Origin of the sequence: Variovorax sp. 3319 (assembly GCF_031456585.1) — a bacterium.
Classification (GTDB): Bacteria; Pseudomonadota; Gammaproteobacteria; order Burkholderiales; family Burkholderiaceae_C; genus Variovorax; species Variovorax paradoxus_P.
In genome coordinates this window covers 110,918-224,567 of sequence record NZ_JAVDUZ010000011.1, presented here as the reverse complement: position 1 = coordinate 224,567, position 113,650 = coordinate 110,918, and the positions used below count along the sequence as shown (strand labels likewise).

Below are 113,650 nucleotides of genomic sequence, written 5' to 3'. Positions count from 1 at the left end.
CCGCACGGTCGTGCGCGGCGTAGCGCAGCCCGATGCTGGGCAGCGACCGCAGCAGCGTCTCCACGTCGCCCACGCCAACGCCGAACCCCATGCGCATGTGGGTGAGCTTGAGCGCGCGGTGCAGCCGCTCGTCGCGCGTGATGACACTGCCCATCAGCACGTCGCCGCCGCCGCTCGGGTACTTGGTGAGGGCATGCACTGAGATGTCCACGCCCTGCCCGCTGCCGTTGAAATCGAAGGGAGCGAATGCGAGGCCCGCGCCCCACGTGTTGTCCAGCGCCGTGACTACGCCGCGGGCGCGGCAAATGTTCACCAGGGCCGGCAGGTCGGGAAACTCCATCGTGACCGAGCCCGCCGCCTCCACCCACACCAGCCGCGTGCGATCCGATAGCTTGGCCTGCAGATCGGCCGGGTTCATGGCGTCGTACATGCGGTGCGTAATGCCGAAGTTGGCCAACTCGCCGGTGGCCAGCGCCTTGTTGGGGCCGTAGGCGTTGTCGGGAATCAGCACCTCGTCGCCGCTCTTCAGGAAAGCGAAGGCGACCAGCGAAATGGCAGCAAGCCCGCTCGGCACCAGCAGGCATTCGGTGCCGCCTTCGAGCGTGGCCAGGCGCTCTTCGAGGGTGAAGGTGGTCGGCGTGCCGTGCAGGCCGTAGGTGTAGCCGGCCTTGGTTTTCCAGTCGCGTGCGCGCATGGCGGCCACGTCGGCAAAAAACACGGTCGAGGCCTTGTAGATCCCCGGCTGCGGCGCGGCAAAGTTGGCCGGCGGGCGGTAGGGGTGGTGAATCAGGGTCGTGGAAGGCTTGCTCATGGCCCCGATGCTAGCGCGGCGTTCCGCCGCACAATGCGCCGAGGGGCAACAGCCGGTTTTTCACTTCACACGAAAGGCAGCTTCCATGGCCATCCACGAGCTTTTTCCGTACCTGTGCGTTGACGATGCCGGCGCGGCCATCGACTTCTATTGCAAGGTCTTCGAGGTGAAGGAGATCTTCCGGCTTACCGAACCAGGCGGTCGGATCGGGCATGCGGAACTCGACTTTCACAATGGCGCCATCCTGATGATTTCGGACGAGTTCGCCGAGTACAACATCCACAGCGCCAGGACGCTGGGCGGCACCGCCGTAACGCTGCACCTGCATGTAGACGATGCGGACGCCGTGGTGGCGCGCGCCGTGGCGGCTGGCGCCACGTTGGACATGCCGCCGCAAGACCAGTTCTATGGCGAGCGATCGGGCGTGTTCCGCGACCCGTTCGGGCACCGCTGGAACGTGGGCCACAGCATCGAGAAGCTGACGCCGGAAGAAATGCAGCGGCGCTATACCGCGATGTTCGATTCCGATGGGGCGTAGCCCCTGCCTCATTCGAAACCTACCCGCGTATCGGTGAACGCAGATGCTCGCGCTTGCGGGCTGCACCCACCTCCTTCGAGATGGACGAGACGACGGTCGCCCATTCCTCGGCCGAGAGAATCAACGCAGTTTGCGAATGCAGGAGCGTGTCTTCCTTGTCCAGGTGCGTGGACATGAACTGCCGGTGCTGCCGCAGCAGGGCGCCGGCCTTCCCCACCGCATCGGGGTCGCCTGATCGGGCGCGCTCGAGCAGCAGCTTCGCCTGCAAGATAAGGCCGTTGCAGCACTCGCTCTCCGCGTCGAGCTGGTCCAGGAGCTCGTCGGCTTCACGCGATCTGCCGCGAAGCATGTTGAGCATGACGACGCCTTTGGGGCGATGGGTGTTCTCTTCGAAGGCCTGCAGCCGCTCGATGATTTCGATGGCGGACGTTGCGCGCTGCCGAACGCTTGCATCGCCTTCTGCCTTCATCGCCTCGCGGAGGCAATCCAGCAACTCCCGGGTGCGAACGTGCTCGGCGCGCAGGACGGCCCACGCGCATTCGGCTGCCAACATGCTTTACTCCTTTGGAGCCGCGACCAGCCCCAAACTTGCCTGCGAACAATACCCTTTAGAGCTAATGTTCTACATCGCACCGGCTCGCGCTGCAAGCCATGCGAACGCATATGAGCGCTGCGCCTACATGCTGTCGGCCGGGAGTGCCAACGAGGCACCCCCCTGCGCAATCAGCTCAGACCGACCACTTCTCGAGCAGCTTTTCGGGTCCGAGGGAGTCGTAACCTTCGAAGGGCTGGTGGATCCAGGGATTGGTTGAGAGGTACTCGACCGAGTAATCGGGCGTGAAGGTCGACAGCGCCTTGGTCCAGAGTACGGCGCTGCGCAACTCGGTGATCGGCGCGTAGTTGTTGCGCAGCATGTCCATCACCGCATGCAGCGTGTGGCCTGAATCGGCCAGGTCGTCGACCAGCAGAACCTTGCCGGCAATCTCGCCCTTGGGCGTGGTGATGTAGCGGGCAATGTCGAGGTGGCCCTGCACCGTGCCGGCATCGGCGCGGTAGGAGCTGGTCGACATGATCGCCAAGGGCTTGTCGAAGATGCGCGAGAGCACGTCGCCAGGGCGCATGCCGCCGCGCGCAAGGCAAAGAATGGTGTCGAACTGCCAGCCCGACTGGTGCACCTTGATCGCGAGCTTCTCGATCAGGTTGTGGTACTCGTCGTAGCTGACGTAGAGATGCTTGCCGTCTTCGGTCAACATGGTCTGGTTCGTTCCTGTTCAGTCGGCGAGGTAGGGGTGGCGCATCATGATCGTGTGATCGCGATCGGGGCTGGTCGACACCATATGGATAGGCACGCCGGTGATCTGCTCGATGCGCTGCAGGTAGAGCCGCGCGTTGACGGGCAGCTTGTCGTACTGCGTGACGCCGACGGTGCTTTCGCTCCAGCCTTCGAGGGTTTCGTAGATGGGCGTGCAGCGTTCGATTTCGTCCGCACCCATCGGCAGGATGTCGGTGGTTTCGCCGTCGAGTTCGTAGCCGGTGCACAGCTCGAGCTTTTCCAGGCCGTCCAGCACGTCGAGCTTGGTGATGCACAGGCCCGACAGGCCGTTGACCTGTGCCGAGCGCTTGAGCAGCGCCGCGTCGAACCAGCCGCAACGGCGGCTGCGGCCGGTGGTAACGCCCTTTTCGGCGCCCACGGTGCTCATGTGATAGCCCGGCGTGCCGGGGGTTGCCCAGTCGAGCTCGGTCGGGAAAGGACCGCCGCCCACGCGCGTGCAGTAGGCCTTGGTGATGCCCAGGATGTAGTGCAGCATGCCCGGGCCCACGCCCGAACCGGCAGCGGCGTTGCCGGCCACGCAGTTGCTCGATGTGACGTACGGGTAGGTGCCGTGGTCAACGTCGAGCAGCGTGCCTTGCGCGCCTTCGAACAGCAGGTTTGCGCCGGCCTTGTGTGCATCGTTCAGTTCGCGCGACACGTCGGCCATCATGGGCTTGAGCAGCGCCGCGTGGCGCATGGCCTCGTCGAACACCAGATCGAAATCGATGGCGGGCGCGCCGAGCACCTGGGTCAGCACGTGGTTGTGCAGGTCGAGCAGCACGCGCAGCTTGGTGGCAAAGCGGTCGGGGTGCTTCAGGTCTTGCACGCGCAACGCACGGCGGGCAATCTTGTCTTCGTAGGCCGGGCCGATGCCGCGGCCGGTGGTGCCGATCTTCTCGACGCCGCCCTTTTCGCGGTAGGTTTCGCGCGCGATGTCGAGCGCGGCATGGAACGGCAGGATCAGCGGGCAGGCCTCGCTGATGCGCAGGCGCGAACGCACTTCGACGCCCGCCTTCTCGAGCCCCTCGATTTCCTCGAAGAGCTTGGCTGCCGACAGCACCACGCCGTTGCCGATGTAGCACTTGACGCCCGGCCGCATGATGCCGCTCGGGATCAGGTGCAACGCGGTTTTGACACCGTTGATGACCAGCGTGTGGCCCGCGTTGTGGCCGCCCTGGAAGCGGACCACGCCCTGGGCGCTTTCCGTCAGCCAGTCGACCAGCTTGCCTTTGCCTTCGTCGCCCCACTGGGTACCGACGACGACCACATTTCTTCCGGTGGTTACGCTCATGCTCGTTCCATTACTTCAAAAATTCAGATGGCTCGGACTTGCCACTGCCCTGCTTGCTCGACGAGCTCGCGGTCGCAATGGAATTCATCGATTTCGCTGCCATGGCCGGGCAGCACGCAGACCACGGTTTCCCCGGCCTTGCGCAGCCCGGCAATGGCCTGGCGCAGGCCGGCCGCGTCGCTCCAGGGCGCGCGGATGGCGGCGCGCAACGGCCGGGCCGGCAGCACGCCGACCAGTTCGCGCACGTCGAGGCTGAAGCCGACCGCCGGGCGATTGCGGCCGAACACGGCGCCGACTTCGTCATAGCGGCCGCCGCGCACCAGCGCATCGGCAGCACCGGGCACGTAGATGCCGAATCGCATGCCGCTGTAGTACGCATAGCCGCGCAGGTCGGCCAGGTCGAAGCTGATCTGCCGCGTCGAGTCGCCCTGCAGGCTGGCGGCAAGCTGCTTCAGCCCGGCCAGCGCCGTGCCCACGGCGGGCGTGCCCTTCAGGGCCTTGGCGGCCTCGTCGAGCACCGACTCGTCGCCATACAGCTGAACCAGCGCGCGCAGGCCGTCGCGTGAAGAAGCCGGGAAATTGCGCGTGAGAGCATGCAGTTCGCTCGCGTCCTTGGCGACCAGGGCCGCATGCACGCGGGCCAGCACCGAAGCATCGACCGGCACGCCGGCAAAGAGCGCCTGGATGATGCGCGCGTCCGCCAGGTCGACGATCAGGCCCTGGCCGACGCCTGCGGCCTGGAGGCAGTCGAGCGCCAGCAGCAGGATTTCGGTGTCGGCCTCGAGCCCGGCGTGGCCATAGATTTCGGCGCCGAACTGCAGCGGCTCGCGCGTGGCGTGCGGCCGGTCTGGGCGGGTGTGGAGCACCGGCCCGCAGTAGCACAGGCGCGCCACGCCCTCGCGATTCAGCAAATGGGCGTCGATGCGCGCCACCTGGGGGGTGGTGTCGGCGCGCAGGCCCATGCTGCGGCCGGAGAGCTGGTCGACGAGCTTGAAGGTTTGGAGATCGAGCGCCTCGCCGGTGCCCGACAGCAACGACTCGAGGTGCTCGAGCAGCGGCGGCATTACCAGCTCGTAGCCATAGCCACGGGCGGTATCGAGCAGCTGGCGTCGAAGTTCTTCGATGTGGCGCGCCTCGGAAGGCAGCACATCGGCAATGTGATCCGGGAGGACCCAGGCGGACATGGGGATCGGGGGCGTGGTTAAACCGGGATTCTACCGGGACCGAGCTACCCCAAAACCCAAAGAAGGAGCAAACCCAGCAAGATGCTGCAAAGTCCGAAGAAACGAAGCTGGCCGTCGCGCAGTTGCATGAGCTGGCCAAAGCCGCGCCGCCAACTGCCCGGCGATACGAAAGGCAGGATGCCCTCGATCACCAGGACGAGCGCCAGCGCGCTCCAGAATATCTCGGCGCTCACGACGACGAAGCCAGCCGCGGGATCAGCGGCGCGGCGCGTTGCCTGCTGGCGTGCCGGCGCTCTGCATGGCGCGGAAGAAGTCGGACGACGGATCGAGCACCATCACGTCGCTCTTCTTGTTGAAGCTCTGCTTGTAGGCCTCGAGGCTGCGATAGAACTGCGCAAACTGCGCGTCGCGGCCAAAGGCTTCGCTGTAGGCGGCGGCGGCCTGGGCATCGCCCTCGCCCTTGATCTTCTGGGCGTCGCGATAGGCGTTGGCCACGATCACTTCGCGCTGGCGGTCGGCGTCGGCGCGAATCTTTTCGCCTTCGGCATAGCCGGTGGAGCGCAACTCGTTGGCAACGCGCTTGCGCTCTGCCTCCATGCGACGGTAAACCGATTCGGTGATGGCTTCCACGTAGTCGACACGTGTGATACGCACGTCGATGACGTCCACGCCCCACGGCTTGGCGCCCTTCACCACTGCCAGCACTTCGCGCTGCACGTCCGACATGAGCGCCTCGCGGCGCACGGAGATCAGGTCGCGCACGGTGCGCTTGTTGATGTTTTCCTGGAAGGCATTGCGAACCACGCGGTTGAGCTGCGTGGCACCCGCGCTTTCGTCGAGACCGACGTTGCGGATGTAGGCCTGCGGATCGGTGATGCGCCAGCGCACATACCAGTCGATCACCACGCGCTGCTTCTCGGCCGTGAGCATGGGCTCGGTGTCGAGACTGGACAGCGTGAGCAGCCGCTTGTCGATGTAGGAGACGTTTTGCAGCGGCGGCGGCAGCTTGAAGTGCAAGCCCGGCTCGGTAATGACCTGCTTGATCTGCCCCAGGGCGTACACCACGCCGAACTGGCGCTGGTCGACGACGAAGAGGGTCGAGCTCAGCAGCACCAGCAGCACGAGGATCGACGAGGCGATGAATCCGATTCTGTTCATGTTCTTCTTAGCCTTTTCAACGCACGTCGCGGTCGCGCGAACGGCCGTCGCGGGCGCGGTTGTCGCCGGCGGTGGGCGCCACTGGAATCACCGATGACTGGGCGGGCGCAGTGCCGGCCACGCTGGGGCTGGCTGCATCGACGGGCGTTGCGGCCTGGTTGTTGCCGCTCATCTGCATGAGCTTGTCCAGCGGCAGGTACAGCAGGTTGGAGCCTTGCTTGGTATCGATCAGTACCTTGGTGGTGCTCGCGTAGATCTGCTGCATGGCGTCGGTGTACATGCGGTCACGGGTGACCTGCGGAGCCTTTTGGTACTCGGCCAGCACGGCGGCAAAGCGGCCTGCATCGCCCTGTGCCTGCGCAACGATGCGCGCCTTGTAGGCTTCGGACTCTTCCTTCAGGCGCGATGCGGTACCCGTTGCACGCGGCACCACGTCGTTGGCGTAGGCCTGGGCTTCGTTCTTGGCGCGCTCGCGTTCCTGGCCGGCCTTGAGCACGTCGTCGAACGCGGATTGCACCTGCTCGGGCGGTCGGACGCCGCCCTGCTGCAAGTTGATGTTGACGACTTCGACGCCGACCTTGTAGCGGTCGAGGATGGTTTGCATCAGCGTGCGCACGCGAGGCGCAATCTGGTCGCGCTCTTCGGCAAGCGCCGCATCCATCTTCATCTTGCCCACCACCTCGCGCACGGCGGTTTCAGCCACTTGCACCACGGTTTCGGTGGGCGACTTGCTCTCGTACAGGTAAGCGCGCGCATCGCTCAGGCGGTATTGCACGGCAAACTTGATCTCGACGATGTTCTCGTCTTCGGTCAGCATGGCCGATTCGCGCAGCCCGGTGGTACGCACGATGGCGTCGCGGCCCACGTCGGTGGAACGGATCTGCGTGACCACGACCACTTCATGGCGCTGGATGGGATACGGCAGGCGCCAGTTGAAACCCGCGCCCACGGTCGCCTTGTAGCGGCCGAACTGGGTCACCACGGCCTGCTGGCCTTCGTTCACGATGAAGAAGCCAGTACCCAGCCAGATGAGAACAGCCACGATGGCCACGAGCCCGAGGCCGAAACCGGCGTTTTTCATGTCGGGCCTGTAGCCGTTGCCGCCGCCATCGCTGCCGCCGGGGCGGTTGCTGCCGCCCTTGCCGCCAAAGAAGCCGCCGAGCTTACGGTTGAGGTCGCGCCAGAGTTCGTCGAGATCCGGCGGGCCCTGGTTAGGACCCTGCCCGCGCGGGCGGTTGCCGTTGTTCTGGTTGTTGTTGCCCGAGGGCGGTGGCGTCGGCGCGCCCGGTGGGTCTGCGTCGGGAGGTCGGTTGCCGGTCGGGCGGTCGCCGTTGGATGCGGGCTCATCGCCACGACCCCACCGGCCATCGTTCAGGTTGAACATGCCCAGAAACCCTCTCCACGCTGGCTTTGCATTCATTCGCTTCGTTCTCTTGTCAGTGGCGGGATTGTGCCCAATCAATTGGCGGTATCGTGCAATTCAGTGTCGGCCTCTGGGGTCATCGTATCGCCCACAGAACCCGACCGGCGGGCCAGCTCGGCTCGCAGCAGGGGCACGCCCTCGCCGCTCCGCGCGCTCAGGAAGATACGCGGAACCTGCACGCCGTCAATTTCCATCTCGTCCTGCAGATGCAGCGGATGCTGTGCAGTTTCAAGGGCGTCGAGCTTGTTGAACACCAGAAGCTGCGGAACAGTGTCGGCGCCGATGTCGCGAAGGACCGATTGCACCTCGGCCATCTGCTCGGGGAAATGCGGGTTGGAGGCATCCACCACGTGCAGCAGCAAGTCGGCATCGACCGCCTCTTGCAGGGTGGCCTTGAACGCGTCGACCAGGCCGTGGGGCAGGTCGCGAATGAAGCCGACGGTGTCCGAAATGGAGACTTGCCGTCGGGCGTCGCCCAGGTACAGGTTGCGTGTGGTGGTGTCGAGCGTTGCAAAAAGCTGGTCGGCCGCATAGGCGCGGGCCTTTACCAGTGCGTTGAACAGCGAAGACTTGCCTGCGTTGGTGTAGCCGACGAGCGAGATGTTGAAGGTGTCCCGGCGCTCGCGCTGGCGGCGTTGGGTTCCGCGCTGCTTCTGCACCTTGGCCAGGCGCTCCCGGGTACGCTTGATCGATTCGCCGATCATGCGTCGGTCGAGTTCGATCTGCTTCTCGCCGGGGCCGCCTCGCACACCGGCGCCGCCGGTCTGGCGCTCGAGGTGGGACCACCGGCGAACCAGGCGCGTGCTGAGGTACTGCAGCCGCGCAAGCTCAACCTGCAGCTTGCCCTCATGCGAGCGGGCGCGCTGCGCGAAAATTTCGAGAATGAGAAAGGTGCGGTCGTAGACCGCCACGTCGAGCTGGCGCTCGAGATTGCGCTGCTGCGCGGGGCTCAGCGATTGGTCGAAGATGACCTCGCTGGCTTGGTGCATTGCAGCCAATTCCTTGATTTCGTCAGCTTTGCCGCTGCCTACGAAGAGCGCCGCATCGGGCGCCTTGCGCTTGCAGACGAGGCGTGCGACAGGCGCGAGGCCCGCGGTCTGCGCAAGCAGGCCGAGTTCCTCGAGTTCGCTGTCGAAATGGGGCAGCCCGAAATCGACGCCAACGAGAACGGCGGCGCCTTCCTGGCGGGAGTTCAATTCAGACAAGCGGGATCAAATATGGAAAAAGCGCGGCGGTGGTTACCGCCGCGCTCCGCGCGATCAGGCTGCGGCGTCGTCGTTCTCGGCAGCCGAGAAGTTGACGGCACGACCCGGCACGATAGTGGAAATGGCGTGCTTGTAGACCATTTGTGTCACCGTGTTGCGAAGCAACACGACGTACTGGTCGAAAGACTCGATCTGGCCCTGCAGCTTGATACCGTTCACCAGATAAATGGAGACCGGCACATGCTCGCGACGCAGGGTGTTCAGAAACGGGTCTTGTAGAAGTTGCCCTTTATTGCTCACGATATTCTCCGTGTTCAAGAGTAGTTGTTGGAGAGATGACCTTAACACAGGGTTTCTGCGCCGCAGCAGGCGGGGTCAAAAGCCTTTGAAAAATAACGTCTCTCAAAACACGGAACTTCCGTTGCAGCCGCAGCTCATTGGCTGCCATCGGTAGCCAAGCCCGGTCAGTCGTCCTTGTCGGCGAAAGGATTCTGCGAGCTTTTGAACTGGATCCGCAAGGGCGTGCCCACCAGGTCGAATTCCTTGCGGAAGCGCCCTTCGAGAAAGCGCTTGTATGCCTCGGTGACGTGCTCCAGCGAATTGCCGTGGATGATGATCACCGGCGGATTCATGCCGCCCTGGTGCGCATAGCGCAGCTTGGGTCGGAACATGCCCGCGCGCTTGGGTGACTGGAACTGCACTGCCTCGAGCAGCAGCCGCGTCAGCACAGGCGTAGACATCTTGCGGGTGGCCGACTTGTGGGCCTGCGCGATCGCCTGCCACACGGGCCCGAGGCCCTGGCGTTTGATGGCCGAGATGAAATGCAGCGAGGCGAACTTGAGGAACGGCAGCCGGGTTTCGATCTGGCGCTGGATCTGCTCGCGCTGGTAGCTGTCGACCGCGTCCCACTTGTTGATGGCAATTACCACCGCCCGCCCGCTTTCGAGGATGTAGCCGGCAATGTGCGCGTCCTGGTCGGTCACGCCTTGCGTGGCATCGAGCAGCAGCAGCACGACATTCGCCGACTCGATGGCCTGCAGCGTCTTGACCACCGAGAACTTCTCGATGGCTTCGAATACCTTGCCCTTGCGGCGCAGGCCAGCCGTGTCGATCAGCTCGAAGCGCTGGCCGTTGCGCTCGAAAGGTACCGAAATGGCATCGCGCGTGGTACCGGGCATGTCGAATGCCACCAACCGCTCTTCGCCGAGCCAGGTATTGATGAGCGTCGACTTGCCCACGTTAGGCCGTCCGGCCACGGCAAGCTTGATGGGCTTGTTGACGTCGTCTTCGTCTGCTTCGTCGTCCGGGTCCGGAAGGTTCAGGGGCGCGAGTGCCAGTTCGACCAGATCGCGCATGCCCTGCCCGTGCGCCGCGGAAACACCGTGCACGTCGCCAAAGCCAAGCTCATAAAAGTCGACGAGCTTGGTGCCGTCATGCATGCCCTCGGCCTTGTTGGCCGCCAGCACGCATGGTTTGCCAAGCCTGCGCAGTTCGTTGGCAATGTCGTGGTCTTGCGCCGAAAGGCCTTCGCGCGCGTCAACCACGAAGATCACCACATCAGCCTCGGCCACGGCCTGCCGCGTCTGCTTGGCCATTTCCTTGTAGATGCCGCTACCGGCATCGGGCTCGAAGCCGCCGGTGTCGATCACGATGAACTCGTGCTTGCCCAGGCGGCCGTTGCCGTAGTGGCGGTCGCGCGTGAGCCCTGCAAAGTCGGCAACGATGGCGTCGCGCGTCTGTGTCAGGCGGTTGAAAAGGGTCGACTTGCCGACGTTGGGACGCCCGACCAGGGCCACGACCGGCTTCATGGCCGGCCTTTCATTGGCGCGGTTTTCATGGGCGGGCCTTCGAGAAAGTTATTCAGGGCGATAGCCAAACACACCGCCGTTGGCCGTTACGACCACAACTGTATTGCCGGCCATGACCGGGGTAACGCCAATGGCGGAGCCATCAGGCGTGACGCGATTGAGCAGCGCGCCGTCTTCACGCGAGACGAAGTGCAGCGTTCCGGTGCTTTCGCCGATGACCAGCGAACGCCCCACAGCCAGCGGGCCGGTGAGAACGCGGTTCTTGAAGCGGGTCGATTGCCATGCGCGCTCGCCGTCGGCACGGCGCCAAGCTGTGACGCTGCCGTCGGACTCGGTGCCGTACACAAAGTTTTCGTCGCCGCTCACGCCCTCGGCGCCCGATGCCGGCTTGGTCCACAACAGTTGGCCTCGCGCGGTGTCGACGCATCCGACATTGGCGTAGTAAGCGCGGGCGCAGACGGTGTCGCCGACGCGGCTCACGCTGCCAGTCAGGTCGACCAGGCGCTCCACGTCGTTGGTGCCGCGCGGTGCGGCAATTGGAGCCTCCCAGCGCGAGGTGCCATTGCCAGGATTCATGCCGACCAGACGCCCGCCAATGCCAGAAACCAGGGTGTCGCCCACCGCAATCAGCACGCCCGACTTTCTCAGCACGAGGTTTTCGGCGGTGCGCTGCTGCAGCCAAAGGCGACGGCCGCTTTGGCCGTCCCAGGCGCTGATGCTGCGGTCGGCCGTTTGCACAAAGACACGCCGGCCAGCCACCAGCGGCGCGGTAAAGGCCTGCGCAGACAGGCGCTGCTTCCACAGGACCTTGCCGCCCTCGATGGCAACCAGTTCGTTGTCGGTGGTGACGACCGCGGCCAGCGAACCGTCGCTGCCGACGCCTGCCGCAAGCTTGGCGCCGACGTTGCCGCGCCAGGTTTCGCGGCCGGCACGGGCATCGATGGCAACCACGGTGCCGTCGGCACCTGCCACGGTCACGATGTCGCCGCTAACATCGGCTGCGAGCGGGAAGCTTACGGCCGGAATGCGCACGCTCCAGGCCTGGCGCACGCCGAACAGGGCGGGGTTTGCGGGCAGTTCGGCAGGCTTGGGCTTGCTGGTGCCGGAGCAGGCGGCCAGCATGGCGACCAAGACAATGGCCGAACCCGCGCGCAGGACAGACGACTCAGGCATGAAACGCTTGGAATTCATATTGCGATCAGGATTTTTGGGGGGCTGCCGGCGTGACCGTGATCACAGGTGCCAGGCTCTTCGGATCGACGCCTGAGGCATTGAGCTTGAATTCGACCAGGCGACGATAGTCCGATGTCGGGCCAAGGCCGGTCCAGGCCTTTCGGTATTCGGCCTGCGCTTCGTTGCGCTTGCCCTGGGCCATGTAGATGTCGCCCTTGCGATCGGCCACGAGTGGCTCGAACTCCTTGGGCACGTCGCCAGAGAGTTGCTTGAGCGCTTCGTCGTACGACTTGCCGTCGAGCAGTTCGGCGGCCAGCCGGAGCTTGGCAACCGCCTTGTAGCCCGGATCGACGGCACTTTCGGCAACCCAGCCGAGGGCCGCGCGCGAACCATCGACATTGCCCTTTTCGTACAACGCCTTGGCCGCAAGAAGGCCGGCCTGCTGCGCATAGGCAGTCTTGGCAAAGCGCTCTTTCATGTCGCCCAGCACGCGCTGGATGCGCTCCACGTCGCCGGACTGCGCGCTGCGCTCGACCTCGTCGTAAAGCGCGGCGGCTTGCGCCGCCTTGTTGCGCTGGAAATATTGCCAGCCGTTCCAGGCCACGAAAGCACCGGCCACGAGCAATACCACCCAGGTGATCAGGGTGCCGTAGGTGTTCCAGAAATGCTTGAGCTGGTCGAGCTGTTCCTGTTCGTCGAGATCGAGATGGGTTGCCATGCGTGTCAGGTGTTGGGAGCCGGCGATTGTAGGGTGGCGGCCCAGGTGGCCACCTCGGCAAGACTGCGGGCGCTTTGCGCACCGCTGCCGTCGCGCAGAGACTTGAGAGTCACTTCGCCGCGCGCAAGTTCATCGGCGCCGAAGATCAGAGCGTAGGTGGCGCCGCTGGCATCGGCTTTCTTCATCTGCGCCTTGAAGCTGCTGAGGCCCTCGGCTGTGGCCGCATGCATCTGGACGCTGACACCCGACTCGCGCAACTGCTGCAGGGTACGCAACACCACAGGCATCGATGCAGCATCAGGTACCACGGCATAGGCATTGGGTGCGGGCGTGGAAACCTCGGCGCCCTGCTCCTTCAGCAGATCGAGCACGCGTTCGATGCCCATCGCCCATCCCACGGCCGGCGCCGGCTTGCCGCCGATTTGCGCAATCAGGTCGTCGTAGCGGCCGCCGGCGCACACCGTCCCCTGCGAACCAAGCCTGTCGGTCACGAACTCGAACACGCTGAGGTTGTAATAGTCGAGCCCGCGCACCAGACGCGGGTTGATCGTGAATGCGACGTCGTTAGCCTTGAGGATGGCTTGCAGCCCCTCGAAGTGCGCAAGCGATTCAGGCCCTAGAAAGTCGATCAGCTTCGGCGCCGATTCGACCACGTCCTTCATCGCCGGATTCTTGGTGTCCAGAATGCGCAGCGGATTGCTGTGCAGGCGGCGCTTGCCGTCCTCGTCGAGCTTGTCGGCGTGCTTCTCGAAGTGGGCAATGAGCTGGGCGCGGTGCAGCGCGCGCTCGGAGGGTTGGCCCAGGCTGTTGAGTTCGAGCCGCACGTCGGTCAAGCCAATGGCCTTCCACAGCGCGTTGGCCAGCAGTATCAGCTCCGCATCGACGTCGGGGCCTGCAAAGCCCAGGGCTTCCGCGCCGATTTGGTGGAACTGGCGGAACCGCCCGCGCTGCACGTTCTCGCGGCGGAACATCGGCCCGGTGTACCAGAGCCGCTTGGGGCCTTCGTACAGCATGTTGTGCTCGATCACCGCCCGCACCAGGCCGGCCGTGTTCTCGGGGCGCATCGTCAGATGTTCGAACTTGCCGTGCTTGTCCGCGCGATCTTCAAAGGAGTACATCTCCTTCTCGACGATGTCGGTGACCTCGCCGATGCCGCGCACGAACAGGGCCGTGCGCTCCAGGATCGGCGTGCGCACGTTGCGGTATGCAAAGCGGCCCATCAGGTCGCGCACGGTGGCCTCCAGCCACTCCCAGCGCGCCGATTCGGGCGGCAATATGTCGTTCATGCCTTTGACGGCATTCAGTTTTTCAGCCATGAGTCTGCGCAGGTGTCAGGCCAGGGCGGCGTGTTTGCCGCCAAAGCGCTTTTCGATGTAGTTTTCGACGAGCTGATGGAACTCGTTGGCGATATTGTCGCCGCGCAGGGTAAGCGCCTTTTCGCCATCGATGAAGACGGGTGCGGCGGGCGCTTCGCCGGTGCCGGGCAGGCTGATGCCGATGTCTGCGTGCTTGCTCTCGCCGGGGCCGTTCACGATGCAGCCCATGACGGCCACCTTCATCGTTTCGACCCCGGGGTATTTGGTGCGCCACACCGGCATCTGCATGCGCAGGTAGTCGTCGATCTGCTTGGCGAGTTCCTGGAAGGTGGTGCTCGTGGTGCGGCCGCAGCCCGGGCAGGCCGTGACGCTTGGCACGAACACCCGCAGGCCCAGCGCTTGCAGGATTTCGTTGGCAATCAGCACTTCTTGCGTGCGCGATTCGCCCGGCTGGGGTGTGAGCGACACGCGGATGGTGTCGCCGATGCCCTCTTGCAGCAGGATGGAAAGCGCCGTAGCCGAAGCCACCGTGCCCTTGGTGCCCATGCCCGCTTCGGTAAGCCCCAGGTGCAGCGGATATTCGCAGCGGCGGGCAAGTTCGCGGTACACCGAGATGAGGTCTTGCACACCGCTCACCTTGCACGAAAGGATGACCTGATTGCCGGCCATGCCCATCGACTCGGCCAGCTTGGCGGACTCGATGGCCGAGGTGATCAGCGCCTCGTACATCACCTGCTTCGCGTCCCAGGGTTCGGCACGCTGGCTGTTGATGTCCATGAGGCTGGCAAGCAACTCCTGATCGAGGCTGCCCCAGTTGACGCCGATGCGAACGGGCTTGTTCCACCGCATGGCCGCATCGATCATCTGGCCGAACTGACGGTCGCGCTTGTCGCCTTTGCCCACGTTGCCGGGGTTGATGCGGTATTTGCTCAGCGCCTCGGCGCAGGCTGGATAGTCGGTGAGCAGGCGGTGGCCGTTGTAGTGAAAGTCGCCGATCAGCGGTACATCGACACCCATGCGGTCGAGCTGCTCGCGGATGTAGGGCACCTGGGCCGCCGCCTCCGGCGTGTTGACGGTGATGCGGACCATTTCCGAACCCGCCGTGGCGAGTTCCTTCACCTGGATGGCCGTGCCGATGGCGTCGACCGTGTCGGTGTTGGTCATGGACTGCACCCGCACCGGCGCGTCGCCGCCGACCGTGACCGTGCGCGCGCCCCAGACCACTTGTGCCTGGCGCGAGCGGCGCGCCTTGGGCGCTGCCGATTCAATGGGTTGAGGAGTGCATTCGCTCAAGATGTCACCTCGAAACGCGCCACGCCGCCACCGCGCGTGACAGGCTTCAGATCGTAGGGCTTTCCGCGCACTTGTACATCGACTGCCGATGCGCGCCCAACCACTACAGACAGCGGCAGAGCGCCAGACAACCCGACGGTTTCGCCGGCCTGCACGATGCGGCGCAACAGTTGCTTGCCCCCTGCTTCGGTAACGGTAACCCAGCAGTCTTCGCGCGCGACAAGGACGAGCGGCTGGCCACCCGCAGCGGCAGGCGTCGAAGCAGTTGCCGCGGCGGTGCCGGCAGGCAAGGCTGTAGCGAGGGGCGCGCCCGGCGCCGCAGGTGCGGCAGGCGTTCCGGTTGCTGCGGTTGCTGCGGTTGCTGTAGTCGCTGCCGCAGGTGGCACGGGCGAAACCGGCGTGCTCTCGACAACGGATGCCCCGCCCGGACCCGATGCTGCCACGGGCGCTTCGGCGACCGAACCCGTGTCGGCGTCGCCGCGGGCGGTCCATCGCGAAACGGCAGAGCCGATCTGGTCGAAGGCAGATTGGGGAAGCCAGAACAGCACACCTGCGCCGACCAGCAACAGCGCGACGACGATCAGCAACGCGCGCGACGGGAGCGCGCTGGAGCGGCTGCCGTTCCATCGCGGCGTGCCGGAAACGATGTTGCTATTGAGCGTGCGATCGGCCGCCGCCAATGGTGCGCGCTGTGCACCCGGCAGCTTTGCCAGCACCGGAGCGGCATCGATGCGCAATGCGCGGCAGACGCTGCTTGCCAGGGCACGCGCAAAGACCGGGTCGGGCAGCGAATCGATATCGTCCGCCTCGAGCGCCATGAGCTTTTGCGGCGGCACCTTCAGGGCCGCAGCCACCATCTCGATATGCAGGCCATGAGCCTCGCGCGCCTCGCGAAGCATGTCGCCGGCCGTCTTGTGCGTGATGTCGCCTTCCTCGAGCGGCAGCGCCGCGGAAGTGCCGAACTCCGAAACCCGTTCAGTCATTGAAATTCCCGCGCTCGTACGCTGTTGCCTCCCGGGACTGCGGAAAGCGCCGTTGCAGTTGCCCTCCCAACTGCGCAACTGCCTCGCGGTTGTTGAGCCGTCGTTCGATCTTGATGCCGAGCCAAAGCGTCTCGGCACTGGCCGAGGGGCTGTTGTTGACGCGGCGAATGTAGAACTGCGCGCGCGACCATTCTTCGCGCTGCGCCAGCAGCGAGGCCAGGTTGAATCCGACCACCGGATTGCCGGCATCGATCTCGTAGGCCTGCATGAGGCTGCGCTCCGCTTCCAGGCGCTGCCCGGCCCTGAGTTCGCAGACGCCTTGCGTCATGAGCGTCTTGGAGCGGTCGGTGTAGCTGGGCACCGCGAGCGCAGCGGCAAACTGCTGGGCCGCGTCGCCGTAGCGGTTCTGCTGGCACAGCAGCCAGCCGTAGTTGTGCCGCACGTTGGCGTCGCGCGGGTTGATGGCAATCGCGCGGCGGAAGCTGTCTTCCGCCATGCCGGCATCTTCAAGCCGCATGTAGACAAGGCCTCGCAGGCTATAGGCATCCGCGTAGTTGGGATCGGCAACCAGCGCCTGCTTGATCTCGTCCAGCGCAACGGTATTCTGGCCGTGCTCGAAATAGCCTGCGGCGAGCTCCATGCGCAAACGGGCGCGGCGCTGGCGGCTGCTTTCGTCGGACTCGGTGACGATCTCGGCGCCCTTGGCCGAGCTGGTGTCGGCCAGGCTGGTGGTGGTGGTCCGCGTGTTGACGCAGCCCGCAAGCAGAAACGCCACGGCCACACCGGCAAAGCTTGCAGCCATCAGCCGCTGCGCGCTCGCGGCGGTCATCGAAAAGGCCATGCTCATTGAATCAGTGCTCCTGGGGGGCGGTCTTGCGAACCGGATGCAAAACAACGGGTCGCTCCGACACTACACGGCGCTGTGCCATGCGTTCGGCCGCGCGGGTGCGGTCCTTGACGTCGCCGGCCAGCTGTCCGCAGGCCGCATCGATGTCGTCGCCGCGCGTTTTTCGCACGGTGGTCACAAGGCCGGCCTCGCTCAGTGTCTTGGCAAACGCCAGCACACGCGGCTGCGGCGAACGCAGAAGGCCCGAGGCCGGAAACGGATTGAACGGAATCAGGTTGAACTTGCACGAGACGCCGTGGGTGCGAACAAGCTCCACCAGCTGCCGTGCATGCTCGGGCTGGTCGTTGACGCCGTCGAGCATGCAGTATTCGAATGTAATGAAATCGCGCGGTGCATGCACCAGGTAGCGCTTGCAGGCCTCGAGCAGTTCGGCGATGGGGTACTTGCGATTGAGCGGCACGAGATCGTCGCGCAGCGCATCGTTGGGTGCGTGCAAGGACACGGCCATGGCCACCGGGCAATCGGCACCGAGGCGGTCGATCATCGGCACCACGCCAGAGGTCGACACGGTCACGCGGCGGCGCGACAGCCCGTAGGCGTTGTCGTCGAGCATGGTGCGCAGCGCAGGCACCAGCGCCGAGTAATTCTGCAGCGGCTCGCCCATGCCCATCATCACCACATTGGAAATGACGCGCTCGTCGCGTTTCAGGTGCTTGCGCAGGAAGTGCTCGGCAAACCATAGCTGGGCGACGATTTCGCCCGTGCTCAGGTTGCGGCTGAAGCCCTGATGCCCCGTGGAGCAAAAGCGGCAACCCACTGCGCAGCCGGCTTGAGACGACACGCACAGCGTGCCGCGGTCGTCTTCAGGAATGAATACGGCTTCAACGGCATTGCCGTCGCCGACGTCGAACAGCCACTTGATCGTGCCGTCTTTGGATTCGTGCTGCGTGAGAACCGGCAGGGCCTCGACGCGAGCGGTGGTGGCGAGCTTCTCGCGCAACGACTTGGCCAGATCGGTCATCTGGGCGAAGTCGCTGGCGCCACGCTGGTGGATCCAGCGAAACAGCTGCGTGGCGCGGAATCGCTTCTCGCCGAGCTTTTCGCAGAACGCAGCCAGCCCCTCGAGATCGAATTCGAGCAGGTTGGCCGTGGTCATGAAATCAGCCGGGATAAGGCTTCAGCGCGCGTAGACGTTGAGGCCGGCGAAGAAGAAGGCCACTTCGTTCGCTGCCGTTTCGGGAGCGTCCGAACCGTGCACGGCGTTGGCGTCGATGCTGTCGGCAAAGTCGGCGCGAATGGTGCCGGGAGCGGCCTTCTTAGGGTCCGTGGCGCCCATCAGGTCGCGGTTCTTGGCGATGGCGTTTTCGCCTTCGAGCACTTGCACGAACACAGGGCCGGAGATCATGAACTCGACCAGGTCCTTGAAGAAAGGACGCTCTTTGTGGACCGAGTAGAACTGCTCGGCTTCGTTGCGCGAGAGATGCACCAGCTTGGCGGCGACAACCTTGAGGCCGGCAGCTTCGAAGCGGGAAACGATCTTGCCGATGACGTTCTTTGCGACGGCGTCGGGCTTGATGATGGAGAGGGTACGTTCGATAGCCATTGAAGTGCTTCCTGAGCTTTGATTTTGAAGTGTTTTGTCACAACTGCAACGAATATGTTGCGTCGTTCATCGACAAAGCCTCTGATTTTAACCGGCGCAGCCCCCGGGGTTGGTGAAAACCCCGCGAAAGGCTGCGCTGGACAGCAGGCTTTCAGCGCCCGCGGCGCCGGTTTCCGCCCGGACCGCCCTGCCCGCCAAAGCCGCCGCCTGCAGGACCACCGCCGCGACGGCCCGGGCCCTGGCGCTGCTCCTTGCGCTGGCGTGAAAAGCTGTCGGCGCCGATGTAGCCAAGCGAGGTCTTCATCGGATCGGGCTGGTTCGCGCCGCTTGGCGGACGCTCTTCGCCCTGTCGGTTGCCGCGGTTGCTATTGTTGTTGCCACGCCGCCCTTGCGGCGGCATGCCTGCATTGCCTCCGCCGCCCCGGTTGCCGCGCCCCCCGCGATCGCCGCGCGGCGGACGGCCGTCGCCCAGCGGATTGGGAATGGGCGGCTCGCGGCCGTCGTCGCGTGGTTCACGCATGTCGCGCGGCGGTTGTCCGCCACCGGCGTTGCGATTGCCGCGGCGCTTTTTGTTGCGTCCGTTGCGGCCGCCACCGGCACCATCTTGCCCACCCGGTCCGCGCTGCTGTTGCTGCGGACGCGGCGCACCGCCGCCGGAGGCCTGGAACAACGCGCTGATGTCGCGCTCGTCGAGTTCCATCCAGGCGCCGCGCTTCAATCCGCGTGGGAGCACCATGGCACCGTAGCGGATACGGATAAGGCGGCTGACCGCGTGCCCGACCGATTCGAACAGGCGCCGCACTTCGCGGTTGCGCCCCTCGGAGATGGTGACGCGATACCAGCAGTTGGAGCCTTCGCCGCCGCCCTCTTCGATGGTGCCGAACTGGGCCATGCCATCGTCGAGACGCACGCCTTCGAGCAGCTTTTTCTTTTCGTCGGCGCTGAGAGCGCCCAGCACCCGCACGGCGTATTCGCGCTCCAGGCCGAAGCGCGGGTGCATCAACTGGTTGGCCAGGTCGCCGGAGCTGCTGAACAGCAGCAGGCCTTCGGTATTCAAGTCGAGCCGGCCGACCGATTGCCACTTACCCTGCTGCAGGCGGGGCAGCTTGCGGAACACCGTAGGCCGGTTCTGCGGGTCGTCATGCGTGACCACCTCACCCACGGGCTTGTGGTAAGCGATAACGCGCGGCGGAGGCGGCGCGATGCGGTAGCGGATGGGCTTGCCGTTGATCTTGACCTGGTCGCCGTACTGAATGCGTTGGCCGATGTGGGCCGGCTCGTTGTTGACCGAGATGCGGCCCTGAAGAATGAGTGCTTCCATTTCGAGCCGCGAACCGAGGCCGGCCTGCGCCAGCACCTTGTGCAGCTTGGGCGAATCAGCTTCCGGAAGCAATACGCGCTTGAGCGGTGGAACTTCGGGGCTCTCTTCGTCGGCGTCGAACTGGCCTGAAATGACGTCCGCGAAACGGATCGGCTCGGGCGGCAGCGCATTGCGCTGCTCGCGCTCGGCGGCACGGCGCGCGCGGTCGAGGTCGTCCTCTTCCTCGTCGGGCTCTTCTTCCTCTTCTTCGTCGTCGTATTGGCTGCGAGCGCCCTCTTCCTCGCGGCGTTCCTCGCGTTCAGCAGGCGCGGCCGGAGCGTCAGCCTTCGCGGACACAGCGTCGGGTGCCGCGGGCACCGTGGCAGGGGCCGCCTGAACCGCGGGTTCGGGTTCGATTGCCGGTGCGGAATTCTCCGCCGGTACCGCCGCGGCTTCGCCTTCTGCAGCCGGGTCTACGATCTTCTTGCGGCGCGGAGCACGCTTTTTCTTGGGCGCCTCTCCCTCGCCGGCAGCTGAAGCGGACGCGCCTGCATCGGCATCCGAAGAAGGGCCGGACGCTTCCGTGATCGGCTCTTTTTTTTCGGATTCGGGCTGGACCGGCACGATTGCCGCGTCGTCGGTGTCGGAGGGGCTCATGAGGTTTTTCCGGGAGAAACAGCGTGGGGATCGGTCTCGTCGGGCGACGGGACTTCGGACTCGAGCGCAACAGGAGGCTCGGCTTCGTGTGGGGGTGGAACGTCTGCCGGCTCTTCGGCAGAGGCCGCGTCCTCAGCGAACTGCGCTGCGGCGGCTTCAGTCGCCTCGACGGCCGCAGCCGCTTCGGCCGGCTCAACTGCTTCGGTGTTCGCCTCGACGGGCTGCAACTCGTCTTGCACCGGGTTTTCCGTGGGCTCGGGGCTCCCGGCATCGGGCAGGGTCAATTCCGCTTCCAACGCCGCGTCTGCTGCGGCGGAGGCGTCGGCATCGGATTCGCTCGCGATGTCCATCGGCAGCCCCGGCTGGTTGCCGGAGGCTTGGTCGAGCGCGTCGACCAATGCCGCCTGCTGGGCCGGCGTCTCGATCAGCGGCAACTGGTCGAGGGACCCCAGGCCGAGATCGTCGAGAAACTGCCGCGTGGTGGCGTAAAGCGCTGGCCGGCCGACGGTTTCCCGGTGGCCGATCACCTCGACCCAGCCGCGGTCCTCCAGCTGCTTCAAGATGAGGGAATTGATGGTGACGCCGCGAATGTCTTCCATGTCGCCCCGCGTGACCGGCTGGCGATAGGCAATGATGGCCAGCGTTTCGAGGGCGGCCCGCGTGTAGCGCGGCGGTTTCTCGGGGTGCAGGCGATCGAGGTGGTCGCGCATTTCGGGCCGGCTTTGAAAACGCCAGCCGCTGGCGACGTTCACCAGCTCGAGGCCGCGTTGCGCCCAGTCTTCCTGCAGTTCAAGCAACAGCACCTTGATGGTGTCCACGCCCAGCTCGTCATCGAACAGCACGCGCATGTCGCGCACTGGCAGCGGCTGGCTCGAACAGATCAAGGCGGTTTCTAGAATGCGCTTGGCATCCGCCGTATTCATGGTTCGCGTTATCCGGGAAAAGGCGTCTGTTGGACGCTGGCTCACAAGGATGGAAGGAGTAGGCGCTGCCGGCACGCGGCGAATGCAACGCAAGGCCGGCATCGAGTGGCCGGCGCGGCCCTCGGGCCGTCAGGCGCGATTGTAATCCAGCCCCCAGGTCTGCAGCGCATGAACAAGATCGGCTGGCGGAAGGGAGCGAAACTCCAGCGGCGCCTGCGTGACGGGGTGCACAAACGCCAGCCTGAAGGCATGCAGCGCCTGCCGCTGCAGTCCGGCGGCGGGAGCGCCCCCATAGAGCGCATCGCCAACGAGCGGGTGCCCGATGGACGCCATGTGCACCCGGATCTGGTGGGTTCGGCCGGTTTCGAGCGTGCACCGCACGGCGCAGCCTTGCGGATTGCTGTCGAGGCGTTCGATGAGCGTACGTGCGGTCTTACCCGGATGCCGCTCCATATCGACCACCGCCATGCGCAAACGGTTGCGCGGATCGCGGCCAATCGGTGCGTCGACCTGGCGGGCGGGCGCACCGGCCCAAGGCTTGTGCCCCACCGCAAGGTACTGGCGCTTTACTTCGCGCGCGGCAATCAGCGCGACCATCGCGTCCATGGCGGCACGGGTTCGCGCCACGACCATCAGCCCACTGGTGTCGCGGTCGAGCCGGTGCACGATGCCTGCACGCGGCAGCAGCGACGCCTTGGGGTCAAGTGCCAGTAGCCCGTTCAGGAGCGTGCCGCTCCAGTGGCCCGGCGCCGGATGTACGACCAGGCCAGCTGGTTTGTCGATGATCCGCAGATGCTCGTCCTCATGCACCGTCACGATGTCCATCGACTCAGGCCGAAAAGCCTGGCTTTGCGGCGTGGGCCGCAGTTCGATGCGGCCGGCCTGCCCGGCCCGCACCGTGGCCGAAGCCTTCAGGACCGTGCGCCCTCCCAGCTCCACGGCCCCCGCCTCGATCAGTTGTTGCAGATAGTTGCGAGAAAATTCGGGCACCAGAGCGGCCAAAGCGCGGTCCAGCCGCTGGCCGTGCTCGGGCGCCCCTATGGCAAAGGGCCGTAGTTCGCTGGGTTCGACCGGGTCGGCGCTCTCGTCCGCCTCGGCTGTTTCAGGTACCAGGTCCAAGGGGTCGGTCGATATAATTGAAGGCAACTGTTTCACGAAAGCCGTATGTGATGTTTCGCGCCAAATTATCGGTCCCCTCCTGGATCGCGCTCAGCGCAGCAGCGCTGCTTGCAGCCGGCTGCTCCTCCACCCCCACCGCCGACAAGACGGCGAGTTGGAGCCCCAACCGCATTTACTCAGAGGCCAAGGACGAAGCCGGCTCCGGCGCGTACGACAAGGCCGTGCCTCTGTACGAGAAGCTCGAAGGCCGCGCTGCCGGCACGCCGCTCGCCCAGCAGGCCCAGCTTGAAAAGGCCTACGCGCAATACAAGGCCGGTGAAAAGGCCGCCGCCGTTTCCACGCTCGACCGCTTCATGAAGCTGCACCCGGCCAGTCCGGCGCTCGACTACGCGCTGTACCTCAAGGGCGTGATCAACTTCAACGACGACCTCGGCATGTTCGCGTTCCTGACACGGCAAGACCTGTCCGAGCGCGACCAGAAGGCGGCCAAGGAATCGTTCGAATCGTTCAAGGAGCTCGTGACGCGCTTTCCCGCATCGCGCTACGCCCCTGACGCGCGCCAGCGCATGAACTACATCGTGAACTCGCTCGCGCAGTACGAGGTGCACGTGGCACGCTACTACTACTCGCGCGGCGCCTACCTGGCGGCCATCAACCGGGCGCAGCTTGCGCTGTCCGACTACCGCGAAGTGCCCGCACTCGAAGAAGCGCTGTACATCATCGTGCGCTCCTACGACGCGCTCGGCATGAAGGACCTGCGCGACGACGCCCGACGCGTGTTGACCACCAACTACCCGCAAAGCGAGTATCTGGCCCGTGGCTTCAAGGGCAAGGACGATCCGTGGTGGAAGGTCTGGTAATGGATAGAGAACAAAGCCCTTCGGGGCTTTTTCTTCGTCTGCCAGGAGCAAGTGCCCGGCTGAGACGGCGTTGGGGCCCTTTCAGGCCGACAGTGAATTCTTCAAGTCGCTGATGGCGGCCTCGAAGTCGGCTTCGCTCTCCAGCCTTCGCATCGGCGGCAATGCGGACAGCAAGCGCCGGCCATAGCCCATGGCCACCAGGCGGGTGTCGCAGATCGCAAGCACCCCGCAATCCGTTTCGCGGCGAATCAGCCGCCCTGCCCCCTGCTTCAGCGCCACGGCCGCCTCGGGCAGCGAATAGTCGCTGAACGAACTGCGCCCTTGGGCTTCGAGCCGCTGCGACCGCGCTTCGACCAACGGATCGTTCGGAGGAGGAAACGGCAGCTTGTCGATCACCACCAGTTGCAACGCGTCGCCCGGTGCGTCGAAGCCCTCCCAGAACGATGCGGATGCAACCAGCACGCAACCGGCGCGGCCGCCTTCAGCACCCTCGCGGAAGCGGTCCATGAGCACGCGTTTTGGCAGTTCGCCCTGCACCAGTACGTCTGGCCGCACATCGGACTCCAGCCGTTCGAACTGCTGCTTCATCTCGTCGCCGATGGCGCGCAACGCACGCAGCGTGGTCGTCAACACCAACGTGCGGCCGCCGAGTTCGGCGGCGCCGCGCGCGGCAAGTTGCGCAACCCTTGCGCTGTGGGAGGCATCGTTGGGCTTTGGGAAGGCTCGCGGCACATAAAGTCCCGCTTGGGCGGCATAGTCGAAAGGGCTCTGCACGCGCAGCACTTCGGCATCGCCAAGGCCGCACGGCTCTGTGAACCAGCGCAGCGTGGGCTCGTCGCCCAGCGTTGCCGAAGTGAAGATCCAGGCCCGGCCACTGTCTTCCGGCGCCGGGCGGCTGACTTCCTGCTCTTCACCATAGGCATCGAGTTCAGGCTCGCGGTGGCCAATCTTGAGTACGCGCGTGCGCATTGCCTCGGCAATGTCGAGCGGCGACTCGACGAGACGCAGTTGCGTGCCCACATCGACCCAGCGCACGGATTCGACGTCGCAAGGCAGCGCGAACCGTGCCGCGCGATTGGCGAGCTGCTGCGCCCGCTCGTAAAGGCGCACGAAATCAGGCGATATCTCGCTGACGGTATCCAGCCCCTCAGCTGCCATTTCGAATGCGTGCTGGAATGCATCCAGTGCACCCTGCCAGATGTCCGGGTCGATTCCTTCCGGTGCAGGCCCTATCCAGCGCAGCTTGGTGCCAGGCCACTGCTTGCCGACCGCAAGACGCAACTCGCGCGCCGCTCGCTCGACAGCCGCGGCCAGCTGCTGCCAATCGACCAGTCCTCGCGCATGCTGCAAACCCGCACCAAGCAGATCGCGCGCGAAATCGAGCGCCTGGCCACTGCCGAGTTGCGCACCCAGAAACTGCACGCCGGTTTCGTTGAGCTGATGAGCCTCGTCGAACACGACCACGCTCACGGTGGGCAGCAGTTCCGCCATTCCGGTCTCGCGCACGGCGAGATCCGCAAAGAACAAGTGGTGGTTGATAACCACCACATCGGCCGCCAGCGCCTCACGCCGCGCAAGGTTGACGTGGCAAGGCTTGAACTGCGGACACTGCGCGCCCAGGCAGTTCTCGCGCGTGGAGGTGATCAGCGGAATAAGCGGCGAGCGCTCGTCAAGCCCGGGGAGTTCGGCCAGATCGCCGGTTCGGGTGGCCTTGGACCACTGTTCGATCTTGGCGAGCGTTCGCAGGCTGCCCCGCTCAGGCAGCGACGCATCGTGGCGAGCCAGGTCGAGCCGATGCAGGCACAAATAGCTTGCACGTCCCTTGAGCAGTGCTGTTCGCACCGGCAGTTCCAGAGCTTCTACCAGGCGCGGCAAATCGCGTCCGAAGAGCTGGTCTTGCAATGTCTTGGTGGCAGTCGACAGCAGCACGCGCTCGCCGCTCAGCAACGCCGGCACAAGATACGAGAAGGTTTTGCCAACGCCGGTGCCGGCCTCCACCACCAGCACGCCGCCGTCTTCGATGGTGCGTGCAACGGCTAGCGCCATTTCGGTTTGTCCGGAGCGTTCGCGAAACTGCTCGGCCGCGCGGGAAAGAGCACCACCGTGCGCGAAGGCGTCGCGCACCTTGTTCTCGAGTGTGTCGGTCACGCGGGTTCTCTCGGATCGAGCAGGTTTTCGAGCCGTACGATCTGGTCGCGCAGCCCGAGGCGGCGCTTTTTCAGGCGCCGCAGCAGCAGTTCGTCTTGCGGCAAAGCCTCGGCCAGGCGGTCGATGGTGGCATCAAGGTCGGCATGCTCGATGCGCAGCTCGATCAATTGGCGGGAAAGGGAATGGAGATTGGAGTCCAACGTTGGCGATGCGCGCTTATTCCGCGCGCACTCGTGTTCACTCGATAATACGTCCTGACACGAATTCACGAGAAGACACAAACGGAAAGCGCGCCATTGGCGCATTGCGCTCATGACCCCAGGCTTTCGACTTGCCGCCGCCACTGGCCTCCACAAGGGAGACCGACCCTACCAGCAGGACCAGGTGCTGATGATGAGCCATCCGCGCGTGCCCGGCTGCCTCCTGGGCGTGGTTGCCGACGGTATGGGCGGACGCAGCGGCGGGCGCAAGGCCTCCGACCAGGTGCTGATGACGGCGCGCCAGCTTTTCACCCGCTATCACCCCGATCGCGACAGCTCCACGGCGGTGCTGCGGCAGCTGCTCGAAGACGCACACACGGTCATCAAGCTCACCGCGCTGTCGAGCGAACAAGAGCCGCACAGCACCCTGGCGGCCTTTCTCATGAGCCCCAAGGGCGACTGCGCCTGGATCCATGCCGGCGACTCGCGCATCTATCATTTTCGGGACGGCGAACTCGTCACGCGCACGCGCGATCATTCCTATGTGCAGGTGCTCGTCGACCGCGGCGAAATCACCGAAGCCGAGGCCAATGTCCACCCCAAAGGCAACATTCTCCTCGGCTGCCTCGGCATGACGACGACCCCGCCGCCGGTCGAGCCCCACTACATTCCTGCCATGCAGCCCGGCGACCTGCTCATGGCATGCAGCGACGGGCTCTGGCACTACTTCAACCCCGAAGAACTCGCCAGCGTGCTGTATTCAGAGCAGCCGCGCGACGCGGTCGAAATTCTGGTGGGCGAGGCGCGGCGCCGAGCCCGCGGCACGGGCGACAACATCTCCATTGCGGTATTGAAGTTCGAAGCGCTTCCGGCAGAAGTTTGAGCGCCGGCAACGCTGCAAGACCTGGCCCAGAGCGGTGCTGGGCCTCCGGCGATTAACGCGCGGGAGATGACGCCGGTGCTGCTGGCGCCGCCGGGGGCAATGGCGCCCCGCGCGGCTTGCTGCGATCGGCGTTCTGCCGCTCACGGCTGGCCCTGCGCTCCGCCGCCTTCTGCTGCTTGCTTTCGAAGCGTTGAACTTCCGCCGGCGCTTCCGCCCGGCGCTGCGCAGCCTTGGCCTGCTCTTCAGCGTTTGCTCTTTGCTTGGCCTCCAGCTGGCGCCGGCGTTCGTCGGCCTCAGAAGCGGTGGCGGCACGGCTTGCCGCGTGGTCGGCAGCGCGCTGCTCGCGGTCTTTTTGTGCCTGGCGCGACTCGTCCTGCTTCTCGGGCGTGTCTTGCGGGCGCCGCGTGGCGGCCTTTTGATCGAGCTTCTCGAGTTCGGCCGCGCCGCGACGCTGCCGCTCGATGTCGTTGATGGCCGTTTCCTGGCGCTTGATGTGGTCGGTCCCGGTGCGGCGGCGCCTGCGGCTATCGCGCAGGCAATCTTCGACCGCGAACTTCTGGTAGCAAGCGGCGCGCTCCTTCTCGAAACGCGTCTCGATGGCAGCACGTTCGGCCGTCAGCCTGCTGCGTTCGGCTTCGAAATCGGAAATGCCGGCGGCTGCATTGGACTGTGCCCAGACCGGCAAGCTACCCAGGGTCATCAGCGCGGCGAAAACGATATTTTTCATGTCAGGCGAGTGTCGACGATCCGGCGCTCCAGCGAGAGAAATTCGCTCGATTGCATTTCGGTGAGCCTGGAAACCGTGCGCGGAAACTCATGCGCCAGCGGCCCCTCGGTATACAACGCCTCCGGCGGTACCTCAGCCGACATGATGAGCTTGACGCGGCGGTCGTACAAGACGTCGACGAGCCAGGTGAAACGGCGTGCCTCGGAAGCCATGCGCACCGGCATGTGCGGTACATCGGAGAGCAGCACCGTGTGGAACTGGCTGGCAATTTCGAGATAGTCGTTCTGCGAGCGCGGCCCGCCGCAGAGTGTCTTGAAGTCGAACCAGACCACGCCGCCCGCCTTGCGCCGTGCGCGGATCTCGCGCTGCTCGATGTGGAGAATCGGGTTTTCGTCGGCCGTTTCAGCCAGCTTGTCGAAAGCCTTGCGCATTTCCTTCTCGGCCGCCGCATCGTTGGGCGTGAGGTACATGCGCAATTGCTCGAGCGTGCGGCGCCGGTAGTCAGTACCGTTGTCCACGCTCAATACTTCGAGCTTCTCGTTCAGCAGCGCAATCGCAGGCAGGATGCGATCGCGATGCAACCCGCCGGGGTAAAGGTCGTCGGGCCTGAAATTGGAGGTGGTGACAAAGCCCACGCCGTTCTCGAACAGCGACACCAGCAGCCGATGAAGAATCATCGCGTCGGTGATGTCCGCGACGTGAAACTCGTCGAAGCAGATGAGCTTGTAGCGCTTCGAAATGCGCAACCCGAGTTCATCGAGCGGATTGACCGTTCCCTGCAGTTCACGCAGCTCGCGGTGCACCTCGCGCATGAACTCGTGAAAGTGCAGGCGAGTCTTGCGCCTGAGCGGCACAGCGTTGAAGAAGAGATCCATCAGGAAGCTCTTGCCCCGCCCGACGCCACCATACATGTAGACGCCGCGCGGAAGCTCGGGCCGGTTGATGAACTTCTTCAGCGCGTTGGAGCGCTGGGCCTTGTAGTCGGCCCACTCCCGCGCGCAGCGATCCAGCGCCTCGACGGCGCGCAGCTGCGCGGGGTCGCTCCGGAACCCGCGCACCGCGAGTTCCGCCTCGTAGGCCTCTTTAACGCTGGTCAAAGGATCAGAAGTTCAGCGTGCGCTTGTCCACGGCAAGTGCCGCTTCCTTCGTAGCTTCCGACAGCGACGGGTGCGCATGGCAGATGCGCGCGATGTCTTCGGCGCTGGCCTTGAACTCCATGGCCACCACGGCTTCGGAGATCAACTCGCTGGCCTGAGGGCCCACGATGTGCACGCCGAGGATTTCGTCCGTTGCCGCATCGGCCAGGAACTTGACCATACCCGTTGTGTCGCCCAACGCGCGTGCGCGGCCGTTTGCCAGGAACGGGAACGTGCCAGCCTTGTAGGCACGGCCCGCGGCCTTGAGTTGCTGCTCGGTCTGGCCGACCCATGCGATCTCGGGACTGGTGTAGATGACCCACGGAACCGTGTTGAAGTTGACGTGACCATGCTGCCCGGCAATGCGCTCTGCCACGGCAACGCCCTCCTCCTCGGCCTTGTGCGCGAGCATGGGGCCGCGAACCACGTCGCCGATGGCCCAGACGTTGGGCAGGCTGGTCTTGCAGTCGTCGTCCACGGCAATGGCGCCGCGCTCGTCGAGCTTCAGGCCCACGGCTTCGGCGTTAAGGCCGATGGTGTTGGGCACGCGGCCGATCGAGACGATCAGCTTGTCGACCTCGAGCGTCTGGGCTTCGCCCTTGGCGTTGGTCCAGGCAACGCTCACGCCCTTCTTCGACGACTTGATCTCGCCGACCTTGACGCCGAGTTCGATCTTGAGCTTCTGCTTGTCAAAAGCCTTCTTGGCTTCCTTGGCAATCTGCTCGTCCACCGCGCCGAGGAAAGTTGGCAGCGCTTCGAGCACCGTCACTTCGGCACCCAGGCGGCGCCACACCGAGCCCATTTCAAGGCCGATGACGCCCGAACCGATCAGCCCCAGCTTCTTCGGCACAGCGCCGATCCGCAGCGCGCCGTCATTCGAGAGAATGTTCTCTTCGTCGAAAGGCGTGCCGGGCAATGCACGGGCATTGGAGCCAGTGGCCACGATGATGTGCTTGCCGCTGATCGACTCTTCGGCAGCGCCCACCACCTTGATCTCATAGCCGGTTTCGTCGGTCTTCACGAACGAGCCGCGGCCATGGAAGAACGTGATCTTGTTCTTCTTGAACAGGTACAGGATGCCGTCGTTGTTCTGCTTGACGACCTGGTCCTTGCGGGCCAGCATCTTGTCGATGTCCAGGCCCAGGCCTTCGACCTTGATGCCATGGTCGGCAAAGTGGTGGCCGGCCTGCTCGAAGTGCTCCGAAGATTGCAGCAGCGCCTTCGACGGAATGCAGCCGACGTTGGTGCAGGTGCCGCCCGGTGCCGGGCCGCCCTTGCCGTTTTTCCACTCGTCGATACACGCGACATTGAAGCCGAGTTGCGCGGCGCGAATGGCGGCAATGTAGCCGCCAGGGCCGCCGCCGATGACGATGACGTCGAATTGTTTGTTTGCCATCTGATCTGTCTCCTCAGATGTCGAACAAGAGGCGCGACGGATCTTCCAGCGCTTCCTTCATGGCGACCAGGCCCAGCACGGCTTCACGGCCGTCGATGATGCGGTGGTCGTAGCTCATGGCAAGGTAGTTCATCGGGCGGACGACGATCTGGCCGTTCTCGACCACGGCGCGGTCCTTGGTGGCGTGCACGCCGAGAATCGCGGATTGGGGCGGGTTGATGATTGGCGTCGAGAGCATCGAGCCGAAGGTGCCGCCGTTCGAGATGGAGAACGTGCCGCCAGTCATCTCTTCGATGCCCAGCTTGCCGTCTTGCGCCTTCTTGCCGTATTCGGCGATCTTCTTCTCGATGTCGGCAAAGCTCATCTGGTCGGCGTTGCGCAGGATGGGCACCACCAGGCCGCGCGGCGAACCGACGGCAATACCGATGTCGAAGTAGCCGTGATACAGGATATCGTTGCCGTCGACCGAGGCGTTGATCACCGGGTACTTCTTCAGCGCGTGCACCGCGGCCTTCACGAAGAAGCTCATGAAGCCGAGCTTCACGCCGTGTTCCTTGGTGAAGCTGTCCTGGAAGCGCTTGCGCAGTTCCATTACCGGCGCCATGTTGACCTCGTTGAAGGTCGTCAGGATGGCGTTGGTGGCTTGCGATTGCAGCAGGCGTTCGGCAATGCGCGCGCGCAGGCGGCTCATCGGAACGCGCTGCTCGGGGCGGTCGCCCAGGTCTGCGGTGCCAGAGGGTGCGGAGACTTGCGGCAGCGCAGGCTTGGCGGCGGGTGCAGCCACGGTGGCGGCGGGCTTGGCGCCCGAAGCAACCGCGCCGAGCACGTCGCCCTTGGTAACGCGGCCGTCCTTGCCGGTGCCGGCCACGTCGCTGGTCTTCAGGTTGTTGTCGGCCAGCAGCTTGGCGGCGGCGGGCATGGCAACGTCGGCCTTCGAGCCGCCGGCGGCTGTGGCAGCCGCTGCGGGGGCAGGTGCTGCTGCGGCCGGAGCCGGGGCGGCAGCAGGTGCTGCCGCGGGTGCGGCAGCCGCGCCCTTGCCTTCGGTGTCGATCCTGGCGATGAGCTGATCGGCCACCACGGTGGCGCCATCGGGCTGAACGATTTCAGCCAGCACGCCGGCCGAAGGTGCGGGCACTTCGAGCACGACCTTGTCGGTCTCGATCTCGATCAGGATTTCATCGACGGCGACGGCTTCGCCTGCCTTCTTCTTCCAGGTGAGCATGGTGGCTTCGGCCACGGATTCGGAAAGCTGGGGGACTTTGACTTCTACGATAGACATTTGGAGTGAGCTCCGTTTTGTTCTTGAGGGTGTTCGTGTGAAAAAAGGCTCTTGATTACTTGGTCAGCACGAAGCCCTTGAGCTTGCCAAATGCGCCATCGACGAGCGCCTTCTGCTGTTCCTGGTGCAGGTGCGAGTAGCCCACTGCCGGCGATGCCGAAGCGGCACGGCCGGAATAGCCGAGCTTCTGGCCTTCCTGCATGTTTTCGTGGATGTAGTGCTGCACGAAGAACCAGGCACCCTGGTTCTGCGGCTCGTCCTGGCACCAGACCACGTCGACGAGGTTCGGGTACTTCTTGATCTCGGCGGCAAAGGCCTTGTGCGGGAACGGATAGAGCTGCTCGACGCGGATGATCGCCACGTCGTCGTTGCCCTGCTCTTCGCGCTTCTTGGACAGGTCGTAGTAGACCTTGCCCGAGCAGGCGATGAGGCGCTTGACCTTTTCTGCCTTCAGGCCCTTGCTGTCCGGAATGACCGTCTGGAAGCTGCCCTTGGTGAACTCGGACAGCGGCGACGTTGCATCCTTGTTGCGCAACAGCGACTTGGGCGTGAGGATGATGAGCGGCTTGCGCAGGTTGCGCACCATCTGGCGGCGCAGCACGTGGAAGATCTGGCTGGCCGTGGTCGGCTGCACCACTTGCATGTTGGTGTCTGCGCTCAACTGCATGAAGCGCTCGAGGCGTGCCGAGCTGTGCTCCGGGCCCTGGCCTTCGTAGCCGTGCGGCAGCATCATGGTCAGGCCGTTGACGCGGCCCCACTTCACTTCGCCCGAGGCGATGAACTGGTCGATCACCACTTGCGCGCCGTTCACGAAGTCGCCGAACTGGGCTTCCCAGATGACGAGCGTGTTGGGGTCGTTCGATGCGTAGCCGTATTCGAACGCGAGCACGGCTTCTTCCGAGAGGATGGAGTCGATGACGACGAACGGTGCCTGGTTTTCAGCCACGTTCTGCAGCGGCGTGTAGGTGCCTACGTCGAACTTTTCGCGGTTCTGGTCGTGCAGCACGGCGTGACGGTGCGTGAAGGTGCCACGGCCCGAGTCTTCGCCCGAGAGGCGAACCGGATAGCCGCTGGCCACCAGCGAGGCGAACGCCATGTGCTCGCCCATGCCCCAGTCGACGTTCACGTCGCCGCGGCCCATGGCGGCGCGGTCGTCCAGCACCTTCTTCACGAGCGGATGCACCGTGAAGCCGGCTGGCACTGTGGTGATCTTCTCGGCCAGGCGCTTCCACTCGCTGGACGGAATGGCCGTGTCGCCGGCGTCGGTCCACTTCTTGTTGAGGTAGGGGCTCCAGTCGACTGCGTACTTGCTCTTGAAGTTGGTGAGCACCGGATCGATGGTGTTCTTGCCTTCGTCGAAGGCAGCGCGCTGCGCCTTGACCATGTCGTCGCCGAGCGTGTCGCCCAGGCCTTGAGCGGCCAGCTTGTCGGCGTACAGCTTGCGCGTGCCGGGGTGCTGGGCGATCTTCTTGTACATGAGCGGCTGCGTGAGCGAAGGCGTGTCCTGCTCGTTGTGGCCGAGCTTGCGGAAGCAGACGATGTCCACAACCACGTCCTTCTGGAATTCCATGCGGAACTCGAGCGCGAGCTGGGTGGCGAGCACCACGGCTTCGGGATCGTCGCCGTTCACGTGCAGCACCGGCGCCTCGATCATCTTGACGATGTCCGAGCAGTACAGCGTCGAGCGGCTGTCGCGCGGGTCGCTGGTGGTAAAGCCGATCTGGTTGTTGATGACGATGTGAACCGTGCCGCCGGTGAAGTAGCCGCGCGTTTCTGCCAGCGCCAGCGTTTCCATCACGACGCCCTGGCCTGCAAAGGCCGCGTCGCCGTGCACGAGCACAGGCAGAACCTGCTTGCCCTGCGGGTCGGCGCGGCGGTCCATGCGGGAGCGCACGGAACCTTCGACCACGGGGTTCACGATTTCGAGGTGCGAAGGGTTGAACGCAAGGCTCAGGTGCACCGGGCCGCCGGGAGTGGTCACGTCCGAGCTGAAGCCCTGGTGGTACTTGACGTCGCCGCTTGGCAGGTCTTCAGGTGCGGTGTGGTCGAACTCGGCGAAAAGGTCGGCGGGCAGCTTGCCCAGCGAATTGACCAGCACGTTCAGGCGGCCGCGGTGGGCCATGCCGATGACGATTTCCTGCACGCCCTTGACGCCGGCCTGGTTGATGAGTTCGTCCATCGAGACGATGAAGCTCTCGCCACCTTCGAGCGAGAAGCGCTTCTGGCCCACGTACTTGGTGTGCAGGAAGCGCTCGAGGCCTTCAGCCGCAGTGAGGCGGTTCAGCACGTGCTTCTTCTGCTCGGCCGTCAGCTTGGGGTTGGTGCGGGCGCTTTCGAGCTTTTGCTGCCACCAGCGCTTGTGGTTCTGGTCGGTGGTGTACATGTACTCGGCGCCCATGGTGCCGCAGTACGTTTCACGCAAGGCATTGAGCAGGTCGCGAAGCGACATGGTCTCTTTGCCGAAGAACGTATTGCTGGTGTTGAACACCGTCTCGAGGTCGGCGTCGGTAAAGCCGTAGAACGAGGGCTCGAGCTCCGGAATGGCCGGGCGCTCGGCGCGCTTGAGGGGGTCCAGGTCGGCCCAACGGGCGCCGACGTTGCGGTAGGCGGCAATCAGTTGCTGGACGGCGGTGCGCTTGCGGCCGAGTTCGGAGTCTGCGCCGCTGGCCTGCACGACCCGGGTCGTGCCCTGCTTGGCACGCTCGGCAAAGGCGTTGATGACCGGCTGGTGCGGCACATCGCGGGTATTGGAGCCGTCGACGGCGGGTACGTTTTGCAGCGCATCGAAATACGAGCGCCAGTTGTCAGGCACGCTGCCAGGGTTGGCAAGGTAGTTTTCGTACATCTCTTCGACATAGGGCGCATTGCCGCCGAAGAGGTATGTGTTGCCTTGATAGGCGGTGTACGCCGATGGCGTAGAAGAATCGCTCATATTCCGCTGACCTTCGCTTCCCTGAAGGAAGCACTAGCTGGTTAAGAAACCTTCCGCGACACGGCTGAACCGGTTGGCGGATGCGACTGTGGCTGGGGAAGGGCCTGAGTACCTTGGCATTGTGCCACGTCAGACATATGACGGCTCGGCGCAACTTCGCAAGATTACCCTTGCTCATTCAGGCAGAAGAAAGTAGTTGTTTGATCTGTTGCAGCGTGGCCGGGTCGTCGATGGTGGTCAGGTCGCCTGGGTCGCGCTGCTCGCAAACGGCCTGGATGGCCCGCCGCAGCAGCTTGCCGCTGCGGGTCTTGGGCAGCCCGTTCACAAAGCGCACGCGCGCCGGCCGCGCCAGCGCGCCGAGCTGGTCTGCCACCACCTTCATGATTTCGCCCTCGAGCTTCAGCGCCGCGTCGGGATCGGAAACAGCCTGGCTGTCCCGCGGCACCACGAAAGCCATGGCCACCTGCCCCTTGAGCGCGTCGGCCACGCCAACCACCGCCACCTCGGCCACGCCGGCGTGCCCCGAAATGCTCTCCTCGATCTCGCGCGTGCCGAGGCGGTGCCCGGCCACGTTGATCACATCGTCGGTGCGGCCGAGGATGTAGAAGTAACCGTCTTCGTCGCGAATCCCCCAGTCGAAGGTCGAATAGACCATTTTGCCGGGTACGGTTTTCCAATAGGTGTCGACGAAGCGCTTGTCGTCTTTCCATACCGTCTGCATGAAGCCGGGCGGTGTGGGGCCTTCAATGACGACTACGCCCTTTTCGTTGGCGCCCGTCAGTTCCTCGCCGGTGGATTCGTGCAGGATCTTCACGCGGTAGCCGTACATCGGCACGCCGGGGCTTCCGAATTTGCTGGGCTTTTTCTCCACGCCATTGGCAATCGTGATGATCGGCCAACCCGATTCGGTCTGCCAGTAGTTGTCGATGATCGGCACGCCCAATCCGTCTGAAATCCACCGTGCAGTAGGCTCGTCGAGCGGTTCTCCCGCCAGGAACAACGCGCGCAGGCTCGACAAGTCGTATTTCTTGAGCAGCGCCGGGTCTTGCTTCCTGAGCACGCGCACGGCGGTCGGCGCGCTGAACATCACCGTTACCCTGTACTTCTCGACCAGGCGCCACCAGATGCCGCCGTCAGGCTGCTTGTCGATGCCTTGGGTGGGGAGGCCCTCGTACATGAGTGTGGCCATGCCGCCGATCAGCGGCCCGTAGACGATATAGCTGTGGCCCACCACCCATCCGATGTCGCTGGTCGAAAAATAGGTTTCGCCCGGGTGCCCGTCGAAGATGTGCTTCATGCTGGCGGCCAGCGCCACCGCGTACCCGCCGACATCGCGCTGCACGCCCTTCGGCTTGCCCGTGGTGCCGCTCGTATAGATGGTGTAGCTGATGTCCGTGGCGGCCAGCCAGGTGCACGGCACGTCAGTGCCGCGATGCTTCAGGCTCAACTCGGCAGCCAGATGGTCGCGGCCGGCAGTCAACACCATCGGCGCAAGGCCGCGGTCGGTCAGGAGCACGGCCGCCGGCTTGTGCCTTGAAATCCGGATGGCCTCGTCGAGCAGCGGCTTGTACGCGATGACCTTGCCGCCGCGCGAGCCGGCATCGGCACTTACCACCACCTTCGGCTCGGCGTCTTCAATGCGCGAAGCCAGCGAGCCGCTCGCAAAGCCGCCGAAAACCACGCAATGGATCGCACCGATCCGTGCACAGGCCAGCATTGCGAATGCAGCCTCCGGAATCATCGGCATATAGATGAGTACCCGGTCGCCCTTGCCTACCCCCAGCTCCATCAAGCTGGCCGCTGTGCGCTGCACCTCGGCATGCAGTTCACGAAAGCTGTAGGTTCTTTCGGTTCCGGTTTCGGTCGAAACGAAGATCAATGCAGGTTGATCGGCGCGTTCGCCCAAATGCCGGTCGACGGCGTTGTGGCACAGATTGGTGGTCCCACCCACGAACCACCGGACAAATGGCGGTTGGCTGGCGTCCAGCACCTGGGTCGGCGGCTCCTTCCAGTCGATCAGCCCGGCCTGCTCGGCCCAGAACGCCTCAGGCGCATCGACCGACCGGCGATAGAACTCTTGGTAGCGGCTCATCTGCAGTGTCTCCTTTGTATGGAAATCAGGCCTGGCGATCAGGATCACCTAAAACTGAATTCATAATTATGGAGATCGATCTTGCAGCAAGCTGACGCGCCGGACAATCAGGTTTCGCCCGCGCTGCTCCGGCTCCGGCCCCTGCGGGGGGTCGATAGCGGCCGCTACCGGACGATCTTCAGCAGCTCGGGGAATGCCGGGTGCTCGGCCGTGCGGAGCCACTCGAAGCCGACCATTTCCGTGGTCACCAGCTCGGCGCCCGCGCCGGCCAGCCTGTCGAAGGCCGCGTCGCGGTTGCGTTCGGTGCGCGAACTGCAGGCGTCGGTCACCACCCACACCTCGAATTCGTCTTCCAGGAGATCGAGCGCGGTCTGCAGCAGGCACACATGCGCCTCGCACCCGGCAACCACGATCGTGTTGCGCTCTTCAACAGCTGCGGCGGGCTTCTGCAGGTGCTTCGGCAAGCTGCGGGCATTGCCCTGCGGCGCCTTGGGCGGCACGCGCAGCCACTCGCCGAGGCCCTCCTCCATCCCGCTGAAATGCATCTTGGGCAAGGTTCGCTGGCACAACGCCCGAATGTCCGGCACGGTTTCGCCGAGCTTCGACGGGTTGTGCTCGGTACCCCAGACCGGCACCTCGAACAGCCGCGCCATCTTGCCCAGGCGCACGGCGTTCTGCGCCACGGCATCGGCCTCGAAGATCGCAGGCATCAGCTGCGCCTGGTAGTCGATCAGAACGAGTTGGGATTGCGAGGCATCGAGCAGCATGAACTGATTCTTTCAGATGGAAATTGATTGGGCTAGACCGTACCACTGAAAAGCCGTGCACCTAGACTACGTTGGATGCAGATCTTTTCACGACGCCTCCCGGCGCGGCTCCACCTCTTGATGCCAGCCTTGTGCGCAGCACTCCTGCTCGTCGGCTGCGGCGGGTTGCGCACGGCCGGGACACCGTTGGCAAGCACGCTAGAAAAGAGCACATGCACACCGAACGCCGATACGCTGCTGGTGCTGCTGCCCGGTGCCTATTCGCACCCGGACGAATTCACGCGCGAAGGCTTCGTGAAAGCGCTGAACGACAACCGGCTTGCAGTGGACGTGATGCTCGTCGATGCGCACCTTGGCTATTACAACAACAAGACCATCCTCGACCGCCTGAGCAAGGACGTGATGGCACCGGCACGCAGCAACGGCTACAAATCGATCTGGATTGCCGGCATTTCGGTCGGCGGATTCGGCGGGCTGCTTTATGCGCAGACCCACCCCGGAGAGCTGGCGGGCCTGGTGGCCATTGCCCCCTATCTCGGAGAACGCACGCTCAGTCTGGATATCGCCAATGCGGGCGGCGTCGCCCGCTGGACCGGGCCGCTGGGCGATCCACCGGGCAGCGACCCGCGAACGCCGGACGAAACCCAGCTTTGGCAATGGCTGCGCGGCTACGTCGGCACCAGCGCAACGTTTGGCACACGCCCGCCGCTCTACCTGGGATATGGCATTGATGACCGCTTTGCCTTCAGCCACCGGTTGCTGGCGGCGGCACTGCCTGCGAGCCGCGTATTCACGACTGAAGGCGGACACGACTGGCCGGAGTGGATGCGCCTCTGGCGCAGCATGCTGCCCACGCTGCATCTGCCGGGCTGCCCCGGCTGAAGCCCCCGGGTCAGTTCGGCCTTAGCCGCAGCAGCTTGCCGACGGATTCGTCGGTCAGCACATAGAGCAAGCCGTCCGGGCCCTGCTTCACGTCGCGAATGCGTGCCCGGCCGTCGGCGAGGAGCTTGTGCTCGGCAACCACCTTGCCGTCTTTCAGTTCGATACGGTCGAGATAGCCGAATTTGAGCGATCCGACAAAAAGGTTGCCCTTCCACCCCGCGCCATATCGGTCGCTGGTCAGAAAGGCCATGCCCGATGGCGCAATCGACGGCACCCAATAGTGAAGCGGCTGCTCCATCCCCTCGCTGGCGGTGAGACCGTCTCCGATCTTGCCGCCGCCGTAGTTTTCACCGTAGGTGATCACAGGCCAGCCGTAGTTGCGGCCAGCTTGCGGAACATTGATCTCATCGCCGCCTTGCGGGCCATGCTCGGTCATCCACAGCCGGCCGTCCGGCGCCAACGTCGCGCCTTGGCCGTTGCGGTGGCCGTAGCTCCAGATTTCAGGCAACGCCCCCGCCCGGCCGACAAACGGATTGTCCCTGGGCACGGTTCCGTCCTTGGCGATGCGCACCACTTTGCCTAGGTGGGTGTCCAGCTTCTGGGCGTCTTCCTTGCGACTGAACCGGTCGCCCAGCGTGAGAAACAAGTTGCCGTCGCGCGCCTCAACAATGCGGCAGCCGAAATGGTTGCGACTGGCCACCTTGGGTTGCTGGCTGAAGATGATTCGCAGGTTCTCCAGCTTCGCGCCGTCTTCCGAGAGCTGTGCGCGCGCAAGCGCGGTACTGTTGGCCGAACCTCCAGCCGCAGGTTCTGAAAAACAGAAATACAGCGTGCGATTCTTTTCGAATGCCGGATCGGCTAGCACGTCCAGCAAACCGCCCTGGCCGCCCGCGGCAATGGCCGGTAAGCCGGAGATGGGCGCCCCGATCTTTCCGTCTGCGTCAATAAGCCGCAAGCGGCCCGGCCGCTCCGTCACCACAAAGCGGCCCTCCGGCAGAAAAGCAACTCCCCATGGATTCTCGAGCCCCGAGAAAATGATTTCTGCCCGTGTCTGCGCTACAACGGTGCCGGCCACCGCCAAACCAGCGGCTACAACAGCATGGCCCAGAAGGCGAATATTCGAACCAATTCGCAAGTTCATGACATTTCGAGGTAGTACGGACAATCTTGACGGTCTTTAGGCCCGAAATCCAGGCCGTTGTCGAGATCACCCTGGACGCGAAGGTCCATTTACGGTGAACCGCTTATGGTTCATAAAGGTCCACCGTTACATTTTTTCTTCAGCCGAATTCAAAAATCCCAGCTAGATCAATCATTTGCAGCTACATTCTCTAATTGGCATGAGGTTGACATAACCGCGCGTCATCAATATCCTACGCGCCATGCGTTTTTTCGTCCTACCCGCTTCCCTCCTGTTTGCCGTCGCCGTCCAGGCCGCTCCTCAACAGGACCGAACCGATGACGAACTGGCCCGCCTCCTTGTCGACAAGGGCCTGATCGGACAACTCCAGCAGGTTCGCCAAACAGTCACCGAACGGACTTCCGATCTGGTGGTTACCGCTATCGGCTTCCTTGGCGTTCCGTATCGCCGCGGTGGCAACTCGGCCGAGTCCGGCTTCGATTGCAGCGGCTTCGTTCGCGCCATGTACAACCAGACGGTCGGCCACCTGCTGCCCCGTCGCGCCGAAGAACAGGCCGCGGCCACCGAAAAGATCGACCGCAGCCAACTCAAGCCCGGCGACCTTGTTTTCTTCAACACCATGCGCCGCGCCTTCAGCCATGTCGGCATCTATGTCGGCGAAGGCAAGTTCATCCATTCGCCGCGCACGGGCGCTCAGGTGCGGGTGGAAGACATGAACGGCAGCTACTGGAGCCGCCGCTTCGACGGGGCCCGCCGCGTGCTTGGCGGCGCACCCAACGACGAAGTCAAGGCCGCGGCAACAGCCGCGATCCGCACCGGCGACTGAACGCCTGCTCTTCAAGAGCCATAAAAAAATCCCGCCTTGGCGGGATTTTTTTATGGCCGCTCCAGTCGCTCGGAGCGGCGGCCGGCCGGTCAGGCCTTCTTTGTCGGCGGCAGATCGGTACAGGTACCGTGCGCCACTTCGGCTGCCATGCCAATACTTTCGCCCAGCGTCGGATGCGGGTGGATGGTCTTGCCGATGTCGATCTCGTCGGCGCCCATTTCAATGGCCAGTGCAATCTCGCCAAGCATGTCGCCCGCATGCGTGCCGACAATGCCGCCACCGAGAATGCGGTGCGTTTCGGCGTCGAACAGCAGCTTGGTAAAGCCTTCGTCGCGGCCGTTGGCAATGGCGCGGCCTGAGGCATTCCAAGGGAAGTGGCCCTTCTTGATCTTGATGCCTTCGGCCTTGGCCTGGTCTTCAGTTAGGCCGACCCATGCCACCTCGGGGTCGGTGTAGGCCACGCTGGGAATCACGCGGGCGTTGAAGGCGGCGCTCGAAAGCTCCTTGTCGCCCTTCTGCTCGCCGGCAATCACCTCGGCCGCCACGTGCGCTTCGTGCACCGCCTTGTGCGCCAGCATGGGCTGGCCCACGATGTCGCCAATGGCGAAGATGTGGGGCACGTTGGTGCGCATCTGGATGTCGACCGGAATGAAGCCGCGGTCGCTCACCGTCACGCCGGCCTTCTCGGCGCCGATCTTCTTGCCGTTGGGACTGCGGCCCACGGCTTGCAGCACCAGGTCGTACACCTGCGGTTCCTTCGGTGCGTTCTCGCCTTCGAAAGTTACCTTGATGCCTTCCTTCGTGGCTTCGGCGCCGACCGTCTTGGTCTTGAGCATGATGTTGTCGAAGCGCGGCGCATTCATCTTCTGCCACACCTTGACCAGGTCGCGGTCGGCGCCCTGCATCAGGCCGTCGAGCATTTCGACCACGTCGAGGCGCGCGCCCAGCGTCGAATACACCGTGCCCATTTCCAGGCCGATGATGCCGCCGCCCAGGATCAGCATGCGCTTGGGATCGGTGCCCATCTCGAGCGCGCCGGTCGAATCCACCACGCGCGGATCGTTCTTCGGCATGAACGGCAGGCTCACGGCCTGCGAACCGGCCGCGATGATTGCGTTGCGGAACTTGACGGTCTGCTTCTTGCCCGTGGTGTCCCAACTGGTGCCGGACGTTTCCTCCACTTCCAGGTGGTAGGGGTCGATGAAGTTACCGACGCCGCGCAGCACCGTCACCTTGCGCATCTTGGCCATGGCCGTGAGGCCCCCGGTGAGCTTGCCCACCACCTTGTTCTTGTGGCCGAGCAGCTTGGCGCGGTCGACCGTGGGCGCGGCAAAGCTCACGCCCAGGTCTGCGAAATGCTTGACCTCGTCCATCACCGATGCAACGTGCAGCAGTGCCTTCGACGGAATGCAGCCCACGTTGAGGCACACGCCGCCGAGCGTGGCGTAGCGCTCGATCAGCACCACCTTCAAGCCGAGGTCGGCTGCGCGAAAAGCGGCCGAATAACCGCCGGGGCCGGCGCCGAGCACGACGACGTCGCACTCGACATCGACTTTGCCGCCATAGGTGGAAGCAACGGGGGCAACTGCTGGCGCCGGAGCAGGAGCCGCCTTGGGTGCGGATGCGGGTGCCGCTGCGGCTGGAGCAGGAGCGGCCGGTGCGGGCGCGGGGGCCGCAGCGGCGTCCACCTCCAGCGTCAGCACCACGGAGCCTTCCTTGACCTTGTCGCCGACCTTGACGGCTAGCGACTTCACCACGCCGGCAGCCGACGACGGAATTTCCATCGAGGCCTTGTCCGATTCGACCGTGATCAGCGACTGCTCGGCCTTGACTGTGTCGCCGACGTTGACCAGCACCTCGATCACTGCGACTTCGTCGAAGTCGCCGATGTCCGGCACTTTGATTTGTTGTTCGCTCATTTGGACACTTTCAGTTTGAGTGTGAGAACGTCGACCGGTGGGGCCGAATTGCGATCGAATTCGCAGGCGGCGGCAATCCCCGCCTCCGCCACGTCGCGCGACGTGCGCGACTTGATGTCGTAGGCCGCGTGCATGGCGCCGAGCGCAAAGCTGCGCCCCGAGCCAATGGCCCAGAACTGCTTGAACTCGAACACCTCGCGGTAGCTGTAGATGCCGTAGATGCCGCTCTGGTTGGCCATCAGCATCGTGAACTGGCTCGACTCGTAGGGCTCATGCTCGTCTTCCTTGGTCTGCATGAAGAACGAGTCCTTCAGCACAGGGTGCAGCAGCGTGAAGGTGCGGAAGATCTCGTGCTTGCTGCCGAACAGCAGCGCCTCGCGTGGCTGCGCGGCCAGTGCATGCTGCAGCACCAGAAAGTGCGCGGCAGCGCCGGCCACGGCAAAGAGGCTCTGCCCCGCCGCATCGTCGATGGTGAAGATCTTCTGGTTGGCCTCGGCGCGGTGCGAAAGCCGCGTGTCGCCGAAGGTCACCAGCGAATCCGCCGCCATCGTGACCTGGCCGCCTTTGCGGACGGCCACTACGGTGGTCATAGCAGGATTCGGCGATAGTCCGCGAGCACCTGGCCCAGGTAGGCGTTGAAGCGCGCAGCCAGGGCACCATCGATCACGCGGTGGTCATAGGACAGCGACAGCGGCAGCGTCAGGCGCGGCACAAACTGCTTGCCGTCCCACACCGGCTTCATCTGGCCCTTGGAGAGGCCGAGGATGGCCACTTCGGGGGCGTTGATGATGGGCGTGAAGTGCGTGCCGCCAATGCCGCCGAGCGAGCTGATCGAGAAGCAGCCGCCCTGCATGTCGGCCGAGCCGAGCTTGCCGTCGCGCGCCTTCTTGGCGAGCTCGCCCATTTCCGCGCTGATCTGCAGGATGCCCTTCTTGTCGGCATCCTTCAGCACCGGCACCACGAGACCGTTGGGCGTGTCCGCCGCAAAGCCGATGTTGTAGTACTGCTTGTAGACGAGCTGGTCGCCGTCGAGGCTGGCGTTGAAGTCAGGGAACTTCTTCAGCGCGGCGACCACCGCCTTGATCACGAAGGCCAGCATCGTGACCTTGATGCCCGACTTTTCGTTTTCCTTGTTGGTGGAAACGCGGAAGGCTTCGAGCTCGGTGATGTCGGCTTCGTCGTTGTTGGTGACGTGCGGAATCATCACCCAGTTGCGATGCAGGTTGGCACCGCTGAGCTTCTTGATGCGCGACAGGTCCTTGCGCTCGACGGCGCCGAACTTGGTGAAGTCGACCTTGGGCCAAGGAATGAGCCCCAGGGCTGCGCCGTCCGCACTGCCACCCCCGGCAGGCGCCTTGGCTGCCGATGCCTTGGTGCTGGCCTGGCCGCTCATCACGGCCTTGGTGAAGCTTTGGACGTCTTCCTGGGTGATGCGGCCCTTGGGGCCGGTGCCCTTGACCTCTTCGAGCGGCACGCCGAGTTCGCGCGCGAACTTGCGCACCGAGGGAGATGCATGCGGCAGCTTGCCGGTGGGCGCCACTGTCGGCTCGTGCGGTGCGGCAGCCGGCTGTGTTGTAGCGGCCGCTGACGGAGCAGCAACCGGAGCAGGCGCACTGGTGGCCGCCATTGTCGGAGCAGCAGCGGCCGCCTGCGCCGGCGCAGATGCCGCGCCTTCCAACACGGCGATCAGGTCACCGATGTTGACCGTATCACCCACCTTGACCTTGAGCTCCTTGAGGACGCCCGCAGCCGAAGACGGGATTTCCATCGAGGCCTTGTCCGATTCGACAGTGATCAGCGACTGGTCGGCCGCGACCGTATCGCCGGGTTTCACCAGCAACTCGATGACCGCGACATCCTTGAAATCGCCGATGTCGGGCACCTTGATCTCGATGGGCCCGGAAGCCGCGGGTGCGGCAGCCGGCGCGGGCGCCGCGGCTGCGGGCGCCGGAGCGGCAGCCGCGGGAGCCGGAGCCGCTGCAGGCGCCGAAGCCGCCGCAGCCCCATCGGCCTCCAGCACGAGGACCACGGAGCCCTCTTTCACCTTGCCGCCGACCTCGACCTTGATTTCTTTCACCACACCGGCAGTCGACGACGGAATCTCCATCGAAGCCTTGTCCGATTCCACAGTGATGAGCGACTGCTCGGCCTTGACCGTATCGCCCACCTTCACAAGCACCTCGATCACCGCGACTTCGTCGAAATCGCCGATGTCCGGCACCTTCACTTCCACTGCTGCCATATCGTTGTCTCCCGCCGTGAGGCGCCGTTCGTTCGTTGGATGTTGATGTTCAGGCGTAAAGCGGGTTGACCTTGTCGACATTGATGCCGTACTTCTTGATCGCCTCGACAACCTTGGCCACCGGCACCGTGCCATCTTCGCTCAGCGCCTTGAGCGCGGCCACCACGATGTAGTGGCGATTGATTTCGAAGTGCTCGCGCAGCTTGTTGCGGAAGTCGCTGCGGCCGAAGCCGTCGGTGCCCAGCACCTTGTAGTTGCGGCCCTTGGGAATGAAGGGACGAATCTGTTCCGCGTAGGCCTTCATGTAGTCGGTCGACGCAATCACCGGGCCGGTGGTCGGCGAGAGCTGCTGCGACACGAACGATTCGCGCTGAGCCTGGTCCGGGTGCAGCAGGTTCCAGCGGTCGGCGTCCTGGCCGTCGCGCGTCAGTTCGTTGAAGCTCGGGCAGCTCCACACCGATGCCGACACGCCCCAGTCCTTTTCGAGCAGTTCTTGCGCGGCAAAGCTTTCGCGCAGGATGGTGCCGCTACCCAGCAGTTGAACCGCGGGTGCCTTGGCCTTGAGCGCAGGGCCCTGCTTCGACAGGTACATGCCCTTGATGATCTGCTCTTCGGTGCCGGGTTGCAGGCCTGGCATTGCGTAGTTTTCGTTGAGCAGCGTCAGGTAGTAGTAGACGTTGTCCTGCTTCTCGACCATGCGCTTGAGGCCATGGTGCAGGATCACGCCCACTTCGTGCGCGAAGGTCGGGTCATAGCTCACGCAATTGGGAATGGTGTTGGCCAGGATGTGGCTGTGGCCGTCTTCGTGCTGCAGGCCTTCGCCGTTGAGCGTGGTGCGCCCCGAGGTGCCGCCCAGCAGGAAGCCGCGCGCCTGCATGTCGCCGGCCGCCCAGGCCAGGTCGCCGATGCGCTGAAAACCGAACATCGAGTAGTACACGTAGAACGGCACCATGATGCGGTTGTTGGTGCTGTACGACGTGGCCGCGGCAATCCAGCTCGACATGCCGCCGGCTTCGTTGATGCCTTCCTGCAGGATCTGGCCGGCCTTGTCTTCCTTGTAGTACATGACCTGGTCCTTGTCGACCGGGGTGTACTGCTGGCCTGCGGGGTTGTAGATGCCGATCTGGCGGAACAACCCTTCCATGCCGAAGGTGCGCGCTTCGTCCACAAGAATGGGAACGACGCGCGGGCCGAGCGCCTTGTCGCGCAAGAGCTGCGTGAGAAAGCGAACGTAGGCCTGCGTGGTCGAGATCTCGCGGCCCTCGGCCGTAGGCTCCATTACCGACTTGAACGTGTCGAGCGACGGCACCGTAAAGCTCTCGTCGGCCTTGGTGCGGCGGTGCGGCAGGTAGCCGCCAAGGGCCTTGCGGCGCTCGTGCAGGTACTTCATTTCCGGCGTGTCGTCGGCCGGCTTGTAGAACGGCAGGTCGGCAATCTTGCTGTCCGGAATCGGAATGTTGAAGCGGTCGCGGAAGGCCATGATGTCTTCGTCGCTGAGCTTCTTGGTCTGGTGCACGTTGTTCTTGCCCTCGCCGATCTTGCCCATGCCAAAGCCCTTGACCGTCTTGATCAGGAGCACCGTGGGCTGGCCTTCGTGCTTCACGGCCGCATCGAACGCGGCGTAGACCTTCTGCGAATCGTGGCCGCCGCGGCGCAGCTGCCAGATATCGTCGTCGCTCATCTTGGAAACCATTTCGAGGGTGCGCGGGTCGCGGCCGAAGAAATGCTTGCGAACGTAGGCGCCGTCGTTGGCCTTGAAGGCCTGATAGTCACCGTCGTTGGTTTCCATCATGATCTTGCGCAGCGCACCTTCCTTGTCGCGCGCCAGCAGCGGATCCCAGTTGCTGCCCCAGATCAGCTTGATGACGTTCCAGCCCGAACCGCGGAATTCGCCCTCGAGTTCCTGGATGATCTTGCCGTTGCCGCGCACCGGGCCATCCAGGCGCTGCAGGTTGCAGTTGATCACGAAGATCAGGTTGTCGAGCTTCTCGCGTGCCGCCAAGCCAATGGCGCCCATCGACTCGACCTCGTCCATTTCGCCGTCGCCACAGAACACCCATACCTTGCGGTTCTCGGTGTTGGCAATGCCGCGGGCGTGCAGGTATTTGAGAAAACGGGCCTGGTAGATGGCCATCAGCGGGCCGAGGCCCATCGAGACCGTGGGAAATTGCCAGAACTCGGGCATCAGCTTCGGATGCGGGTAGCTCGACAGGCCCTTGCCGTCGACTTCCTGGCGGAAGTTGAGCAGTTGCTCTTCGGTCAGGCGGCCTTCCAGGTAGGCGCGGGCATAGATGCCCGGGGACACGTGGCCCTGGATGTACAGGCAATCGCCGCCATGGTTTTCGCTTTCAGCGTGCCAGAAGTGGTTGAAGCCAGCGCCGAACATGTTCGCCAGCGAAGCAAAGGAGCCGATGTGGCCGCCCAGGTCGCCGCCTTCGGGCGGATGGTGGCGATTGGCCTTGACCACCATGGCCATGGCGTTCCAGCGCATGTAGGCGCGCAGGCGCTCTTCAATCTCGAGGTTGCCGGGGCAACGCTCTTCCTGGTCAGGCTCCAGGGTGTTGACGTAGGCGGTATTGGCCGAAAACGGCTTGTCGATGCTGTGCTGCCGCGCATGTTCCAGCAGCTGCTCCAACAGGAAGTGAGCCCGCTCAGGCCCCTCGCTCTGAATAACGGAGGACAGTGCATCCATCCATTCACGGGTCTCCTGGGCGTCCGCGTCGTTCGCGGCCGAGCCGAACAGGTTCTCGGGATTTGCCGACATGCTTGTCTCTCCTATTGGGGCTGTGGCTGTAATTTAAGTGCGGTCTTCGATAAACGCGGGCGAGTTTCGCATAGAAATGCTTCTATTTCAAATGGCGCATATCGATTTCTTAATGTGACATTTAGGCTCAGGGTTGTCCTGACTGCAGCCGTGTTGGAGCCAATGCCAGCGCCTCTTTCCTGCGCTGCGCAAGGGTGCATCCCCTAAACTCGGAAGATGCCTCTTTCCTCTCCGCTGGCGGTGGCCCGCAGCGCCGTGAATGCGTCCCCTCTTTCCTGGTGGCGCCGCTGGTGGCGCCGGCAAACGCCCGTGCTGCAGGACGCAGTTGCCATGCTCGCGCCTATCGCAGCGGTGCTGCTGTTTCTTGCCGCTATCGTTTCGGCGTTCTGGTATTTGCGTACCGAGGAAGTCGAGCGTGAGCAGGAATCGGTGCGGCGCGACGTCGAATACGCTCAGCAGCGCATGCGCCTACGCCTTTTGGAGCGGCAGGAACAGCTCATGCGCATCGCGCGCGACGCCTCGAACCGCGAAATCGATCCGGTCGAGTTCGCGAGCCGCGCGGAATCGCTGGTGAGCCAGTTCCCAGAACTGCAGACGGTCACCTGGATCGATGATCGCCGCCGCTTCAAGGCCGGCTATTCCGCACCGAGCGTGCACCCGGCGCAGCAACACCTGATCGGCGACGTGCTGCGGCCAGGCGACATCGAGAGCAACTACGCACTGGCGCGCGAGCTGCGCCAGCCGGTGTTCTCCCAGCCCATGGCAGGCGGCGACCCGACGGCGATGCTGCAGCTGCACATTCCGCTTTTCGACCAGGGCCTGTTCGCGGGTGTGGTGCTGGGCGAATTTTCAATCGATGGACTGCTGCGCTACGGCATGCCCTCGGAAGTGCAGGCGCGCTATGCGGTGTCGCTGCTCGACGCCAAAGGCAACCCGATCGCGGGCAACACCGTCAGCCTGCGGGAAGGCGGCACGCGCCTGCTGCCCTGGTCCGAAAGAACCAACGAGTACGAAGTGCCGGTGTCCCCCGTCGGCAATGCGCTGGTGCTGCGCGCCCAGGCTTACCGAACGTCGCAAGGGGTGGTCGGCAATGGCTTGTTCTGGCTGGTCTGCGCACTCAGCGTGCTAACGAGCTGGATGCTGATCGGCACCTGGCGGCACACCCGTCGGCGCCAGCAGGCGCAGCAGCGGCTGGTTGCCGAAACCAACTTCCGCCGCGCCATGGAAAACTCCATGCTCACCGGCATGCGCGTGCTCGATCTGCAGGGGCGCATCACCTACGTGAACGCCGCCTTCTGCGCGATGACTGGCTGGAGCGAAGCCGAATTGGTGGGCCAGACACCGCCCTTTCCCTACTGGCTGGAGTCCGACCGTGAAGTGATGAACGAGCGGCTCGAGGAAGAGCTGCATGGGCGAGCCCTGCCCGGCGGCTTTCAGGTGCGCGTTAAGCGCAAGAACGGCAGCGTGTTCAATGCCCGGCTGTATGTGTCGCCACTGATCGACGCACGCGGCCACCAAACGGGCTGGATGACGTCGATGACCGACATCACCGAGCCCACGCGCATTCGCGAGCAGCTGTCGGCTTCTTACGAGCGCTTCACCACGGTGCTGGAGGCGCTCGATGCAGCGGTGTCGGTGGCTCCCATCGGCAGCGAGGAACTGCTGTTCGCGAACAAGCTGTACCGGCTCTGGTTCGGCTCCGATACCGTGGGCCACCTGGGCATGGTGGCGCAGGCGGGAGTGCCCGCCTCCAATGCGCACGACGAGGGCCTTGACGACGTCGACCCGTACGCCGGCCTGCCGATCGACACGCTGACCGCCGCCCAGACCGCCAACAACGAGATCTTCGTGCCGCACCTGGGCAAGTGGCTCGAAGTGCGCTCGCGCTATCTCACCTGGGTCGACGGCCGGCTTGCCCAGCTCGTGATTGCCACCGACATCACGCCGCGGCGCGACGCCGAAGAGCAGGCCGCCGCGCAGGCCGACCGGGCCCAGGCCGCCAGCCGCCTGATCACGATGGGCGAGATGGCCTCCAGCGTGGCCCACGAACTCAACCAGCCGCTCACAGCCATCACCAATTACTGCAACGGGATGATGTCCCGCATCAAGGGGCAGTCGATCGACACCGAGGCGCTGCTTGCGGCACTTGAAAAAACCTCCAAGCAGGCGCAGCGCGCGGGCCAGATCATTCAGCGCATTCGCTCCTTTGTGAAGCGGAGCGAACCCAACCGCACACCCGCAGACGTTGCCACCATGGTGAGCGAAGCGGTCGAACTGGCGGGCATCGAACTGCGGCGGCGCAATGTGCGGCTCAACCACTATGTAGCCGCGCGCCTGCCGGTGGTGCGGGTGGACCCCATCCTGATCGAACAGGTCATGGTCAACCTGCTGAAGAATGCGGCCGAGGCGATCGACATTGCAGAGCGCCCGCTTGCGCGCCGGAGCGTCGAGCTGCGCGTGCTGCCCAAGGTGATCGAAGGCCAGAACGCCATCGAATTTTCGGTACAGGACACCGGCAAGGGCCTGGCCCCCGAGGTGATGGACCGGCTCTACGAGGCCTTCTTTTCCACCAAGCCCGAGGGCATGGGCATTGGCCTGAATCTGTGCCGCACCATCGTCGAGTCGCACCGCGGACGGATGCAGGCGGAGAACATCTACAATGGCCCGGATGTGATCGGATGCCGTTTTTCCTTCTGGATTCCGGTGTTGGACGCTCCCAGTTCCGTAGCAAGCGACGAGGCAAAGGTACCTGCATGAGTTTGATTCCGAAGAAGGGCACTGTCTATGTCGTCGACGACGACGAGGCCGTACGAGATTCGTTGCAATGGCTGCTCGAGGGCAAGGACTACAGGGTTCGCTGCTTCGATTCCGCCGAGTCCTTTCTTTCTCGATACGACCCGCGCGAAGTCGCCTGTCTGATCGTCGACATCCGCATGGCCGGCATGACCGGCCTCGAGCTGCAAGACCGGCTGATCGAGCGGCGCTCTCCCCTCCCCATCGTGGTCATCACCGGCCACGGCGACGTGCCGATGGCGGTCGACAGCATGAAGAAGGGCGCAATGGATTTCATCCAGAAGCCTTTCAACGACGAAGAGCTCGTCACGCTGGTCGAGCGCATGCTCGAACACGCACGCGGCGCGTTCACCCAGCACCAGCAATCGGCCAGCCGCGATGCGTTGCTTTCCAAGCTCACCGGCCGCGAAGCCCAGGTGCTCGAGCGCATCGTCGCCGGGCGCCTGAACAAGCAGATTGCGGACGACCTGGGCATCAGCATCAAGACGGTCGAGGCGCACCGCGCCAACATCATGGAAAAGCTCAACGCCAATACCGTGGCCGATCTGCTCAAGATTGCGCTCGGACAGGCGGCGCCCGCAGCCAAGGCCTGAAAACCAGCTATCTCACCGATAGCGATGAATGTTCCCCACGCCTGCGCAAGCGGGCGTTTTTACTTGGAAAATCGAAACCGATGACCGCTCAATTGATCGATGGCAACGCGCTGGCCCAAAAGATCCGCGCCGACGTCGCAGGCCGTATTGCCGCGCTGAAGGCACGCGGCGTGGAACCCACGCTCACCATCATCCTGGTTGGTGAAGATCCGGCGAGCCAGGTCTACGTGAAGCACAAGGTCAACGACAGCAGCCAGACCGGGCTCACCGCGCATCTCGAACGCCATTCGGCCAGCATGACCGAGCCAGAGTTGCTGGCCCGCATCGAGGCGCTCAACGACGACCCGCAGGTGCACGGAATTCTCGTGCAGCTGCCGCTGCCCAGGCACATGGACAGCCACCGCGTCATCGAAGCCATCTCGCCAGCCAAGGATGTCGATGGCTTCCATGTGGCCAGCGCCGGCGCGCTGATGGTCGGCCAGCCGGGCTTCTGGCCTTGCACGCCGCACGGCTGCATGAAGATGCTCGAATCCATTGGATACGACCTGCGCGGCAAGCACGCGGTGGTCATCGGCCGCAGCAACATCGTCGGCAAGCCAATGGCAATGATGCTGCTGGCCAAGAACGCCACCGTCACCATCTGCCACAGCGCCACGCAAGACCTGGCCGCCATCACCCGACAGGCCGACGTGATCGTTGCCGCCGTGGGCAAGCGCAACCTGCTGACGGCCGACATGGTGAAGCCCGGCGCCGTGGTGATCGACGTGGGCATGAACCGCAAGGAAGACGGCAAGCTTGCCGGCGACGTCGATTTCGACGGGGTCAAGGAAGTGGCCAGCTGGATTACCCCGGTGCCCGGCGGCGTCGGCCCCATGACGCGCGCAATGCTGCTCGCCAACACCCTTGAAGCGGCCGAACGCGCCGCCAAGTGATTGCCATGGCCATGACCAATCCCCTCCTCGACTTCACCGACCTTCCACTGTTCGACCGCATCAAGCCTGAGCATGTGGCGCCCGCGGTCGATATCTTGCTGGCCGACGCCGAGGCGGCGCTGCAGACCGTTACCGCACCAGACTTTCCGGCCGACTGGAATGCAATTTCCAAAGTGCTCGACGTCGCGTCCGAACGCTTCAGCCGCGCCTGGGGTGCTGTTGGCCACCTGAACGCCGTGGCCGATACGCCTGAGCTGCGAGCGGCCTACAACGAGGCCATGCCGCGCGTCACCGCGTTCTGGACCCGCCTGGGTTCTGACGAGCGCCTGTACGCAAAGTACAAGGCCATCGACACGGCCACCCTCAACCCCGAGCAGCGCCAGGCGCATCGCAATGCCGTGCGCAACTTTGTGCTCGGCGGCGCAGAACTGCAGGGCGACGCGAAAAAGCGCTTTGCCGACATCCAGGAACGCCAGGCCGAGCTGAGCCAGAAATTCAGCGAAAACGCGCTGGACGCGACCGATGCCTTCTCTTACTACGCGTCGCTCGGCGAGCTCGAGGGCGTGCCTGAAGACGTGGTGGGCGCGGCGCGCGCCGCCGCCGAAGCCGAGGGCAAGCAAGGCTACAAGCTCACGCTCAAGATGCCCTGCTACCTGCCTGTGATGCAGTTTGCAAAAAGCAGCGCGCTGCGCGAAACGCTCTATCGCGCTTACGTCACTCGCGCCAGCGAACTCGGCGACCCGGCCTTCGACAACACTGCGCTCATCAACGAGATCCTCTCGCTTCGCGAAGAAGAAGCCAGGCTGCTCGGCTACAAGAATTTCGGCGAACTCTCGGTCGTACCCAAGATGGCCGAATCACCCGAGCAAGTAATCAAGTTCCTGCGCGATCTGGCGGCCAAGGCCAAGCCATACGGCGAACGCGACCTGGCCGACCTGCGCGTGTTTGCGTCGGAGCAGCTGGGCATTGCCGATCCGCAAGCCTGGGACTGGAGCTACATCGGCGAAAAGCTGAAGGAAGCGCGCTATGCCTTCAGCGAACAAGAGGTGAAGCAGTACTTCCCGGCCCCCAAGGTGATGGCCGGCCTGTTCAAGATCGTCGAGACGCTGTTCGAGGTTTCCATTCGGCGCGACAGCGCGCCTACCTGGCATCCGAGCGTCGAGTTCTATCGCATCGAACGCCAGACGGCACAGGGCGTGCAGAAGGTCGGCCAGTTCTATCTCGATCCTTCGGCCCGTGCGGCCAAGCGCGGCGGCGCCTGGATGGACGACGTGCGTGCGCGCTGGCTGCGCCCCGACGACGGCGCCCTGCAAACGCCGGTGGCGCAGCTCGTGTGCAACTTTGCGAGCGGTGTCGATGGCAAGCCGCCGCTGCTCACGCACGACGACGTGACCACCCTCTTCCACGAATTCGGCCACGGCTTGCACCACATGCTCACGCAGGTGAACGAGCGCGACGTGTCCGGCATCAGCGGCGTCGAGTGGGACGCCGTCGAACTGCCCAGCCAGTTCATGGAAAACTTCTGCTGGGAATGGGACGTGCTCAAGCACATGACCGCCCACGTGGATACCGGCGAGCCGCTGCCCCGCGCGCTTTTCGACAAGATGACCGCCGCCAAGAACTTCCAGAGTGGCTTGCAGACTTTGCGCCAGATCGAGTTCTCGCTGTTCGACATGCTGCTGCATACCGAATACCAAGCCGCCAATGCGCAGCCCGGCGGCGTGCTCGCGCTGCTTGGCAAGGTGCGCGCCGAGGTGGCGGTAATGCCTGCGCCGCCTTTCAGCCGCACGCCGAACACCTTCAGCCACATCTTCTCGGGCGGCTATGCGGCCGGCTATTACAGCTACAAGTGGGCCGAAGTGCTGAGCGCCGATGCCTACGCCGCTTTCGAGGAAACCGTAGGCGCCGACGGCCAGCCGAACATCGAAACCGGCCGCAGATACCGCCAGGCCATCCTTGAAGCGGGCGGCAGCCGCAGCGCCATGGATTCGTTCAAGGCCTTCCGCGGGCGCGAGCCGCAGCTTGATGCGCTGCTGCGACACCAGGGCATGGCGCAGGCCCAGCCCGTTTGAAGCGGGCCTGAAGCTTGCGATACTCAGGCAATGCATTCGATCCAAAAGAAAACCTCCTTGCATCGCCTTTCCGGCCTCGCCCTGCTGCTCGTTGCAGCAGGTGCCATGGCCCAGCCGATCTATCGCAACGTCGACAAGAACGGCAAGGTCACTTTCTCGGACCGCGCCCCCACTGCCAGCACCGAGCCCGCCGCTGGGCCGCAAGCCGGCATCGTGCCGCCGGCCAACGCCGGCTTGCCATATGAATTGCGCCAGGTGGCACAGCGCTATCCCGTCACGCTGTACACGGGCGAAGAATGCGCCCCGTGCGGCGCCGCCCGTTCGCTGCTGACCACGCGCGGCATTCCTTTCGAGGAGCGCACCGTCAAGAGCAACCAGGACGTCGAGGCATTGCAACGTCTGAGCAGCCAGGCATCGCTGCCGTTGCTCACCATCGGTTCGCAGCAGCTCAAGGGCTTTTCCGACACCGAATGGTCGCAGTACCTCGATGCCGCGGGCTATCCGAAGAGCAACAGCCTGCCGGCGACCTACCGCAATCCGCCGGCCCGCCCGCTGGTTGCCGCGCAGGCGGCACCCGTGGCACGCGAATCCGCGCCGGCTGCGCCTGCTCCGCAGCAGCAACCCGCTCCCGCGCCGAGTGGACCGAGCCCGAGCAATCCGGCGGGCATCAAGTTCTGATCGGCTCCTGACCGGCTTATTGCCGGCTCTGACCGGCTTATTACCGACTTATGACCGGTTTCCAGATGGCCGCCGGTTGAAGCCGGCTGCCGTTTCTTTCTTCACTCGAACGTCATCGTCCGCACACCCGTTGGTGTGCCAAGCAGGCACACATGCGCCTTCTGGTGAGCGAACACACCGACAGTGACCACGCCCGGCCACTGGCTCACCTCGGATTCGAAGGCCAGCGGATCGCCGATCCGCAAACCCGTGACATCGACGATGTGCTGCCCGTTGTCCGTTACCAGCGCCACACCGTCTTTTTCCCGCACTTGCGCAATGCCGCCCATGGCTTCGAACTGCCGCATGACGCGGCGCGCCGCCATTGGAATCACCTCTACCGGCAGCGGGAAGGCGCCAAGCGTGTCGACCAGCTTGGATGCGTCGGCAATGCAGACAAATCGCTTTGACTGCGCCGCCACGATTTTCTCGCGCGTGAGCGCCGCTCCACCGCCCTTGACCATGTAGCCGCGATGATCGATCTCGTCTGCACCGTCGATATAGACGCTGAGTTCCTCGACCTCGTTGCTGTCGAACACAGGAATGCCCAGGGCTCGCAGGCGCTCCGTCGAGGCTACCGAGCTCGACACCGCGCCCTTGATCTCGTCCTTGATTGTGGCAAGGGCGTCGATGAACTTGTTCACCGTCGAGCCGGTGCCCACGCCGACGATTTCACCCTTCGCCACGTAAGCCAGCGCAGCCCGGCCAACCTGGGCCTTGAGCTCGTCTTGGGAGATGGCGCCGGTGCCGGGTACGGAAGAAGGAGAAACGGGTGCAGTCATCGCGGAGAATCCTTGGCTCATTGAAGTCGAGAATTATCCGATGCCCCTGCTCCCCTCTTCGCTCTACGGCCTGGCCCGGCCCTTTCTGTTCGGCTTCGATCCGGAGCATGCCCACGAGCTCACCCTCGACGGCCTCGCCCGCACCCAGAACACGCCGCTTGCTTGCGCGTACGCTGCTGCGCGCGTCAACGATCCGGTCACCCTGGCCGGGCTCGAATTTCCGAACCGCATCGGGCTGGCGGCCGGGCTCGACAAGAACGCCCGCTGCATCGACGCTTTTGCCGCCATGGGCTTCGGCTTTGTCGAGGTTGGCACGGTCACGCCGAAGGCACAGTCTGGCAACCCGAAGCCGCGCATGTTTCGCCTGCCGCAGCGCGATGCGCTCATCAACCGGCTCGGGTTCAACAACGAGGGGCTCGACGCCTTTCTGGCCAACGTGCAGAAGGCGCGCTTTCGCAAGAAAGGCAGCAATGCCGGCAATAAGCCGATGCTGCTGGGGCTCAACATCGGAAAGAACGCCAGCACGCCCATCGAGCGGGCGGTGGACGACTATGTGGCCTGCCTGGACGGCGTATACGCGCACGCCGACTATGTGACCATCAATATCTCGAGCCCCAACACGGCCAACCTGCGCACGCTGCAGAGCGACGAAGCGCTCGACGCCCTGCTGGGTGCCATCGCCGAGCGGCGCCAGGCGCTTGCCGACCGCAGCAGCAAGCGCGTTCCGCTGTTCGTGAAGATCGCCCCCGATCTCGACGAGAGCCAGGTCGCCGTTATTGCGGCCACGCTGCAGCGCCATGGCATGGACGGCGTGATTGCCACCAACACCACGCTGTCACGCGAGGCGGTTGCAGGCTTGCCGCACGCCGACGAAGCTGGCGGCCTTTCGGGCGCCCCGGTACGCGAGGCGAGCAATCGCGTGGTCGCCCAGTTGCGCGCGGCGCTGGGAGCAGGTTTTCCGATCATCGGGGTGGGCGGCATCCTGAGTGCGGCCGATGCCAAGGCCAAGATTGCCGCAGGTGCAGACGTGGTGCAGATCTACACCGGCCTTATCTATCGCGGCCCGGCACTCGTGCGCGAAACGGCTCAGGCATTGCTGCAAGCTCGCAGCGCCACCTGAGCGTTCGCGCTCTCGCCGGCGATTTTCAGCGCATGCGCCAGAGTACCGGCGCAACGACCGCTGCCCAGCGCAACAGCCGCTTGGGTCGAATCACCACCAAAGCCACCGCAGCGACGACGCCCGTGGCTATTGGATGCTCCCGTGCAATGCGCACGGCGGCAGCGGATGCCGTCTCGTCCGCAGGCGGAGCTTCAGGCGCCGCTGCTGCACCGGCAGGCCGCGGCTTGCGAGCGCCCTGCATGGTGGCAATGCGTTCGCGCTGACGGTCCATGCGGGCAAGCAGTTCTTCGCGTGTGGTGGGCCGCCGGGGACGCGGCTCATCTTCATCCTGGTCAGGATCATTGCCAAGCCCGAAACGGTCCTGAACCCAAGTCCAGTCGCGTTCGAACTCGTGGCGCGCAGGAGCAAAGCTGTTCGAAGCATTGCGAAACGTCAAAAGCAGTCCGGCCGCGGCGCCAAGCCAAAGCACGATCCACACGCCCGCCACCGACCAGGCAGCTGTCACGCGATGCGGCGTTTCCCAGAAATGCACTACCACCGCCATCGAAAGCAACGCGACGGCCACGGTCGTAAGACCGAGTACGGCCACCACGAGCACCAGCATCAGCTTGAGACGCTGCTTTTCGTCCTCCCACGCCATGCGCAGGAGTTGCACGCGGTCTTCGGCGGCCAGTGCACCTTCGGCCGCAGCAATGCGAAGCCGTCGCAAACGGGCATCGAGCCCGAACAAGGACAGCAACCTCATGCGCCGACCCATGCTCGGCGACAGACCATGCGGCGGTGTGCGCTCAGGTCAGCGGCGGCCAAGCAGCAGACCCACCAGCACACCGACGGCCAAGGCTGCGCCGGCAATCTGCCATGGTTCATCGTGCGCGTAGGCATTGGCGGTGTTGGCGGCCTCGCGGGCCTTCTGGGCTGCGATCTTGCTCTTTTCCGCCGCAAGCTCGCGCGCAATGGCGAGCTTGGTGTCGATGCGCTGGCGCAGCGCCTTGATGTGGGGAACCGAATCCAGGTCCTTGCTGGCCAGCACGCCGCGCACGTCGCTCGCGATGTCTTCGGCTGCTGCCTCGATGTTGTTGGATGCACTCATTGGAATCTTTCCTCCGTGATGACACCGGCACCGCGCCGGCGGCTTCACGCCAGCAAATGGCGTGGTGTCATGTTACAGGCACAAAAGCCCCTCATGCACGACAGTTCTGCAGACTTATGCATGCGAGGGGTTGCGGCGCGTCGGTCAGGCGCTCGCGAGCAGGCGCACCACATGGCGGCCGATGGCAAGGCTGCTCGTGAGCCCCGGCGATTCGATGCCGAAGAGATTGACCAGCCCCTTCACTCCGTGAGACTCGGGGCCTTCGATCATGAAATCGCGCGCTGGCTCGCCCGGCCCAGAGATCTTCGGCCGCATGCCGGCGTAGCCCGGTATCAGCCCTCCTTCAGGCAGCGCGGGCCAATACTTGCGCACCTCTGCATAAAAGCCGTCGCCGCGCGCGGGGTCCACCACCAGGTCGTCGGCCGACTCTACCCATTGCACATCGGGGCCGAACTTCGCCTGCCCGCCCAGGTCGAGGGTCAGATGCACGCCAAGGCCGCCCGGCTCGGGCACCGGGTAGATGAGCCGCGAGAAAGGCGCGCGCCCCGAAAGGGTGAAATAGTTGCCCTTGGCGAAGTACGGAGTCGGTACAGCCGCCGCAGGAAGTCCTTCGAAGCGCCTGGCCAGAACGGATGCATTGAGCCCCGCCGCATTGACGACGGTGTTGCAGCGCAGCGCGGTACCGTCTTCCGCTACCAGGACGATAGCGTCGGCGCCACACCGGGCGCTTGCCATGGGTGATTTCAGCGCCAGCATGCCGCCGGCGTTTTCCAGGTCGCCCAGCAGGCTCAGCATCAGCGCGTGGCTGTCGACGATGCCCGTGGTTGGCGAATGCAGCGCAGCAACGCACTGCAGTTGCGGCTCCATGGCAATGGCCTCGTCCGCCGTAAGCAACACGAGATCATCGACACCGTTGGCGGCAGCCTTGGCACGGATGATCTCGAGTTGCGCCACCTGCTCGGGCGAGGTCGCCACGATCAGCTTGCCACAGCGCCTGTGCGGCAAGCCACGCTCCGCTGCGTATTCGTAGAGCGCCTGCTTGCCCTCGACGCAAAGGCGAGCCTTCAGCGACCCCTGTGGGTAATAGATGCCCGCGTGAATCACCTCGCTGTTGCGCGAACTGGTGCCAGTGCCAATGGCACCTTCCGCCTCCAGCACAACCACTTCCCGCCCTGCGAGCGCCAAGGCGCGAGCCACTGCCAGGCCCACCACACCACCGCCGATGACGGCGCAATCAAGTTCATCCATGGCGCGAGCTTATCGCGGCTCGCGCGCCGAATTCACGAGGTGGTGGGAGGAGGCTCTGGATCGGTCGGATCGTCCGGCGGTGTGCTCGGCCCTTGGTCGGGCTCCACGGGCAGGTCGGGCGGAATGTCGGGGTGAGTGGCCATGGTCGGTCTCCTTCCCGTCGGGTGTACGCGCTTGGCTACGAAACTGAGCCGGCGCGAAGCCGGAGCCAGCGTCAGCACGAGTCGACAGTTGCGTGCGGCGGGCCCAAAGCGGCGCGCAAAACAAAAAAGCGACTTGGACAATCCAAGTCGCTGATTTCGTTGGGGGAATTTGGTGGGCGGTGGAGGCTTCGAACCTCCGACCCCAGCAGTGTGAATGCTGTGCTCTACCCCTGAGCTAACCGCCCTGTCAATTCGTTGGCGCCGAGTTTCGGTGCCGTTGAATTAATCGCGTTGCGCGAAGCCTTCGATTATGCCACAGCATTTCAGGCGTTTTGCCTAAACAGCGTGCGTCCATTGCTGGATTTGTCGAGTTGCGACAACAGCGCCTCGTGCGCCACAAGCTCCTGCTCGCCCGCCATGATCACCGGCAGCTCGAACTGGCTCAGGTCGATGGCAACCACGGTGGTGCCCTGCGCCGGCTCATTCGACGACACGTCGATCAAGAGCGCGTCCTGGCCACGGGTGAGGTTGATGTAGACATCGGCGAGCAGTTGCGCGTCGAGCTTGGCGCCGTGGAAGGTACGGTTCGAGCGGTCGACGCCGAAACGGTCGCACAGCGCGTCGAGCGAATTTCGCTTGCCCGGGTACACCTGCTTGGCCATGGCCAGCGTGTCGGTTACCTCGCCAACAAAGGTACGCAGCGGCGGCAGGCCGGCCAGCTCGAGTTCCTTGTTGAGAAAGCCGACGTCGAATGCCGCGTTGTGAATGATCAGTTCAGCGCCGCGCAGGTACTCAACGATGTCGTTGGCCAGCGTGGCGAACTTCGGCTTGTCGCGCAAAAAGTCGGTGGTGAGACCGTGCACCTTGAGCGCGTCTTCATGGCTCTCGCGCTCGGGGTTGAAGTAGATGTGCAGATCGTTGCCCGTTAGCTTGCGCGCGAACAGCTCCACGCAGCCGAGCTCGATGATGCGGTCGCCGTTCTCGGCGGAAAGGCCGGTGGTTTCAGTGTCGAGGACGATCTGGCGCGACATTCAGTGGCTCTTTCAATGGTTCTCTTTGGCGTGGTTGATCGAGTATTTCGGAATCTCGACCGTGACGTCTTCCTGCGCCAGGATGGCCTGGCAGCTGAGGCGCGATTGTGGCTCCAGGCCCCATGCGCGGTCGAGCAGGTCTTCCTCACCCTCTTCGGCTTCGTTCAGCGAACTGAACCCCTGGCGCACGATGACGTGGCAGGTGGTGCAGGCGCAGCTCATTTCGCACGCGTGCTCGATGTTGATGTGATTGTCGAGCAGCGCCTCGCAAATGGAAGTACCGGCCGGCGCCGTGATTTCTGCACCCTGCGGGCAGTATTCGGGGTGCGGAAAAATCTTGATGGTGGGCATATTGTTCTTAGAGGGATTCGACCTTGCGGCCCGACAAGGCGCGCGCAATGCCCGCGTTCATGCGCTGTGCGGCAAAGGCCTCGGTGTCGTTGGCCAGCGCCTTGGTGGCAGCTTCGATGGTGGCGGCCTCGGTGCCGCTCGAGGCTTCTCGCAGCTTTGCCATGGACCCGTCGATGACAGCGCGCTCTTCTTCGGCCAGCAAGTCGCCGTCGGCATCAAGAGCGCTCTGGGTGGCTAGCAGCATGCGCTCGGCCTCCACGCGTGCCTCGACAAGCGCACGCGCCTGCATGTCCTGCTGCGCGGTGGAAAAACTCTCTTGCAGCATGGTGGCAATCTGGTCGTCCGAAAGCCCGTAAGACGGCTTCACGGTAACGCTGGCCTCGACGCCGCTGCCTTGCTCCTTGGCGCTGACGCTCAGAAGCCCGTCTGCATCGACCGTAAACGTGACGCGAATGCGCGCAGCACCCGCGGCCATCGGCGGAATGCCGCGCAGCGTAAAGCGTGCAAGGCTGCGGCAATCGGCAACCAAGTCGCGCTCGCCCTGCACCACATGCAATGCAAGGGCCGTCTGCCCGTCCTGGTAGGTGGTGAAGTCCTGTGCCATTGCCGTGGGAATGGTCTGGTTGCGCGGCACGATGCGTTCAACCAGGCCGCCCATGGTTTCGATGCCGAGCGACAGCGGAATCACGTCGAGCAGCAGCAGATCGCCTGCGCCATTGTTGCCGGCCAGCTGATTGGCCTGGATTGCGGCACCGAGCGCCACGACTTCGTCAGGGTTCAGGTTGACCAGCGGCTCGCGGCCAAAGAATTCGGCAACGGCGCGGCGGACCTGCGGCATGCGGGTAGAACCGCCCACCAGCACGATGCCCTGCAAGTCGTCGGGCTTGAGCTTTGCGTCTCGCAGCGCCTTGCGCACCGCGGCAATGGTGCGGTCGGTGAGCGGCTTCGTAGCCGCGTCAAATTGCGCACGGGTCAGGTCGAATTGAATCGCCTGGCCTGCAACCTCCGCAACGAAGGCGGTCGATTCGGAATCCGTCAGGGCTTCCTTCGCGGCACGCGCCGCAACCAGCAAGGCCGCCCTGTCAACATCGCTCTGGGCGTGCGCCCCGGCCTGGGCCATCACAAAATCGGCAAGCGCGTGGTCATAGTCGTCGCCGCCAAGTGCCGAGTCTCCACCGGTGGCAATGACTTCGAAAACACCCTGCGTCAGCCGCAGGATCGAGATGTCGAAGGTGCCGCCACCCAGGTCATACACCGCGTAGACGCCTTCGCTGGCATTGTCGAGGCCATAGGCAATCGCAGCGGCCGTCGGCTCGCTGATCAGCCGCAGCACGTTGAGTCCAGCGAGTTGGGCGGCGTCCTTGGTGGCCTGGCGCTGGCCTTCGTCGAAATACGCCGGCACGGTAATGACTGCGCCATAGAGTTCGTCGTCGAAGGTGTCTTCGGCACGGAAGCGCAGCGTCGCCAGAATTTCCGCGCTGATTTCGACTGGCGATTTTTCGCCCGCAAGAGTCTGCACCTTCACCATGCCGCCGTCACTGCTGTCGATGCGGTACGACATCGATTCGCGGTTCGAAATGTCGGCAAGCCCGCGGCCCATGAGCCGCTTGACCGACGTGATGGTGTTGGCGGGGTCTTGCCCGCGCGCCGCCACGGCGTCGAAGCCGATCTGCCGGCGGTCGCCGTCAAGGTAGCGCACAACCGAAGGCAGCAACACGCGGCCATCGTCATCCGGCAGGCATTCCGCCACGCCGTTGCGCACCGCGGCAACCAGCGAATGCGTGGTGCCCAGGTCGATGCCCACGGCAATGCGGCGCTGATGCGGATCGGGCGCCTGGCCGGGTTCTGAAATCTGAAGAAGAGCCATATATAGGGCTTATTGTCCCAACTGATCGAACTTGGCCTCGACGTCCTGGCCGAAACGCTCAATGAACATGAGGGCTCTCACCTGCTGGGCGGCGGCGGGATAGTCGCCCTTCTCGTCGATCAGCCAGTCGAGCGACGACAGCGCACGCGCACGGCCGGCTTCGACCTCCGCCTGCAGCTTCTCGACCGCGGCAATATCGCCGGCGTCGTCGAGCGCTTCGCGCCACTCCATCTGCTGCATCAAAAAATCGGGCGGCATGGCCGTGTTGTTCTCGGCGTTGAGCGGTGCACCGTTCAGCTCGCAGATGTAGCTCGCACGGCGGATCGGGTCCTTCAGCCGCTGATAGGCCTCATTGACGCGCACCGACCATTGCATGGCCACGCGTTGCGCAGCGGCACCTTGCGCAGCGAAGCGGTCCGGGTGCGCTTCGCGCTGCAGCTCTTTCCAGCGCGCGTCGAGCGCGGCGCGGTCCTGCGCAAAGGTGGCGGGTACTGCGAACAGTTCGAAGTCGGTGTCGTTGATATTCATGGCAAGAAAAAACCGCCAGCACATGACATGGTGGCGGCTGCTGTCGCGATCAGCGACGGCGTATCAGATACGAAAACTTTCGCCGCAGCCGCAACGGTCGCGTTCGTTCGGGTTGATGAACTTGAAGCCTTCGTTCAAGCCCTCGCGCACGAAGTCGAGCTGCGTGCCGTCGATATAAGCCAGGCTCTTGGGGTCGACCAGCACCTTCACGCCGTGGTCTTCGAACACCACGTCTTCAGGAGTGAGCTCGTCCACGTACTCGAGCTTGTAGGCCAGGCCCGAGCATCCGGTGGTCTTCACACCCAGCCGCACGCCCACGCCCTTGCCCCGCTTGCCGAGGTAGCGGGTCACGTGGCGCGCAGCGGCTTCGGTCAAGGTAACGGCCATGTCAGTGGACTGCCGGCTCGGCCTGCGCCGTTTTCACGCCGTGCTTGGCCTTGTAGTCGCTCACGGCAGCCTTGATGGCGTCTTCAGCCAGGATCGAGCAGTGGATCTTGACGGGAGGCAGGGCCAGTTCTTCTGCGATCTGCGCGTTCTTGAGCGCGGCCGCTTCGTCGAGCGTCTTGCCCTTGACCCATTCGGTCACGAGCGACGACGAGGCGATGGCCGAACCACAGCCGTAAGTCTTGAAGCGCGCGTCTTCGATCACGCCCGTTTCGGGGTTGACCTTGATCTGCAGCTTCATGACGTCGCCGCAAGCCGGCGCGCCAACCATGCCGGTGCCTACCGAGTCGTCGCCCTTTTCGAAGGAGCCGACGTTGCGTGGGTTTTCGTAGTGGTCGATGACCTTGGATGAATATGCCATGGTGTACCTCTCAAACTTTGTTCAATCGTGGGGCGCCGGGTGGGCCGATGCGTCAATGCGTCAGTGGGCCGACCACTGGATCGTGCTGATGTCGACGCCGTCCTGGAACATCTCCCACAGGGGGCTCAGCTCGCGCAGCTTCGCAACGTTGTGCTTGATGGTCGAGATGGCGTAGTCGATTTCTTCTTCGGTCGTGAAACGGCCGATGGTCATGCGCAGGCTGCTGTGGGCCAGCTCGTCGCTGCGGCCAAGGGCGCGCAGCACATAGCTGGGCTCCAGGCTGGCCGAGGTGCAGGCCGAACCCGACGACACCGCCAGGCCCTTGATGCCCATGATCAGCGACTCGCCTTCGACGTAGTTGAAGCTCATGTTCAGGTTGTGCGGCACACGCTGCTCGAGGTCGCCGTTGATGAACACCTGCTCCACGTCTTTGAGGCCGTCGAGCAGACGCTTCTGCAGGCGGCGCGCATGGGCGATGTCGTCCTTCATTTCGAGCTTGGCGATGCGGTAGGCCTCGCCCATGCCGACGATCTGGTGCGTGGGCAAGGTGCCCGATCGCATGCCGCGTTCATGGCCACCGCCGTGCATTTGCGCTTCAAGGCGAATACGCGGCTTGCGACGCACGTAAAGCGCGCCAATGCCCTTCGGGCCATAGGTCTTGTGCGAAGCAAGGCTCATCAGGTCGATGGGCAGCTTGGTGATGTCGATCTCCACCTTGCCCGTGGCCTGGGCCGAGTCGACGTGGAAGATCACGCCCTTTTCGCGGCAGGCGTTGCCCAGCGCGACCACGTCCTGAATGACGCCGATCTCGTTGTTCACGAACAGCACGCTCGCCAGGATGGTGTCGGGACGGATCGCAGCCTTGAACTTTTCAAGGTCGACAAGGCCGTTTTCCTCGACGTCGAGGTAGGTCACTTCAAAGCCCTGGCGCTCGAGTTCGCGCATGGTGTCGAGCACGGCCTTGTGCTCGGTCTTCAGCGTGATCAGGTGCTTGCCCTTGCCCTTGTAGAAGTGGGCCGCACCCTTGAGCGCCAGATTGATCGACTCTGTGGCGCCCGACGTCCAGACGATTTCACGCGGGTCGGCGTTGATCAGCTCGGCCACCTGGCCGCGCGCCTTCTCGACCGCCTCTTCGGCTTCCCAGCCCCAGGCATGGCTGCGCGATGCCGGGTTGCCGAAATGCTCGCGCAACCACGGAATCATGGCGTCGACCACGCGCGGGTCGCACGGCGTGGTGGCGCCGTAGTCGAGATAGATCGGGAAATGAGGAGTTACGTCCATGGCTGACTCGGGCTGGCGTGGGGTTGTTTTCTTTGATCTGCGCTTCTGGTGGCAGCGCCCGCAGGCGCTGCTCCACCAAGGACATCAGGACTTCGCGAACACGTTGCCGAGGGCAAAGACCGAATTCGGCGCGTTCACGCGAATTGGCTTGACCACCGGTTGCGCGGAAATGGCGCGCTTGACGACCGGCTTGTTCTCGATCTGCACGCCCTTGGCGATCTGGTCGTCGACCAGCTTTTGCAGAGTCACGGAGTCGAGAAACTCGACCATGCGCTGGTTCAGCGAAGCCCAGAGCTCGTGCGTCATGCAGCGGCCGGCTTCGCCAAGGCAATTTTCCTTGCCGCCGCACTGCGTGGCATCAATGGGCTCATCGACGGAAACAATGATGTCGGCGACGGTGATATCTGCAGCCTTGCGGCCGAGGCTGTAGCCGCCGCCGGGGCCGCGGGTCGATTCGACCAGCTCATGACGGCGCAATTTGCCGAACAGCTGCTCGAGATACGACAACGAAATCTGCTGCCGCTGGCTGATCGCAGCCAGCGTGACCGGACCGGTGTTCTGACGCAACGCCAGATCGATCATTGCTGTGACCGCAAAACGGCCTTTGGTAGTGAGACGCATCGCAAGCTCCTTCAAGTGCTTACCGTTGAAATGACACCGTGGCCCGGGGCCGCGGTGACTTCGTCTCCGCCCTGCCCGACCCCTTAAGCTGGTGAACCCAGCCGATGGGATCGGTTCTTCATCGCGAAGTTCTTTTTTTGTTGTTGAGTATTTCGGTCAAGTATAACAGAAGGCCCTGAGGTTTGCTCGGGTAAACCCCAGCGCAAGCCGCTTGAAGAAACCGGGACCCCGTCCTAGGACGGCAACACGGCAATGTTGTCCCCGCCCGAAGCGCCAAACGCCTGCTCCCGCAGCAGCGCCAGCTGGTCGCGCACTCGCGCCGCTTTTTCGAACTCGAGATTGCGCGCGTGCTCGAGCATGAGCTTTTCGAGCCGCTTGATTTCCCGGGCAATGTCTTTTTCGCTCATGTCCTCGACCTTGGCGCGTTCCAGGTCGAGCTTGGCCATTTCCTTGCCGGTTTTCTCGCTGTAGACGCCGTCGATCAGGTCCCGCACCTGCTTGACGATGCTGCGCGGCGTGATGCCGTTGGCCTCGTTGTAGGCAATCTGCCGTGCGCGGCGGCGTTCGGTTTCGTCGATGGCCTTTTTCATCGAATCGGTCATCCGGTCCGCATACAGAATGGCCTTGCCGTTCAGGTTGCGGGCCGCGCGGCCGATGGTCTGGATCAGCGAACGCTCGGCTCGCAAAAAGCCTTCCTTGTCGGCGTCCAGGATGGCGACCAGCGACACCTCCGGAATGTCCAGGCCTTCGCGCAGCAGGTTGATACCCACCAGCACGTCGAAAGTGCCCAGCCGCAGGTCGCGCAATATCTCGACCCGCTCCACTGTGTCGACGTCGCTGTGGAGGTAGCGCACCTTCACGCCGTTGTCGCCCAGGTAATCGGTCAGCTGCTCGGCCATGCGCTTGGTCAGCGTGGTGATGAGCACGCGCTCGTTTTTCTCGACGCGGATGCGGATCTCGCCCAGCACGTCGTCTACCTGATGCGTCGCGGGGCGCACTTCCACCTCGGGGTCGATCAGCCCGGTTGGCCGAACCAGTTGCTCGACCACGTTGCCGGCATGGTCCTTTTCGTACTGGGCCGGAGTGGCCGAAACGAAGATGCACTGGCGCATGCGCGTTTCGAACTCCTCCAGCTTGAGGGGCCGGTTGTCCAGCGCGCTCGGCAGTCGAAAGCCGTATTCGACCAGCGTGGTCTTGCGCGCCCGGTCGCCGTTGTACATGGCGCTGAGCTGGCCGACCATCTGGTGGCTCTCGTCCAGGAACATCAGGGCGTCTTTGGGCAGGTAGTCGGTCAGCGTGGCAGGGGGCTGGCCCGGCGCGGCGCCCGAAAGATGGCGCGTGTAGTTCTCGATGCCCTTGCAGTGGCCGATCTCGGCCAGCATTTCCAGGTCGAAACGGGTGCGCTGCTCCAGCCGCTGCGCCTCGACCAACTTGCCCTGGCTGACGAACTCCTTGAGCCGTTCGGCCAATTCGATCTTGATGGTTTCCACCGCGCCCAGCACCTTGTCGCGCGGCGTTACGTAGTGGCTCGAGGGGTACACAGTGAAGCGCGGGATCTTCTGGCGGATGCGCCCGGTGAGCGGATCGAAGAGCTGCAGCGACTCGATTTCGTCGTCGAACAGTTCGATGCGGATGGCAAGCTCGCTGTGCTCGGCCGGAAACACGTCGATCGTGTCGCCGCGCACGCGGAAAGTGCCGCGCGAAAAGTCCTGCTCATTGCGGGTGTACTGCATGCGGATCAGCCGCCCGATCACGTCGCGCTGGCCGATTTTGTCGCCCACCCGCATGATGAAACGCATCTGCGTGTAGTCCTCGGGCGTGCCAATGCCGTAAATGGCGCTCACCGTGGCCACAATGACCGTGTCACGCCGCTCCAGCACGCTCTTGGTGGCCGAAAGGCGCATTTGCTCGATGTGCTCGTTGATCGACGAGTCCTTCTCGATGAACAGGTCGCGCTGGGGCACATAGGCCTCGGGCTGGTAGTAATCGTAGTAGCTCACGAAGTACTCGACCGCGTTCTTGGGAAAGAACTCGCGAAACTCGCTGTAGAGCTGTGCCGCCAGCGTCTTGTTGGGTGCAAAAACGATGGCCGGTCGGCCCAGCCGCGCGATTACGTTGGCCATGGTGAAGGTCTTGCCCGAGCCCGTCACGCCCAGCAGCGTCTGGAACACCTCGCCGTCCAGAACGCCCTCCACCAGCCCATCGATGGCCTTGGGCTGGTCCCCGGCCGGCGGGTACGGCTGGAAAAGCTCGAAAGGCGAACCCGGGTATTTGATGAATTCGCCCTGCTTGGCCGGACCGATCGGGTCCAGTTTCTTCAGGTCTGCTATGGCTTCGTTGTTCTCTGGCATGGCTGTTCCCGACAGGTGGCGATGGCGCCGGTAAAATTCAAGGCAACCGGAAAGCGTAGCGCAAGTCCGGTTGCCAGCGAAGCTTTCATCCCAAAGGACCTTTCCATGTCTATGTTCACCGCGGTCGAAATGGCACCGCGCGACCCGATCCTCGGCCTCAACGAGCAATTTGCAGCCGACACCAACCCCAACAAGGTCAATCTCGGCGTCGGCGTCTATTACGACGACAACGGCAAGCTGCCCCTGCTCCAGTGCGTGCAGGCGGCCGAACAGAACATGATGAAAGCCCCCACGGCGCGCGGCTACCTGCCGATCGACGGCATCGTGGCGTACGACAACGCCGTCAAGGGCCTGGTCTTCGGCGCCGACAGCGAACCCGTGCAATCGGGCCGCGTGGCCACCGTGCAGGGCATCGGCGGCACCGGCGGCCTCAAGGTTGGCGCCGACTTCCTGAAAAAGCTCAACCCCAACGCCAAGGTGCTGATCAGCGACCCGAGCTGGGAAAACCACCGCGCGCTGTTCACCAACGCCGGCTTCGTGGTCGAAAGCTACCCCTACTACGACTCCGCCAAGCGCGGCGTCAACTTCGAAGGCATGCTGGCCGCCCTGAACGCTGCGCCCGCAGGCACGGTGGTGGTGCTGCACGCCTGCTGCCACAACCCGACCGGCTACGACATCACGCCCGAGCAGTGGGACCAGGTGGTTGCCGCGGTCAAGGCCAAGGGCCTCGTGCCTTTCCTCGACATGGCCTACCAGGGCTTCGGCTACGGCCTGAAGGAAGACGGCGCCGCCGTTGCCAAGTTCGTCGACGCCGGCCTGACCTTCTTCGTCTCGACCTCTTTCTCCAAGAGCTTCAGCCTGTACGGCGAACGCGTGGGCGCCCTCTCGGTGCTGTGCGAAAACAGGGAAGAAGCCAGCCGCGTGCTCTCGCAGCTCAAGATCGCCATTCGCACCAACTACAGCAACCCGCCGATCCACGGCGGCGCCGTGGTGGCCGCTGTGCTCGGCAACCCCGAACTGCGCGCCCTGTGGGAAAAGGAGCTCGGCGAAATGCGCGTGCGCATCAAGGCCATGCGCCAGAAGCTGGTCGACGGCCTCAAGGCTGCCGGCGTGAAGGAAGACATGAGCTTCATCACCACGCAGATCGGCATGTTCAGCTATTCGGGCCTGAGCAAGGACCAGATGGTGCGCCTGCGCAGCGAGTTCGGCGTGTACGGCACAGACACCGGCCGCATGTGCGTGGCTGCGCTCAACAGCAAGAACATCGACTACGTCTGCGCGTCGATCGCCAAAGTCATCTAGGTGACTGCAAAGTGTGAGGGAATCGGTTTTGCGACGATTCCTTCACGCTCCTTGACTGGAAGACCCTCGCGCCGTGGCCGATGTAGGGTTTGGCCTCCTGCATCGCCCCAATTGCGCTGATATATTGCACTGCAACATTTCACTACAAGACCAGCGATGCTTTATCAACTCTACGAAGCCCAGCGTTCCTTGATGGAACCGTTTTCGGACTTCGCGCAAGCGGCCTCCAAGCTCTATGGCCAAGGCGCGGTGTGGGGCCAGTTGCCCATGGCGCAGCGCATGGCGGCAGGCTACGACCTGCTCTATCGTCTCGGCAAGGACTACGAAAAGCCTGAGTTCAACATCAAGTCGGTGAAGGTCGACGGCGACGAGGTCGTGATCCAGGAAGTGGTGGAGCTCGACAAGCCCTTCTGCGAGCTGCGCCGATTCAAGCGCTTCACCGACGAGCCGCACACCCTGAAGACGCTCAAGAGCCAGCCCGTGGTGCTGATCGTGGCGCCGCTCTCGGGCCACTACGCCACGCTGTTGCGCGACACCGTGCGCACCATGCTGCAAGACCACAAGGTCTACATCACCGACTGGAAGAACGCACGCCTCGTGCCGCTGTCGCAGGGCGAGTTCCACCTGGACGACTACATCAACTACGTGCAGGAGTTCATTCGCAGGCTGCAGGCCGAATACGGCAACTGCCACGTGGTGAGCGTGTGCCAGCCGACGGTGCCCGTGCTGGCGGCCGTGTCGCTCATGGCAAGCCGCGGCGAGCCGCTGCCGCTCACCATGACCATGATGGGCGGCCCTATCGACGCCCGCAAGTCACCCACTGCGGTGAACAACCTTGCAATGAACAAGAGCTACGAGTGGTTCGAGAACAACGTGATCTACCGGGTGCCGCAAGGCTTCCCGGGTGAAGGCCGCCGCGTCTACCCGGGCTTTCTGCAGCACACCGGCTTTGTGGCAATGAACCCCGACCGCCACGCCAGCAGCCACTACGACTACTTCAAGGACCTGATCAAGGGCGACGACGCGAGTGCCGAAGCGCACCGCAAGTTCTACGACGAGTACAACGCCGTGCTCGACATGGACGCCGACTACTACCTGGACACCATCCGCACCGTGTTCCAGCAGTTCGAGCTTGTGAACGGAACCTGGGACGTGAAAAACCCGAAGGGCCAGATCGAGCGCGTGCGCCCGCAAGATATTCATTCAACCGCCCTGCTCACAGTCGAGGGCGAGCTAGACGACATTTCGGGCTCGGGCCAGACCGAGGCCGCGCACAGCCTGTGCACCGGCATCGACGACGCGCAGCGCGAACACTACGAAGTCAAGGGCGCGGGCCACTATGGCATCTTCAGCGGCCGCCGCTGGCGCGAACTGGTCTACCCCAAGGTGCAGAAGTTCATCGAGGCCCACGACCAGCCCCAGCGCCGCGCCGGCGCACGCGAGACCCTGCCGGCCGAAGACCGCATCAAGCCAGGACGAAAAACGGTTGCCGTGGCCGCCAAGAAGAATGTCGCAGCCAAGAAAGCGGTGGCCGTTGCCGCCGTGAAGAAGCCGGCGGCACGCAAGAAGTGAACGGGCTGGCCGTACGCATTCACGATGCACTGCCGCAAACGCAGTGCACGCGTTGCGGCTACCCCGATTGCGCCGGCTATGCGGAGGCCATAGCAAGCGGCGAGGCAAACATCAACCAGTGCCCGCCCGGCGGCGCAGAAGGCATTGCCCGGCTGGCGCAACTCACGGGCCGCCAGCCGCTGCCGCTCGATCCGCAGTTCGGCACCGAAGGCCCGCGCGCCATGGCGGTGATCGACGAGGCGTGGTGCATCGGCTGCACGCTCTGCCTCGACGCCTGCCCCACCGATGCCATCGTCGGCATCAACAAGCGCATGCACACCGTCATCGAGGCGCACTGCACGGGCTGCGAGCTTTGCATTCCGGTGTGCCCGGTCGATTGCATCTCGCTCGAGGTTGAAACGCCGGGCCGCAGTGGCTGGGCCGCATGGTCGCAGGCGCAGGCCGAGGCGGCACTGCAGCGCTACCAGCTGCACGGCGATCATCGCCGGCTCGCCAAGCGAATCGAAGAACCGGCGCCCGCCCCCACCGAACCCCAAGCCGCCGACACGCGCAAGCGCTCCATCGTCGAAGCCGCCCTGGCGCGGGCTCGCGCCGCCCAGCAACGGCCACCCGCCGCAAAACCATGACGCTCGACACCCTGCTTATCTACGTGATCGCCTCGCTCGCATTGGCCGTGATTCCTGGCCCCACGATGTTGCTGGCCCTGTCCAACGGCATCGATGGCGGCATGCGCCGTGCGAGCTGGGGCATTGCCGGTGCATCGCTCGGCAGCATCACTCTCATCGCGGTGGTCGCGCTCGGGCTCGGCTCGCTGCTGGCCGCATCGGAAATGCTCTTCAATGCGATTCGCGTGGCGGGTGTTGCCTACCTGGTGTGGCTCGGCATCAAGCTGTGGCGCAGCGACGCCGCCGACTTGGGCGAGGCGCTGGCCAAGTCCGCCGTCGAGGTTCGCCCGCACGGCCGCATTGCGCTCATGCGCAGCCTGCTCGTGGCGCTTTCGAACCCGAAGACGGTGTTGTTCTTCGCGGCCTTTCTGCCGCAGTTCATCGACACCGCAAAGCCGCAAGGCATGCAGTACTTGCTGCTGGGCTCGATCTTCGTCGCGCTCGACACCTGCGTGATGCTGGCCTATGCGGCCGCCGGCACGCAAGCTGTGCGCTGGCTCTCGCGGCGCGGCCTGAAAGTGCTGAACCGCAGCTGCGCGGCCGGCATGTGGCTGCTGGCCGCAACGCTTGCCTTCTGGCGCCGACCGGGCACCTGAACGGCGCGCGCGCTTAGGCCTTGTCTTTCTGGGCGCGCTTGAAGAGCAGCAGCAACACGCCGGCCAGAATGACAGCCACGGCATACCACTCGAAGCGCGTCACGGTTTCGTTGGCAACCCACACGCCAAGCAGCATTGCGATCACGGGGTTGACGAAGGTGTAGCTCGAAGCCAGCGCCGCCGGAGCCCGGGCAAGCAGCACCATATAGGCGTTGAACGCGATCAGCGAACCGAAGACCACGAGGTAAAGCCAGGCTGCCACGGCTTCTGTCTGCGGCGGCCACACGAACTGCTCGCCGGAGATTGCCGAAAGCACCAGCAGCACCACGCCGCCGCAGATCATCTCGCTGGCAAAACCCATGGCCCCGGGCGCAAGCGGCAGGCTGCGCTGGCTCAGCACGCTGCCCAGCGACCAGCAGATGCACGCGATGGAAATTGCCACCAGCCCTGCGGGCGACGACTGAAAGCCGCTGCCCTGCGTCAGCATCAGCACGCCGATGAGCCCCAGCGCGATGCCCGCTGCTTCGAGCCGCGTCGGCTTCACGCCCCAGATCAGGTTCAGCAATGCAATTAAAAGCGGCACCACCGCAATGAACGCCACCACCAGGCCGGAGCCGATCGACACTTCGGCATGCGCCGTGCCACCCATGCCGCCGCCCAGCATCAGCGAGCCCACCACCAGCGCGTTTCGCCATTGCAGCCCCGACGGCCATGCGGCGCCGCGCCAGCGCATCCACGCGGCCAGCAGCACACCCGCAAACAAGAAGCGCGAGCCCATCTGGAGAAAAGGCGCGAAGCTGATCAGCGCGTACTTGATTGCGAGATAGGTCGAGCCCCAGACCACCCAGGTGGCGGCGAGGCAAAGCCATAGGAGCAGCGGCATCGAACTACGTACAGGCGGCCGAGAAGCGGCTTGGGCGGGAGATGCGAGGGTAGGCATGCGAGGTCTGTCTTGTTGGTATTGGAACGCCATCCATGGTATGAAAGCAAACTCACCACAGCCATGCACAACTCATGGTTCTTGATGTTTTACACCGTCGATTTAAAGGAGTTGCATGGACTTCACCTTCAACCCCACGCTGGATGCCCACGACACCCGCATCCTGGCTGAACTGCAAGGCGATGCGCGGCTCACCATGGCCGAACTCGGCCGCCGCGTGCACCTGAGCCAGCCGGCCGTAACCGAGCGCGTAAAAAAGCTGGAAGCCGCGGGCGTGATCAGCGGCTACCGCGCCACCGTCAACCTCGGCAAGCTGGGCTACGGCATTCGCGCGATCATTCGCGTTGGGCGCGCCGACTACGCGCGCGTGGTCGAACTGGTGCAGCAAACGCCTGAGTGCGTCAATGCATACAACGTGACCGGCGACGACAGCTGGATCCTGGAAATCGCGGTCATCGACGTGAGCCATCTCGATGCGGTGGTCACCAAGTTCTGCATCCTCACCGAAACGGCCACGTCGATCATCTTGAACCCGGCGCGCGAACACCAGCCGATGCTGCCGCCGCATCGCTCCGACGTGAAACCGCCGATCAAGAAGGTGCTTAACGCGTAGCGGCCAGCGCGTTGAATGCAGTCACCACCTCGGGCGGTGCCTGCACCATTTCTATCAGCACGCCCTCGCCCGCTATCGGAAACTCGTCGTTCGCCTTCGGGTGCAGAAAGCAGATGTCGAAGCCCGCCGCGCCCTGGCGAATACCTCCGGGCGCAAAGCGCACACCCTGCGCGGTGAGCCATTCGACAGCCTTGGGCAGGTCGTCGATCCAAAGGCCCACATGGTTGAGCGGCGTGGTGTGAACCGCAGGCTTCTTTTCAGGGTCGAGCGGCTGCATCAGGTCGACCTCGACCTTGAACGGCCCACTGCCCATGGAGCAGATGTCCTCGTCGACGTTCTCGCGTTCGCTCTTGAAAGTGCCGGTGACCTCGAGCCCCAGCATGTCGACCCAAAGCTTCTGCAGCCGCATCTTGTCCGGCCCGCCAATGGCGATCTGCTGAATGCCCAGCACCTTGAAGGGACGCGGTGCGGTGCTCATGCGCACGCTCCGGCTTCTTCGGTGGCGGTGGTGCGGCGCGACTGCAATCCCAGCTTGCGCAGCAGTTGCACGTCGGCCTCGACATCGGGGTTGCCGGTTACCAGCAGCTTGTCGCCATAGAAGATCGAGTTGGCGCCCGCCATGAAACACAGCGCCTGCACGGCATCGCCCATTTGCTGGCGACCTGCCGAAAGCCGCACGCGTGCCGTTGGCATCGTGATGCGCGCAACTGCGATCATGCGAACAAAGTCGAAGGGATCGACCGGCTCCGAATCAGCCAGCGGCGTGCCCGGCACGCGCACCAGGCTGTTGATGGGCACCGACTCCGGGTACGGATCCAGGTTGGCCAGCTGCGCGATCAGCCCGGCGCGATGCACAGGCTGCTCGCCCATGCCGACGATGCCGCCGCAGCACACGCTGATGCCGGCGCTGCGCACATGGGCCAGCGTGTCGAGCCGGTCCTGGTAGGTGCGCGTGTCGACGATGTCGGTGTAGTACTCGGGGGCGGTATCGAGGTTGTGGTTGTAGTAGTCGAGGCCGGCTGCCTTGAGCTGGAGCGCGTGATGCGGCTCCAGCATGCCCAGCGTGGCGCAGGTCTGCATGCCCAGGCCCTTCACCGCCTCGACCAGTACGGCCACTTTCTCGACATCGCGGTCTTTCGGAGCGCGCCATGCGGCGCCCATGCAGAACCGCGTGGCACCGGCGTCCTTGGCGGCTTGCGCAGCGCGCACCACCTCGTCGACCTCCATGAGCTTCTGCGCCTTCACGCCGGTGTCGAACTCGGCGGACTGCGGGCAATAGCCGCAGTTTTCAGGGCAGCCTCCGGTCTTGACCGAAAGCAGCGTCGCCAGTTCGATATCGCCCTCCGGAAAGTGCTTGCGGTGCACTGTTTGTGCTTCGAACAGCAGGTCCATCAGCGGCTTGTCGAGCAGCGCCTGGATCGCCTCGACCGTCCAAGGGCCTTGCGGCGTTACCGGCTTAGCGGGCCGGTGCAGCGTGACCGTCTGTTGCAAGTCGTTGGCACCCATCAGTTGAACTCCAGAATGATTTGATCGACCGCGAGCGACTCGCCCTTGTTGGCCGAAATCTTGCCGACCACACCGTCTTGCGTGGCGAACAATACGTTTTCCATCTTCATGGCCTCGATCACAGCGAGCTTTTCGCCCGCACGCACCTGTTGCCCCGGCTGCACCGACACTTCGACCAGCAAACCCGGCATAGGCGACATCAGGAACTTGCTCAGGTCTGGCGGCGCCTTGTAGGGCATCAACTCGAGCAGGCGCGCTCCAAGCGGCGACAGCACCATCGCCTCGATCTGCGTGCCATCGTGCGACACCCGCAGCGCGAGGGGGCTCTTGCCCGCGCCGCGCTCCACCTGCGCAGTGAAGGGACGGTCGTTCACCATGCCTTGCACGCGCACTGCGCCCAGCGCAGAGCCGCTGTCGATCTTGTAGCTCTTGTCGCCCACCGCCACGGCGCTCGCACCCGTCTTGCCGTGAAAGTCGGTCACGGACACCGGGTGGTGCACGTGCTTGCCTTCCGGCCCCAGCTCCACAACCACAAACTGCTCGCCCACCTTGACCCCGTGGCCTTCGAGCTGGCCGCTGATACCTGAGGCGCGTGCACGGTACCGGCGGTGCACATAGGCGGCAAGCGCAATGAGGAACGATGGATCGGCGTGCGGCACGTCTTCTGCGTGAAAGCCTTTGCCGTAGTGCTCGGCGATGAAGCCAGTATTGAAGTCGCCCGCCACAAACTTCGGATGCGCAAGCAGCGCCGCCTGGAACGGAATGTTGCTGCTGATGCCGCGAATCACAAAGCCATTGAGCGCCTCGCGCATGCGTGCAATTGCATGCTGCCGGTCCTTGCCGTGCACGATGAGCTTGGCGATCATCGAGTCGTAGTACATCGGGATCTCGCCGCCGTCGTACACGCCGGTGTCCACGCGCACGCCCATCAGGTGCTCGGTGTCGCTTGCGAACATCGTCTCCGCAGGCGGCTGGAACTTCACCAGGCGGCCGGTCGAAGGCAAGAAGTTGCGAAACGGATCCTCGGCATTGATGCGGCACTCGATGGCCCATCCGTTGCGCTTGACCTCGGCCTGCGTCACCGGCAACTTTTCGCCCGCCGCAACGCGGATCATCAACTCGACCAGGTCGAGCCCCGTGATGCATTCGGTCACCGGATGCTCCACCTGCAGCCGCGTGTTCATCTCCAGAAAATAGAAGCTCTGGTCCTTGCCGACCACAAACTCCACCGTGCCTGCGCTCTGGTACTTCACCGCCTTGGCCAGCTGCACCGCCTGGTCGCCCATTGCCTTGCGCGTCGCGTCGCTGATGAAAGGCGAAGGTGCCTCTTCGATCACCTTCTGGTGCCGGCGCTGTATGGAGCATTCGCGCTCGTTCAGGTAGATGACGTTGCCGTGCGAATCGCCCAGCACCTGGATCTCGATGTGGCGCGGCTCCTCGACAAACTTCTCGATGAACACGCGGTCGTCGCCAAAGCTGCTCAGCGCTTCGTTGCGGCACGAGGTAAAGCCCTCGAAGGCCTCCTTGTCGTTGTACGCCACGCGCAGGCCCTTGCCGCCCCCGCCGGCCGAGGCCTTGATCATTACCGGATAGCCGATGTCCTTGGCAATCTCGACGGCGCGCTCGGCTGTTTCGATGGCGTCGTTCCAGCCCGGAATGGTGTTGACCTTGGCTTCGTTCGCAAGCTTCTTCGAAGCGATCTTGTCGCCCATGGCGGCAATCGAATAATGCTTGGGTCCAATGAAGGCGATGCCCTCTTCTTCGACCTTGCGCGCAAAGGCTTCGTTCTCCGACAGGAAGCCGTAGCCCGGATGCACCGCCTCGGCGCCAGTCTGCTTGCAGGCCGCAATGATGCGGTCGGCCTGCAGGTAGCTCTCGCGACTTGGCGCAGCGCCGATGTGCACGGCCTCGTCGGCCAGTTCGACGTGGCGGGCTTCCTTGTCGGCTTCGGAATAAACGGCGACGGTGAGGATGCCCATCTTCTTGGCCGTCTGAATCACGCGGCAGGCAATCTCTCCGCGGTTGGCGATAAGGATTTTTTTAAACATGCTGAATCCGTTTTCTTGCTGACCGCCTCAGCGGTTGATGAACATCGAGTAAACCGGCTGCGCCTGCGACCGGTCGACGAACACATAGGCGATGCCATCTGAACAGAAGTTCGCCACTTCGGCCGTGCTGCCACCGGGAAGATCGACCCAGTTGTCGATCTGCAAAAACAAGCGTCCCGCGGGCATTCGTTGCGCGCCGTTCGCCGTCCAGTAAGGCGCGCCGCCGCTCTTGGTACACCAGGGGCTGGTCCAGCCGCGAGGGTGCGCTGCTTCGTCGGGCAGATCGAAGTGAGCCTGGTAGTCATAGAACGCTTCCTCCAGCTCCGCAGGTACGCCGTCGTCATCCGCGCGCCATGCGGCAATGCCGATCTCGCGCAGAAGTGCCGGCTGTCCGTCGGCAGCATCTGATGGCAGCGGTGCGGGCGCGTCGCCCAAGCCGGCGCCCTGCACCACGAATGCGGCATTCGTACCCGCGTCATGCTCCCAGAAGCTGCAGATGCTGTCCCACTCGCACTTGAACAGGAACAGCACCTCGCCGCTTGCGAGCGGCAACGCTTCCCCGTCCGCTGGCAACTGCGCAAGATGGCTCATGGGGCGATTGCACTCGCGGCAGACAGGCCAAAGGCGCGCGGGGAGCCCCCAGGGCAACCCGCCCAGCTTTGGAACTAGCCCGGGTTCCGCTCCCTCGCGGAACTGGGGGTAATAGCTGCGCATACGAAAATCAGAGAGGAATGTTGCCGTGCTTGCGCCACGGGTTCTCGAGCTTTTTCTCGCGCAGCATCACCAGCGAACGGCAGATGCGCTTGCGCGTTTCGTGCGGCAAGATCACGTCGTCGATGTAGCCGCGTGCACCCGCAACATACGGGTTGGCAAAACGCGCCTTGTATTCGGCCTCGCGCGCGGCAAGCTTCTCGGGGTCGTTCTTGTCTTCGCGGAAGATGATTTCCACCGCACCCTTGGCACCCATCACCGCAATCTCTGCGCGCGGCCAAGCCAGATTGACGTCGCCGCGCAGGTGCTTAGAGGCCATCACGTCATACGCGCCGCCATAGGCCTTGCGCGTAATGACGGTGATCTTCGGCACTGTGCATTCCGCATAGGCGTACAAAAGCTTGGCACCGTGCTTGATGATGCCGCCGTACTCCTGCCCCGTGCCTGGCATGAAGCCGGGCACGTCGACGAAGGTAACCACCGGAATATTGAACGCATCGCAAAAGCGCACGAAGCGTGCCGCCTTGATGCTGCTCTTGATGTCGAGGCAACCCGCCAGCACCAGCGGCTGGTTGGCCACGATACCCACCGTCTGGCCTTCCATGCGGGCAAAGCCGATCACGATGTTCTTTGCGTAGTCGGGCTGCAGCTCGAAGAAGTCGCCGTCGTCGACCACCTTGAGAATCAGCTCCTTGATGTCGTAGGGCTTGTTCGGGTTGTCGGGCACCAGAGTGTCCAGCGAATAGTCGGGCCGGTCGGCCGGGTCGCCCTGGCCGTTGTTGCCCAGGCGCACGGGCGGCTTTTCGCGGTTGTTGAGCGGCAGGTAGTTGTACAGGCGGCGCAGCATCATGAGCGCCTCTACATCGTTCTCGAAAGCCATGTCGGCCACCCCGCTGCGCGTGGTGTGCGTAACCGCGCCGCCCAGCTCCTCGGCCGTCACGGTTTCGTGCGTTACGGTCTTCACCACATCGGGGCCGGTAACGAACATGTAGCTCGAGTCCTTCACCATGAAGATGAAGTCGGTCATGGCGGGTGAATAAACCGCGCCGCCCGCGCACGGACCCATGATCATGCTGATCTGCGGCACCACGCCCGAGGCCATCACGTTGCGCTGGAACACGTCCGCATAGCCGCCCAGCGAGGCCACGCCCTCTTGAATGCGTGCGCCGCCAGAGTCGTTCAGGCCGATGACGGGTGCGCCGACCTTCATGGCCTGGTCCATCACCTTGCAGATTTTTTCGGCGTGCGCTTCGCTCAGCGCGCCGCCGAAGACGGTGAAGTCCTGGCTGTACACGAACACCAGGCGGCCGTTGATCATGCCGTAGCCCGTCACCACGCCGTCGCCCGGAATCTTTTGCTCGGCCATGCCGAAATCGACCGAGCGGTGCTCGACGAACATGTCCCACTCTTCAAAGGTGTTGTCGTCCAGCAGCAGCTCTATGCGCTCCCGCGCGGTGAGCTTGCCCTTGGCGTGCTGCGCGTCGATGCGCTTCTGTCCGCCGCCAAGCCGCGCCTGCGCGCGGCGCTTTTCGAGTTGTTCGATCAGTTCTTGCATGGTGTGCTTCCGAAGCTGTGGTCTTGAATTCAGTGTGTTGTTGTCACGGCCGGGCGGTGATGGCAGCCGCCGCGAGCAACTGGCGCGCCGCCGTCGATGCGGGCAGCGAGCCCTCTGCCACCTGCCGAGTGAGTTGCGGCAGCAGTTCGCGCACTTGCGTGTGCTGCCTGAATGCTTGCTTCAGGCCCGCGTCGATGCGCTCCCACATCCACGCCGTGGCCTGCTTTTCGCGCCGCCTGGCGAGCTTGCCGTTGGCGGATTGCAGTTGCCTGAACTGCTGCACCGCATCCCAGAATGCATCGACACCGGTGCCCGCCAGCGCGCTGAGCTGCAGCACCCTGGGCAGCCAGAAGCGAACCTCGGCGCCGCTGTGCGCGTCATGCACCGCATGCGCGTGGTCAGGGTTGCCCTGGTGGCCGAAGAGGCGCAGGGCAGAGGTGATCTGTGCCTGCGCACGCGTGGCGGCATCCTTGTCGATGTCGGCCTTGTTGATGACGACCAGATCGGCCAGCTCCATCACGCCCTTCTTGATGGCCTGCAGGTCGTCGCCCGCGTTGGGCAGCTGCATCAGCACGAACATGTCGGTCATGCCGGCCACGGCCGTTTCGCTCTGCCCCACGCCCACGGTTTCGACAATGACGATGTCGTAGCCCGCGGCCTCGCACACCAGCATGGCTTCGCGCGTTTTCTCGGCCACGCCGCCCAGCGTGCCACTCGACGGGCTCGGCCGGATGTAGGCGCGTTCATGCACCGAAAGGCGTTCCATGCGCGTCTTGTCGCCAAGAATGGAGCCGCCCGAAACGGTGGACGAAGGATCGATGGTGAGCACCGCCACCCGGTGGCCCTTGCCGATCAGCAGCAGCCCCAGCGTTTCGATGAAGGTCGACTTGCCGACACCCGGCACGCCCGAGATACCGAGGCGAAACGACTGCCCGGTGCGCGGCAGCAATGCGGTGAGCAGCTCATCGGCCTGCGCGCGATGGTCGGCGCGAGTGGACTCGAGCAGCGTGATGGCCTTTGCAATGGCGCGGCGCTGCGCCATGCCCTCCGGCTCGGCAATGGCGCGTTCGAGTGCCTCGGCCTGCTTCAGCACGCATCCTCCGAGGCCACGCGCCAGCGGTAGTGCAGGTCGACGCCCTCTTCGCCCTCGAGCACAAAGCCGTGCCGCAGATAGAAGCGGTTGGCGTCGCTCTGCACGAGCGCGGTCAGCTTGATGTCCTTTTGCTGCTCGCGCGCCTGCGACTTGGCCCATTGCAGCACCCATTCGCCGATGCCCAGGCCCTGGAAGCCGGTGCGCAGGTACAAGTGGTCCAGCCGCAGCGCATCGGGGTCTTCGGGCTTGAGCGTGACAAAGCCGACGCGCAGGTCGCCGTCGAGCACGACGTGGTGCATGTAAGGCACGACGAAACCGGCCTGGAGCCGTTCGCGTGAACGCGCCGGGTCGAAGCGGCCCACGCGCTCCAGGCTGGGGCGCATCGCATCGACGCGCAAGGCCAGCATGGCCTCGAAATCGCTGGAATCAACAGGCTGCAGCGACAGCCGCGACAAAAGATCGCCCACGTCTCGCGTCCCGATCAGGCCGAGACCGCTGCGCGAATCTGCTCCAGCACGTCTTTCGCGCTGGCCGGAATCGGCGTGCCCGGGCCATAGATGCCCTTGACGCCGGCCTCGTACAGAAAGTCGTAGTCCTGCCGCGGAATCACGCCGCCGACGAACACGATGATGTCGTCCGCGCCCTGCTTCTTCAGCTCGTCGATGATGGCCGGCACAAGCGTCTTGTGGCCGGCTGCAAGGGTGCTCACACCCACGGCATGAACGTCGTTCTCGATGGCCTGGCGCGCGCATTCTTCGGGCGTCTGGAACAGCGGCCCCATGTCCACGTCGAAGCCCAGGTCGGCAAAGGCCGTGGCGACCACCTTGGCGCCGCGGTCGTGCCCGTCTTGCCCCAGCTTGGAGATCATCACGCGCGGACGGCGCCCCTGCTCTTCGGCGAAGGCGTTGATTTCGGTCTTGAGGGCTTCCCAGCCCTCGGCGGAGTCGTAGGCAGCAGCGTACACGCCGGTCACCTTTTGCGTGTCGGCCCGATGGCGGCCGAATGATTTTTCAAGCGCGTCGGAAATCTCGCCCACCGTGGCGCGCAGGCGCACCGCATCGATGCTGAGGGCGAGCAGGTTGCCCGTGCCGTTCTCGGCGGCCTCGGTCAACGCATTTAGCGCGGCCTGCACCTTGGCGGTGTCGCGCGAAGAGCGGAGCATCGTAAGCCGCGCCACCTGCTGCTCGCGCACCTTCACGTTGTCGATCGAGAGGCTGTCGATTGCGTCTTCGGTCTTGAGCTTGTACTTGTTGACGCCCACGATCACGTCCTTGCCCGAGTCGATGCGTGCCTGCTTCTCTGCAGCGGCCGCTTCGATCTTGAGCTTGGCCCAGCCGCTGTCCACCGCCTTGGTCATGCCGCCCATGGCTTCGACCTCTTCGATGATGGCCCAGGCCGCATCGGCCATGTCCTGCGTGAGCTTCTCCATCATGTAGCTGCCGGCCCAGGGGTCGATCACGTTGGTGATGTGCGTTTCTTCCTGGATGATGAGCTGCGTGTTGCGCGCGATGCGGGCGCTGAACTCGGTGGGCAGCGCAATGGCTTCGTCGAGCGCGTTGGTGTGCAGGCTTTGCGTGCCGCCGAACACCGCGGCCATGGCCTCGATGGTGGTGCGCACCACGTTGTTGTACGGGTCTTGCTCGGTGAGCGACCAGCCCGAGGTCTGGCAGTGGGTGCGCAGCATCAGGCTCTTGGGGTTCTTGGGGTTGAACTCCTTCATGATGCGGCACCACAAAAGGCGCGCCGCACGCATCTTGGCCACCTCGAGGTAGAAGTTCATGCCAATGGCCCAGAAGAAGCTCAGGCGCCCGGCAAAGCCGTCGACGTCGAGCCCCTTGGCCAGCGCGGTCTTCACGTATTCCTTGCCGTCGGCCAGCGTAAAGGCCAGCTCCAGCGCCTGGTTGGCGCCGGCTTCCTGCATGTGATAGCCGCTGATCGAGATCGAGTTGAACTTGGGCATTTTCTGCGCCGTGTACTCGATGATGTCGCCGATGATCCGCATGCTCGGCGCGGGCGGAAAGATGTAGGTGTTGCGGACCATGAACTCCTTGAGGATGTCGTTCTGGATGGTTCCGCTCAGCTGGTCCTGCGCCACGCCCTGCTCTTCGGCCGCAACCACGTAGCCCGCCAGCACCGGCAGCACGGCGCCGTTCATCGTCATCGACACACTCACCTTGTCCAGCGGGATCTGGTCGAACAGGATCTTCATGTCCTCGACCGAATCGATGGCCACGCCGGCCTTGCCCACGTCGCCCGTCACGCGCGGGTGGTCGCTGTCGTAGCCGCGGTGGGTGGCCAGGTCGAACGCTACGCTCACGCCCTGCCCGCCAGCGGCCAATGCCTTGCGATAGAAGGCATTCGACTCTTCAGCGGTCGAAAAGCCCGCGTACTGGCGAATCGTCCAGGGGCGCACCGCGTACATGGTGGCCTGCGGGCCGCGCAGGTAGGGCTCGAAGCCGGGTAGCGTGTCGGTGTACTTCAGGCCCTGCAGATCGGCTGCGGTGTAGAGCGGCTTCACGGAGATGCCGTCGGGCGTGAGCCAGTTGAGCGCGTTCACGTCGCCACCCGGCGCCGATTTGGCGGCGGCCTTGGCCCAGTCGTCGAGGTTGGCAGGCTTGAAGGTGGGTTCGGGTGTGCTGCTCATGAGGGGCCGTTTTGCAGTGTCTTGCAGGGTAGTCGCAAATTCGCCTGCAAGGAATTTGCAAGCCGCAGCAAGTCTAACCCATCCATAATTATTAATTCAAACACCATTTTTGCGGTACAGTCCGGCCCATGTCCGCCGTCACCCTTACCCCGCGCGCCCTCTACGAAGAGGTGGCCGAGCTGCTGCGCCAGCGGATCTTCCGCCGCGAGCTCGAGCCCGGCAGCTGGATCGACGAACTCAAGCTGGCCGAGGAATACGGCATCAGCCGCACCCCGCTGCGCGAAGCCCTGAAGGTGCTGGCGGCCGAAGGCCTGGTCACCATGAAGGTACGGCGCGGTGCCTACGTGACCGAAGTCTCCGAACAAGACCTGGCCGATGTGTATCACCTGCTTTCGCTGCTCGAGAGCGATGCAGCCGGCGTGGTGGCCGAGTGCGCCACAGACGCCCAGCGCGCCGAGCTGAAGGCGTTGCACGCCGAGCTGGAGGCGGCCGGTGCGCCGGGCAAGGAAAACCGCGAGCACTTCTTTGCGCTGAACGAGCGCTTTCACATGCGCCTTCTGGCCATTGCCAACAACAAGTGGCGCGACCAGATGGTGGCCGACCTGCGCAAGGTGATGAAGCTCAACCGCCACAACTCGCTGCTGAAGGAAGGCCGCATTGCCGAGTCGCTGGCGGAGCACCGCTCGATGATGGCGGCCATCGAGGCGCGGGACGCCACTGCCGCCATGGCCCGCATGCGCGAGCACTTCAGGAACGGCCTGGAGGCAGCCGTCTAGACCCCTTATAGCGAGGGGCGGCGAGCCGGGGCTAGTCCGGGTTCGCGGTTCCGCTTTCGGCAGAAATGCGCTGGGCCACTTCGAGCAGGCGCGGCACCACGCGCGAGAGCATCACGTCCTTCGGCAGCAGGTAGGCCGGGCCGCCACAGCTCACGCCGTAGCGCTCGCCGTGCGGCCCTTGCAGCGCAAAGCCGATGGCATGGATATGCGGATGCCATTCACCGAACGAGCTGCAATAGCCCAGGCGTGAGTATTCGTCGATGCCGGCCATGAGGCGGGGTTCGATGGAGGCCCAGCTTTCACCGCTTTCCTGCTGGATCTTCTCGAGCACCGCGGCCCGTTCGGCCGAGGGCAATGCCGCAAGGGAAGCGCGGCCGGCGGCCGAGGTGACGATGCTCATGCGCGTGCCCACCTCGAGCCGCGAACTGATGAGCGCCGAACGCGGGCGAAGCGAATCGATGACGAGCATGTCCAGCTCGTCGCGCACCGCCACATGGACACTGGCGCCCGCAAACTCCGACAGCTCTGCCAGATGGGGCCGGGCCACGGTGCGCAGGTCGAAATGGCGAAGGTAGCGGCTGCTCATGTCGAGCAGCGCCGGGCCGAGGCTGAATCGCTCGCTGTCTTGCGACTGCCGCAGGTAACCCGCGCTCACCAGCGTTGCCGTAAGGCGCGACACCGTTGCCTTGGGCAGGCCCGTGGTGTCGGCCAGCTGGCGATTGCTCATCGGCGCCGACGCCATTCCGATGACCTTGAGCAAGGCAAGTCCTCGACCAAGCGCGCTGACTTCTTCTTTGCTCCCCGCCGCTTCATTCATGAATCGAAACCCCTGTTTATTAGCGTTTATTGATTCTTCAGCAGAAAAGTTGAAAAGTCGCAGCCCCTAGTCAATCATTATCATTTTGGAACACTCGGTGTTGCTGTACGGCGAAACCCGCGCTGCAAGCGGCTTCGCGGCCTGTTACACCTTGGCTAGGCGGCCTGGGCTGTGGGTTCGTGTGCCAGCGCCATCACCTCGTGCGGCGGGCGTGACTTGAGCCGATGGTCGCTCCACACCTGCCGCCAGCGACGCGCACCAGGCAGGCCGTTGCGCAAACCCAGCATGTGCCGCGCAATAGACGACCACTGCGTGCCGTGCTCCGCCGCCTCGCGAACCATGTAGTCGCACATCAGCGATTCCACCTCTTCACGCGTGAGCGGTTGCGGCCCCGCGCCAAAGAACTCGGCATCCCATTCGGCCAGCCACCAGGGGTTGTGATAAGCCTCACGCCCCACCATCACGCCATCGAGAAGCCGCAAATGCTCGTGCACCTGGGCGTTGGTCGAGATGCCGCCATTGATCGAAAGCTCCAGCGCCGGAAAGTCGTGCTTGAGCCGGTGCACCAACTCATAGCGCAGCGGCGGAATCTCGCGGTTCTGCTTTGGGCTGAGCCCCTGCAGCCATGCATTGCGCGCATGGACGATGAACGTGTTGCACCCGGCCTCGCTCACCGTGCCGACAAAGTCGCGTACGAACTCGTAGCTCTCGATCTTGTCGATGCCGATGCGGTGCTTGACCGTAACCGGCACGTCCACCACGTCGACCATCGCCTTTACGCAGTCGGCCACCAGCGCCGGCTCGGCCATCAGGCAGGCGCCGAAGGCTCCGCGCTGCACACGCTCGCTCGGGCAACCGCAGTTGAGGTTGATCTCGTCGTAGCCCCACTCTTCGCCCAGCTTGGCGCAATGCGCCAGGTCGGCCGGCTCGCTGCCGCCCAGCTGCAAGGCCACCGGATGTTCTTCGGCGTTGAAGCGCAGGTGACGGGGGACGTCGCCATGCACCAGCGCGCCCGTGGTCACCATTTCGGTATAGAGCAGCGCGTGGCGCGACAACAGGCGATGGAAGTACCGGCAGTGACGGTCGGTCCAGTCCATCATGGGAGCGACAGAAACGATTTTCTCTTTTAATTTCAATAGCTTACTGGTATCACTCATACACTTGGAACCCCTCGTCTGCACGCTCTTGTGCATTCCCAAACACCCGTCTGTCCCGCAATTGCGCGCGGGTCCGCCGCAAGAGTATCTACACGAGCGAAACCTTCTGGCGGCACAAGGATGAAGGGAGTGCGGCGAGCGCCCCGGCGTTCCAAGGCCTCCACCGTCGATGCGCTGAACACGACACGAGGCTGAGCAAGCTGAAGGACCTTACGCGCGAGCGGCTCATCCAGTTCGGCAAGGACCACGCCAAGGACGGTGCCGTCCCCGTCGCCATCAGCATGGACATCGGCTACATCAAGCTGGTAGTTTCTCATGCGGGGGCCGTCCACGGGGTCGCGTTAAGGTGGAGCCCGTTGATCTGGCTCGCATCGCGCAGAAATGAGCAGCCGACGCATGACCTTGAAGCACATCGAGGCCTTCCGGGTGGTCGTGCAGACGGGGTCGATGACCGAAGCCTCGCGCCGGCTTCACACGTCGCAGCCCCAGGTGAGCCGCCTCATTTCGCAGCTGGAGGCGATCATCGGGTTTGCGCTTTTCGAACGCAGCGGCACGCGCCTGGCGCCTTCGCTCGAAGGAAAGCGCTTCTTCCAGGAGGTCGAGAAGGCATTCGCCGGGCTGCAGGGCCTGGAGTCTGCGGCATCGAACATCCGTACGTTCGGTGGCGACCGCCTGGCGGTGGCCGCCATGGCGCGAATTGCCGGAGGCGTCCTCAGCCAGGCGGTCGTCCGGTTCAAGCGCGAGCACCCCGAGACACTCGTCACGATCCACTCAGGTGCGGCCACAACCGTCGACACATGGGTGAGCTCGGGCCTGTGCGACCTGGGCCTCGCCATCCTGTATGGCGAGGATCCACCCGGCATGCGCGTCGAAACGCTGCTGAGTATGGATTGCGTTGCGCTGCTTCCGGGGAAGCATCGTCTGGCCCGGGCCAAACGGGTTCATGCGTCGGACCTCGACGGCGAAGCCTTCATCTCGTTCCCGCTGGGCAGCGGCCCGAGGGAACGCATCGATCAGGTGTTGGCCGCCGCAGGGGTCAAAACCCGAACGGTGCTGGAGTCCGACCTGGGGGCCTCCGTCTGTTCGCTGGTCGCTGCGGGTCTGGGCGTAAGCGTGATCAATCCGCTGGCGGCGCTCGAGGAGCAGCGCCATCTCGATTTCGAGGTGCGAACCTTCAAGCCTGCCATTACGGTGCGCCTTGCGCTCCTGCTCGCACCCGATGCGCCTCATTCCCGGCTTGCGTCAGCCTTCAAGGATGTTGTGCGCGGCGTCATCGAATCCGAACTGGATCACATTCGCCCATACCGCAGCTGAAGGTGCCGGGAAGCGCCCGGCGTGCTAGGAGCGCGGCGGGAACATCTGTGTGGACGACAGCCAACGGTCCGCTGGATTTTGCGCACACTTTTGCAAGAAGCGTATCGAAGCGAAAAATTCGCGAACTTATCTACTATCCGGCAAAGGCGGTTCATCAGGCCTTGTCCGCATCATTGGCAGCTCCTTTTCACATCTCCTGCTTGCCGCCCTCATGAAAAAACTCACCCTCGCTGCCACAGCGATCGTTGCCGCAACAGTCACCAGCGCCGCTTTGGCCGCCACGTCGACCTCCACGTTCCAGGTACTGATCAATGTGGCCAAGGCCTGCTCGGTCACCGCAGGTGCAGGGTCCAACATCAATTTCGGCACAGTCGATTCTTCCGCCACCGGGTTGACCGCCAACAGCAACATCAGCGTGACCTGCTCCAAGTCGACGCCCTACAACGTCGGCCTGCTCCCTTCGAACAACAGCACCACCGGCGCCGGCGTGATGGCCCCCGCCGTGGCGGGTCCTGACACGGTGGCTTACCAACTGCGCTCGGTGAGCGCGACGGGCCCGGTCTGGGGCAGCACCGCCACGCCGACGGCGGTAGGTAATGGCGTGGCCGGCACCGGCACCGGTGCGGCGCAGACTATCCCGGTGTTTGCCACCATCGCCAACGCCAATGTGACACCCGGCGCCTATGCCGACACGGTGACGGTCCAGGTCAACTACTGATCGATTGCCGGTGCGCCGCCTGCTGGGCTGCGCCGCAGTCCTCGCGCTCGCCTGGGCGCACGCGTTCGCCTCGGCAAGCGGACTGCAGGTGTCTCCCGTCACACTGACGCTGCAGCCTGCGCAGAACGCCGACGGCCTGTGGCTCAGCAACACCGGCGACACGGTGGTGCATGCGCAGGTGCGGGTCTACCACTGGGCGCAGGAAAACGGCGCCGAAAAGCTCACACCTTCGCGCGAACTTTTTGTAAGTCCGCCGATGGTGCAGCTCGACGCGTCCGCGCGGCAGCTGATTCGCGTCATCCGCACCGGCGCCACTGCCGGTACGGTCGAGGGCTCGTACCGGGTCATCATCGATGAGCTGCCGGTCGAGATGAAGGAAAAGAAGGGCCTGCAGCTGGTGCTGCGCTATTCGGTGCCCATCTTCATCGCGCCTACCGCACAGTCACCGGCCCCCCAGCTCGCCTGGTCGCTGCGCCGGGAAGAAGGCCAGGCGGTGCTCGAAGTGGCGAACAGGGGGGGCATGCACGCCCAACTCGCCGACCTGGAATTTGTCGACACCGCCGGCCGCCGCACACCGGTACACGCCGGCCTGATGGGCTACGTGCTACCGGGCGCTCGCATGCGTTGGCCGCTGAAGACTCCCGCGGAAGCATTCGCGCCGGGGGGCGTTCTGGAAACCAAGATCAATGGCAACGCGACGCAGGAAAACATCCCGCCGCTCCCGCGCGCGCGCTGAGCGCCTGCTGCCACTGCTGCTTCTTTCCGGTCTGATGATGCCTTTCGCCGCTCAGGCCGAGAATGCCGCAGGCGGCTCGGGCGCGCCATCTGTCGCACCCGCGGGGGATGGCGATCTCGCCGGCCCCGGCGGCACCGACCTTTATCTGGAACTGACCCTCAACGGCAATCCGCGCGGCCTGGTGCACTTCGGCCTGCGCGGCAAAGAGCTCTGGGCCAGCGCCGCCACATTGCGGCAGCTGGGCTTCGTGCTGCCGGCCGGCACGGCCGATCCGGTACGGCTTAATAGCCTGCCAGGCGTGCAGGCCAGCTACGACGCCGCAGGCCAGAGCGTCGCGATCAACGCCTCGGCCGACGTTCTGCGCCTGCCCATGACCGTGGTCGACACTTCGACGGTGACAGCGCAAGAAGCCAGCACATCGCGCGGTGTGGTCCTCAACTACGACCTCTATGGCACACAAGGCCGCAACAACACGTCGAGCCTCAACGCGCTGACCGAGCTGCGCGCCTTCAGCGGCAGCGCGGTGCTCAGCAACACGATGATGTCCCGCGCGGCACGCCTTCCCGGAGAGGTCTGGCGACACGACTCCGTGCGGCTCGACACCACCTGGAGCAAGTCGTTCCCCGACGACATGCTCACGCTTCGCGTGGGCGACACCACCACGGCGTCGCTGCCGTGGTCGCGCTCCACCCGCATCGGCGGCATCCAGCTTTCGCGCAACTTTGCGCTGCAACCGTATCGCAGCACCACGCCGCTGCCGGCGTTCCTGGGGTCGGCCACGCTGCCCTCGCAGGTGGAGCTCTACATCAACGGGCTTCGCCAGTACTCGGGCCAGGTGCCGGCCGGACCTTTCCAGCTCAAGACGGTGCCCAGCATCAACGGTGCCGGCAACGCGCAGGTGGTGCTCACCGACGCCTTCGGCCGCGCCACCACGCTGGATTTTTCGCTCTACGACACCCAGCGGCTGCTGCAAGAGGGGCTGTCCGACTGGTCCGTCGACCTGGGCATGGTGCGCAAGGATTACGGCCTGCGCTCGTTCGAGTACGGCAGTGAACCCGCGGCCAGCGGCACCTGGCGCTACGGCTTGAGCAACAGCTTCACGCTCGAAGCGCATGGCGAAGCCACGCACGGCCTCGTCAAAGGCGGCATCGGTGGCGCTTGGCTGCTCGGCCAGGGCGGCGTGCTGTCAGGCGCCGTGGCGCACAGCAGCTACGGCAAAGAGCAGGGTTCTCTGATGAACCTGGGCTACAGCTGGCGCGACAACCAGTTCAATTTCGCCGTCGAAGGCACCCGCACGCGCGGCGAGTACCGCGACGTGGCATCGCTCTACGGCGGGCCGCCGCCGCGCGGCTCGGGCCGGGCCTCGATCGGCTACACCACCGACGATCTTGGCAGCTTCGGCCTCAGCTACCTTTACCTTCGCTATCCCACGCAGCAAGCGACTCGGCTGGCCAGCGTCTACTGGTTCAAGTCGTTCGGGCGCAGCGCTTCGGTGAACGTCAGCCTCAACCAGAACCTCGATGACCGAAGGGAGCGGAGTCTCTTCGTGGGGTTTACCTGGGTGCTGGACGGCAATGTCACAGCCAGCGCCGGACTTCAGCGCGAAGGCAACCGCAACGTCTACACGGCCGACGCGCAGAGCTCCACGCCCGGCGAAGGCGGCTTCGGCTGGCGCGCCGGCCTGCGCCAGGGCGGCGGCCAGAACGGGGGCCAGGCCGAGATCGACTACCTGGGCCGCTATGGCCGCGCCATGGCCGGCATCAGCGTGCTCGGAGACACCCGCTATGCATACGCCGGCGCCACCGGCTCCATCGTGTTCATGGGCGGCCAGCCGTTCGCGGCCCGGCGCATCGACGATGCCTTCGCGGTGGTCTCCACGGATGGCATCGCCGGCGTGCCGGTGAGGCTGGAGAACCGGGACATCGGCACCACCGACGGCAACGGCATGCTGCTGGTGGCACCACTGCGGGCCTATCAGAACAACCAGCTGTCCATCGACCCGATGCAGTTGCCTGCGGACGTAAGGATCGAACGCGTGAAGACCGTCGCCACGCCGAGCGACCGGGCAGGCACGCTGGTGCGCTTCGGCATTACGCCCATCAGCGCGGCCGCGCTCATTTTGGTGGACGAAGCAGGCAAGCCGCTGCCGCTGGGCAGCCGGGTCAGCGCCAATGGCGGCGAACCCGCCCTGGTGGGCTTCGACGGCGCCGTGTACCTCGAGACGCTGCAGCCCCGCAACACCCTCGAGGTACAGACGCCCGCCGGCGGGTGCCGCGCGAGCTTCGACTATCGCAAGGACGGCGCCGGAATTCCGCAGATCGGGCCGCTGCGCTGTACCAGAGAGGCCAAGGCACCATGAGGATCTTCCTCACCCGGAATCTTCAGGCACTCGGTATGCCCCTGCTTTGCGCGCTGCTGTGGTTGCTGCCGGCAAGCGGCGCGCAGGCGGCGGTCAACTGCACGGCGGCGATGACGAACCTGGCATTCGGCACAGTCGAACTGGTCACCGGGGACACGCCCTCACCCGCCAACGCCACCCTCAACTACACCTGCACGAACGACGGGCTGCTCACCGAACAAGCCAGGGTTTGCTTCAACGTCGGCGACGGCAACGAAGGCCTCGGAAACTTCAATCCGCGCGTCATGAAAAGCGCCGCCGGAAACACCTTGCGGTTCCAGCTCTACCAGGCGACCGGCGGCACGGTCTGGGGTTCGAACGGCAACGCGGCGGTGCCCAATCCTTTCGTCGCCACGGTGAGCATTCCGCCGTGGACGCTTTTCGGTGGCCTCGGACGCGTAACCGGAAGCACCACGATGCGCGGGGAACTGCTTCCCCTGCAGGGCGCGGTGCCTCCGGGTGCATACCAGGACAACTTCGCCGGCGAGCACACTTCGATCACGCTCTCGACGAGCACCTTCGGCATGCCGCCGACGTGCAACACCGTCCTGCCGGGCAAGTTTCCCTTTGTGGTCAGCGCGACGGTGGCCAAGAGCTGCCTCGTCACCGCCGATCCGCTGAACTTCGGCACCATCAACGGTTTGCCGGGCCAGGCCGACAGGGACCAGACCAGCACGATCAGCGTCACCTGCACCACGCCCACCCCGTACACGGTCGCGCTGACTCCTTCGAACGGCTCGACGACCGGCGCAGGAACGATGACGCCAACAGGCGGCGTGCCCGGCAACACCGACACCGTGCCCTATCGGCTCTACCGCAATGCCGCCCGCACCAACGTCTGGGGAAGCGTCACAGGCACCAACACCGCTGCGGGCACCGGCAGCGGCGCAGTCCAGGCATTGACCTTGTATGGCCGCGTTCTGGGCGTCAGCGCCAACGTGCGGCCGGACAGCTACCGCGACGTCGTCACGGTCAACGTGACGTACTGAACTGCGGCAGGCGACGCCGAGGGCCCGGCGGGTCTCACGCCTCGAAAGACGCCATGAGGTCGTAGCACTGATGGTGATGCCAAGCTGAGATAGGGGTTGTTCGGTGGCGTTCAGCCGAGCGCAGCAGGCCAGCGAAGAACCAGCGGTGCAAGGTGAGTTGATCACTCGAGCGACGGCCGACCAGTCGACCCGAGGGCGTTTCCGATAGATGGAATTTCACGGCACCGCGTCGAAAGCTTTCACGTCCTGCAATCAGGCGCAGGCGCCCCTGAGCGGACTAAAAGCACATAGAAACTAGGTGTTTACACGGATAAAGAACTAGGGTCGAAACTCGATAATTCCATTCATCGGAACAAAAGTTGAGATCATGACCGCGCATTCCTCACTGACGGGGGTATTCCCCGTTCTCCCAACCCCTTTCGACGCCGCAGGAAATCCCGACACGGCGTCCCTGCGCAAGCTTGTCGACTACCTGCTCCGGTGCGGGGTGGACGGGCTGACTTACCCGGGCGTCGCGAGCGAAGTTGGGCAGCTGACTGTTGAAGAGCGACAAGCGCTCGTTGATCTTGTGCTTACCGAAGTGGCGGGCCGGGTGCCGGTAATCGCGGGCGTCTCGAGCAGCGACGCTGCGACCACCGTCCGCCTTGCCGTCGCCGCAACCGAGCGCGGGGCAGCGGCGCTGATGGTGGCCGTGCCGCCGGATCGTAAAAACGCGACCGAGCAGATCGCCTACTTCAAAGAAGTGGCGAAGGCGGCCGGCGGCGCCGTTCTCATGTTGCAGAACGTGCCCCCTCCCGTAGGCGCGGGCTTGGACCCGGAGGTTTTGATTCAAGTTCTGGAGGCCGTTCCGTCGATCCGCTACGTCAAGGAAGAAACATTGCCGAGCGGTCAGCGCCTTTCGGTACTGCGCGCGAAGGCGCCTGCCAACCTGCTGGGCGTTTTCGGCGGCGCGGGGGGACGCTACATCACCGACGAGCTGCGTCGGGGCGCCGCCGGAACGATGCCGGCCATTGAATTGGCGGAAGTGCATACGGCCTTGTTCAAGGCGCATCGCGAAGGCGATGCCGACCGCGTGCGCGCGCTTTTTACGCGCATGCTGCCCGTCTTGAACGTGCAGGCCGTGTTTCGCTGGTCGCTGACGAAATATGTGCTCAAGAAACGGGGCTTGATCGCCGAGACCCGCCAACGTATGGCCGGGCCGCTGCTCGATGAGATGGACCAGGCCGACGTCGACGCCTTCCTGGCGGACATAGACGACCTGCTGCTGCCGCAGGACCAGTTGCCATGACCGGCGTTGCAAAGATCGCGCAGGTCGAGAGCTTCATAGTCTCGCTGCCCCGCGATACGCCCTACCTCGGCCCCCTGGGTCCCGGCGAAAAAATCAACGACCGCGGCTATCTCGTGCGCAGTGGAAACCGGGCGATCTATCCATCGGCGGACATGTCCGTCTTGATAAAGATCACCGCCGACGACGGCACGATCGGCTGGGGCGAGACCTACGGCATTGTCGCGCCCGATGCGGTCACGAGCATCATCGACGACGTGATCGGTCCGGTGATCGTGGGGCGCGATCCCCGGGATGCGGTGGTGATCCAGGAAGACCTCTATGACCTGATGCGCGTGCGCGGGTTCTTCGGAGGGTTCTACGTCGACGCCATTGCCGGCGTGGACATCGCGGTGTGGGATCTGTTCGGCAAGCTGGTTGGCCAGCCCGTCGTGAAGCTGCTCGGCGGCCAGCGGCACGAGACCGTGCCAGCCTATGTGTCCGGTCTTCCGGGGGCGACGTTGGAGGCCCGGCTCGAACTCGCGCGCAGCTTCGTCGCCAGGGGCTTCGACGCCTTCAAGTACCACGCGGCCGTATCGTTCGACGGCATCGTGGCCGAGATGCGAGCGCTGCGCGAAGGCCTGGGCGACAAGGTCAAGCTGATGGTCGACCTGCATTGGAAGTTCACGGCACAGGAAGCCGTGCAGCTCATCGACCAGCTCACTCCCTACAACCCCTATTTTGTCGAAGCCCCCTGCCAGCCGGAAGATATCGAGGGCCAAGCCCATGTGGGCGCGAGCATACGGGTGCCACTCGCACTCGGAGAAGAGTGGCGCACCGTCTTCGAGTACCGCCCGCGTCTGGAGCGGCGCGCGATGTCGATCGTGCAGCCCGAGATGGGGCACACGGGCATCAGCCAGTTCATGCAGATCGGGCGCATGGCCAATGCCTTTCACATGAAAGTGATTCCGCACGCCAGTATCGGGCTGGGCATCTACCAGGCTGCGAGCCTGCACGCGACGGCGGCGCTACCCAACGCACCGATGCACGAGTACCAGCACTCCGTGTTCGACCGCAATCTGCAGTACATGCAGACCGCCATGCGTTGTGACGCCGGCGCTTTTCGCCTTCCTGAAGGGCCTGGGCTCGGCATCGAGCCCGCCCCCCAGGTCTGGCAATTCCTCAGAAAGAAAGGCGGCTCGCAATGAAGGCGTCGTTGATTGCCATCGACTGGGGCACGTCCAACCTGCGCGCGAGCCTGCTCGACGCGCATGGCGATCTGCTCGAAACGCGCAGCGCTTCGGGCGGCGTGATGGCCGTGCCCGAGCGGCGTTTCGCCGACGCGTTGCTGGCACTGTGCGGTGACTGGATCGACACGCATGCGGTACCCCTGATTGCGAGCGGCATGATCGGCAGCCGCCAGGGCTGGCAGGAGGCTCCCTATATCCCCTGTCCGGCGAGCCTGCCGGCGGCCGCGGCACAGTTGGTGAAAGTCGAGGTCAGACCCGGCGCGGTGCTGCACATCGTGCCCGGTATCCGCTGCTTCGGCGCCGACGCGGTGCACGATGTCATGCGCGGTGAGGAAACCCAGCTGTGGGGAGCGGGCCTGTCCGCCGGCGACTGCTGCGTGCTGCCAGGCACGCACAGCAAATGGGCTTGGCTCGGCGAGGACGGAAAGGTCGATCGCTTCGAGACTTTCATGACCGGCGAGCTCTATGGCCTGCTGACAAAGCACGGCATCCTCGGACGACTCATGGAGTTCGGGACGACACGCCCCGATACTTTTGCTGCAGGCGTCAGACTGGGTTTGACGCAGCATGGCAACGCCCTGCACGTCATGTTCGCGGCACGCACGGCCGGTCTCATGGGAGACATCGACGCCCGGGGCTTGCCTGATTACCTCTCGGGCATATTGATCGGTCTGGAAATCGCGAGCGCGACGGCGCGCCATCCCCAACGTTGCGTCACCCTGCTTGGTGACGACGATTTGTGCAGCCGATACGAAACCGCGCTCGGCATCGCCGGCGTGGATTCGCGCCGGGCAAGCGACGGTGCGACCACCCGAGGCCAATGGCGCGTCGCTGTCGAAGCTGGGCTTGTGAAGGAACGCGCATGAAGGGCGTCATTGCGATCTTGCGCGGCATCACACCCGGCGAAGTGCTGGCGGTGGGGCATGCGCTGGAGGCATGCGGCATCGGCTGCATCGAGGTGCCGCTGAATTCCCCGCAAGCGTTCGTCAGCATCGAAGCCCTCGTGCGTGAATTCGGTGACCGCCTGTCTGTCGGAGCAGGCACCGTCATGGACGCCGCGCAGGTCGATCGCGTCGCCGACACGGGCGCCCAGCTGGTGTTGTCGCCCCACTTCGATGCGCAGGTGGTGCGCCAAACCAAAAAGCGCCGGCTGTATTCGATGCCGGGCGTCGCCACGCCGACCGAGGGTTTTGCTGCGCTGGCCGCGGGATGCGACGCGCTCAAGCTTTTCCCCTCCGAACTGCTCGGCACCGCCGCCCTGCGCGCATGGACCCCCGTGTTTCCTGCCGGCACCCCGATGTTCAGCGTCGGCGGCGTCAACGCCAACAACATCGGCTCCTACAAGAGCGCGGGTGCCGCAGGCGTTGGCATCGGATCCAGCCTGTATGCGCCGGGCATCGGCATCGAGGAGCTGACCCGTCGAGCCCAGGCGTTGATCGCTGGATGGTCGGCGGCCTGACACAACTGCAAGGAGACCGGATCATGTTTCATGAAGACAGAAGAAATGCCCTGCGCCTGGCGCTCGCCTGTGTGCTGGTTCCCGCTTTCGGCAGCGCGCAGGCGCAGCCCGCCGCCCCAGCCTACCCCTCCAAACCGATCAAGTTCGTGGTGCCGGTGCCGGCAGGCGGCGCTGCCGACGTGATGGCGCGCATGATTGCCACGCATCTGCAGACCAAGTGGGGGCAGGCGGTGGTGGTCGACAACAAACCCGGCGCCGGGTCCAGCGTGGGAATGGCGGTGGTCGCAAAGGCCGCACCCGACGGCTACACCATCGGCATGGGCAATGTCGCCGCCAATGCCATCAACCCGGCCGTGAGGCCCGAGTCCTTTCCCTACGATCCGGTGAAGGATTTCGCCGCGGTCACCATGGTGGGCATCACGCCGCTGATTCTTGTGGTGAATCCGCAGAAAGTGCCCGCGCGCACACTGCCCGAGTTCGTCGCGTACCTCAAGACTCACCCGGGAAAGCTCAGCTACGGCTCTTCCGGTGCGGGTTCCGCGTTGCATGTGGGCATGGAGCTCTTCATGCAGAAAACGGGCACCTCGATGGTCCATGTCGGGTACAAAGGTTCGGCACCGATGCTGACGGACCTGCTCGGAGGCCAGATCGATGCCTCCATGGACGCAGCCGCCACCTCGTGGCCGCAAGTACAAACAGGCAAACTGCGGGCGCTCGGCATTTCCACCGCACAGCGCGCAGACTTCGCGCCCGACCTGCCGCCGATCGCCCAGTCCGTGAAAGGGTTCGAGATGAATCCGTGGCACGGTGTGATGGCCCCGGCCGGCACGCCGCCGGCCATCGTCGAAAAACTTTCGACCGAGATCCAGGCGTTTCTGCGCCAGCCCGACACCGAAGCCAAGTTGCGCGACCGCGGCGTGGTGCGCGTCGGCTCCAGCGCTGCGGAGTTCGCGAAGACGCTGCGCGACGAAGCGGCGTTCTACAAGAAGCTGGTGGCCGACGCCGGCATCAAGGCCGAATGAGCCGCAGATCGGACCCGCAGGCCATGCGCTTTCAAACGACCGCTTCCCGGCTCTCACGCCGCAGCGTGCTGGGCGTTCTGACCGCATCGGCAGCGTCCTCTTTCTGGCCCACCCTCGCCGGCGCCCAGGCGCAGTGGCCCACTCGCCCCGTCACCGTGATCGTTCCGTTCGCGCCAGGAGGCGCGGGCAATGGCTCCGTGCGCATCCTGGCGGAACTGATCGGGCCACGCCTGGGCCAGCCCCTGGTCATCGACAACCGCCCGGGGGCGGGTGGGATCACGGGGACCGCCATGGTCACGTCCAGCAACGACGACCACACGCTGCTGATGGGAAGCACCACCATGACCATCCTGCCGGCGCTGCGCAACGACCTGGGCTACGACGTTCAGCGTGACCTCCAGGCGGTGGGCATGATCTCGACGCAGCCGCTGGTGCTCGCCGTCGCTGCCGGCTCGCCGGTGCGCAGCCTGGACGACCTCATGGCCCGGGGACGTGCGGGCGAGCTGAGCGCTGGCAACAGCGGCGTCGGCACACTCTCGCACCTGACGACCGAATTGCTCAACAGCAAGCTGGGCACGCGCATCCTTCCGGTTCCCTACAAAGGCGACAGCGTGCTGATCCCCGACGTGGTGGCGGGCACGGTGTCGATGGGTGTGATGAACCTCCCGGTCGCACTGCCGCTGATCCAGGCGGGACGCCTGCGCGCAGTGGCCGTCACGTCCGCGCAGCCTCTCGAGAGCCTGGCCGGTGTGCCGGTGTTGCGCGCCCTTGGCGACGAGTTCGTCATCTCCGGCTGGGCTGCGCTCTTCGCGGCCAAAAAGGTTCCCCTCGCAGGCGTGGAGCGCCTCGGAATGCTGCTGCGCGAACTCATCGGCACGGCCACCGTGCGCGAGCGCTTCGCAGGCTTCGGGGTCACCCCCCAGGCGTCGACGCCATCACAGCTGCGCGACCACGTCCGCAACGAAACAGCGCGATGGACCGAACTGGTGCGCACCCGCGGCATCAAGCTTGAATGAGCCTGTGAACGCCAATGCGCAGGTGGGGCTCGCACTAGAATTCGGCCAAAGTTCCGCTGTTCGGAACTGCTTTGCGCACAGCCATGACAAGCACCACTGGAGCCGCCCCTCAGGGAGACGGCACAGACAAAATTCCGTCGACTGACAGGCTCAACCCAACGTCCGACCAACCGCGCCCTTCGGCGTCAGGTCCAGGTGTGCTGGAGAAGGCGATGCAATTGCTGAACATCGTGTCGGCACGCCGCACGCCGATGACGTTCACCGAACTGCTGCGCGCCTGCGACCTGCCCAAGGCCACATTGCACCGCATCATCGCGACACTGGTGCGCGAAGGATTGCTGCGGCACAACGCCTACGACAAGACCTTTCAGCTTGGATTGCGCCTGCTCGAGCTTGCCCACGATGTGTGGAGCGAGTTCGATCTGCGCGTGGCGGCGCAGGAAGAGCTTGCGCGTCTGCGCGACGCACTCGGCGAGACGGTGGAGCTCTCATTGCTCGATGGCACATGCGTGGTCATCCTCGCCAGCGAGCCGGCGGGCGAGGTGCAGGGTGCGCGCTCCGCAGTCGGGCAGCGGCTGCCTGTGCATGCGTCGGCTGCGGGCAAAGCCATTGCTGCCAGCCTCGACCCGTCGGGCCAGCGACGCCTGATCCAGGCGCTCGACCTCGAGCGCTTTACGCCGCGCACGATCGTGACGGCGACGGAACTGCATGCCGAACTCGACCTGGTGCGCGCGCGGGGCTATGCAATCGAACAGGGCGAGCGCGCCGTGGATCGAGCGGCGGTGGCTGCGCCCATCTTCGACTACGAAGGCCGGCCGATCGGCGCGGTCGCCATCAGCACCGACGCGAGCCGGCTCGATGAGGCGCGGGCCCATATGTTGTCGTCCGCACTGATGGGGGCATCGCGCAACATCTCGCACAGCGCGGCGGGCAAGGCGATGTCCATTGCAACGCAGGCCCCGCCCGAAACGGCGTCATCCGTCGAAGTCGTCTGCGTGAGCGAAGTGCGTTCGCTCCTGGGTGAAGGTCCGGTATGGTCGCCGCGCGACAATGCGCTTTACTGGGTCGACATTCTCACGCCGTCCGTGCACCGATACGACGCGGCGACAGGCGTCGACACCGAGACACCACTGGGAACAATGGTCAGCCTGGTGGTGCCAAAAGCCAGCGGCGGCCTGCTGGTTGCAACACCCGGGGGGGTCATGGCACTTGATCTTTCCACCCGGCGGCTGACCTCCTTTTGCCACCCTGAAGCGGGTCGGGCGAACGTTCGCTACAACGACGGCAAATGCGACCGACGAGGGCGCCTGTGGGTAGGCTCCATGGACATGGGCGCCGCGGCCAACCGGGGACACCTGTTTTGCATCGAGGCGAACGGCAGCTGGAAGCAGGTCGACACCGGCTTCACAGTGCCCAACGGCATTGGCTGGAGCCCCGACAACAAGACCATGTACGTCACCGACACGTACCGCCAGACCATCTACCGGTACGACTTCGATCTCGCCTCCGGCACCATCGGCAACCGGCGTCCACTGATCACCATCGCCGCTTCCGACGGCAAGCCAGACGGCCTGACGGTAGACGACCAGGGCTGTCTATGGGTCGCCCTTTGGGACGCCTGGCAGATCGCGCGCTTTTCGCCGGAAGGCCAACTCATGCAGCGCATGCGTGTGCCGGTTCCTCGCCCCACGAGTTGCTGCTTCGGCGGCGATAACCTGGACACGCTGTATGTCACGAGTGCCTCGTTGCGGCTCAGTGAAGCGCAACTCGCAACGGCGCCGCTGTCGGGATCGCTTTTCTCGATTCAGCTGAAAGATGCGCGCGGCTTACCTGAAGCCGCCTTCGCAGGTTGACGCGTTGCCGGAGAGGGCTCAATGCCTGAGTCGCGGATCAAATCGAGTAGACCCCTATCGGCCACAACCGCACAGCGCCTGCTCCCGCAGTGCCTCCGGGGCGATCAACTGCGGAGTCTGCGAACCGGCCCGCGGATCGTGCAATTTCTCCACCATCGGCGCCAGGTACTGGAACGCCTCTGACAGCGACACCCGGCCATCGCCGTTGCGGTCGGCCGCCGGCTTGAGGGCTTCCATCAGGGCATAGGTGAACAGGCCGTGCCCGCCTTCGTCGTATTCCTGCGAGGGCTCGTCACCCTTGGCCGCGACCATGAAGGCGAAGTTGGACGCCGCAGAACGCTTGCGCAGCGTATGGGTGTCGAGCGTCCCTTCGATCTTCTGGGCATGGCAGGTGTCGACGATCAGCATCCGCCGGCCCGCGGTCATGCGCAGCGCCTCGAAGAACACCGTCCAGCTCAGAAGGGTCGGGGCTTCGCCGCTCACGTTGGTCCCCTTGACCACGCCCACCACGTCCTGGTAACTGCTATCGCGGTTGAGGAAGAAGTAGTTGCCGGCCTTGTCGCTGAAGCCGTGGGAGGCCAGGAACACCACCACCGTGTCGTCGGGCCCGGCCTCCTGCAATTGCAGCAGCGCCTTGCGGATCTCCGCCTGGTCGGGTTTTGTGTCGGTGAAGTCGTTCAGCAGCACCGTCTTCACTTCACGGAACAGGCCGCCGGAAGACGTTTCCAGAGCCTTCGAAAACGCCTGCGCATCCTGTGCGGCATAGGCCAGGTCGGGCAAGGCGCGCTTGCGCCGCTCGGGAATGTTGACGAACTCGTTGATGCCGACGGCGAGCACGATCAGGCGACCACGCGCGGCCGGCCGTTTCGGCACCGCAGCAGGCAGCTCGGCATAGGTCTCGACCAGCCCCAGCGACTGGCCCTGGTCGACCTCGATCCGGATGTCGTTCTCGGCCCGGTCGCTCTCGACCACCAGTGTGCGCTCGAAGCGCATGCGCTCGCCGCCGCCCAGGGCGCGCTGCGCGCTCGGCGTGACCGGAATGCCGTTCAGGTAAACCGCCAGCTGCGCCATCGGCAGCGAGCGCGCTTGTCCGACCACCTGCAATGAGATCTCGACCCGGCCGCTGGCGTTCAGGCGCGTGCGGGTCTCCCGCACGGCGAGGCGCGCCGGCGCGATGCGTTCGAGTTCCGCGGCCAGGGCGCTTTCGGACGTGCCGGCCACGCGCTGCTGCTGCTGCGACAGCGGCGACGAGGACGGTGCATCGAGCGCGCTGCGCAGCAGGTCCGGCCGGTAGAACACCCGCTCGAACTGCACGGCGCGGTAGAAATCGGGCTCGCGATCGAGCCCCCGGTTCAAATGCCAGCCCACATACTGGTCCCCCTCCTCCGACGAGGCGTAGTAGCCGTCCGGCCGCCACAGAACCCAGTCGCGGCCGTTGTTGTGCGCGAACAGTGCCAGCACCTCGCTGCCGTCGGACTGGCGCAGCCAGCGCGCGGTGCCGTCGGCCAGCGTGATGACCACCAGCGCGCCATTCGCACTGGCGTTCACGCCGCGCAACTCGCTGCTGAAGTTCTGCCGCCAGGCTGGCTGGCCCGAGCGGTCGAGCTTGATCAGGGACCAGGACGTGCCGACGAACAGCGCGTTGCCGTCGTGCGCCATTGCATGCGCGGTGACACGGTCGCCTTCATGGATCGGGAGTGGCTTGCCGTTGACCTTTGGCGCTGCGGTGGCCGGCGCGAAGCCCTCCACGGCGAAGCGCCCGTCGGGGCGCAGCGGCGGCAGCAAGCGCGCGTCGATCGGCGGCTGCTCGAGCATCGGAACGGAGAAGGCCCGGGCCTGGGCGCCTGCGCGCGCCGTCGGCATGGAGAGGATCTGCGCATCGGCGCTCAGCAGCAGCGCCGATGCGCTCTCGCGTGTGTCGGCAATCACCGTACCGACGGTCCGCAGCATGCTTCCGCGGGCATCGAGCAGCGCCAACGATGGCGTGCTGGTCGCAAACAGCAGCGTGCCGTCCGGCAGCGGCAGCATGTTCGTGAAGCGCTGGTTGCCGACCGGCAGTGTCTGCATCGCGCCGAGCCCGCCGCCGTCGAAACGATAGAGCGGCGTCGGCCCCGTGCCGCCGTGCGCGCCGTTGAGGAACAGCGCATTGCCGTCACGCGACCAGGCGACGCAGCACAGCCCCGTTTGCCGCGCGTCCGGTACCTGGCGCAACACGGCCAGGTCGAGCGATGGCACCTTCAGCAGCATTGCCATGGGTTTGTCGATCACGCCCAGCGCAAGCAGCTTGCCATCGGGTGAGAAGCGCACGCCGCCGATCAGCCGGGAGACGCCGATCGACTGGCGCGCCACCAGTGCATGGCCCGCGTCGTACAGCCGCACCGAGCCGTCGCCGGCACTTGCGGCCAGCATGCCCTGCGCCGAGTAGTGCAGAAAGCTGACCGAGTCCTGGTACTCCGCGTCGCGGGCGACCGCTTTCCAGGTCGTCGTGTCCAGTACCTGAACGCCCTGCGACCCTGCCTGGCCCACCGCCAGAAAGCGGCCGTCGGGCGACCAGTCGAGCGCGCTGATGAGGTCCTTGAAACCGCCGATGCGCCGCGTCATCTGGCCCGTGACGCTGTCGTAGAGGTAGATCGACGTGGTCTGTTCCCACGTCTTGCCGGTCCAGCCACCCACCGCGACGGTGCGGCCGTCGGGGCTGATCGCCAGGCCGACGGGCAAGCCTTCGACCGAACCCTCCTGGGGAAGCCGCAGCACGCGGATGAGCCGCAGCGAGGGAAGCTGCCAGATACGCACCGTGCGGTCGCTGCTGAGGGTGACGACCCGGTTGCGCGGCGCGTCGGCGCGGATCTGGCCGATCGCCGCGGTGTGCATGGTGGCGTCGACGCGGAACTGGGGGACGCTGCTCGGCACTGCCGCCTGGCTCGCCGGCGCGGCCCCGACGAAGACCATCAGCGCCGCGATCCATCGGGCGCAGCGCGGTCTCACTGGCATGCTGCGCCGCTGCTGCCGGGGCCCGCGATCGAAGCGCGATCGGCGGAGGTGAAGGACGGGGATACCGCGCCGAGCACGTAGCTCGTGCGGAACACGGGCGGTGGCGCGCCGCGCAGGGCCGACATGGAACCGCCATCGGCTTCGTCGGCACGGGCGCGGCCCGCGACGACGCGGTCATTGCCGCTGCCGCATCCCGCGCCTGCCGGACGTTCGGTCGCGTCGCGCGCCAACGCATTGGCCGCAACAAGAACGTTGGGGTCGACGCCCGTGGCATCGGGAGCGGTGGTGACGACGGTGCCGCCGACACCACCGGTTCCCGTCACGCCGCCGGTGCCCGTCCCGCCGGTTCCGGTTCCGCCGGTACCCGTCCCACCGGTTCCGCCGCCGCCCGTGCCAGTTCCCGGCCGGGTGGGGATCACGGCCGCGAGAACCTGCTGGTTCAGCGTGGTGCCACCGCCACCTATGGGCGCAAAGCCCGAGGGATTGGACGACGAGTTGAAGCTGAAAGTACCGCCTGAGGGGAGGATCGTGCCCGAATCGGGCACCGACGAGCTGGCACCCACGCCCTCCCGGCTCAGGGCGCCCGGGAACATGGTGATCTGGATCGGCAGTGCGCTCACGGTCGGCGTGGCGCTGGTGACCGGCGTGGTGACCAGTGCATCCGAATAGACGATCGAGCTGATGTTGTTGCGCTCCAGGCTGGTGGCCGTCGGCGCGAGATAGATGTATGCGGAATAGCGCAGGAGCCCGGTCCCCGATTCAGAGAGATTGTCGAGGGCCAGTGACACGGGTGGGTTGGTGCGGAATTCGGTACTGCTGGGGTCGGCCGGCTCCACATTGCTGCCGAAGATGTCGAAGCGCACCTTGCCCATCAGGTTGGCCAGATAGCCGGGGATGTTGTTGTAGGTGCTGACAACGCGCTCGCTCGCCGACGCGGGGACGATGACCTTCAGCGCGGACGAGGCCAAGCCCTGGGCAGGCCCCGAGGCCACCGTCCCCAGGCGTACGCCGCCGTTGAAGGCGATCGCGCCCGTGCTGGCCTGCGCCGGAGCCTCCTGGTTCGACACCACGATCTTGGGCACGAGCCAGTATTGCGTTTCCGGTGCGGCACCGGCGCACGAGCTGCTTGCACAGACCGCCGTGATCGCGCCGGCCTGGTACACGACGCGCAAGCCGCCCCCTGCCTCGACGAGCTGCCTGGCGTTGTCGTTGTCCAGCTGCACGGGAATCAGCAGCATGTCCGCCAGCAGCTGCCCGCTTCCCAGGGCCGCCTGCTGGCCCGGCGTCAGCGTTGGCGCTGTCGCGAACTGAAGCGAGCCGACCTGCAGCGCCGAGCGCCACGCCCCCAGAATGGACTGCGCCGAGGTCGCGACCGGCGCGTTGAAGGTGATCGAACTCGCGCCGCTGCGGGCGTAGACGCCCTGCGCGAGCGTGATCTCGTAGTTCGCGTTCGAAGTCGTGTTGCTCGGGCCGAACACGAGGTTTCCGCCGGTGACGCCGATGCGTTCGTTGACCGCGATCCGGCCGCCGGCGGGGTTCAGGACCTCGGTGCCGCCGTCGAGCCGGCGCCCCGCCTGCACCAACAGCCCCGTCGACCCCTCGGCCGCACCCGCCAGGTTGAGACCGGACAGCGTGATGTCGCGCCACGCACTCAGTCGCAGCGCGCCGACCGAGGGCGCAGCGCTGTCGGTGCCGCCGACCGAACGCGCGAGCGTCACGGCCCCGCCGGTGCTGGTGATGTCGACCATGCCGCGCGCGACCAGTTCATTGACAGTGACGTCACCGCCGGCGCTCACGCTCACGTTGCCGGCGACCGACTCCGCGCGGTAGTTCTGTGGATCGTTGGCCGCGAGCGCGCCTCGCGCCGTCACGGCGCCACCCGCCTGGAGGATCAGCTGCCCGCCACGTGCCAGCAGGGTCGATCCGTCCAGCGTCGCGATGTTGCCGGAAGCCGCGGTGGCGCGCAGGGCGCCGCTGCCGCTATCGACGCTGGACAGGCTGAGGTCGCCGGTACGCGCCAGCAGATCGGCGCTCTGCCCCGCGCGCAGATCGCCCGTGGCGGCGACGGAGGCCCCCTGCACGTCGAGCCGGCCGCCCGCGTCGATTGCTCCCAACTGCACTGCACCGCCGGCATTGAGCACGACGTCGCCGCTGGCAGAAGCACCGGCCATCAGGTTGATGCTCGCGCCGGCGCCCGATGTCACACGGAGCGACTGCACGGGCGCCGCCGCTCCGGCAAAGCTGCCGCCGATGGCCCGCGAGGCCTCGACTGCACCGCCGGAACTCTGCAGGCTCACGGCCCCCTGCGTCAGCAGGTACTGCGTGCGGATCGGGCCCGCGGCTTGCACGGTGATGGCGCCGCTTGCGATCTGCCCGTCGGCCGCCAGCGAGACGATGCCCGTGTCGGCAGCCTGAGTGAAGCTGCCGCCGCGGCTCGTCGACGAGAAGGCGCCGCCCGCGAGCACGACGTACTGGTTCACCGACACGTTGCGCCCGGCATCGAGCGTGAGGCCCGCCCCGCCCCACGTGCCACCCGAGCCAGCGAGCGGGCGCCCATCGATGGCCGAAGCGATGACGATGTCGTCATCGGCCTGCAAGGCCACGGAGGTGCCGCCGCGCAGAACCCGATTGAGGGTCTCGGCCGCCACGATCGAATTGCCGCCGGTGGCGGTGAAGCCGCCGTTGCCCTCGTCGGCCACGGTGAGGGAGCCCGGATCGAGCAGCAGCGTGCCGGCCTGCCCGTTCGGCGCGGAGGCGTCGGCTTGGCCGTTGAAGGCGAGTTGCTTCTTGCCGGAGACCTCCACGAGGCCGCCGTTGCCACCCGCCGCGCCAGCACGCGCGCTGACGGCGCCGCTGAACTGCGTGCCGCTCTCGCTCCACAGCACGACCTGGCCGCCGTCGCCAGAAGCGCCGGTTGCATCCGCGCGCAATCGGGCACCCGTGGCGACCGTCAAGGTGTCGGCGGTGGCGTCGGCGCCCGGCACCGGCTGCGCGCCGTGCAGCGTACCGCCCACTTGCACTGCGCCGCCGCCGGCCGCGCCGCTGGCGTCAAGCCATGCGCCGGTACCGATCACGGTCTGCGGGGCGCTCGCCACGATGCGCCCGCCGCTGCCGTCGGCGCTGGTCGTGAGCACGCTGCCGCTCACGTCGAGCCGCGTGCCCGCCAGCAGCGTGATCTCGCCGCCCTGCTGCGCCACGCGCGTGGCGCGCACCTCGCCGGGCATGTTGACCATGCCGTCGACCAGGCCGCGCGCGGCGGCGGCCGAGATCCAGACGCGGCCGCCTTCGGCCGTGACGCGGCCGCTCTGGTCGACATAGTTCGACAGCGCCTTGCCCGTCGCGTCGGTCACCTCGTGGAGTCCGCTCGCCGTCAGCAGCACGTTGACCAGGCCATCGCCGTACAGGTCGAGGCTGAACGCGCGCGCGCCGGCCAGCACCACCTGGCCGAGCCGCGCGGAGATCACGCCGCGGTTCTCCACACCCGGCGCAACCAGCGCGACCAGGCCGCCTTCGGACACGCTGATCTGGCCCTCGTTGATGATGCGCGCGCCGGCCCGGCCCGGCAGGTCGAAGCTCAGCTTGCCGGCCATGAAGTCTTCGTTGCGCGTATCGGCGGTCGACAGCACCAGTGCGGCCGCGTCGAGCCGCGCGTTGCGCCCGATGAAGATGCCGTTCTGGTTGACCAGGTAAACGCGCCCGTTGGCCGTGAGCGTGCCCAGCAGCGAGGAGGCTTCGTTGCCGACCACGCGGTTGAGCGTGGCCGACATTGCCGAGGGCTGCTGGAAGCGCACCGCCTCGCTCGCCCCAATGCTGAAGCTCTGCCAGTCAATCACGGCGCGCGGCGTGGTCTGCTGGATCTGCAGGGTGCCCGGAACCGGCTGCGAGATCGAGGCCTGCCCCGCGGTGACCACGCCACCGGCCGGATTGGCCTGCGCCGACACCGCGCATGACGCGGCGACCAGCCCAAGGGCAATGCGGATGCTGTGGGCAAGCACCGCGGGCCGCGGATGGATCGCAGCAAGACGACGGCCGGCGCGACAAGTGCTCATGGTGGACCTCTTCGAAAAGCGGTGGACGTCAGAAGTCGTAGGACAGGCCGGCAAACACGCGCGTGTGCCGGGTGCCGTAGGTTGCTACCTTGCGCCGGTGCGGCGTGGCGACCTCGGTATAGAAGTTCAGCCCGCTGCCTACCGAACCGCGTATCCCGAAGCCGGTGCTGTTGGCGCTGTCGTGCGTGTTGCCGCCTATCGCGTTCAGCGTGGTGGTGCGGCCGGCTTCGGCAAAGGCATAGAACGCGACGCGCCCGCCGTCGATCAGCGGCGGCTCCCAGCGCAGCTCCAGCTTGCCGGCGAGCGCGCGGTCGCCGATCAGCTCGCCCGAGTTGTAGGCGCGCAGGATCGTCTCGCCTCCCAGCGGCGCACGTTCGCTCGGCGGCAGGATGTCGTCGGTCCACTGCCCTTGCACCGAGGCCTGCAGGCTGAGGTTTCGACCGAGCGACTGCAAGCGCCCCGCGAACAGGTTGAACTTGGCAAAGCCATAGTCTGCCCCCGCGCGCTGGGCATGTGCGGCGCCCGCCGGCGTGCTTCCCAGCCCGCGCAGCCCCTTGGACAGCTCGCCATCGAGAAAGTTGACGCCCGAGCCGTCGGTTCGGTCCCAGCTCGCACCGAGGCGCAGCGCCCGCACCTTGTCTTCTTGCACCAGCAGGCGGTCGGCGAAGTCTTGCGTGCCGTTGTAGACGTTCACGCGCGCGCGCAACCGCAGCGTTTGCGCGCGTGCGCGGATCAGCGGATAGCTAAGGCCGAGCGTGGCGATGTCGCTCGCTGACTTCACGCGCTCGGCCTCGAACGGCGTGGCCGACTCGACGCGGCCGAGGAACAGGTTCAGCGCCAGGCCGTCTGCTCCCAGCGGCTGGTTGTAGACGTAGCCGAGCGAGCGCAGCCGGTTGGGGCGGTTGGTGGTTTGCAGCAACAGCGAGTGGCTGTCGTCCAGCCCGAAGCTGTTGTTGAGTGTGACGCGGCCTTCAAGCGCCACATCGCCCAAAAGCCTCGACACGCGGTTCTGCGCACCCACGGAGCCGGTCACCGACCGGCGCGCTGCCTTGAGCGTCAGCACCGCCTCGCCGGCCGCGTTGCCGGGCTCGAAGTACGCCTGCGCGGTCACGCCCGGCAAGTCGTTCATCACCAGCAGCTGGCGCTCGAGCGTGGCGATCGTGAGCGGCCTTTCGCGCACGATGGCATCGGCATAGGCCCGCATGCGCGGCGTCGCGACCAGTTCAGGCTCGAAGCGGACCTGGCCCACATAGCCTTCCACCGCCTGCAGGCGCACGATGCCGTCGCGAATGGTCTGGGGCGGCACCACGACGGCCGAAAGCACATAGCCACGGTTGCGGTACAGGCCGGTGAGCGTGTCGGCCAGTGCATAGATCGCTGCCAGCGATACCTCTCGGCCCGCCAGTCCAGCCCAGGCCTCCGCCATGTCGGCAGTGGCAACGACGGTGTTCCCCGAGACCTCGACCGAGCGCACGGTCACCTGCACGTTTTCCGCGCCGGGCGGAGGCCGGCCCGGCGCCGGGTCGGGCAGCGCCGGCAGCGAGACCTCTCCTGCCGGGGCCGGTGCCGGAGCGATGCGACGCAACTGCTCCTGCAGTACGCCTGGCGACACCTCGGCGGGCACTTGCGCCGTGGCGGCGCCGCCAAACCCGCACAGTCCGGCCAGCAAGGCCGCCCGTATCGGTGCGCGAGCGCCGTATGCGATTCGATGGTTCAAAGGCTTTCCCCCGACGCGCGTTGGCGTGCCACCCAGAGTGCGTCCCCTGTTCGACGAGCTCCCCGTTTTTCACGAGCCAGTTCCAAGACTTCGTGCACCATTGTTGCGGCGAACGGTGCACGGCTGCATCCGCCAGAAGTAGTAGCCAGTTCATGGGAGGACGCGGCGAACGGCGCTTCATCCGGGCGGACACGGGGCATCTTGCGCTCGAGCGCTTGCTCGACACGCCGATGCAAAGCGCTGGCCTACTTTGGCGTGATTGCCGTGGGTCTTGTCCGACATTCGGATGCGCAAGCCTCGCGCGCGCGCCGCCGGCCAGAGGGACCGAAGCTGAGAAGGTCATCAACCGCTTGAACACACGATGAAAAAACCAGCCGCCCTTCCCTCTCCTGCCACCCCCACATTCGACCGCCAGCGGGGAACGCCATGACAGAAGATCCTCGCAAGGCCGGCCCGCAGCCGCCTTTTTCCACGCCCGCACAGCAACCGCCCGGGCTCGAATCGAAGATGTCGCCGCAGCCCGATTTCGGCGAGCAGTCGTACGTCGGCAGCGGCAAGCTCCAGGGCAAGGCCGCGCTCATTACCGGCGGCGACAGCGGTATCGGCCGCGCGGTCGCCATTGCCTTTGCGCGCGAAGGCGCCGACGTGCTCATCTCCTACCTTGCCGAGGAAGAAGAAGACGCCCAGGTCACCCGCCAATGGATCGAACGCGCGGGCCGCCGCTGCGTTGCGGTGCCCGGCGACATTTGCGAGGAGGCGCATTGCCGCAGCCTCGTGGACCGTGCATTCGATGAGTACGGCCGGCTCGACGTGCTCGTCAACAACGCGGCCTTCCAGATGAGCCACAAGTCGCTCGACGAGATCTCGCCCGAGGAGTTCGACCGCACCTTCCGGACCAACGTCTATGCCAACTTCTTCCTGTGCCGCGCCGCGGCAGCGCGAATGAAGCCGGGTGCCTCGATCATCAGCACCACGTCTATCAACGCAGACAAGCCCAACGCCACGCTGGTCGCCTACGCCGCAACCAAGGGCGCGATCCAGAACATGTCGGGCGGCATGGCCCAGCTTCTCGCCGAGAAAGGCATACGGGTGAACTGCGTGGCCCCGGGCCCCTTCTGGACGCCACTCATTCCCTCGACCATGCCGCCCGAGCAGGTGAAAGAGTTCGGCAAGCAGACGCCGATGAAGCGGCCAGGCCAACCGGCCGAGCTGCAGGCGGTGTATGTGCTGCTCGCCAGCGACCAGGCGAGCTACATCTCGGGCGCGACCATCCCGGTGACGGGCGGCGTGCCGTTCATCTGAGCACGGCAATGCCAGCTTGGCACAAGGTGGCCGTCGGAGACGCGTCACGGTGGAAGGAACAGGAACAGCGGCCATGACAACCAGGCAACATCACAAACAGGGCGACATCGGTCGCCGATTGATGTGGACCCTGCTGGCCGTCGTCGCGGTCGTTGTTGTGGGCGTGCTCTTCTTCTATGGTCTCAAAGACCCATCGGAAGGGCCGGGCAACCTTCCTGCAACCGGAGCGCCGGCTCAACAGAACGGGCGCCCGGCTGCTGCGCCCAAGTGACCAGTGCCTAAGATCGCGTCTCCCGCGACCGGCTAAGCTCCGCCCGCCCCCGCGGCGTTATTCGCAAGATCACTCCCCTGCGGCCGGAAACATCGTCAGGTTCCGGGAGGTTGGCCTCAATAAGCTCGGCCGCAGCCAGCACAGCCGCGCACTGGATATCGGCCTCTTCATGAATGGCCAGGGGAAACGAGGCGTCCTCGATGCGGCGAAGGAAATTCATCGGCATAACTTCTCCTCGGGGTCGCGACGCGGCCGGATTGTGGCAGGCAAATTGTAGAGCTTAAGGCCTACATTGCAGCACGGCATTCCGGTAATGGCGCGTCGAAAAACGGGCAGCTAACTTGTGATTCTTTTGACCGAATCGTATCCAGGTCGGTCGGGCAACCGGAGAATCGTATGCCGCTTTTGTTTCTGATGAGGCTTCAGCATGTGGAACTTCCGGTCCGGGTTGCCTGCCCGGAAGAGCTCCGGCATGTTTCTGTGCTGGTAGCCACAGGGTTGATCGAGGCCGACATCGGCCCTGTCAATGCAACCGGGCGCTACGCTTCGTCGCGGCTGGCCACAGTGCTTCGCATCACCGAGGCCGGCCTTGCCGAGATCGCGAAGATGAGCGATGTGCCCGCGCTCGTGAAAACGTCGATGCGTTTCACGCGCGGGTTCCGGCTGATGTGACGCCTGGCGCAGCCACTGCCGTGCAAGCGGTCTAGTCAAATTGCGAACGGTCCCCGGACACCAGCGCACGGTTGCGCCGACGGTCGGCCGCAATCTCGTGCGCAAGGTCTTCAATGCCTCCGCCCACCGGAAGGTTGTAGGCGCTGCGCAGCCGCGCTTGCACAGTGGCGCTGCGCAGCACCTGGTTGATCAGCGCGTTGAGCCGCTGCAGCACAGGCGCAGGCGTTCGGGCCGGCGCAAAGATGCCGAAGAGCGAATCGCGATTGGCCCGCTCGTAGCCCAGCTCGCCGAGCGTCGGCACCCTGGGCAAGGCTTCGATGCGCGAAGGTGAACCTACCGCCAGCGCCTGCAGCCGCCCTTCCCCTATGTACTGCAGCTGCTGCGCCGCAACGTTGGTCGACAGCACTTCGAACTGCCCGCTGAGCGCATCGTTGAGCTGCGGCCCGCCGCCCGCGTAGGGAATGTGCGTGATGGCGGTGCGGCTTTGCATGCGCACCTGCGCCAGCACCATGTGGCCGATGGTGGCCACGCCCGATGTGGCCCACCGCACCGCGCCCGGCTGGCTGCGGGCAAGCGCAATCAGTTCTTCGAAATTGCGGCCCGCGAAGGCCGGCGTGCCGACCACCAGCACGGGTGTGCGCATCACGCTTGCAACAGGTGCAAAGGCGCGCAGCGGGTCGTAGGCCACGTGCGCAACCAGCGGATGCAGCGTGATCGGGCTGATGGCTGAAAACGCGAGCGTGCAGCCGTCCGGCACGGCACGCGCAAGCGCATCCATGCCAATGCTGCCGCCCGCGCCGGCGCGGTTTTCTATGAGCACCGGAACGCCCAGCAGCTGGGCAAGCGGCTCGGCCAGCATGCGCGCCATGCCGTCGCTTACGCCGCCCGGCGGATACACCACGATCAACCGCACCGGGCGGTTCGGCCATGGCATCGAGGGCGAGGGAGCAGCAAGCAGCAACCGCGGCATGGCGCAGGCGGCCGCCAATGCAGCGCCGGTGCTCCGCACCAGTTGCCGGCGGCGCAATGAAAAGCTCATGACCCGGGGTTCTCGCTCGCGTGCTTGCGCAGCAGCGCGGCAAAGTGCTGTGCGGGCAGGTTGTCTTCTTCGACCCGCGACACCAGCGTGAGCGGCGCATCGAGCTGGCCGCCATCCGCAAGCCGGGTGTAGGCAATGGCATGCGCATGCACGCCGGTCATCGAGGCCGGCACCACCGAAAGGCCGACGCCCGCGGCCACTAGATTCAGGTTGGTCATCATGCGGTCCACCTCGGCCACCACGCGCGGCCGCAAGCCCTTGGCATGGCACAGCGCAAGCAGCTCGGCATAAAGGCCCGGCGCGCCCGGACGGCGCACAAGAATGATGCCTTCCTGGCACAGCTTCGCAAGCGGCAGCGGCCGCGCGGCCTTGCTGCGCGCGAGGGCAAAGCGGTGGTCGCTGGGCATTGCCACCAGCACCGGCTCGCGCAGCAGCGTTTCGAAGCGCAGGCCCCCGGGCCGCGCGACGGGCACGCGCAGCAGGCCGCAATGCAGCCGGCCGGCGTCCAGCGCCTCGGTGAGCTCGGCGGCGTTGTCCTCGCGCAGCTGCAGCTCCACGCCGGGGTGCGCGCGGCGAAAGGCGCGCAATGCCTCGGGCACAAAGCGATGCGCCGCGGCCGAGCTGGTAAAGCCCACCGCAAGCGTGCCGACCTGTCCCGTTGCCACGCGCGCCATGCGCTGCTTCATGGCCTCCATGTCCTGCAGCATGCGCAGGGCCTCGACCTGGAACAGGCGCCCCGCGTCGGTAAGCGCCACGCCGCGCGGATGCCGCCGGAACAGCAGCACCCCCAATTCGCGCTCGAGCGCCTTGATGGCCTGGCTCAACGGCGGCTGCTGGATGCCCAGTTGCTCGGCGGCCCGCGTCATGTGGCCGGTTTCAGCAACGGCCACAAAGTAGCGAAGCGGTCTTATCTCCATATTTTTTTCATATCGGAAGTGCCTCTTTATTTTATTTGACCCTGGGTCACCGTGCACCTATCGTCCGGCCGCTCAATCAAAAAAGCGGCCCATCGAGGCCGCATTCCGGAGACAAGTCCATGCGCACCACGCGCTTTTCTGCAGTGTTCAACGCTCACTTTCGCGCCTGCCGTTCGTTCGGCGTGGCGGTCGGTATTTCGCTGGTTCTGGCCGCCTGCGGTGGCGGGGGCAGTGGCGGTGGCGGCGGTTTCTTTCCGATCGCACCGCCCCCGCCCCCCTCCAACGGCGGCGCGCCCGACACAGATCCGCCCGACAACCCGCCGCCCCCACCTGTGCAGCCGCTGGTGGCCTGCGCGGATCTTGCCGGCAAAAGCCTGCCTGCCTCGCTGATCGGCCTGCCCACACAAGGCGCGACCGTCACCAGCGCCGTGCCGGTGGCCGCGGCCGATGCCGGCAACAGGCTCGGCGACTACTGCCGCATCCGCGGCACCATCCAGCCGATGGACGCCACCTCGCAGGCCATCAACTTCGCGGTCAACCTGCCCGAAAAGTGGAACCGCAAGACCATTCACTTCGGTGGCGGCGGCTTCGACGGCGTGCTGATCGACGGCACCGAGGTCATTCGCTTCGGCCCTGCGGGCAAGCCGGCACCGCTTGCGCTGGGGTATGCAACCTACGGCGACGATTCAGGCCATCAGTCGGGCAGCATCACCGACGGGCGCTTTGCGGCCAACGACGAGCAACTTGCCAACTACGGCGGCAAGTCGCTCAAGAAAACGCGCGACGTGGCGCAGGCGCTGGTGCTCGCGCGCTATGGCGTGAAGCCCGCCTACGCCTACTTTCTGGGCACTTCCACGGGCGGGCGCGATGCGCTCAGCTACATCCAGCGCTGGCCGCAAGACTACGATGGCGTGATTGCCAACGAGCCTGCGCTCAACTACACGGGCACCCGGCTGTCGAACGTGGCCGTGGGCCGCGCGCTCTACAACAACGGCGGTGCCGGCTGGATGAACGTGGCCAAGACGCTGCTGGTACAAAAGGCGGCAATGCAGGCCTGCGACAAGCTCGACGGCGCGGCCGACAACATCGTGAGCAATGTAGAAAGCTGCCGGCTGCTCAACATGCAAATCCTTGCGTCGCTGCGCTGCAGCGGCGGCACGGACAATGGCGACACCTGCCTTTCGGATGCACAGCTTGCCACCGTGCGCACCATCGAATCGCCGCTCGAGTTCAGCACCTACTCGCTTGCCAACGGCGTGAAGCGCGCGGGCGGCTACAACATCCTTGAAGGCGCACTGGTGGCGGGCCCCTTCACCACGCGCGACCTGGGTACGCGCAAGGTGCCGGGCAACCCCGCCACATCGGCCGACGCCAACATGTACGTCACCGGCGACCAATGGGTGAAGTACTTCGTCACGCGCATCGGCACCTTCGATTCGCTCGGCTTCGATCCGCCGAACCCGGGCAGCTACGCCCCGCGCGTGAGCGAGGTGTCGG

Annotated in this window: 99 protein-coding genes and 1 tRNA gene (2 of these 100 cut by a window edge); 33 read left to right on the top strand and 67 right to left on the bottom strand. The window is 64.9% G+C overall.

All coding sequences use genetic code 11. The annotated features are described in order from the left end of the window. A protein-coding gene (locus J2X67_RS22075; protein ID WP_309956498.1) for a cystathionine beta-lyase crosses the window boundary here: on the bottom strand, positions 1 to 811 show its 5' portion. 383 nt of this gene lie to the left of the window's left edge; the window shows 811 of its 1,194 coding nt (coding positions 1–811); the start codon lies at positions 809 to 811; its stop codon lies beyond the left edge, outside the window. A gap of 85 nt (positions 812 to 896) precedes the next feature. On the opposite strand from J2X67_RS22075, the gene J2X67_RS22070 reads away from it, so the two are divergent. Then, positions 897 to 1,349, top strand: a complete 453-nt coding sequence (locus J2X67_RS22070) for a VOC family protein (RefSeq protein WP_309956496.1) — start codon at positions 897 to 899, stop codon at positions 1,347 to 1,349. Between the two features lie 19 nt (positions 1,350 to 1,368). On the opposite strand, the gene J2X67_RS22065 is transcribed toward J2X67_RS22070, so the two are convergent. The 21 genes from J2X67_RS22065 to J2X67_RS21965 all read right to left on the bottom strand — a co-directional run bounded on the left by J2X67_RS22065 (position 1,369) and on the right by J2X67_RS21965 (position 22,656). Then, the gene (locus J2X67_RS22065; protein WP_309956494.1) at positions 1,369 to 1,902 is read right to left on the bottom strand and encodes a hemerythrin domain-containing protein; all 534 of its coding nucleotides are present in this window, start codon (positions 1,900 to 1,902) and stop codon (positions 1,369 to 1,371) included. 175 nt (positions 1,903 to 2,077) lie between these two features. Further along, positions 2,078 to 2,602 (bottom strand): phosphoribosyltransferase, encoded by a 525-nt coding sequence (locus tag J2X67_RS22060; RefSeq protein WP_309956492.1) that lies wholly within the window; start codon positions 2,600 to 2,602, stop codon positions 2,078 to 2,080. An 18-nt stretch (positions 2,603 to 2,620) separates the two neighbouring features. Further along, complete coding sequence (locus J2X67_RS22055; RefSeq protein ID WP_157613554.1) at positions 2,621 to 3,952, bottom strand: adenylosuccinate synthase; 1,332 nt, start codon at positions 3,950 to 3,952, stop codon at positions 2,621 to 2,623. 23 nt (positions 3,953 to 3,975) lie between these two features. Then, entirely contained in the window at positions 3,976 to 5,136 is a 1,161-nt protein-coding gene (locus J2X67_RS22050) for an ATP phosphoribosyltransferase regulatory subunit (protein WP_309956487.1), read from the bottom strand. A 44-nt stretch (positions 5,137 to 5,180) separates the two neighbouring features. Further along, complete coding sequence (locus tag J2X67_RS22045) at positions 5,181 to 5,369, bottom strand: DUF2065 domain-containing protein (protein WP_309956485.1); 189 nt, start codon at positions 5,367 to 5,369, stop codon at positions 5,181 to 5,183. Positions 5,370 to 5,391: 22 nt separating this feature from the next. After that, a complete protein-coding gene (gene hflC, locus J2X67_RS22040; protein ID WP_309956484.1) occupies positions 5,392 to 6,294 on the bottom strand; it encodes a protease modulator HflC in 903 nt (300 codons plus the stop codon). A gap of 16 nt (positions 6,295 to 6,310) precedes the next feature. Further along, positions 6,311 to 7,678 carry an FtsH protease activity modulator HflK gene (gene hflK, locus J2X67_RS22035; RefSeq protein ID WP_309956610.1) on the bottom strand — a complete coding sequence of 456 codons (1,368 nt, stop codon included), beginning with the start codon at positions 7,676 to 7,678 and terminating at the stop codon, positions 6,311 to 6,313. Between the two features lie 74 nt (positions 7,679 to 7,752). Then, the gene (gene hflX / locus J2X67_RS22030) at positions 7,753 to 8,922 is read right to left on the bottom strand and encodes a GTPase HflX (RefSeq protein ID WP_309956482.1); all 1,170 of its coding nucleotides are present in this window, start codon (positions 8,920 to 8,922) and stop codon (positions 7,753 to 7,755) included. A 54-nt stretch (positions 8,923 to 8,976) separates the two neighbouring features. Beyond that, positions 8,977 to 9,222 (bottom strand): RNA chaperone Hfq, encoded by a 246-nt coding sequence (hfq, locus tag J2X67_RS22025; protein WP_012747311.1) that lies wholly within the window; start codon positions 9,220 to 9,222, stop codon positions 8,977 to 8,979. 164 nt (positions 9,223 to 9,386) lie between these two features. Then, on the bottom strand, positions 9,387 to 10,730 hold the full coding sequence (gene der / locus J2X67_RS22020) for a ribosome biogenesis GTPase Der (RefSeq protein ID WP_309956480.1): 1,344 nt from the start codon (positions 10,728 to 10,730) through the stop codon (positions 9,387 to 9,389). A 48-nt stretch (positions 10,731 to 10,778) separates the two neighbouring features. Next, a complete protein-coding gene (gene bamB / locus J2X67_RS22015) occupies positions 10,779 to 11,921 on the bottom strand; it encodes an outer membrane protein assembly factor BamB (RefSeq protein WP_309956478.1) in 1,143 nt (380 codons plus the stop codon). Between the two features lie 7 nt (positions 11,922 to 11,928). Beyond that, on the bottom strand, positions 11,929 to 12,621 hold the full coding sequence (locus tag J2X67_RS22010; protein ID WP_309956476.1) for a tetratricopeptide repeat protein: 693 nt from the start codon (positions 12,619 to 12,621) through the stop codon (positions 11,929 to 11,931). Positions 12,622 to 12,626: 5 nt separating this feature from the next. Then, a complete protein-coding gene (hisS, locus tag J2X67_RS22005) occupies positions 12,627 to 13,937 on the bottom strand; it encodes a histidine--tRNA ligase (RefSeq protein ID WP_309956474.1) in 1,311 nt (436 codons plus the stop codon). Between the two features lie 15 nt (positions 13,938 to 13,952). Further along, positions 13,953 to 15,230, bottom strand: a complete 1,278-nt coding sequence (gene ispG / locus J2X67_RS22000) for a flavodoxin-dependent (E)-4-hydroxy-3-methylbut-2-enyl-diphosphate synthase (RefSeq protein ID WP_309956472.1) — start codon at positions 15,228 to 15,230, stop codon at positions 13,953 to 13,955. Continuing rightward, positions 15,227 to 16,213 (bottom strand): helix-turn-helix domain-containing protein, encoded by a 987-nt coding sequence (locus J2X67_RS21995; protein ID WP_309956470.1) that lies wholly within the window; start codon positions 16,211 to 16,213, stop codon positions 15,227 to 15,229. Before J2X67_RS21995 ends, ispG begins: the two co-directional genes overlap by 4 nt. Next, the gene (gene pilW / locus J2X67_RS21990) at positions 16,206 to 17,060 is read right to left on the bottom strand and encodes a type IV pilus biogenesis/stability protein PilW (protein ID WP_309956468.1); all 855 of its coding nucleotides are present in this window, start codon (positions 17,058 to 17,060) and stop codon (positions 16,206 to 16,208) included. The genes J2X67_RS21995 and pilW overlap by 8 nt, the downstream gene beginning before the upstream one ends. Before the next feature lie 4 nt (positions 17,061 to 17,064). Then, on the bottom strand, positions 17,065 to 18,216 hold the full coding sequence (gene rlmN / locus J2X67_RS21985; RefSeq protein WP_309956466.1) for a 23S rRNA (adenine(2503)-C(2))-methyltransferase RlmN: 1,152 nt from the start codon (positions 18,214 to 18,216) through the stop codon (positions 17,065 to 17,067). 21 nt (positions 18,217 to 18,237) lie between these two features. After that, the gene (gene ndk, locus J2X67_RS21980) at positions 18,238 to 18,663 is read right to left on the bottom strand and encodes a nucleoside-diphosphate kinase (RefSeq protein ID WP_126747279.1); all 426 of its coding nucleotides are present in this window, start codon (positions 18,661 to 18,663) and stop codon (positions 18,238 to 18,240) included. 151 nt (positions 18,664 to 18,814) lie between these two features. Beyond that, positions 18,815 to 20,620, bottom strand: coding sequence for a pseudouridine synthase (locus J2X67_RS21975; RefSeq protein ID WP_309956464.1), 1,806 nt, complete (start codon positions 20,618 to 20,620; stop codon positions 18,815 to 18,817). Then, a complete protein-coding gene (gene scpB / locus J2X67_RS21970; protein ID WP_309956609.1) occupies positions 20,617 to 21,543 on the bottom strand; it encodes an SMC-Scp complex subunit ScpB in 927 nt (308 codons plus the stop codon). Before scpB ends, J2X67_RS21975 begins: the two co-directional genes overlap by 4 nt. Positions 21,544 to 21,672: 129 nt before the next feature. Continuing rightward, positions 21,673 to 22,656: an RluA family pseudouridine synthase gene (locus J2X67_RS21965; protein ID WP_309956607.1), complete on the bottom strand. Its 984-nt coding sequence runs from the start codon at positions 22,654 to 22,656 to the stop codon at positions 21,673 to 21,675. 56 nt (positions 22,657 to 22,712) lie between these two features. Between J2X67_RS21965 and J2X67_RS21960 the strand changes: the two genes are divergently transcribed. Beyond that, the gene (locus tag J2X67_RS21960) at positions 22,713 to 23,522 is read left to right on the top strand and encodes an outer membrane protein assembly factor BamD (protein WP_309956462.1); all 810 of its coding nucleotides are present in this window, start codon (positions 22,713 to 22,715) and stop codon (positions 23,520 to 23,522) included. Between the two features lie 81 nt (positions 23,523 to 23,603). Here J2X67_RS21960 and J2X67_RS21955 read toward each other — a convergent pair whose 3' ends face one another. Both J2X67_RS21955 and J2X67_RS21950 read right to left on the bottom strand, forming a co-directional pair. Next, positions 23,604 to 25,670, bottom strand: a complete 2,067-nt coding sequence (locus J2X67_RS21955) for an ATP-dependent DNA helicase (protein ID WP_309956460.1) — start codon at positions 25,668 to 25,670, stop codon at positions 23,604 to 23,606. Beyond that, positions 25,667 to 25,870 (bottom strand): DUF465 domain-containing protein, encoded by a 204-nt coding sequence (locus J2X67_RS21950; protein WP_126747274.1) that lies wholly within the window; start codon positions 25,868 to 25,870, stop codon positions 25,667 to 25,669. Before J2X67_RS21950 ends, J2X67_RS21955 begins: the two co-directional genes overlap by 4 nt. A 112-nt stretch (positions 25,871 to 25,982) precedes the next feature. Here J2X67_RS21950 and J2X67_RS21945 point away from each other — a divergent pair, with 112 nt between their 5' ends. Then, positions 25,983 to 26,753, top strand: a complete 771-nt coding sequence (locus tag J2X67_RS21945; RefSeq protein WP_309956458.1) for a protein phosphatase 2C domain-containing protein — start codon at positions 25,983 to 25,985, stop codon at positions 26,751 to 26,753. Between the two features lie 52 nt (positions 26,754 to 26,805). Here J2X67_RS21945 and J2X67_RS21940 read toward each other — a convergent pair whose 3' ends face one another. From J2X67_RS21940 to J2X67_RS21910, 7 genes are all read right to left on the bottom strand, one after another. Next, on the bottom strand, positions 26,806 to 27,480 hold the full coding sequence (locus J2X67_RS21940) for a hypothetical protein (RefSeq protein WP_309956456.1): 675 nt from the start codon (positions 27,478 to 27,480) through the stop codon (positions 26,806 to 26,808). Further along, on the bottom strand, positions 27,477 to 28,577 hold the full coding sequence (zapE, locus tag J2X67_RS21935) for a cell division protein ZapE (protein WP_309956454.1): 1,101 nt from the start codon (positions 28,575 to 28,577) through the stop codon (positions 27,477 to 27,479). The genes J2X67_RS21940 and zapE overlap by 4 nt, the downstream gene beginning before the upstream one ends. A gap of 4 nt (positions 28,578 to 28,581) precedes the next feature. Beyond that, the gene (gene lpdA / locus J2X67_RS21930) at positions 28,582 to 30,012 is read right to left on the bottom strand and encodes a dihydrolipoyl dehydrogenase (RefSeq protein ID WP_309956452.1); all 1,431 of its coding nucleotides are present in this window, start codon (positions 30,010 to 30,012) and stop codon (positions 28,582 to 28,584) included. 13 nt (positions 30,013 to 30,025) lie between these two features. Then, the gene (gene odhB, locus J2X67_RS21925) at positions 30,026 to 31,291 is read right to left on the bottom strand and encodes a 2-oxoglutarate dehydrogenase complex dihydrolipoyllysine-residue succinyltransferase (RefSeq protein WP_309956450.1); all 1,266 of its coding nucleotides are present in this window, start codon (positions 31,289 to 31,291) and stop codon (positions 30,026 to 30,028) included. Between the two features lie 55 nt (positions 31,292 to 31,346). Further along, a complete protein-coding gene (locus J2X67_RS21920) occupies positions 31,347 to 34,223 on the bottom strand; it encodes a 2-oxoglutarate dehydrogenase E1 component (protein WP_309956449.1) in 2,877 nt (958 codons plus the stop codon). Positions 34,224 to 34,401: 178 nt separating this feature from the next. After that, a complete protein-coding gene (locus J2X67_RS21915) occupies positions 34,402 to 36,363 on the bottom strand; it encodes a propionate--CoA ligase (RefSeq protein WP_309956447.1) in 1,962 nt (653 codons plus the stop codon). 116 nt (positions 36,364 to 36,479) lie between these two features. Then, positions 36,480 to 37,082, bottom strand: coding sequence for an isochorismatase family protein (locus J2X67_RS21910; protein WP_309956445.1), 603 nt, complete (start codon positions 37,080 to 37,082; stop codon positions 36,480 to 36,482). 120 nt (positions 37,083 to 37,202) lie between these two features. Between J2X67_RS21910 and J2X67_RS21905 the strand changes: the two genes are divergently transcribed. After that, positions 37,203 to 37,964 (top strand): alpha/beta hydrolase, encoded by a 762-nt coding sequence (locus J2X67_RS21905; RefSeq protein ID WP_409050528.1) that lies wholly within the window; start codon positions 37,203 to 37,205, stop codon positions 37,962 to 37,964. A 10-nt stretch (positions 37,965 to 37,974) separates the two neighbouring features. On the opposite strand, the gene J2X67_RS21900 is transcribed toward J2X67_RS21905, so the two are convergent. Then, positions 37,975 to 39,105 (bottom strand): PQQ-dependent sugar dehydrogenase, encoded by a 1,131-nt coding sequence (locus J2X67_RS21900; protein WP_309956441.1) that lies wholly within the window; start codon positions 39,103 to 39,105, stop codon positions 37,975 to 37,977. A 241-nt stretch (positions 39,106 to 39,346) separates the two neighbouring features. Here J2X67_RS21900 and J2X67_RS21895 point away from each other — a divergent pair, with 241 nt between their 5' ends. Beyond that, complete coding sequence (locus J2X67_RS21895; RefSeq protein WP_309956440.1) at positions 39,347 to 39,931, top strand: C40 family peptidase; 585 nt, start codon at positions 39,347 to 39,349, stop codon at positions 39,929 to 39,931. An 89-nt stretch (positions 39,932 to 40,020) separates the two neighbouring features. Here the strand turns inward: J2X67_RS21895 and lpdA (J2X67_RS21890) are convergent, their stop codons facing one another. Genes lpdA (J2X67_RS21890) through aceE form a run of 4 tightly spaced genes read right to left on the bottom strand, consistent with a single transcriptional unit; the run spans position 40,021 to position 46,856 of the window. Next, positions 40,021 to 41,850 carry a dihydrolipoyl dehydrogenase gene (gene lpdA / locus J2X67_RS21890; protein ID WP_309956438.1) on the bottom strand — a complete coding sequence of 610 codons (1,830 nt, stop codon included), beginning with the start codon at positions 41,848 to 41,850 and terminating at the stop codon, positions 40,021 to 40,023. Continuing rightward, complete coding sequence (locus tag J2X67_RS21885; RefSeq protein ID WP_309956436.1) at positions 41,847 to 42,440, bottom strand: MFS transporter; 594 nt, start codon at positions 42,438 to 42,440, stop codon at positions 41,847 to 41,849. Before J2X67_RS21885 ends, lpdA (J2X67_RS21890) begins: the two co-directional genes overlap by 4 nt. Continuing rightward, positions 42,437 to 44,092 carry a dihydrolipoyllysine-residue acetyltransferase gene (gene aceF / locus J2X67_RS21880; RefSeq protein ID WP_309956434.1) on the bottom strand — a complete coding sequence of 552 codons (1,656 nt, stop codon included), beginning with the start codon at positions 44,090 to 44,092 and terminating at the stop codon, positions 42,437 to 42,439. The genes J2X67_RS21885 and aceF overlap by 4 nt, the downstream gene beginning before the upstream one ends. Positions 44,093 to 44,141: 49 nt before the next feature. Beyond that, the gene (gene aceE, locus J2X67_RS21875; protein ID WP_309956432.1) at positions 44,142 to 46,856 is read right to left on the bottom strand and encodes a pyruvate dehydrogenase (acetyl-transferring), homodimeric type; all 2,715 of its coding nucleotides are present in this window, start codon (positions 46,854 to 46,856) and stop codon (positions 44,142 to 44,144) included. Between the two features lie 216 nt (positions 46,857 to 47,072). Here aceE and J2X67_RS21870 point away from each other — a divergent pair, with 216 nt between their 5' ends. From J2X67_RS21870 to J2X67_RS21850, 5 genes are all read left to right on the top strand, one after another. Next, positions 47,073 to 49,613 (top strand): PAS domain S-box protein, encoded by a 2,541-nt coding sequence (locus tag J2X67_RS21870; protein ID WP_309956430.1) that lies wholly within the window; start codon positions 47,073 to 47,075, stop codon positions 49,611 to 49,613. Beyond that, positions 49,610 to 50,242 (top strand): response regulator transcription factor, encoded by a 633-nt coding sequence (locus tag J2X67_RS21865; protein ID WP_012747279.1) that lies wholly within the window; start codon positions 49,610 to 49,612, stop codon positions 50,240 to 50,242. Before J2X67_RS21870 ends, J2X67_RS21865 begins: the two co-directional genes overlap by 4 nt. Before the next feature lie 80 nt (positions 50,243 to 50,322). Next, positions 50,323 to 51,174: a bifunctional methylenetetrahydrofolate dehydrogenase/methenyltetrahydrofolate cyclohydrolase FolD gene (gene folD / locus J2X67_RS21860; RefSeq protein WP_309956428.1), complete on the top strand. Its 852-nt coding sequence runs from the start codon at positions 50,323 to 50,325 to the stop codon at positions 51,172 to 51,174. An 11-nt stretch (positions 51,175 to 51,185) separates the two neighbouring features. Further along, complete coding sequence (locus J2X67_RS21855; RefSeq protein WP_309956426.1) at positions 51,186 to 53,246, top strand: M3 family metallopeptidase; 2,061 nt, start codon at positions 51,186 to 51,188, stop codon at positions 53,244 to 53,246. A gap of 30 nt (positions 53,247 to 53,276) precedes the next feature. Further along, complete coding sequence (locus J2X67_RS21850) at positions 53,277 to 53,924, top strand: glutaredoxin family protein (protein ID WP_309956424.1); 648 nt, start codon at positions 53,277 to 53,279, stop codon at positions 53,922 to 53,924. Positions 53,925 to 54,025: 101 nt separating this feature from the next. Here the strand turns inward: J2X67_RS21850 and rpiA are convergent, their stop codons facing one another. After that, on the bottom strand, positions 54,026 to 54,745 hold the full coding sequence (rpiA, locus tag J2X67_RS21845) for a ribose-5-phosphate isomerase RpiA (protein ID WP_309956422.1): 720 nt from the start codon (positions 54,743 to 54,745) through the stop codon (positions 54,026 to 54,028). Between the two features lie 40 nt (positions 54,746 to 54,785). Here rpiA and J2X67_RS21840 point away from each other — a divergent pair, with 40 nt between their 5' ends. Further along, entirely contained in the window at positions 54,786 to 55,865 is a 1,080-nt protein-coding gene (locus tag J2X67_RS21840; protein ID WP_309956420.1) for a quinone-dependent dihydroorotate dehydrogenase, read from the top strand. 25 nt (positions 55,866 to 55,890) lie between these two features. On the opposite strand, the gene J2X67_RS21835 is transcribed toward J2X67_RS21840, so the two are convergent. From J2X67_RS21835 to uvrB, 14 genes are all read right to left on the bottom strand, one after another. Continuing rightward, positions 55,891 to 56,610 carry a phage holin family protein gene (locus J2X67_RS21835; RefSeq protein ID WP_309956418.1) on the bottom strand — a complete coding sequence of 240 codons (720 nt, stop codon included), beginning with the start codon at positions 56,608 to 56,610 and terminating at the stop codon, positions 55,891 to 55,893. Positions 56,611 to 56,658: 48 nt separating this feature from the next. Then, positions 56,659 to 56,955 carry a glycine zipper domain-containing protein gene (locus tag J2X67_RS21830; protein WP_126747251.1) on the bottom strand — a complete coding sequence of 99 codons (297 nt, stop codon included), beginning with the start codon at positions 56,953 to 56,955 and terminating at the stop codon, positions 56,659 to 56,661. A gap of 144 nt (positions 56,956 to 57,099) precedes the next feature. After that, positions 57,100 to 58,203 carry an NAD(P)/FAD-dependent oxidoreductase gene (locus tag J2X67_RS21825; protein WP_309956415.1) on the bottom strand — a complete coding sequence of 368 codons (1,104 nt, stop codon included), beginning with the start codon at positions 58,201 to 58,203 and terminating at the stop codon, positions 57,100 to 57,102. Positions 58,204 to 58,235: 32 nt separating this feature from the next. Further along, positions 58,236 to 58,346, bottom strand: a complete 111-nt coding sequence (locus J2X67_RS21820) for a stereocilin (protein ID WP_309956413.1) — start codon at positions 58,344 to 58,346, stop codon at positions 58,236 to 58,238. A gap of 170 nt (positions 58,347 to 58,516) precedes the next feature. Further along, positions 58,517 to 58,591 (bottom strand) — tRNA-Val (locus J2X67_RS21815). Positions 58,592 to 58,669: 78 nt separating this feature from the next. Beyond that, positions 58,670 to 59,377 (bottom strand): DNA polymerase III subunit epsilon, encoded by a 708-nt coding sequence (gene dnaQ / locus J2X67_RS21810; protein ID WP_309956411.1) that lies wholly within the window; start codon positions 59,375 to 59,377, stop codon positions 58,670 to 58,672. 12 nt (positions 59,378 to 59,389) lie between these two features. Further along, entirely contained in the window at positions 59,390 to 59,728 is a 339-nt protein-coding gene (fdx, locus tag J2X67_RS21805; RefSeq protein ID WP_258505820.1) for an ISC system 2Fe-2S type ferredoxin, read from the bottom strand. A 7-nt stretch (positions 59,729 to 59,735) separates the two neighbouring features. Next, entirely contained in the window at positions 59,736 to 61,595 is a 1,860-nt protein-coding gene (gene hscA / locus J2X67_RS21800; RefSeq protein ID WP_309956408.1) for a Fe-S protein assembly chaperone HscA, read from the bottom strand. Positions 61,596 to 61,604: 9 nt separating this feature from the next. Continuing rightward, a complete protein-coding gene (hscB, locus tag J2X67_RS21795; RefSeq protein ID WP_309956406.1) occupies positions 61,605 to 62,123 on the bottom strand; it encodes a Fe-S protein assembly co-chaperone HscB in 519 nt (172 codons plus the stop codon). Between the two features lie 63 nt (positions 62,124 to 62,186). Continuing rightward, a complete protein-coding gene (gene iscA, locus J2X67_RS21790; protein ID WP_093237520.1) occupies positions 62,187 to 62,510 on the bottom strand; it encodes an iron-sulfur cluster assembly protein IscA in 324 nt (107 codons plus the stop codon). 1 nt (position 62,511) lies between these two features. Next, positions 62,512 to 62,928, bottom strand: coding sequence for a Fe-S cluster assembly scaffold IscU (gene iscU, locus J2X67_RS21785; protein ID WP_126747244.1), 417 nt, complete (start codon positions 62,926 to 62,928; stop codon positions 62,512 to 62,514). Between the two features lie 60 nt (positions 62,929 to 62,988). Then, the gene (locus J2X67_RS21780) at positions 62,989 to 64,209 is read right to left on the bottom strand and encodes an IscS subfamily cysteine desulfurase (RefSeq protein WP_157613514.1); all 1,221 of its coding nucleotides are present in this window, start codon (positions 64,207 to 64,209) and stop codon (positions 62,989 to 62,991) included. Between the two features lie 84 nt (positions 64,210 to 64,293). Beyond that, complete coding sequence (iscR, locus tag J2X67_RS21775) at positions 64,294 to 64,830, bottom strand: Fe-S cluster assembly transcriptional regulator IscR (protein ID WP_093237517.1); 537 nt, start codon at positions 64,828 to 64,830, stop codon at positions 64,294 to 64,296. A 233-nt stretch (positions 64,831 to 65,063) separates the two neighbouring features. Continuing rightward, on the bottom strand, positions 65,064 to 67,181 hold the full coding sequence (gene uvrB, locus J2X67_RS21770) for an excinuclease ABC subunit UvrB (RefSeq protein WP_242631079.1): 2,118 nt from the start codon (positions 67,179 to 67,181) through the stop codon (positions 65,064 to 65,066). 105 nt (positions 67,182 to 67,286) lie between these two features. Here uvrB and J2X67_RS21765 point away from each other — a divergent pair, with 105 nt between their 5' ends. From J2X67_RS21765 to J2X67_RS21750, 4 genes are all read left to right on the top strand, one after another. After that, complete coding sequence (locus J2X67_RS21765) at positions 67,287 to 68,483, top strand: amino acid aminotransferase (protein WP_309956401.1); 1,197 nt, start codon at positions 67,287 to 67,289, stop codon at positions 68,481 to 68,483. Positions 68,484 to 68,639: 156 nt separating this feature from the next. Continuing rightward, entirely contained in the window at positions 68,640 to 70,055 is a 1,416-nt protein-coding gene (locus J2X67_RS21760; protein ID WP_309956399.1) for a polyhydroxyalkanoate depolymerase, read from the top strand. Continuing rightward, positions 70,052 to 70,681 (top strand): RnfABCDGE type electron transport complex subunit B, encoded by a 630-nt coding sequence (locus J2X67_RS21755; protein WP_309956397.1) that lies wholly within the window; start codon positions 70,052 to 70,054, stop codon positions 70,679 to 70,681. Before J2X67_RS21760 ends, J2X67_RS21755 begins: the two co-directional genes overlap by 4 nt. Next, on the top strand, positions 70,678 to 71,316 hold the full coding sequence (locus J2X67_RS21750; RefSeq protein WP_309956396.1) for a LysE family transporter: 639 nt from the start codon (positions 70,678 to 70,680) through the stop codon (positions 71,314 to 71,316). Before J2X67_RS21755 ends, J2X67_RS21750 begins: the two co-directional genes overlap by 4 nt. A 13-nt stretch (positions 71,317 to 71,329) precedes the next feature. Here J2X67_RS21750 and yedA read toward each other — a convergent pair whose 3' ends face one another. After that, positions 71,330 to 72,256: a drug/metabolite exporter YedA gene (gene yedA / locus J2X67_RS21745; RefSeq protein ID WP_309956393.1), complete on the bottom strand. Its 927-nt coding sequence runs from the start codon at positions 72,254 to 72,256 to the stop codon at positions 71,330 to 71,332. A 115-nt stretch (positions 72,257 to 72,371) separates the two neighbouring features. Between yedA and J2X67_RS21740 the strand changes: the two genes are divergently transcribed. Continuing rightward, complete coding sequence (locus J2X67_RS21740) at positions 72,372 to 72,869, top strand: Lrp/AsnC family transcriptional regulator (RefSeq protein WP_309956392.1); 498 nt, start codon at positions 72,372 to 72,374, stop codon at positions 72,867 to 72,869. Here the strand turns inward: J2X67_RS21740 and J2X67_RS21735 are convergent. The 8 genes from J2X67_RS21735 to scpA all read right to left on the bottom strand — a co-directional run bounded on the left by J2X67_RS21735 (position 72,859) and on the right by scpA (position 82,426). Then, a complete protein-coding gene (locus tag J2X67_RS21735; protein WP_309956389.1) occupies positions 72,859 to 73,347 on the bottom strand; it encodes a VOC family protein in 489 nt (162 codons plus the stop codon). The two genes, J2X67_RS21740 and J2X67_RS21735, sit on opposite strands and share 11 nt — an antisense overlap. Next, positions 73,344 to 74,375 (bottom strand): biotin synthase BioB, encoded by a 1,032-nt coding sequence (gene bioB / locus J2X67_RS21730; protein WP_309956387.1) that lies wholly within the window; start codon positions 74,373 to 74,375, stop codon positions 73,344 to 73,346. The genes J2X67_RS21735 and bioB overlap by 4 nt, the downstream gene beginning before the upstream one ends. Continuing rightward, positions 74,375 to 76,423, bottom strand: coding sequence for an acetyl-CoA carboxylase biotin carboxylase subunit (gene accC, locus J2X67_RS21725; RefSeq protein ID WP_309956385.1), 2,049 nt, complete (start codon positions 76,421 to 76,423; stop codon positions 74,375 to 74,377). Before accC ends, bioB begins: the two co-directional genes overlap by 1 nt. A 27-nt stretch (positions 76,424 to 76,450) precedes the next feature. Further along, complete coding sequence (locus J2X67_RS21720; RefSeq protein WP_309956383.1) at positions 76,451 to 77,014, bottom strand: hypothetical protein; 564 nt, start codon at positions 77,012 to 77,014, stop codon at positions 76,451 to 76,453. 130 nt (positions 77,015 to 77,144) lie between these two features. Continuing rightward, positions 77,145 to 78,689 (bottom strand): acyl-CoA carboxylase subunit beta, encoded by a 1,545-nt coding sequence (locus J2X67_RS21715; protein ID WP_281150486.1) that lies wholly within the window; start codon positions 78,687 to 78,689, stop codon positions 77,145 to 77,147. Between the two features lie 43 nt (positions 78,690 to 78,732). Further along, a complete protein-coding gene (gene meaB, locus J2X67_RS21710) occupies positions 78,733 to 79,782 on the bottom strand; it encodes a methylmalonyl Co-A mutase-associated GTPase MeaB (RefSeq protein ID WP_309956380.1) in 1,050 nt (349 codons plus the stop codon). Then, positions 79,776 to 80,249, bottom strand: a complete 474-nt coding sequence (locus J2X67_RS21705) for a GNAT family N-acetyltransferase (protein ID WP_309956378.1) — start codon at positions 80,247 to 80,249, stop codon at positions 79,776 to 79,778. Before J2X67_RS21705 ends, meaB begins: the two co-directional genes overlap by 7 nt. A 14-nt stretch (positions 80,250 to 80,263) precedes the next feature. Further along, on the bottom strand, positions 80,264 to 82,426 hold the full coding sequence (scpA, locus tag J2X67_RS21700) for a methylmalonyl-CoA mutase (protein WP_309956377.1): 2,163 nt from the start codon (positions 82,424 to 82,426) through the stop codon (positions 80,264 to 80,266). 128 nt (positions 82,427 to 82,554) lie between these two features. Between scpA and J2X67_RS21695 the strand changes: the two genes are divergently transcribed. Beyond that, positions 82,555 to 83,202: a GntR family transcriptional regulator gene (locus J2X67_RS21695; RefSeq protein WP_309956375.1), complete on the top strand. Its 648-nt coding sequence runs from the start codon at positions 82,555 to 82,557 to the stop codon at positions 83,200 to 83,202. A 31-nt stretch (positions 83,203 to 83,233) separates the two neighbouring features. On the opposite strand, the gene J2X67_RS21690 is transcribed toward J2X67_RS21695, so the two are convergent. After that, positions 83,234 to 84,019 carry an IclR family transcriptional regulator gene (locus tag J2X67_RS21690; RefSeq protein WP_309956373.1) on the bottom strand — a complete coding sequence of 262 codons (786 nt, stop codon included), beginning with the start codon at positions 84,017 to 84,019 and terminating at the stop codon, positions 83,234 to 83,236. Positions 84,020 to 84,174: 155 nt separating this feature from the next. Continuing rightward, positions 84,175 to 85,176, bottom strand: coding sequence for a tRNA dihydrouridine(20/20a) synthase DusA (gene dusA / locus J2X67_RS21685; RefSeq protein ID WP_309956370.1), 1,002 nt, complete (start codon positions 85,174 to 85,176; stop codon positions 84,175 to 84,177). A 396-nt stretch (positions 85,177 to 85,572) separates the two neighbouring features. Between dusA and J2X67_RS21680 the strand changes: the two genes are divergently transcribed. The 12 genes from J2X67_RS21680 to J2X67_RS21625 all read left to right on the top strand — a co-directional run bounded on the left by J2X67_RS21680 (position 85,573) and on the right by J2X67_RS21625 (position 99,195). Beyond that, positions 85,573 to 86,490 carry a LysR substrate-binding domain-containing protein gene (locus J2X67_RS21680; protein WP_309956368.1) on the top strand — a complete coding sequence of 306 codons (918 nt, stop codon included), beginning with the start codon at positions 85,573 to 85,575 and terminating at the stop codon, positions 86,488 to 86,490. Positions 86,491 to 86,701: 211 nt separating this feature from the next. Beyond that, positions 86,702 to 87,208: a spore coat protein U domain-containing protein gene (locus J2X67_RS21675; protein ID WP_309956366.1), complete on the top strand. Its 507-nt coding sequence runs from the start codon at positions 86,702 to 86,704 to the stop codon at positions 87,206 to 87,208. Positions 87,209 to 87,218: 10 nt separating this feature from the next. After that, entirely contained in the window at positions 87,219 to 87,944 is a 726-nt protein-coding gene (locus J2X67_RS21670; protein WP_309956363.1) for a molecular chaperone, read from the top strand. Between the two features lie 37 nt (positions 87,945 to 87,981). Continuing rightward, positions 87,982 to 90,303: a fimbria/pilus outer membrane usher protein gene (locus J2X67_RS21665; RefSeq protein ID WP_309956362.1), complete on the top strand. Its 2,322-nt coding sequence runs from the start codon at positions 87,982 to 87,984 to the stop codon at positions 90,301 to 90,303. Further along, positions 90,300 to 91,331: a spore coat U domain-containing protein gene (locus J2X67_RS21660; RefSeq protein WP_309956360.1), complete on the top strand. Its 1,032-nt coding sequence runs from the start codon at positions 90,300 to 90,302 to the stop codon at positions 91,329 to 91,331. The genes J2X67_RS21665 and J2X67_RS21660 overlap by 4 nt, the downstream gene beginning before the upstream one ends. Before the next feature lie 367 nt (positions 91,332 to 91,698). Continuing rightward, positions 91,699 to 92,619, top strand: coding sequence for a dihydrodipicolinate synthase family protein (locus tag J2X67_RS21655; RefSeq protein WP_309956358.1), 921 nt, complete (start codon positions 91,699 to 91,701; stop codon positions 92,617 to 92,619). Next, positions 92,616 to 93,803 carry a mandelate racemase/muconate lactonizing enzyme family protein gene (locus tag J2X67_RS21650; protein WP_309956356.1) on the top strand — a complete coding sequence of 396 codons (1,188 nt, stop codon included), beginning with the start codon at positions 92,616 to 92,618 and terminating at the stop codon, positions 93,801 to 93,803. Before J2X67_RS21655 ends, J2X67_RS21650 begins: the two co-directional genes overlap by 4 nt. Beyond that, positions 93,800 to 94,711, top strand: coding sequence for a 2-dehydro-3-deoxygalactonokinase (locus tag J2X67_RS21645; protein WP_309956355.1), 912 nt, complete (start codon positions 93,800 to 93,802; stop codon positions 94,709 to 94,711). Before J2X67_RS21650 ends, J2X67_RS21645 begins: the two co-directional genes overlap by 4 nt. Next, positions 94,708 to 95,304 (top strand): 2-dehydro-3-deoxy-6-phosphogalactonate aldolase, encoded by a 597-nt coding sequence (locus J2X67_RS21640; RefSeq protein WP_309956353.1) that lies wholly within the window; start codon positions 94,708 to 94,710, stop codon positions 95,302 to 95,304. The genes J2X67_RS21645 and J2X67_RS21640 overlap by 4 nt, the downstream gene beginning before the upstream one ends. A gap of 23 nt (positions 95,305 to 95,327) precedes the next feature. Then, the gene (locus tag J2X67_RS21635; protein WP_309956351.1) at positions 95,328 to 96,326 is read left to right on the top strand and encodes a tripartite tricarboxylate transporter substrate binding protein; all 999 of its coding nucleotides are present in this window, start codon (positions 95,328 to 95,330) and stop codon (positions 96,324 to 96,326) included. Further along, positions 96,323 to 97,342, top strand: coding sequence for a tripartite tricarboxylate transporter substrate binding protein (locus J2X67_RS21630; protein WP_309956349.1), 1,020 nt, complete (start codon positions 96,323 to 96,325; stop codon positions 97,340 to 97,342). The genes J2X67_RS21635 and J2X67_RS21630 overlap by 4 nt, the downstream gene beginning before the upstream one ends. A 212-nt stretch (positions 97,343 to 97,554) precedes the next feature. Beyond that, positions 97,555 to 99,195 carry an SMP-30/gluconolactonase/LRE family protein gene (locus J2X67_RS21625; protein WP_309956347.1) on the top strand — a complete coding sequence of 547 codons (1,641 nt, stop codon included), beginning with the start codon at positions 97,555 to 97,557 and terminating at the stop codon, positions 99,193 to 99,195. Positions 99,196 to 99,249: 54 nt separating this feature from the next. Here J2X67_RS21625 and J2X67_RS21620 read toward each other — a convergent pair whose 3' ends face one another. Genes J2X67_RS21620 through J2X67_RS21610 form a run of 3 tightly spaced genes read right to left on the bottom strand, consistent with a single transcriptional unit; the run spans position 99,250 to position 107,952 of the window. Then, positions 99,250 to 102,186, bottom strand: a complete 2,937-nt coding sequence (locus J2X67_RS21620; protein ID WP_309956344.1) for a caspase family protein — start codon at positions 102,184 to 102,186, stop codon at positions 99,250 to 99,252. Next, a complete protein-coding gene (locus tag J2X67_RS21615) occupies positions 102,177 to 106,235 on the bottom strand; it encodes a filamentous hemagglutinin N-terminal domain-containing protein (protein WP_309956343.1) in 4,059 nt (1,352 codons plus the stop codon). The genes J2X67_RS21620 and J2X67_RS21615 overlap by 10 nt, the downstream gene beginning before the upstream one ends. Positions 106,236 to 106,263: 28 nt before the next feature. Beyond that, entirely contained in the window at positions 106,264 to 107,952 is a 1,689-nt protein-coding gene (locus J2X67_RS21610) for a ShlB/FhaC/HecB family hemolysin secretion/activation protein (protein WP_309956341.1), read from the bottom strand. Between the two features lie 426 nt (positions 107,953 to 108,378). Between J2X67_RS21610 and J2X67_RS21605 the strand changes: the two genes are divergently transcribed. The 3 genes from J2X67_RS21605 to J2X67_RS21595 all read left to right on the top strand — a co-directional run bounded on the left by J2X67_RS21605 (position 108,379) and on the right by J2X67_RS21595 (position 110,197). After that, the gene (locus tag J2X67_RS21605) at positions 108,379 to 109,254 is read left to right on the top strand and encodes an SDR family oxidoreductase (RefSeq protein WP_309956339.1); all 876 of its coding nucleotides are present in this window, start codon (positions 108,379 to 108,381) and stop codon (positions 109,252 to 109,254) included. 73 nt (positions 109,255 to 109,327) lie between these two features. Beyond that, positions 109,328 to 109,525 (top strand): hypothetical protein, encoded by a 198-nt coding sequence (locus J2X67_RS21600; protein WP_309956337.1) that lies wholly within the window; start codon positions 109,328 to 109,330, stop codon positions 109,523 to 109,525. Positions 109,526 to 110,005: 480 nt separating this feature from the next. Then, entirely contained in the window at positions 110,006 to 110,197 is a 192-nt protein-coding gene (locus tag J2X67_RS21595) for a hypothetical protein (RefSeq protein ID WP_309956335.1), read from the top strand. Positions 110,198 to 110,228: 31 nt separating this feature from the next. On the opposite strand, the gene J2X67_RS21590 is transcribed toward J2X67_RS21595, so the two are convergent. After that, positions 110,229 to 111,236, bottom strand: coding sequence for a tripartite tricarboxylate transporter substrate binding protein (locus tag J2X67_RS21590; RefSeq protein WP_309956332.1), 1,008 nt, complete (start codon positions 111,234 to 111,236; stop codon positions 110,229 to 110,231). After that, positions 111,233 to 112,153, bottom strand: coding sequence for a LysR family transcriptional regulator (locus J2X67_RS21585; protein ID WP_309956330.1), 921 nt, complete (start codon positions 112,151 to 112,153; stop codon positions 111,233 to 111,235). The genes J2X67_RS21590 and J2X67_RS21585 overlap by 4 nt, the downstream gene beginning before the upstream one ends. A gap of 119 nt (positions 112,154 to 112,272) precedes the next feature. Here J2X67_RS21585 and J2X67_RS21580 point away from each other — a divergent pair, with 119 nt between their 5' ends. Next, on the top strand, positions 112,273 to 113,650 hold the 5' portion of the coding sequence (locus J2X67_RS21580) for a tannase/feruloyl esterase family alpha/beta hydrolase (protein WP_309956327.1). The gene runs 1,370 nt beyond the window's last position; 1,378 of the gene's 2,748 nt are visible here — the first part of the coding sequence; the start codon lies at positions 112,273 to 112,275; its stop codon lies off the right edge, out of view.

Excerpts from the sequence above, each read along its gene's own strand:
- J2X67_RS22070 (WP_309956496.1), top strand. The coding sequence starts at position 897 with ATGGCCATCCACGAGCTTTTTCCGTACCTGTGCGTTGACGATGCCGGC.
- J2X67_RS21665 (WP_309956362.1), top strand. The coding sequence starts at position 87,982 with ATGCCTTTCGCCGCTCAGGCCGAGAATGCCGCAGGCGGCTCGGGCGCG.
- iscR (WP_093237517.1), bottom strand. The coding sequence starts at position 64,830 with ATGCGTCTCACTACCAAAGGCCGTTTTGCGGTCACAGCAATGATCGAT.
- J2X67_RS21945 (WP_309956458.1), top strand. The coding sequence starts at position 25,983 with ATGACCCCAGGCTTTCGACTTGCCGCCGCCACTGGCCTCCACAAGGGA.
- accC (WP_309956385.1), bottom strand. The coding sequence starts at position 76,423 with ATGTTTAAAAAAATCCTTATCGCCAACCGCGGAGAGATTGCCTGCCGC.
- J2X67_RS21740 (WP_309956392.1), top strand. The coding sequence starts at position 72,372 with ATGGACTTCACCTTCAACCCCACGCTGGATGCCCACGACACCCGCATC.
- der (WP_309956480.1), bottom strand. The coding sequence starts at position 10,730 with ATGAAGCCGGTCGTGGCCCTGGTCGGGCGTCCCAACGTCGGCAAGTCG.
- rpiA (WP_309956422.1), bottom strand. The coding sequence starts at position 54,745 with ATGACTGCACCCGTTTCTCCTTCTTCCGTACCCGGCACCGGCGCCATC.
- J2X67_RS21910 (WP_309956445.1), bottom strand. The coding sequence starts at position 37,082 with ATGCTGCTCGATGCCTCGCAATCCCAACTCGTTCTGATCGACTACCAG.
- J2X67_RS21640 (WP_309956353.1), top strand. The coding sequence starts at position 94,708 with ATGAAGGGCGTCATTGCGATCTTGCGCGGCATCACACCCGGCGAAGTG.
- J2X67_RS21940 (WP_309956456.1), bottom strand. The coding sequence starts at position 27,480 with ATGAAAAATATCGTTTTCGCCGCGCTGATGACCCTGGGTAGCTTGCCG.
- hflK (WP_309956610.1), bottom strand. The coding sequence starts at position 7,678 with ATGTTCAACCTGAACGATGGCCGGTGGGGTCGTGGCGATGAGCCCGCA.
- J2X67_RS21835 (WP_309956418.1), bottom strand. The coding sequence starts at position 56,610 with ATGAGGTTGCTGTCCTTGTTCGGGCTCGATGCCCGTTTGCGACGGCTT.
- folD (WP_309956428.1), top strand. The coding sequence starts at position 50,323 with ATGACCGCTCAATTGATCGATGGCAACGCGCTGGCCCAAAAGATCCGC.
- aceF (WP_309956434.1), bottom strand. The coding sequence starts at position 44,092 with ATGGCAGCAGTGGAAGTGAAGGTGCCGGACATCGGCGATTTCGACGAA.
- pilW (WP_309956468.1), bottom strand. The coding sequence starts at position 17,060 with ATGAGCATGGCCTTTTCGATGACCGCCGCGAGCGCGCAGCGGCTGATG.
- J2X67_RS21690 (WP_309956373.1), bottom strand. The coding sequence starts at position 84,019 with ATGAATGAAGCGGCGGGGAGCAAAGAAGAAGTCAGCGCGCTTGGTCGA.
- dnaQ (WP_309956411.1), bottom strand. The coding sequence starts at position 59,377 with ATGTCGCGCCAGATCGTCCTCGACACTGAAACCACCGGCCTTTCCGCC.
- J2X67_RS22065 (WP_309956494.1), bottom strand. The coding sequence starts at position 1,902 with ATGTTGGCAGCCGAATGCGCGTGGGCCGTCCTGCGCGCCGAGCACGTT.
- aceE (WP_309956432.1), bottom strand. The coding sequence starts at position 46,856 with ATGTCGGCAAATCCCGAGAACCTGTTCGGCTCGGCCGCGAACGACGCG.
- J2X67_RS21750 (WP_309956396.1), top strand. The coding sequence starts at position 70,678 with ATGACGCTCGACACCCTGCTTATCTACGTGATCGCCTCGCTCGCATTG.
- J2X67_RS21905 (WP_409050528.1), top strand. The coding sequence starts at position 37,203 with ATGCCAGCCTTGTGCGCAGCACTCCTGCTCGTCGGCTGCGGCGGGTTG.
- J2X67_RS21760 (WP_309956399.1), top strand. The coding sequence starts at position 68,640 with ATGCTTTATCAACTCTACGAAGCCCAGCGTTCCTTGATGGAACCGTTT.
- J2X67_RS21765 (WP_309956401.1), top strand. The coding sequence starts at position 67,287 with ATGTCTATGTTCACCGCGGTCGAAATGGCACCGCGCGACCCGATCCTC.
- uvrB (WP_242631079.1), bottom strand. The coding sequence starts at position 67,181 with ATGCCAGAGAACAACGAAGCCATAGCAGACCTGAAGAAACTGGACCCG.
- J2X67_RS21960 (WP_309956462.1), top strand. The coding sequence starts at position 22,713 with ATGTTTCGCGCCAAATTATCGGTCCCCTCCTGGATCGCGCTCAGCGCA.
- iscA (WP_093237520.1), bottom strand. The coding sequence starts at position 62,510 with ATGGCCGTTACCTTGACCGAAGCCGCTGCGCGCCACGTGACCCGCTAC.
- J2X67_RS21660 (WP_309956360.1), top strand. The coding sequence starts at position 90,300 with ATGAGGATCTTCCTCACCCGGAATCTTCAGGCACTCGGTATGCCCCTG.
- hscA (WP_309956408.1), bottom strand. The coding sequence starts at position 61,595 with ATGGCTCTTCTTCAGATTTCAGAACCCGGCCAGGCGCCCGATCCGCAT.
- J2X67_RS21825 (WP_309956415.1), bottom strand. The coding sequence starts at position 58,203 with ATGGATGAACTTGATTGCGCCGTCATCGGCGGTGGTGTGGTGGGCCTG.
- J2X67_RS21995 (WP_309956470.1), bottom strand. The coding sequence starts at position 16,213 with ATGACTGAACGGGTTTCGGAGTTCGGCACTTCCGCGGCGCTGCCGCTC.
- J2X67_RS21895 (WP_309956440.1), top strand. The coding sequence starts at position 39,347 with ATGCGTTTTTTCGTCCTACCCGCTTCCCTCCTGTTTGCCGTCGCCGTC.
- J2X67_RS21850 (WP_309956424.1), top strand. The coding sequence starts at position 53,277 with ATGCATTCGATCCAAAAGAAAACCTCCTTGCATCGCCTTTCCGGCCTC.
- J2X67_RS21635 (WP_309956351.1), top strand. The coding sequence starts at position 95,328 with ATGTTTCATGAAGACAGAAGAAATGCCCTGCGCCTGGCGCTCGCCTGT.
- rlmN (WP_309956466.1), bottom strand. The coding sequence starts at position 18,216 with ATGACCACGGCCAACCTGCTCGAATTCGATCTCGAGGGGCTGGCTGCG.
- J2X67_RS21650 (WP_309956356.1), top strand. The coding sequence starts at position 92,616 with ATGACCGGCGTTGCAAAGATCGCGCAGGTCGAGAGCTTCATAGTCTCG.
- J2X67_RS21975 (WP_309956464.1), bottom strand. The coding sequence starts at position 20,620 with ATGAGCCCCTCCGACACCGACGACGCGGCAATCGTGCCGGTCCAGCCC.
- J2X67_RS21695 (WP_309956375.1), top strand. The coding sequence starts at position 82,555 with ATGTCCGCCGTCACCCTTACCCCGCGCGCCCTCTACGAAGAGGTGGCC.
- J2X67_RS21655 (WP_309956358.1), top strand. The coding sequence starts at position 91,699 with ATGACCGCGCATTCCTCACTGACGGGGGTATTCCCCGTTCTCCCAACC.
- dusA (WP_309956370.1), bottom strand. The coding sequence starts at position 85,176 with ATGAGTGATACCAGTAAGCTATTGAAATTAAAAGAGAAAATCGTTTCT.
- J2X67_RS21780 (WP_157613514.1), bottom strand. The coding sequence starts at position 64,209 with ATGGACGTAACTCCTCATTTCCCGATCTATCTCGACTACGGCGCCACC.
- J2X67_RS21840 (WP_309956420.1), top strand. The coding sequence starts at position 54,786 with ATGCCCCTGCTCCCCTCTTCGCTCTACGGCCTGGCCCGGCCCTTTCTG.
- fdx (WP_258505820.1), bottom strand. The coding sequence starts at position 59,728 with ATGCCCACCATCAAGATTTTTCCGCACCCCGAATACTGCCCGCAGGGT.
- J2X67_RS21830 (WP_126747251.1), bottom strand. The coding sequence starts at position 56,955 with ATGAGTGCATCCAACAACATCGAGGCAGCAGCCGAAGACATCGCGAGC.
- J2X67_RS22010 (WP_309956476.1), bottom strand. The coding sequence starts at position 12,621 with ATGGCAACCCATCTCGATCTCGACGAACAGGAACAGCTCGACCAGCTC.
- J2X67_RS21675 (WP_309956366.1), top strand. The coding sequence starts at position 86,702 with ATGAAAAAACTCACCCTCGCTGCCACAGCGATCGTTGCCGCAACAGTC.
- ndk (WP_126747279.1), bottom strand. The coding sequence starts at position 18,663 with ATGGCTATCGAACGTACCCTCTCCATCATCAAGCCCGACGCCGTCGCA.
- J2X67_RS22055 (WP_157613554.1), bottom strand. The coding sequence starts at position 3,952 with ATGAGCGTAACCACCGGAAGAAATGTGGTCGTCGTCGGTACCCAGTGG.
- hflC (WP_309956484.1), bottom strand. The coding sequence starts at position 6,294 with ATGAACAGAATCGGATTCATCGCCTCGTCGATCCTCGTGCTGCTGGTG.
- J2X67_RS21920 (WP_309956449.1), bottom strand. The coding sequence starts at position 34,223 with ATGAGCGATTCTTCTACGCCATCGGCGTACACCGCCTATCAAGGCAAC.
- J2X67_RS21620 (WP_309956344.1), bottom strand. The coding sequence starts at position 102,186 with ATGCCAGTGAGACCGCGCTGCGCCCGATGGATCGCGGCGCTGATGGTC.
- odhB (WP_309956450.1), bottom strand. The coding sequence starts at position 31,291 with ATGTCTATCGTAGAAGTCAAAGTCCCCCAGCTTTCCGAATCCGTGGCC.
- J2X67_RS21585 (WP_309956330.1), bottom strand. The coding sequence starts at position 112,153 with ATGGAGATAAGACCGCTTCGCTACTTTGTGGCCGTTGCTGAAACCGGC.
- iscU (WP_126747244.1), bottom strand. The coding sequence starts at position 62,928 with ATGGCATATTCATCCAAGGTCATCGACCACTACGAAAACCCACGCAAC.
- scpA (WP_309956377.1), bottom strand. The coding sequence starts at position 82,426 with ATGAGCAGCACACCCGAACCCACCTTCAAGCCTGCCAACCTCGACGAC.
- J2X67_RS22060 (WP_309956492.1), bottom strand. The coding sequence starts at position 2,602 with ATGTTGACCGAAGACGGCAAGCATCTCTACGTCAGCTACGACGAGTAC.
- J2X67_RS21715 (WP_281150486.1), bottom strand. The coding sequence starts at position 78,689 with ATGCAAGAACTGATCGAACAACTCGAAAAGCGCCGCGCGCAGGCGCGG.
- J2X67_RS21855 (WP_309956426.1), top strand. The coding sequence starts at position 51,186 with ATGACCAATCCCCTCCTCGACTTCACCGACCTTCCACTGTTCGACCGC.
- J2X67_RS21590 (WP_309956332.1), bottom strand. The coding sequence starts at position 111,236 with ATGAGCTTTTCATTGCGCCGCCGGCAACTGGTGCGGAGCACCGGCGCT.
- J2X67_RS21735 (WP_309956389.1), bottom strand. The coding sequence starts at position 73,347 with ATGAGCACCGCACCGCGTCCCTTCAAGGTGCTGGGCATTCAGCAGATC.
- hscB (WP_309956406.1), bottom strand. The coding sequence starts at position 62,123 with ATGAATATCAACGACACCGACTTCGAACTGTTCGCAGTACCCGCCACC.
- lpdA (WP_309956452.1), bottom strand. The coding sequence starts at position 30,012 with ATGGCAAACAAACAATTCGACGTCATCGTCATCGGCGGCGGCCCTGGC.
- J2X67_RS21680 (WP_309956368.1), top strand. The coding sequence starts at position 85,573 with ATGACCTTGAAGCACATCGAGGCCTTCCGGGTGGTCGTGCAGACGGGG.
- J2X67_RS21630 (WP_309956349.1), top strand. The coding sequence starts at position 96,323 with ATGAGCCGCAGATCGGACCCGCAGGCCATGCGCTTTCAAACGACCGCT.
- J2X67_RS21615 (WP_309956343.1), bottom strand. The coding sequence starts at position 106,235 with ATGAGCACTTGTCGCGCCGGCCGTCGTCTTGCTGCGATCCATCCGCGG.
- J2X67_RS21625 (WP_309956347.1), top strand. The coding sequence starts at position 97,555 with ATGCAATTGCTGAACATCGTGTCGGCACGCCGCACGCCGATGACGTTC.
- J2X67_RS21900 (WP_309956441.1), bottom strand. The coding sequence starts at position 39,105 with ATGAACTTGCGAATTGGTTCGAATATTCGCCTTCTGGGCCATGCTGTT.
- J2X67_RS21720 (WP_309956383.1), bottom strand. The coding sequence starts at position 77,014 with ATGAGCCATCTTGCGCAGTTGCCAGCGGACGGGGAAGCGTTGCCGCTC.
- J2X67_RS21820 (WP_309956413.1), bottom strand. The coding sequence starts at position 58,346 with ATGGCCACTCACCCCGACATTCCGCCCGACCTGCCCGTGGAGCCCGAC.
- J2X67_RS21605 (WP_309956339.1), top strand. The coding sequence starts at position 108,379 with ATGACAGAAGATCCTCGCAAGGCCGGCCCGCAGCCGCCTTTTTCCACG.
- yedA (WP_309956393.1), bottom strand. The coding sequence starts at position 72,256 with ATGCCTACCCTCGCATCTCCCGCCCAAGCCGCTTCTCGGCCGCCTGTA.
- J2X67_RS21600 (WP_309956337.1), top strand. The coding sequence starts at position 109,328 with ATGACAACCAGGCAACATCACAAACAGGGCGACATCGGTCGCCGATTG.
- J2X67_RS21870 (WP_309956430.1), top strand. The coding sequence starts at position 47,073 with ATGCCTCTTTCCTCTCCGCTGGCGGTGGCCCGCAGCGCCGTGAATGCG.
- lpdA (WP_309956438.1), bottom strand. The coding sequence starts at position 41,850 with ATGAGCGAACAACAAATCAAAGTGCCGGACATCGGCGACTTCGACGAA.
- scpB (WP_309956609.1), bottom strand. The coding sequence starts at position 21,543 with ATGAATACGGCGGATGCCAAGCGCATTCTAGAAACCGCCTTGATCTGT.
- hisS (WP_309956474.1), bottom strand. The coding sequence starts at position 13,937 with ATGGCTGAAAAACTGAATGCCGTCAAAGGCATGAACGACATATTGCCG.
- J2X67_RS21865 (WP_012747279.1), top strand. The coding sequence starts at position 49,610 with ATGAGTTTGATTCCGAAGAAGGGCACTGTCTATGTCGTCGACGACGAC.
- bamB (WP_309956478.1), bottom strand. The coding sequence starts at position 11,921 with ATGAATTCCAAGCGTTTCATGCCTGAGTCGTCTGTCCTGCGCGCGGGT.
- J2X67_RS21885 (WP_309956436.1), bottom strand. The coding sequence starts at position 42,440 with ATGACCACCGTAGTGGCCGTCCGCAAAGGCGGCCAGGTCACGATGGCG.
- bioB (WP_309956387.1), bottom strand. The coding sequence starts at position 74,375 with ATGGGTGCCAACGACTTGCAACAGACGGTCACGCTGCACCGGCCCGCT.
- J2X67_RS22050 (WP_309956487.1), bottom strand. The coding sequence starts at position 5,136 with ATGTCCGCCTGGGTCCTCCCGGATCACATTGCCGATGTGCTGCCTTCC.
- J2X67_RS21645 (WP_309956355.1), top strand. The coding sequence starts at position 93,800 with ATGAAGGCGTCGTTGATTGCCATCGACTGGGGCACGTCCAACCTGCGC.